This is a genomic window from Virgibacillus proomii (assembly GCF_900162615.1).
Classification (GTDB): Bacteria; Bacillota; Bacilli; order Bacillales; family Amphibacillaceae; genus Virgibacillus; species Virgibacillus proomii.
Window position 1 is genome coordinate 230,687 of the sequence record NZ_FUFN01000010.1, and the last position, 115,343, is coordinate 346,029.

Below are 115,343 nucleotides of genomic sequence, written 5' to 3' on the forward strand. Positions count from 1 at the left end.
TGAGAAAGAAGTACAAGATACATTAATTTTGCAATATTTATAGACCCAAAAAAAAACTTACTAATAAGTTTAAAAATAAGCGTCATTACCACCACATTAATAAAGGTAACGAACAATTGGAAAACTGTGATAATAGAAACTAGTAATCCTTGGGGAATATTCTCTTCTATATCAACCATTTGAATTAATAAATCTGAATTAATTAGGTTATAGACAACGATCCCCTGAATAATTGCCATAAATAAGATGATAACTGTTGTATTTACACTAGGCTTTCGAATCTTTTCCAAGGTATCTATAGGTTTATATAAAACTTTGAACCATTCAAACAATTTAGATATGTCCTCCTTTCTCAATTTCTACTATATCTTAGTTAATGTAATAATTCGACATTTTTTACAGAAAAATTACAAAACAATCAATAATTGTCAATGTTCGATTTATTAAAATAGAATATTTTCGAATTTCTTAATTAGATGTTAGCGTCACTGCTCCAAGCTTTTGATGGACATGGAAGTTTTAAATCAAGTATTACACATAAATGTAATAAACTAGATAAAAACATACATTTTTTATATTAACTTGATGGGATTTCCAATTTTTTATCATGATAAATGTAATGTTACCTTATGAAATATGATTTTTAATACATATTAATACATAAATGAAGAGGGGAAAACATGACCAAAAAGACCGCATTGTCAATGTACAGCCGTTACGGACAGCAGAAGAAATCTAAGAAATTTTAAACTGTCTATCAAGCGTGGCTATAAACGTACACCAAAATGTCAGAACTGGTACAGTGTGACGTGCTGATTTTCTTGATCGACAGGAATACCGGGTTAGGGCAAATGATTTAGTCTAAAAGCGAGTTTATGATTTATGGGTAAGACGGAAAAACAGGCGTGAAGTGGATATAGCACGATACGGGACAAAATAGAACGGTATACAGAAGGCTGAACCCTGGACGAGTATTTATTTAAAAGTCAAAAAGGAGACGGCCATATATGATAACGAAAGGTCTACCGCATATTGGAGCTGCAGCGGTCTATATTGACACACATACATACGATGCGGAAAACATCGGTTATCACCATTCTAGTAATTTAAAGACGTAGACATATTGTAGGAATGTCCAGTTAAGTATTACAAAGCGCGTAGGCTAGATGAATAAATACGGCAAACAGGCTAGTATTAGTATGAGTTATATGGCCATTGATTATCAATACATTATAAAGTAACTATGAGACAATGGGTTAGCATTGATGGGCGTAAATCCAAAACAAAGAAAAAAAGACGGTAACTATTAAAAAGAAAACAGGAGTAGAATCCAGAATAATACTCAAATAAATATTGGGGCTGTCACAAAGGTTATTATTTTTGTGATAGCCCCACTTATTTATTTTTTAGCCCATCTAGCAAGCCATATGAAAGGAATAATAATTACAAAAGGTAAGCCAATGATTAAAAATGAAAAAGGTATGTAATATGCACTAATATCAAAAATACCAAAAAAATCATCTATATCGGTTTCATACCCAACAAGACTTGCATCTGATATAATTCTTGCAAAAAATATCATAATAAAACCAGATATAGTTAGAGAAAGACCGAAGTTAAACGCTTTATACAGCATAGTATATTCACCTTTCTATATAAACTTCATGGATATTACACCAGGAAGTTAAAAAATTTGCCTATATTATACATCTTTGTACGAAGTAACTCAACCATTTATTTCTATTTATTACAAAAAATAACAAAAAAATATGTATCAATTTTTCTATTAATGTTTTTCCTCCTAACCATAATCAAAATGAGTTATGGGGAGGTAGAATTGCTACACAAACGAAGAACGGAAAATCCACGCAGGAGTTAGATATAGGTTGGAGAGAAATTTATCATAGGAAAATGAATATGTAAATTAAAATGTGTAAAACGTAATAAAGGGAGTGGCATAATTGATGATGTAGCTGTACAAAACTTGCGAGTCTAAAGATAGAAATTCTTAAGTTTAACATTGTATATAAGAAAAGGCTCTGACATATCAATCATGCATGATTTTTATTAAACGTCATAATTTATAAATAAGGGCATATGTTTAATTTAAAGGGGGAAAAAATAACTTCATAAATATTGGCGGGGATGGAGGCCATAAGAGTGAAAAAATATTATAAGCCGTTTTGGAGTTATGATGCAAAGAAAACAGAAAACTGGTTACAAATAATGGCATTGCAAGGTTACTTTTTGGAAGATATACGACCATTAAAACGATTATTTATTTTTCAAGAGGGGAACGATTCTCAGGTAATTCACTATCATATCGCTTATGATAAGACCAAGAAGCATTTGTTTTCTAATACCTTGCAATATAATGGATGGAGGGCGGTTTGCCATAAAGGCAGCTGGTGCATTCTTCAAAATAAAAGACACACGAAAGATTTAAAAGCATTCCCAATTCGGGATGGAATAATTAAGCGAAATCGTAAGTTGCTGTACTTTTATATAGGCTTGTTCATCTATCTATTTCTTACTACGATTCTATTTTTTACTCTGATCAGTATTACGGTGTTTTTTTATAATGATACACTCACCTTTTCTCCAATGTCATTTTGGTTGGCTGTCTCCGTTACTAGTATTATTTTATGGTTACTCACTATGTATTCAGCTGTGCGATTATATCAAACAAATAAGAAATTTTTGTGAAAAAGTACCAATTACAGGTACTTTTTTCTTTTACTTTGTATCTAAGAGAGAAAGAGAATACGGAGAATCAAAGTGGGGATGGATCTAATCCTAATTTGTTAAACAATTAGTAGCGGTTGAGGAAAACATTGCTGAAATGAAGTTTTACCTGATCCCACATGTAACTGGCAGTAACAGCCTTACTTATACTACGGGGTGAAACTTAGAGGGGATAAGAGGATCCAACTGCAAGTTAAATGCCAATTTTGTTCATTCTAACAATAAGCGGGAGGTAAAAAAAGAAAATCCTCACTGATTGAAGATTTACTTTATATTCCTCGAAGGAACGCAAATAGATTTTAATCATAAAATATAAATAATCATTAAAAAAATGATTGACGTAATAACTAAATCAAGGTTAAAATGTGATGGTGGAATGATTTAAAGATAGAAAGGAGCCTGAAAGAGGAGATTTTTAGTTTAAAGCGCCAGGACTATGCATCGTTCGCTAACAAGCATAGTTGACGAGGTTGGAGGTTATCGAGTTTTCGGCGGGTGCCTCCCGATTGTTCATCTCAATCGTTACGCTTTTTCTTAAAACGACGAGGCAACTTGTTGGACAAAGGAAAAAGGCAAGATGATAAACAATCACGAGAAAGGGGCAGAACAACGCCCCCTATTTTCACTATTTGAAAGAGAAGGTTCGTTTGTCCTGCCCCTTTTTTTTAGGAGGACATAATATGTGTGGAATTGTAGGATATATTGGACAGGATGACACGAAAGAGATTTTATTAAACGGACTGGAGAAGCTGGAATATCGAGGATATGATTCGGCGGGAATTGCAACTTTAAATGATCAAGGAGTTCATCTGTTTAAAGTAAAGGGCCGGATTGCAGCGCTAAGAGAAAGCGTAGATAACTCTATACATGCAACAATGGGAATCGGTCAAACCCGCTGGGCAACACACGGTGTGCCAAGTAAAGAGAATGCACATCCGCACCAAAGCGCGTCTGGTAGATTTACACTTGTTCATAATGGAGTAATTGAAAATTATCAGGACTTAAAAGCAGAATATTTACGGGATATTCATTTTGCAAGTGACACAGATACAGAAGTTATTGTTCAGCTGATCGAAAAGCTATTTACAGAAATAAATGATACAGCAGAAGCATTTCGAAAAGCAATGAGTCAATTAAAAGGTTCCTATGCCATTGCGATGATTGATCGTGAGGATCATGATACCCTTTATGTTGCCAAAAATAAAAGCCCGTTATTAGTTGGTTTAGGTGATGGATTTAATGTTGTAGCTAGTGATGCTATGGCAACATTGAACTTAACGAATCAATATTTAGAAATCCATGATCAAGAAATAGTACTTGTTCGTCGTAATTATGTGGAAATACAGGATTTAAATGGACAAATTATTCATCGTGAAGCTTTTGTTGCACAAATCGATGCTAGCGATATTGAAAAAGGAACCTATCCTCACTTCATGTTAAAAGAGATTGACGAGCAACCATTTGTTATGCGCAAAATTATAAATGAATATCAAACGGAAGATAACCAACTAAAGCTGGATAAAAATGTACGAGAAGCAATGAATAATTGTGACCGTATTTATATTATTGCAGCCGGCACCAGCTATCATGCTGGCTTAGTTGGAAAAGAATTTATTGAAAAGCTGGCTAAAATTCCAGTAGAAGTTCATATTGCCAGCGAATTTTCGTATAATATGCCATTGTTATCAGATAAACCGCTATTTATTTTCATCTCACAAAGTGGCGAGACAGCAGATAGTCGTGCCGTTCTCGTGAAGATTAAAGAAATGGGATATCCGACACTAACGATAACGAATGTACCAGGATCAACCCTTTCTCGTGAAGCGGATTATACGCTAAATTTATATGCAGGACCGGAAATTGCAGTTGCTTCTACGAAAGCATATACAGCACAAATCGCTGTCTTAGCTATTTTGGCTGTAGACACAGCAAAAACAAAGGGATTTTCAATAGATTTTGATCCCATGCAAGAGCTTGCGATCGCTGCTAATGCGATGGAAGTTCTAACTGCTCAAAAAGATACAATTGAAGAATTAACACGTAAATATTTAGATACTACTCGTAATGCTTTCTTTATCGGGCGCAGTACAGATTATCATGTATGTATGGAAGGGGCACTCAAATTAAAAGAGATCTCCTACATTCAGGCAGAAGGCTTTGCTGGTGGTGAGTTAAAGCATGGAACCATTGCTTTAATTGAAGAAGGAACACCAGTTATTGCACTAGCAACTCAAGAAAATGTAAATTACGCGATTCGCGGTAATGTACAGGAAGTAGTTGCTCGTGGAGCAAGTGACATGGTGATCAGTATGAAAGGTTTAGAGCAAGATACTGACGCATTTGTAATTCCGCGCGTCCATGAACTATTAACTCCGCTTGTTAGTGTAGTACCGCTACAATTGTTAGCATATTACGCTGCATTACATCGCGGCTGTGATGTGGATAAACCTCGTAACTTGGCGAAGAGTGTGACAGTGGAGTAGATAGGTTGTTGTAGACGTAGATTTGTGTTCAGTAACAATAAACTTGTTTAAACAACATCCGTTCGCTTATAATTAAAATAAGCGAACGGATGTTGTTGTTTTTTAAGGAGTGAGGGCAGCGGAAATCACGGTAAAAAAATATGGATTCTTCTGTTGCGGTAAAATACGGCTTTGTGGGTTTTTTGATTAAACTTTATTTCAAAGCACAGTCATTGTAAGTTTAAAATAAGTTGCACTGTTTCGCCCCTTTGGATATGATTATCTAAAGGGGCGTTTTTTGCGTTTAAAAGAAAGATGATTAGCTATTATATGATAACTACTTTATGGAATATCGAAGTGACTTTGCTGTCTAACAATATGAAAGACTAACAGGATTTTTCTAAGAATAACTTCTTGAGATTATTGGTTTAATGAAGGTGACAGGCTATAACGTAGGTGATAGTTAAGATGTGCTACAGTAAGGAAAGGTGGTCTATTCTATTTTTAGTGAAGTAGATAATTATTTATATAATGATAAGTGAATGGTGGACTGATTATGGGAAATATAAGAACAACAAAAGAACAAATTGCAGATTATTGGTTTAAGATTGTAGATAATGTGGATTGAGTGTAGATGCAAGTGAAGCCACTGAGAGATGTTGGAGATGTGGCTATGAGGCTCGGTTAGAACGTTGTCACATTGTTCCTGAAGCGCTAGGGGGTGGTGACGACTCAGCTGATAACTTAGTTTTTCTTTGTAAACGCTTTCATATAGGGGATCCAAATGTAAGCGATCCTGAAATAATGTGGGATTGGATTAGAGCATATAGAACTCCTTTCTATGATACATTTTGGGCAATAGAAGGATTTAAAGAATATGAATTAATATACGGTAAATCTTTTGATGAGGAAGCTAGAGAAAGAAACATTTAAGAAAAGGGTGCTACTATGGAGCAATATTGGTATGTCAATTTAAATTAAAGTTGGATTAGTTAAAATAAAGTTTGATTAAAGATAACTTCTTCAGTAGTATATTCGTAAAAGCTTTCTTTAAGATGAACTTATATAAATTTTGGCTTTATATATGAGGTAAATTTGTTACAAAAATGAGAGGTCAAGGGGGGTTGAATGGGATGATAGTTTCTTAAAGGATAAAATTGAATTTTTAGTAAAATTACAAAAATGATGATCTTCATAGAAAGGAAAAGTTGACTATGATGCAGATTAAGCCGTTACGACCGGAAAGTCATTACTTGTCTGAGGTTGTTTCACTATGGAATGAAAATTGTGTAGAGACAGCGGATTGTAAGTTAACGAACGAAGAAATGAAAGCTATTCAACAGCAGCTTGCTTTATGTTGTCGGTCCGACTATGGAACCGTTCATATAGCACTTGATGGCGGACAATTAGTTGGTTATGGAGTTGCATCAATTAAAAAAGATATGGTAACTCAAGGGTATATGGGGTTAATAGACGAACTGTATGTAGTACAAGAATATCGTAAACGGCAAGTAGGACAAACAATTGTCAACAGCTTAAAAAAATGGCTGCTTGCAAAGGATGTTTCTAATATTCAAGTGTTTGTGGATTTAGAGAATATATCGGCACAAACATTTTGGAATAACATTGGATTTAGTAAAGAATTTTATGTAGTATCTGAAGATGAATAGCAATCAGATGGGTTAGTCATATTGATAGTTACATTATAATAAAAATTTACGAAGGATATACATCAGGGGGTTGGATGTATATAAGAATACTTTTATGCCATAGTAGAAACTGTAACGGGGAAACAATAAGAAGTTATATCGCAGATCACTTCTGAGAAGCTAAGGACGATATATTCAAGATTGAGGAATGAGTTTAGTTTGATACTCCAAATCATGATTTTTATTCATTTATTACGGGGCAAATTTTATTGGATAAATTGAGATTGATCTATGAGCAAAATAATGGGAAAAGCCCTCTATTAACTCAAGAAGAACGTAAAAAGTTTGAAATGGAATGGGAACAGATATCTACTAAATAAGAAGTTTTAAGGATATGGACAAATAAGGAAGTACGCAGTATTGATGAAGCCTACTATGATGACTATATAATCAATACAGCCAAAAAGTTGCATAACAAGAGAAAAAGCAATGAATTTATAAAATCAGCTCGACTTATTGGTAAAGTCATTGGACATTTAAATCAGTATATCGGTGATGATTTTTTTTTTGAGTACAGAGTAAGATATTTAATCATGAATGGTATTTTTGAAATAGAAGGCGTTCCAAGAGTAATGAGGTTTTACAGCGTGAAACTCCGACAATCTTAAATTATTAGATTGAAATTAATTTAATTTTGTTATATTGATGGTTAAAATAGAAATGCAACGGATAAATAAAGGAATGACTTCAAAATAAACTGGCACCTATAGATAAAAGACTTGAAAAAGAGTGCTAATATCTATAGGGTGTTTTGTACTGTTCGGAAATTATAAAATTGGTTTAATGTGGAGAATTTTTGTATTAAATTTTTTTATATCCAGCTTTAGCGCCTAGTAAACTTTGCTCTTCTTTGGACGAAAAGTCAATATCGGCTCAAATCTAAAGGAAGGCCGATTAATAGCGGTTTGCCGCACCCCTGTTTTAGATAGAGGCATATTTTCTTAATCTCGAATGTAAGGAGCCGTATTTCTCTCATTTTGAAAAATCTACTTATTGTTTTGCGAACTTTATGAGAGAAACGCGGCTCCTAAATTCCCAATTCGTTTGGGTTGAAAGGACAAGAAAAGCTTCGATAGCAAAACATCGCACGTAGAAAAGTGGTTTTCTTTTCAAGGACGCCTGCAAAACTTAGCCTTTGATCTACTGTTTCAAAGAGAAAAGCAATCCTTGAATGAAGTTTCGCTTTATCTCACCAGAAGTTCTACAGTTTATACGTCGCTACTCTTCCTAGCTTCTGTCCTACAGCCTAAGGTACTTATACAACCCTTACATTTTTATAGTTAGATAGATTATAGTTCTAATACATCTATTATAATGGTTTCCTTCTAATAGATAAGGCGAGGAACTTTCTCATTTGTTTTCTCCTTTTTCCAACCATAAAAGTTGCTTTTTCATATCGAGTCCGCCTCGAAAGCCTGTCAGTGTTCCGTTTTTTCCAATAACGCGGTGACAAGGGATAATGATGAATATTGGATTGGCTCCAATAGCTGCTCCGACAGCACGTACAGCACGTGGCTTTCCAATGAATTTTGCAATATCTGAATAAGTAACTGTTTTTCCAAAGGGTATATGTTGCAAAGCTTTCCAGACTTGTTGCTGAAAGGGTGTACCATACAGATCGACTTTTGATCCAAACTCTTGCCGATTTCCTTCCAAATATTCCTTCAGTTCAGTTATGTATGGGGTCAGTATGTTTTCATTTTCTTCCACTTTTTCATTTGGCAAATATCTTTGAAAAAATGGTTTCATTTCATTTGCTGCTAAATGGTGTGGGCCTAAATAACACAATCCATTCCTCGTTGCGGCTGCATTAAAACTCCATCCATTATGATGAAACGTTGTCGAATAAACGGTCATTTTCAATCGCCTCCTGAATTTAGTATATTGGGTCATTTTACTATAATCTAAGCCTATTATTCCAGCTGCTCCTTTCCAAAAGTTATTCGGTATTGTTTAGGGGTTTTCCCTGTTTGTTGTTTGAATAAGGTAATGAAATAGGAAGTATTCGGTAATCCAACTTTTACACCAATTTCTGCAATAGAGCGGTTGGTTTGGATCAATTCCCGTTTTGCATGCTTTATCCGTATACGTTGGATATAATTGGCTGGTGACATCTCTGTGATTCTTTTAAACGTTCTTTGCAAATGGTAAGGGCTGCCATGACAATGGTCCGCTAACAGAGCTAATGTTAATGGTTCGTGGTAATGCTTGTTAATATACGTTTTAATTTGCAGAACCCATTCCTCATCTGGCATTCGTAATTGGCATGGTTTACACCGTTTGCAAGGACGAAATCCTTTTGCCAATGCATGCTGGGCATCTTTGAAGATACGAACATATTCCTTCTTGGGATTTCGCGTTTTACAGGAGGGACGACAGAAGATGCCCGTTGAGCAGACACCGTATAGAAAGACATGATCATAAGAAGTGTCATTTGTTATAATGGCTTGCCATTGCTCTTCTGTTATGGAGCTTCTCATCTTTTCACCTCTTTTATTCATTTTTATTATAACGGCTTTACTTGTCTAAATGAATGGTTTTAAAACATCGTCGCAAGATAATGAAACTTTTAGGAAAATGATTGATGTAACTATAGAAACGTAATGGGGGAATTTGACTAACAGATTTATGGGAAAAATAAGTAGGTGGAGAGGCGCACGAAGAAAAGCATTCTTCTAATCAAGGACAAGAAGGTCTATTACATTTTAAATGTATTATATCACCTGCGTTACTCATAGCCAAAACGGAGGTTAAAGAACTATGATAGTTTAATAAGCAGAAAGTCAATCAAAAAATGTTATTTGCTGAGGGGAAAATTATTATGGATGAACGCTATGTAATTACGGAAGAAGAAAAGAAAAAGATATTAGAGGTATATTTTAAACAGGGAATTGATGAGAGACTGGATGTTTTTCCAAGTAAGGAAAAAAGAAAGTTAATTGTAATGCAAAATATTTCAAGGCATTTTGAACCAAGTATTATTTACTCAGAAATGGAAGTGAATGAGATATTAAAAGCTATATACAGTGATTTTGCTATTCTTAGAAGATATTTAATTGACTATGGATTTATAGAGCGTAGCAGGGATTGTACCAAATACTGGGTGAAAGATTAGTTAGCATATCTATTAAATTGAAGGGGTTGGGTTTAAAGTAAACTAAAATAGCTGAGTATAGGTGAGACATGTAGGAGGATGTATGTATAGGCATTATATTTAAATAAATGCTTATCAAATGAGTAATTTATATTGGTTATATTTACTGTTGCTAAGACTTTTTATAGTAGCCACGTATTAGTGTTAATTATAATTAGATTAAGGGTGCTGAAATGGAATATTGGAATTTAGTTGAAAATCCTACTGGAGAAATATATCAACAATTAGTAAGATTGCTCTGTCACAATTCAGATAAGTTCTATTTTGTAACGAGAAAAGAATTGAAGTACAGTCAAAAGGTATTGGATAAATTTGCGCTTTACCTAATTGAAACTTATAAGGCAAAGGAATGGGCTCATACGATAACGAAAGGCCCAGCTGCAACGATCTATGTGATAGAAGCCAATCAAGATACGTGTAAATTATTACAGCAATCAGCAAATGCGCTTTATGATTGGGTAGCACCAAATTTGCCAGAAGACTTAACCTTTATTAAGAATAATTTTGCATGGTTTTCATGTACCACTCATGAAGAATGTGGGGGATTTTCTATCCGTTCTGAGTACTATCGGAAATTACTTCATCAAATACCGGGTTTAAACATTGAGAGAGAAGAAGATTAGCTGTATATATTTTTGACCAGGAATTATAAGCTTATAATTGGGGGCTGTAGATGAAAAGGAAAAAAGTTTATGACTAGGGGAAAAATAAAACAAATTCGTTTAAGGAGTTGGTTGCTAGAAGTTGATATGAATAAGACAGGGGATTTTTATAACAGGATATAGAGCTTTGTTATTACTTATCTTGTCAAATTATATGGAAACTTGCAGGTATTTGCTTCACCTGCTTTAGAGATATTTCAAATATTTGGAATCAATCCACTTAAACCAATTCGCTTATCGGAGGTTGGTGAAACGCAAAGAGGATTACGTTTATACATTAGCCTTGGTAAAATAATCGAGGGAGATTATGGTATGGATTCAGATTGGAATAATTCAAACACAATAGAAGTTGAAAATGTTACTTTTGATTTGATAAAGATTTAATATTTGTCCTGAGGATATGCCACTCCCTGTTTTGCAACTGAGCTTTATAACAGAATGGACTTGGTTATTAAACGAAGACCCGATAGCTAATATTTCTTGACTTATTTCATGAAGGTTTTTTCTTTATATCTTGACCTGCCCCTTAGGGAGTGCATTAGAGTAAAAGCAGGAGGTGGAAAGATGAAAATAAAAGACGTTTGTGCACAAACAGGTTTAACTAGAAAGGCAATTGAATACTATGAATCGAAAGGATTAATCGACCCGATAAAAGAAGAGAACGGTTATCGTTTTTTCTCAAATAATGATGTAAAAACTTTAAAGGAAATTTCCTTATTAAGAAAACTGGAATTATCTACAAGTGAAATTAGTGAAATTTTAAATTCTAAAGAACCTAATCAAGTGCTATTACAAGTGCAAGAAACAAAACAGTTGCAGCAGTCAATGTTACAAAGGAAAGTAGTTTTGTTGAGGAAATTAGTTGAAGGCCATCATCCGAGCGAGATTAACAAGGAATTAGAGGCAATGGAAAAAAGTTTATCCATAAAAGAGCGATTGTTACATAAATTTCCTGGATACGTTGGCAAATTATTTATCCTTCATTTCGGTACATATTTGGAAGTTCCCATAGAGACTACTGAACAAGAAGAAGCGTATAATGAAGTGATTAGATTCTTAGATAATCTGGAGGAAATGGAACTATCAGTGGAAATACAAAAACTATTGAATGAAGTAACTTTATTGATGACTGATTTATCCATGAACGATGAAGAGATTTCGAACTGGAATAAAGAAAAGATAGAGTTTGTTAATAACCCGAAAACTTGGATAAGAGAAAATAAATCTATCATCCAACAATATAATCGTATAAAAAACACGGATGAATTTTTGAAATTCAAACCACTTTCTAATCGTTTAAAACAGTTTATGCAATCAAGTGGATATTATAATATTTTTATTCCTGCAATGTGCAAGTTAAGTCCTGACTATGCTAAATATCAAGAACAGCTTTTAAGTGTAAATAACAAATATAAAAGTGAGATTTCAGAAATGTGAAAAGAAACGGGTTATCAAAACACAAAGATTTTATTTTAAGACTTTATGATCAATCAAGCGGTGCTCTTGGAACATTTGATAGAGGGAGAATTCATTTCTATATTGCAAAGCTGACCATTAGGTTATACGTTTGTTATCAATGATTATCAGTACAATAGGAAAAACTGGTCATGAATATCCTAAAAAAAACGGTGTAAAAGGAATTCTCCTGCATAGGAGAACAAAGTTTACAGTATACATCCGTCACAAAAAGACCTATTACATAATCTTATAAATTAATGTAATAGGTCCGTTCCAAAACTACTGTTCTTTTAATTTATATCTTCTATATATGAAGATAGCTGCACCAATGATAACTAGTAAGCTGCCAATTAATAATGTCGTATAGATTGGTGTTGCGGTATTCGGCAACTGTTTTCCTCCTATACCTTTATTAATCGTATTGTTAACCATCATGCTACCACCTTTTTTATTATCATCCTTTACTCCCGGCTTGTCATCACTCGCTTTATCGGGAGTTTCGTCTTTGTTATCAGGTTTTACTGGTTGTTTAGCGTCCTTTGGATTTTCAGATGTTGTCGGTGTTTCATTAGGATTTTCTGGATTTTTAAGTTCTTCCGGGCTTTCAGGTACTTCATTACGAGTGATATCGATAATTCGTCCTTCACGAATCGGATCCACTTTTCTATTTAAATACTTTTCATTAACCATATAATCACGAAGCTGCTGCCAATCGATTTCACCGATATTTTTAACTCGTCCGGCGGCATAAATTTTGGCAAATGTATCAAACCCGTCTCCACCTTGAGCAGTAAATTGGTTTGTTGTTATTATATATTTTACTTCCATGTTAATTGGAACGTATGTATCATCTTTTTTTACTTCCATGTTTAGCACTCTATTTCCAGCTTTTTTGCTGCTGTCATACATAAACTTCATACCAGATACGTGTAAAAACCCCCCGTTTTCAGCTGGTGCCAGACGTACACTATGTTCGAGAATTTCTTTCAGTTCACTACCAGTAACACTTGCTACAACGGGATCGTTTCCGAATGGGAGTATTTCAATGATTTCACCAACTGTAATTTCACCTTTATGTATTGGGGCACGGATACCACCGCCATTTTGCAGGGCGATAACGGTTTCGGGAAATTTTTCTTTTGCTTTAGCTAACATCGCGTCTGTAACTAAGTTTCCAAGTTCTGTTTCATTTGCGCGAACACTGTCATCCCCTGGTTTTTCTTGCCGTGGGTTAGAGATGTCTTTTAGAGCAATAGCTCCACTTGGTTCATTTCGAATGGATTCGATTTTATCGCTATATGGCTTTAGTGCCTCACTTATTTTACGATCTGCTTGTTTTTCTTTTACAGGGATCAATTTACCTTGATGTTTTTGAAGGACTCCTTCCTCATCGAAAACCACATCTAGTCGTCCTAAATTCTCGGCGTATTGACCAGCTTGTACAATTACTGTAGGATCTTTGTCATTGCCGTTATTATCTTTTGTAACGATAACAGGCTGTTGTAGCGCAGTATGAGAGTGACCACCGACAATAACATCGATTCCGTTAACTTCTGCTAGGTTTAAGTCATTTCCTACTGCTGGATTACTATCATAGCCTAAATGAGTTACTGCAATGATTTTATTAATACCTGCATCCTTCAATTGTTTCACTGCTTCTTTTGCTGACTGTAGATAATTTTTAAATTGTACATTCATTGGGCTGGAAATGGCTGCTGTATCTTCTGTAGTTAATCCAAAAATACCTACCTTTTCACCATCGATATTTTTCACTATACTATGATACGTTTTTCCACCGGTTGCATTTTCAACAGCAGGTGTTGCATGTACAAGATTTTTCATATGAGTGTCTTTTGAAAAGTCAACATTTGTTCCTAATAAAGGGAAGTTCGCACCTTTAACGAATGCTGCTAATGACTGATGATTTCCTTCTTGTGAACCTAAGTCAAATTCATGGTTACCATAAACCATTGCATCGAATCCCATTAAATTCATTAATGCTAGATCTGCTTGACCTTTATATTCATTAAAATATAATGTACCAGAAAAAACATCGCCACCATGTAAAAGCAGAGAGCTGCCTTCTTCACGGATTTCTTTGATAGCAGTGTACATGTTTGGCATATTATCTAAATGGGCATGCGTATCATTCATATGCATAACGGTTAACTCGAAGTTTTCTTCAGAGGAAGATGAAATAGATTCAACATTAGCTTGGGATTTGTTGTCGTTTGGATGTGTTACACTTGTTGGTTGTTCTTTCTCTAATTCTTGTAGTTCTGTTTCTTTGAACGCTTTTTCCTTTGTTAGCTCTGCTGTTTTTTCTGTATATGTAGTTTCGTGATTCGTTGGTTGTTCATCAGCTTGTGCCTTTTCATTAGGATCGGTTTTATTTTCTGTTTCCGTTACATCTTGCTGTGGTATGCTAGCTTCAGCTTGAGTGTACTCTTCTGGATTATTTTCCTTAATGGGTACTTTCGATTCAGCAAATGATTGCACTGGCAACATCAAAAAGAATAGTATTAAAGTTAGCATAAACTTTACGATTAAACTACGAAACAACTTATTTTTCACTGCTAGATTCCCTCCTTTTAATTTCTATCATAAGCTCAAATGTATTAGGTTGATGTAATTATTGAGTTAAAATTTTGTAAATTTGTAGTAAAACCTCCTCCTATTTGAATTAAACTCTCGTACTCTATTATTAGTTTCAATTTTTGCTTGTAAAGTCCTGCCAAAATGTGCAATATTTATCTAAAGTTCTTCATATTCCCTTAAATTGTGAGTTTAAAAAGAGTTTAAAAAGATCGTGTTCATCTCAGGTCTTAGAAATCCTTTTTGCAACTCTGATGCTAGAACGTCTTAACTGGTCGAAATTTGATCTGAAGAAGTTTCAAGTTGTCAGATTGTATGCAGATAGGTACATGAGTGCTGGTATAGATTCCTTGAAAACTTCTTCTCATGCAGGAACAGTGTTTTTCTTTTCCAAGGAGAGAGCAACAGCTAATAAAGAAAACTTGGCTAGCGGCAAGTATAGCTTAGAAGATAACCTAGTTACACTTATATTTAGAACGTAAAAATTTTTGACTATCTTGAATTGACTTCAACGCAAAAATTTCAACCGTTCTAATGTACGAAGAGATTCAACCTCTTCGTATGATATCAATTTAAGTGATAGAAAGTGATATAGGAAACTATTTGCTGTTAATGATGAAACTTATTCTTATCTTATTCGTAAGTTATAGAAAAGGTGGTGGTTGAAAATTATAGATCAAGTTCTTTTAACTAAAGGAGCAAGAAGATTTGGCGTTAATCTATCTGACTTAAAACAATTTGGCGGGTTTACAAACAATGTTTTTGAAGTTAACAGCGACAGAGGAACATTTATGATAAAGTATTATCCGAGTTCCATGTATGAAAAACATTCTATTGAATCGGAGTTAGACTGGATTATATATTTATTTGAATCTGGAGTGAATGTAACAGCCCCTATCGTTTCTATTAATGGAAAGCTCTTGGAAGTAGTAGTATTAAATAATGAAGAAGTTTGTTGGGTAGTAGCATTTGAAAAAGCTAAAGGTAAATTTGTTGACGTTTCCAACGATGAAGAATGGAACTCCAACCTTTTCTATAGCTGGGGTAAGACGTTAGGAAAAGATAAAAAGGAAAGATTGGAATAACGGATTACTTTTTACAGATACAATTAGTGTTAGTAGGGCGATAATACGGAAGTGGGAGACATTTATTCATGAACTGAATAAGCTGCCTAAAGATAAAAACTGTTATGGAATGAACCATCATGACTTACATCATAAAAATTTTTATCCCGCATGTAACTGGCAGTAAGACTTACTTGAACATATAGAGGAGGAGTCTTTTTGTTTGTTTCTAAAAGAATTAAATTAAGAAAAATGACAATGGAGGATGTAGAACGATATCATTCTTGGAGAAATGATGTTGATGTAATGATTTCTACCAACCCCTTATTGGATTTGTACACATTATCAGAAACAAAAGCTTTTGTTGAAGGAGTTATCCTAAATTCAAGCTCATCCAAAAGTTATATCATTCAGGATAAAGCTAATGAAAAAGCAATTGGTATCACATCATTAATTAACATGGATCAAAAAAACAGAAACGCAGAATGTATTATTGATATTGGCGAAAAAGATTATTGGGGAAAGGGAATTGGTAAAGAGGCATTAAAATTACTGCTTGATTATGCCTTTCTAGAAATGAATTTACATCGTGTATCATTACGCGTATTTTCATTTAACGAAAGGGCGCTTCATTTATATAATAAAATGGGCTTTAAACAGGAAGGTGTAAGTAGACAAGCATTGTTTCGCAATGGCAAGTGGCATGATATCATCCATATGGGAATACTTGAACGTGAATATTTGGCGATGCAAGATTAGCAGTTCAGGCTACACATTCCGTAGTTGAACAAACGATATGGCTGTTTATCCTACATCTAAGGTGTCGTAACACTCTCCTTACAAGAGTTATAGAGAATGCGAAGAAGTTTAAGGGGAGATAGTGGTACCTAAATGCCCAGTTTGTTTATGTCAACAGGACAAGGAAAACCCACGACAGCGATACTTCGCACGTAGAAAAAGCGGTTTGCTTTTTCAAGGATAGAGAAGCTTTGAAGGAGTACACCGCAAAAACTCCGACAACGATACATCGTATGCAGAAAAACTTTTTCTCATCCCCAACCGATGAATTAAATTAGTTTTTTTGCAAATAATACTCTATCTTGATCTTGCCCATCATAATTAGCCGTTACTTCGATTCCATCGATTTTTTTATTTCCTGTTTGAATGACAAACCCCATCTTCATATGATAGGCAATGGAAGTTTTGTTAACAGGAGATGTTACACAACGTATAATATGACGGTCATTTTGTTGGGCCACTTTAAAAAAATGGTAATATAATTCCTTCCCAATCTTCTGTTTTCTAAATTTAGGATGAACCCCGACAAAATGGATATATGCTTCATTATGTTTAGACTGTGAGAGAAATCCAATGAGGAAACCTACAATTTCTCCACTTATTTCAGCAATAAAGCTTGTATTTGTAAAATGATCAAAAAACAACTTTGGCAGCATATCTGACATATTTCTTCCGCCCCACCATTTATTAATTAACGGTGATAAGATGTAATAGTCGGAACTTTTGACAAAACGAATTTTCATTTTATTCTCCTATGATTTATTTTATTTGTAACATATGATGTTGTTCATGTAGTGCGATGATTTTTGCCACCAGTTTCATTGTCACGGTACCTTCTTCAGAATGTATGGTTTCTTCATCCCTAACTCTATCGTACTAAAATATCACTAGCGTTACATATAAAAATTTAGATCAAGTCAACAATATTTTTTTAAGTCTAAGGTTTTACAATTAGGTGAACTAACCTACGACCTTTCTGCTATACCGCTTTCATTTAAGTATTCATCTACTACTCTGTTTAGATAGTAATCTGGTTTTACTTCTTGGGAGATGACATTATCAATACCGGATGGCTTGATTATGTGGTTCATTGTTTTAGCTGTCTGTGGAGTTATGATAGATAATGTTAATTATAATGAAATAATTGCACTACATAAATATTTAGTAGACAATCTACTATCCCTTTTTATTATAAATTTTAGATATAAAATACACTATTGTTTGAGTTTTTGGTACTTAATTTTCGCTTTAATCCTTTTATTTCAAAAGGCAGATTTATCAGTAATTGTTTCTCTACACAAGATTGTAGCTGCTTTAAGGACTTAACGAAAATTCGCCTTGATTAAGTTCTTATACATACCTCTTATATAAAACAAGTTCTCCCTGTTCGTCCTTAAAGAAGAAAGGGAGAACTTTTTAGTACGGTATTAAAATTACTCTCTTTCTATACTTCTCCATAAACTCTTATAAGAACTATTTACAAATTTAACAAATTGATGCATGATTTGCGAGCGTTTACTTTCGAACTGACTATCTAATTATTTTATACAGAGGCAACTGGATGTTAAATTGAAAATCTATTGAAACATTATTAACTTTAGTGTAAAATAAGTAATAATTTTGTAATAGTTTATATAATATTTTCCAAATTTGTTTGGGTATCCCTGTGAAAACTGTTTAGGAATCTGACATTATTGAAGATTAGGACATTGTTTTAAAGGTTAAGGAGGAGAAAGAATGAGCAAGAAGAAAAAGACTATTCTGACGACTATAATTACCCTAGTTGTTTTAGTGGGCGTTGGAGGTTATTTTTTCTTTACTAGAGGAACAAGTACCGCAGTAGAAGAAGGAGAACTCATGCCGTTGATGGTAAGTGATTTAAGTGGTGAGATGAGTTCAGGAAGTGAATTATTTGCTGGTGTGGTAGAACCAAAGGAAACGCAGAAAATTATGCTGGAGCCGGAACGTGGCAGAGTGAAAGAGATTTTTGTTAAAGAGGGAGACGAAGTCAAAAAAGGGGATAAGCTCTTTTCTTATCATAATCCTGAAGGACAAATGCTATTAAAAGAAAAAGCAATTGATTTAGAAATGGCGAATATAACAATTAATCAGAAAAGTAAAGAAGTTGATTCCCTGCGTAAGCAATTATCAAAAGCAGAAGATGAGGAAAAAGGGGAAATTCGCGAGCAGTTAAATCAGGCAGAAATAGATTTGAAAGTGGCGAATTTGGATGCACAAAAAGCTAGAATGATGCATGAAGAGGAACAGAAAAAAGTAAATAATAATATAGTGACAGCCAAGGTAAACGGTATTGTTCAAAAAATCGATGAAGAACAGCAGCAAAAACAGCAAACTGATGAGGAAACTGGTTCAGAACCTTCAGGAGGCACATTTATGCAAATTGTGAATACAGAAGCTGCTTATGTAGAGGGAACCGTCAATGAGCTTGTGAAAGATGGTTTAAAAGTTGGTCTTGAAGTTAATGTTGCCAGTAGAAAGGATCCAGAACAGACATGGCCTGGGAAGATTGCAGAGATCGGTAAGCTGCCAGTAGAACAGTCCGAAGAGGGTGCTGAAATGGACATGTATTCAGAAGATCCTAGCAATCCAAACGCTTCTAAATACTCGTTCAAGGTGGAGCTGAAGAGTCATGAAGGGTTGGAATTTGGATATCATGTATTTATTGAATTAGCTGAAGAAGGCGCTAAAGGGGAAGAAGTAGTGCTGCCAACAGAATATATCGTGCAGGAAGAAGAGAAGCCGTATGTTTGGAAAGTCAAAGATGAAGCGCTTGTTAAACAAGAGGTTGAATTGGGAGCAGAAAAAGAAGATGGCATGATGATAGTAGTGAAAAAGGGATTGAAGGCCGATGATTACATTCTATTCCCGGAAGATTCATTAAAAGAGGGAAAGAAGGTTACAATTGATGATTCAATTGAAGAAGATTTCTAAATCCTATAAACAAGGAAAAGAACAAGTCCCGGTTCTACATAACATTGATCTAACCATTGAGCAAGGGGAATATGTGTCAATTATGGGGCCTTCTGGATCGGGAAAATCTACTATCATGAACATTATTGGTTGTTTGGATACACCTACTTCAGGAGAATATACACTGGAAGGGATGGATATGCTCGCCGGCAAGAATAATGGGCTGGCGACAATCCGCAATCGTTTTATAGGTTTTGTCTTTCAAAGCTTTAATTTACTGCCTCGTTCAACAGCACTTGAAAATGTGGAATTGCCATTGATATATGCAAAAGTAGATAAAAAAGAGCGGAAAGAACGGGCAATTGAAGCACTTGAAAAAGTAGGTTTAGGGGATCGGCTGCATTTTAGACCAACTCAGCTTTCAGGTGGGCAAAAGCAGCGGGTGGCAATTGCAAGAGCTGTTGTCAATAACCCAAAATTTGTGCTCGCGGATGAACCGACTGGAGCGCTTGATTCTAAATCAAGCGAGCAAGTGATGGAGATCTTTACGAAACTCAATCAAGAAGGAGTGACGGTTGTTTTAGTGACACATGAGCAGGAAATAGCTGTGTATACAAATCGAACCATTTTCCTTCGTGACGGCCGGATTCTTAAGGATGAAAGGAGAGCAGTCAATGCTTGATAATATTAAACTTTCTTTCCAGTCCATCTTTGCCCATAAAATGCGGTCCATTTTAACAATGCTCGGAGTGATAATTGGTATTGCAGCCATCATTACGATTGTATCCATGATAGAGGGGCAGAAAGAAAGCTTAAAGTCTGAAATGATTGGCACGGGCAATAACTCGGTTACAGTCATGTTTCAATCGGACAGTGCTGTTGACATGATGTCGGGAGAATATATTGGCGACGTGCAGGAAGATCCGCCACCGGATGTACTGTTACCTGTATCGCAAGAGCGTTTGCAAGAAGCAGCTGATATAGATGCCGTAAAAAATGTTGCACTTTTTTACCAAAATTATGCAGAAGTGTTTCATTTAAACAACTACTTGGATGCAGAAATTTATGCAACAGATGAACGTTATTTGACATCTTTTCCAATAAATATTTTAGAAGGTAGAAAAATAACCGCTTTAGAATATAATAAAGGTCGTCAGGTAGCAATAATTAATGAAGCGATGAGAGATAGCCTATTTCCAGAAGATGGCGTGGCGCTCAATAAAGTCATTGAGGTGAATGCAGTTCCATTTCGAGTAGTAGGAGTCTATGTAGATCAGAAAGTTAATGAAGATAGTATGTGGATGATGGATGACAGTGAAGGCAAAATGCTGATTCCCAAAGCTGCCTGGTCTCATTTAGGTAGCTTTAACGACTTGCCGCAAGCTCTTGTACAGGCTAAACGTTCTGATGATTTAGAGACAGCAGGGCAAGCAGTTGCTGACGTATTGAACCAAGATATCCCAACTGAATCTACCTGGCACTACAGTATTCCAAATGTAGATGAAATTATCGCTGATATTGAAGAAGTCAACCGTGCTTTCACATTGCTTCTGGGCGGAATTGCCAGTATCTCTCTACTAGTGGGGGGAATTGGCGTAATGAATATTATGCTTGTATCAGTAACAGAAAGAACTCGTGAAATTGGTATTAAAAAGGCCTTAGGAGCAAAGCAGGGAGTGATATTAACTCAGTTTCTTACAGAAGCAGCTGTGCTGACGAGTATTGGGGGAATTGTCGGCATATTAATAGGAATCGGTGGAGCGAAAGCCATATCTCATTTTGCTAAACTTCCATTTGCTATTCCAGTTCCAGCGATCATCGGTTCTGTGCTGTTTTCCATGATTATTGGGATTGTATTTGGATTGCTTCCATCTATGAAGGCAGCCAAAATGAAACCTATTGATGCACTGCGTTATGAATAAATAAACACTTTGATGAAGCCGGCAGCACTGACAAACAAAAATGTTAGTGCTGCTTATGTTTCTTTGCTAAAACGTCGGAAATGCCTCCTAATAAGAAACAGACAGCAAGTCATCAAATAACGAGGAAAGTCTGATGGAGAATATTTAACGTTAGGCTTATTATCAGGGGGACCCGTTAATTGGAGTACGATTTCATTGAATGCGAAGATAAATTCGTTTAGTTCATTTAAGACATGGCAACAAGCAGATTTCTATACATACATGTTAAAAAAACTTCGAGAATTTGATTACATTAATTGCCGAAGAAAAAGTAATTTTAATGAAGCAAGGATATAGTTTATTAGATGGAAGGAAGTAGTCCGCTTTATATGGAAGCAGCTAAAATCAATTTGGGAGAGGTTATTTTGACAAGTTAAATAAGGGGTACTACCAACAAAAAGCGGAAAATGTACGCTAAGCAAAATTCGACATAAAAAAAGCCGATTTTCCTACGCTAAGGAATTTTTCGGCTTTCATTTTATTGATTGAGAGGGCGCAGGGAATTTAAGTTTTTTATTTTTGCCATATCAAAGGTGTATTCCCCAAGAAAATTGATATGTTCCCAACCTAGTGGTGAAATATGTTTTAATAAGTCCTCTCGAAAATTTCCTTTTTCCTTTAACACTTTAGTTGCTTCGGTAAGGTATACGGTATTCCATACGCTAATTGCGTTAATTATAATATTTAAAGCACTTGCGCGTTGCAACTGATCTTGTAAGCCCCTTTCCCGTAACTCGCCTCTTTTCCCAAAAAATAATGCTCTTGCCAAACCATTCATGGCTTCTCCTTTATTTAGACCTCGCTGGATACGTCTACGTAGTGTCTCACTGGATATGTAATCCAAGATAAAAATAGTTTTTTCGATTCTTCCCATTTCTCGTAAAGCAGTGGCTAATTTGTTTTGCCTTGCATATGAACCTAACTTTCCCATAATAAGTGAACCAGATGCTTTTCCTTCTCTAATAGAATAGGCTAATCGAAGTACATCATCAAAGTTTTCCTGAATAACCTTTGTATTAATCCGTCCACGAAGTAAGTTTTCCAATTTAGGAAAATCACTTGGCTTTTGAATTGTGTATAGTTTAGCGTCAGTTAAATCACGAATTCTTGGTGCAAATCGAAAACCCAGCAAATGGCTCAAACCGAAAACCTGATTGGTGTAACCAGCTGTATCAGTATAATGCTCCTCAATATTTAACTCCGTCTCATGATGAAGTAACCCATCGATTACATGTACAGCATCTCTCGCATTCGTATTAATGACCTTCGTATAAAAAGAAGAGAATTGATCACTTGTAAACCGATAAATGGTTGCACCTTTGCCTGTCCCATAATGAGGATTTGATTCGGCGTGCAAAGATGATACACCAACCTGTACTCGCATTCCATCAGATGAAGATGTGGTGCCATCACCCCAATATGAAGCAAGAGTTAATTTTTTCTGGAAATTCACCAATGTAGCTTGTGCCCGACTGATAGCGTCATCATACAAGCGCCATTGAGCAGCATTAGCCATTTGGTGATAAGTAATTCCAGGTGTAGCATCTGCCATTTTAGTCAGACCAATATTTGTTCCCATTGCCATAAGTGCCGCCATCAGAATAGGGTTTTCCTCTTCCCTTGGTGGTCGATTGGTGGAAGCATGTACCAACATTTTATCAAATCCTGTCCAATGGGCTACCTCCATTAAAAGATCAGTGAGCTTTACCTTCGGCAACATATTGTACAAGGATAAACTAAAGTTTCGTGCTTCTTCGGGAGTATCTTTTTCTAAACGATCCAGTCTAAGTTTAGATTTTTCTATGTTTACTCCTTCAAGACCATCAAGATTATTTGAAATCCATGTAAGCCGTTGAGTTAGTGCTTTCCTTTGTTGCTCAAGATATTCCTCTGCTGAGGAGCGAACTGCTAACTTAGTTTCTTCAAGATTTGTTGTTACCCAGTCCTCTTTAGCAACAAGGTACTCTTCAAAGTCTTTATGTAGCCTACTGCCAACAACATATACATCTCCTGAACGAATAGATTTTTCAATTCCGTTAAGGCAGCCATTTCATAATAATGTCTATTTATGGTTCCTTCATCATCATAGACATGCTTCTGCCAACGTTTTGGAACAAAATCTAATGGAGCCTCATCTGGTACTTTTCTTTTTCCAGACTCGTTCATTTCTTTCAATGCTTCTAAAGCGCGTATTAATGGTTCTGATGCTTTTGTCGAACGAAACTCCAAAGATTTAAGAAGGGCAGGAGTATACTTTCTCAGATAAGTGAATCGATTTCCAAGCAAATCTAGATAATCATAATCCATCGGTCGAGCTAATTTTTTCGCTTCTTCAACGGAGGTAATGATTTTATCCCATGGCATTACTTTTTCAATGAAAAGGTATAATAGATTTCTAATTCACGTTCAGTCATATTCATTGGTATTTGCACAAATTCTGCTCTTTGATCTACTGTAAGTAATTCTTTTCCTCTTGAAGCTATTTCTACCATCCTTTCATTAACAAAGGGGTTATTGTTATTGCTTGCAAAATAAAAGAGAGATTAAACTTCCGCAGCATCCTTTTCCACCTGTTTAACAAGCTTGTAGAACGTCGTTTTTTTAACATCTGCTTGTCGCATTGCACTTGTTGCCGAAATATTACCTTTTTTCCATTCGTGATAAGCATCCATGAACGCATCTGTAATCCGTGCTTTGGGACGACCAAAAGTTTTGCCTTGCTTCTTTGCTACCTCAATTCCCTCACGCTGGCGTTTTCGTATTCGCTCCCGTTCCTCTTGTGCCATCCAGGAGAGAATTTGCAAAACAAGGTCGGCTATGAAGGTTCCCATACTGTCTTTATATTGCGTGGTATCAAGCAGTGGCATGTCCAAAACAACTATGTCAGCCTGAAGTTCCTTAGTAATGGCATTCCATTCCTGCACGATTTCCACTTTATTCCGGCCAAATCGATCAAGAGAGTGAATATACAGCACATCCCCCGGACGAAGAATTCGTTTTAAAAGTTGATATTGTTCCCTTTGAAAATCCTTCCCACTCATCTTATCCATAAAAATGTCACGATCATTAATACCTTTTTCTCTCATTGCAATAATTTGGCGAGCTTCATTCTGGTCTTTGCTGCTTACCCGAATGTAACCATACTTCCGTTTTTCCATATTATAAACATTCACTCTTTCTGTTGGTTTTTCTTTCCATATTATACTATATTTTGTTCGTAAAAGTATATGTAAATCAACGAACGTCCGTAAATGATTTTACGATGTTTACGAATTGGTAATTTTAATATTTATTGAAGGTTATAAGCTGTTCGTAAATGTGTACTTTTATAAACGATAGCAAACTCTTATTCCTAAACCTAATTGGGGTACAGACAGCAAAACGAAAATGAATGTTGGCGGTACCTCTTAATAATGCTTTATAATTTTTAAAAAATATTAATTATTTTCAATAAAATGTTATTTAATAAAAAAGTTTGTTAAGATGTTATTAATACACAGGATTGTAAAGTACTGTACTTCAAATGTCGTTTAGTGAAAAAATTGGGAGGGAATTTTGATGAATAGGGAATAATTATTTAAAAGTGGTTCAAGAAAGGTTTAGAAGTGTTAAAGAACAAGGAGATTTTAATCCTACGTTTGTTACAATTCGATTCAAACATCTTTGAACGTACAAAGCTTAAGAGTACATCAACTGCATCAATAATTATTGGTTGGCATCTCCACCTATGCACTTTAATTTCCTAATCTGACAAGTGGTATTAATCTTCGCGATATTCTCATTATAAAAAATTAAAAGGAGTATACGATGACTGAACTAATTAAAAATAAATCATTTTTATTAATTGTATTTGGACAGGGAAGTTCAGGTTTAGGAAATACGTTTTCCGTATTTTTAATGTCCTGGTTACTATATGATTTAACAGGTTCAATTTTTGCGATGGGGACTATTTGGTTTGTCTATGTTACTTCAATGATAATTTGTCATATTATTTCGGGACCTTTTCTTGATAGATATGATAAAAAGTATATCATGATATTCTCAGAATGGATGAAAGCGATAATTTTCATTCTTCCATTCATCACTTTAATAAATCAGAATTTGACAGCAGAAATACTGTATCTAGTTGTAATCTTACTGGGGCTGATAGAGCCGTTATTTAGACCAACATGTATGTCATATTTAACTTCAATAATTGAAAAAAATCACTTATTAAAGGCGAATGCTACCCTAGAGTCTGTTTTACAAATTATGATAGTAGTGGGACCTTCCTTAGCAGGTTTTATGATAGGAATATTAAAACCAGAAATAGTAATTTTAACATTGATAATGATCTTTACCTTTTCTGGATTTATATTGCTGCTGATACCAAAAGAAAAAAGACATAGGGTACATGAAGAAAAACGGAAAACAAGTTGGTTAAGTGAATTTACAGAAGGACTAAACTTCTTTAAACAAAATAGATTATTTTTATGGATTGCAGGATTAATATTTTTTGTGAATTTTGGATCGGGAGCAACACAACCAATGTTATTACCTTTTGTACTTGAAGAGTTGAATGGGAATTCATTTCAATATGGGTTTATTAGTTCGGGTATAGCATTTGGTATGTTACTAGGATCATTATTAGTATCCTCCTTTAGAAAAATTGGAAGTTTAAAACTTATTATGTTAGGAGCACTTACACTCTCGGGATTGAATTTAATGCTGATGGGAAGTGTGTCAAATTTCTATTTAGCTTTTATTTACATTTTATTATATGGGTTGTTTATTGTTATTTTTAACATTAATAACACGACTTTATATCAACAAAGAGTACCTGAAAAGATAAGAGGGCGGGTATTTCTAGTAAGAGGATTACTAGCTCGAATTGGTATTCCTATTGGTGCGTTAGTTGGTGCTTCTATAGTTGAGTTAATTGGGTTTAGATATTTATTCTTTCTGTTAGGAGTGATAACTATAGTTCCTTGTATTATCGCATGGAATTTACCATCATTTAATCAGTTAAATACTTATAAAGAAGAGGATGTTGGATAATTCATCATTTATGTTATCTATTTAATAGTCGGAAATTTTTAAATTTATATATGATTTTGATATAATAGGTACAAAATCTATGTTTAGATAACCGATAATTTTTTAATAGGAGGGACTATATGAAACAAGTTGCATGGGATTCTGTGGGATTAAATTTTTGGAGGTTAGGAAGGGATACTGCAAAACCATCAAGAGACACTTTAGATTGGTACATGGAAGACGTAACGAAGACTAGCAGCGTCTTAATTGTAGGAGGAACTACAGTGGATCTAATTAAGGCTATAGAAGGAACAGGGGCTCGTCTATCAGTTGTCGATTTCTCTTCTAGAATATGTGTCGAGTTACGCGACCATATTTCAACAGAAACAAAAGTCATTAATCAAGATGTAGTAAATGACTTTAGCGGTTGGGGAGAGAGCTATGATCTCATTTGTTCCGATACATTAATTAATAGGTTTGATTCAAATGAAACAAAATGTTTTCAAGAGAACATGTATAGTATTTTAAATAATAATGGAAAAATGAAGTCCACTGTAAAGATAGGGATGTATCCGATGGATCAGGAAATGATTGAATATTCAAGGAACAATAACATGTCTATTGATTTTTGGGATGAAGAAAATAATACCATTGATTACTCAAAAGCGAAACCAATTCTAGAAGGCGGTTTATTACCTCACGGGAAAATTAATAAAGAAGACTTATTAGCTTGGTATGGAAACAGAGGGAAGGAAAAGCGTTTTAATGAAGATGATCTCCGCCTATTATTTAGTGATTGGTCATCTGTAAGTATTATTAAAGACTACAATGATAGAGTTAGAGTAGAAGCTGAAAAAAAATCTACACTAGGAGTGTGATTAAATGAATAAATCTATCAAAGTATTAGATTCAACGCTAAGAGAAGGTGAACAACAATCAGGGATACGATTTTCGGCCGAAGATAAGATTTATATTATGAAACTATTAGAAGAATTCGGTGTTGATATTATTGAAGTTGGTCATCCAGGTATATCTTTAGAAGATGAAAATATATGTAGAGAGGTAGTTTCGAATTCACGTAAAGCTGAAATATTAATGCACTCAAGAGCTAATCTAGATGAAGTACGAGCAGCAAAGAGAACGGGAGCTCATTGGGTAGGTATCTGGGCTTCGTTTAATAACATTTCACTAGAAAATAAATTTGGAGGGAAAGACATATCATGTGTCTTTATGAAAGCAAAACAAGCAATTGAAGAAGCAAAAAGACTTAATCTAAAAGTTAGGTTTACAATTGAGGATGCGTCCAGAACGAATCTTCCAATTATTGACGATATAGTAAAGGTAGCACTTGATGCTGGTGCAGATTGTATAAGTATCGCAGATACAGTAGGGGTGTTTAATAATCAAACTTGCAGAGAATTTGTTACTTATTTAAGAAAAAAATATAGTTGTATTTTTGAGGTGCATTTACATAATGATTTAGGCCTCTCTTTATCAAATGCCCTAGCAGCAATTGATTGTGGGGTGGATATAGTTGATACATCAGTTATGGGAATTGGTGAAAGAGCAGGCATTGTAGATTTAATTCAATTAGCCACAGCTTTAACTAAATTTGGATATCAAAAAAACTTTAAACTTGAGTTAGTTGAAAAATTAGCCAGGTCAGTTTCACTGTCCACAGGATATAAACCTGATGATACTAGACCTATTATAGGAAAAAACGCATTCACACATACCTCAGTTTACCATGTGAAAGCAGTTCAAAGTAATCCGGAGACATATGAACCATTTGACCCTAAACTTGTAGGTCGAGAAAGGATTCTTAAAGACCGAAGACCAACTATGCCAGTCGGAAAACTGCCTTTTAAACCTTCAATAAAGAAACCATTTATAAAGGGGGCATCAGAATTAAAGTATCACACCGATGGACCTGGGACACGTTGGGTTCATTTAGATTCAAGGGTCGATAACAAAGCTTCTTTTTATGTTATTCAGAGGTTTTTTGATGAAGTAAAGCAAAATCCTGAAAAACATGTTGATAAACATACTCATCATTGTGATAGTGCTTTTTTATTCTGGGGAGCGAACTCCGATGGGACAGGTCTAACATGTTGTGTACAAATGAATGGGGAAGAACATATTGCCCATAGTCCCGCAACTGTCTTTATTCCTGCATTTATAGAGCATTCTTACCACTATGTTTCTGGAAAAGGTTCGTTTACAAATATTGTCTTATCGCCTGACTATAATCACAGCTTACTCGAATCCAATCGTAGTCTAGTATTTTCAAATTAGACTAATCTAAAGGGGATAGAAAAGTGAAAAATCTTTTAGTAATAAAATCTGGTTATCCATTACCGCTTAGAATGCCTGCGTATAGAGAATTTTATAGGCTAGGTTGGAGAATCGTGGTTGTGGATAAATTGCAAAATCAATCTTTACGCTTTGCTGATCATGTTATCATTCACGATCTTGAGAACTTAAGTGATTTGTATAATATTATTATTAATAAAGTAGGTAAACCAGATGGAATTCTAACTTTTAATGATTCTGCTTTGGTCCAAACGGCTGAGCTTGCAGAGTTATTGGACCTCAGATTTTTAAATAAAGAAATAGCTAAAATTGCCACAAATAAACTTTTGCAAAAGCAGTGTTTTGACTTAAAGGGACTTCCAAATCCTCGTTGGGCTGAAATAACCTCACCAAACGAAGCGATACAATCTCTGAATAATTGGGGATGTATGATACTCAAGCCAGTTGATCGCTCAGCAAGTGCAGGGGTGAGTAAAATAGAGAATGTGAAAGATATAAACAAAGCTTTTCAAAATGCAATAAAAGAGTCAATTATTGGAAAGGTATTAATTGAAGAGTACATTGATGGCCCTGAATTAAGTGTAGAAACTATATTCTTTAATGGTGAGCATAAAGTGATCAGTATTACAGACAAAATTACTTCCGATGGAAACACATTCGTTGAATTAGGACACAGTACCCCTTCTAGACATTCAAAAGAACTTTTAGAAATAGTAAAGGATCTTGCTATTAAAGCATGTGCTGCTCTGGACATTAATTATGGTGCCTGTCATACAGAAATAAAACTATCAAAGAAAGGACCAATAATTATAGAAGTAAATCCTAGACTAGCCGGTGATTGTATAGTCGACTTAGTTGACTTGTCGTTAGGCATAAATCTATACAAATTTTGCGGGAAATTAGCTATAGGTGAAAGTATAAGTTTTGATGAAATAACACCTAGGCACAACAGGGGTGCGGCAATAAAGTTCCAACCTAGTAAAAAGAATGGGATTTTAATTGGAGCAGAAACCTCAATTGTTAACTATCCTAAATGGCTAGAGGAGTTAAGTGTAATTCAGGAATTAAATGTTTCTATGCCTGATATTGATTCAAATGCAGGACGGATTGCTTATGCAATAACCACCGGAAGAAATGGACAAGAGGCTCTAACAAATGCCGAAACTGCTTTGTCAAGCATATCCTTTTCTTATAAGGAGGAGCGAAAATGTGTGGAATCGTAGGGATATTCTCTCGAGAAAAGGAAAGTGTGAATGATATTTTCACAATGGTTAAAGGAATGGAAGAAAGAGGGCCTGATGGGTTAGGTTTATTGCAGACTAGGAATTATGCAATAGGAGGTACAAGGCTCTCAATTACTGGACCACAAATGGTACCAGTACCTCTAATCGATAATTTAAGTAGTTGGGGAATAGTATATAACGGAGAAATTTATAACGTTAAAAAAGATTCAAATAGAACCGATACCGAAAGTTTATTGGAATGCTTGCAACATAATCCTTTGAGTAATCACTTTGATGGTATGTTTGCTTATTGTTTTTTTAATTTGAATAACGGATTTGCATATTTAAACCGTGATTCATTTGGTATAAAACCCCTTTATTATCTAAGTAATGCTAAAGAATTAAGATTTAGTTCAAAAATTTTTGGACTCAAGGACCCTAAAGATATAAATATATCTTCTCAACTGCTTTTTGAATATCTCTCTTTGGGTAGGAGTTTAGATAGTAATACAATATTCAATGATATTTATTCGTTCCCAACGGACAAAGTACTTAAATTAAAGCAAGAGAATGAGTATATTAACTACAGTTTTATTGAAAAAACAAAAAAAGAAGAAATTAATAATAATGATAATTCATTAATAGATTCTTTAAGAGAATCTGTAATAGAATGTGCGGATACTGAAAAACCATTAGGTCTATTTCTAAGTGGTGGAATTGATTCAACAGCTATTGCATACTTTTTAGCAGAGAATGGAGTCAAGAATATAAAAACATTCAGTCTCTTGTTAGGAGAAGATGGAATCACGACCTTAAATGAATTAAACTTGCCAGGTGAATCTTGGAAAACTTGGACACACTTCACCATTAGTCCGAATAACGAAAATATTAATAGAGCCTTTACTAAGGTACTGAATATTACGTCAGAGCCTTGCTTCCCAATGAGTAGTGTTTACACGTATCTATTGTCTGAAATGGCTGCTAAAGAAAATATAAAAGTTGTTTTATCAGGGGAAGGCGCTGATGAACTATTCTTTGGTTACCAAAGTTACCTGGACTTTATAAAGAAGCAAGACAGTAATTTTGTTAACTTTTATTTAGAAAAATCATCTTCTAAATTAGTGGAAAGTATGATCGATGGTGGCAATTATACAAAAAAAATAACCACTGTAAAACTAAATAGTTTTGCAGAAAAAGAAACTGGGGTGGTAAGCCAATTGTTAGCTGCTGAAAAAATAGTTAGCTTAAGACCATTATTAGATAGGATAGACAGTACTAGCATGTATCACTCTATTGAAATTAGAGTACCTTTTTTACATCGAGATATCCCCTCAATCGCGAAGGAAATGCTGAATACTTTGGATAAGGAAAATATAAAAGATACTAAACCCTTATTACGAAAGGAGCTAAAGCCTATTTTGAGCCAAAAATCAGTAAGTACTCCCAAAAGACCTCTAAGATTAAATCTAAAAAATTATTTCCATCAGAATAAGCTTGAAGAATTGTTTGAAAATTTAAATGATAGGGAAGTAAATTCTTTTTTACCATTAAAAGAAAGAGAATTAGAGAATTTCATTGAAAATTTAAGACATAATCCTACGGAAGAAACGTTGCTCATTGCTATAAGGTTATATCAAATTTGTTACTTTATAAGGCGTACAGGAGTTCCTGAGGATAATAAAGTATTAGATAAAGGGACTGCTGTAATTTAAAATATAGGAGTTGAAAAATATGAATGTACTTCTTATAGGTTTGAATAAATCATGGGCTGAAACACTAAATGATAAAAGCTATATAAACTTATATGTTATTGAAGAACCTGATTTATGGAAAAAGAAAGGCATATCAGAAGATGATTATCCAAATATTAATGAAGTTAAGTTATTAGAATATCAATTCAAAGAGCAAGAAGAATTAAATGACATTATTATTTATGCAAATAGTATTAAGGCTGATGTTATTATACCAGGATTAGAATATTCTGTAGCTCCGGCAAGCTATGTTGCCTCTGTTTTAAATTTGCCTAGCCTAGGTGTAGATGCTGCTAATACACTAACAAACAAATATTCTTTAAGAAAAAGGATGGAAAATACGGATGTAGGTCAACCAAGGTATAAAAAAGTTACTAATATAAATGATGTAAATGAATTTTTTGAAGGGCCAATTATAATTAAGCCTACTAATAGACAGGCAAGTGCCGGAGTAATTAAGGTTTATGAGAAGAAAGATATTGCGTCTTCGTGGAATCACTCTCTTGGCCTGGATGAAGGGATACATGTTACTGAACGTGATATTAAAGAGGAATTTCTAGTTGAAGAATTATTGACTGGTCAAGAAGTTAGCACAGAGGTTCTTGTTAAAAAAGGAGATATAAAATTTCTAAATGTGACTGTAAAAGAAACAATTGACGGAAAGTTTCCAGTTGAAATAGGACACTATTTACCTGGTGAATTATCAGACGATACTAGAAAAAAATTGAGATCAAATATAGAGGAATTAATAAGCGAATTAGATATTCAAACTGGAATTCTACATGCGGAATGGATTATCGATAATGATAAACCTTATCTTATTGAGTGTGCTGGAAGAGCTCCAGGCGATTATATTTTTCAGATGATTAAAATCTCTTATGAATTTTGTCCCTATTCAGCCATGCTAGACATCCTTTTAAATAAAAAGACTGAAATTAACCAACAGGGAAAACGTGGTGTTGCAATAACTTTCCTGTCAGCTGAGGAAAATGGCTATTTAAATTGTATAGAAGGGTTTGAAGAAATTAAAATAAAACCTGAAGTTTTAAATGTAGCACAATTTGTAAAGGTTGGTGATAAAGTTACTATTTTAAAAAGTTCTTGGGATAGGCTAGGTATGATTATGTGTAGCGGCACTACAGGGAAAGATGCATTTACGAATACCCAAATTAACAAGAATAAAGTACTTTTTGAAATAGGGGTTAAAGTGTAATTAATCGAACTTAAAAGGTGGTCTACAAATGAACATCAATTTTGGTTTAACTGCAGATGATTACAGTAAGTATAGGGTACAATATCCAGATAAGGTGTTTAATAAACTTCAAGAATTTGGATTAGGAGAAAAAGGACAATCACTACTGGATATTGGTACGGGAACAGGTTTTCTTGGTAGAAAATTTGCTGAAAAAGGTTTAGAAGTGACAGGTATTGATATTGCCAATGAGCTTTTAAATGTGGCAAGAAAGTTAGATAAAGAGCAGGGTTTAAATATCACATATGTTAGTTCGAAAGCAGAAAATATGCCTTTCGCCAAAAATAGTTTTGATATTGTTACTGCCGCACAATGTTGGCATTGGTTTAATAGTGTAGAAGTTTTACATGAAATCAAAAGGGTTCTAAAAAAAGACGGAAGGTTAATCATTTTACACTTAGATTGGTTACCTATTAAAGATAATGTGGTCTCAAAAACTGAGGAATTGATACTTCGATATAACCCTAATTGGGCAGGCGATGGCGGTAACGGAATCTATCCAGATTGGTTAACGCAGGTATCAGAAGCAGGTTATAGGAATATTGAAACTTTTACATTTGATTTAAATGTAAATTTTAGCCATGATGCGTGGAGAGGTAGGATTAGAGCTAGCGCAGGTGTAGGGGCAAGCTTAACTGATGAAGGTTTGAAAAATTTTGACATGGATCTTAAGAAGTTACTTAATAATGAATTTCCAGGGGATTTAATAATTCCCCATAGAGTCTTTTGTTTAGTTTGTGAACGTCCTAATGTTTGAATACTATCAAAATATATTGGAGGTTAAATAGATGAAGACTATTGAACAAACTCAAGTAGCGAATCAGATTCAAAATAAACAAAATTTCAAGGTTGAAATACACTCTCAACATAAACGCTTATATTTAGTAACTATTAGAGAAGAAATTTTAGAAAAATTTTTTAAAGAGGTTGAAAAAATTGATCTGCAAAGATTGAAATATGTAGAATTTGAAAGGTTTTATTTAGCAAATAAGCTTGATAAGTTAGTTGGGGATAATTTTTCATCTGTTATAACTGGTATATTAAAAGATAGAGAACATGGCGGATTTTCATTAAATGGAAATAGTAAACTAAGTAATAAAACTAATTTCATTAAATTATCAACAGCAATTACACATTGCGTTGGGAAATCAATGTTTGATGCAATGACTGGAAATTATTATGCGGAATTTGCTGTAAAACATACTGACGAAAGTGATACGTATTTAAGATCAGCATATAAAAGTTTACATTTACACTCTGACGGTGCATATGAAGCGGAAATTGTGGACTGGTTATTAATGATGAAGCTTGATGAACAAAATGCTGTAGCTGGAAATTCTAAATTGCTACACATAGATGATTGGGAAGAGCAGAAGAAATACAGCAAGAATCCTATAGGTCAAGAAAAGGTTAAAAGACAAGGGGCAAAGAGTAAAAATGTAGAAGCTCCTCAATATCGTCCTACTTTTTTTGAACATAATGGGTCAATGGGTATTTGTTTTGCTGAACAGAATATCAAGCCGGAAAATATGGAACAAGCGATGTATTTTAAAGAACTGTTCCATTCAATAGAACAATCTAATGCTTGTGTCTCTTTACATCTACCTATTGGGGAACTTGTAATGTTAAATAATCTGTTCTGGTTACATGGCAGAGAACCTTTTAAAAAAGATGAAAAGTTGTATAGAGTATTATTAAGGCAAAGAGGTTTTTTTGTTAACTAATTTCGTTACAACTATATAACACTTATCGCTTCAAATAGTATGATAGATAGTCTCATCAATGCGCAAAGTGTACAGATGGGACTATCTTATAATAAAAAACTCTAATATTCCAAACAAAGTATTACCGCAATATATGATCCAGCTCCTAAAATATTGGTTTAATAACTCACCTTATACGAACGTTCAGTAAGTCCAGTTATTTTATAAACTTCCCCAGTTGTAAGCAGCGTAATTCACCTCCACATTACAAGGTTAAGGTATTACGCAACGTTAATGTCAAATAAAAAATGGGATTTTACTTTAGTGTACAATAAGAAAGCCGATACTTCCTTAACGTAGAAAACATCGGCTTTCTTATTGTCGATTTTTGCTTAGCGTATGTTTTCCGCTTTTTGTTGGTAGGACCCCAATAAGTTTAAATGTTAAAGAGTAAAATCCGTCAGAGAATCTTACCGACGGATTTTATGTTTGAGAAAGCATAAAATTTTTTCGCTAAAGTTAGCTAATATATTAATATTCATCATCTAAGCGAAGGTTGGACAGTTGCCTGTTCCAAGGCTCCATTCCGGTCAATTTTTAGCCTCCCTCATCACATTTTATCTATAAACAAGTCCGCCATCTGTTAGGATAGTTTGTCCTGTAATATAATCTGCATCGTCTGAAGCTAAGAAGGAAACTAAATTAGCCACATCTTCAGGCGTTTGATAGCGCTGCAATGCGATTGCAGATGAGTATTGTTCAAAAGCTTCACCTGGTTTTAAATCATCGCTATATTTAACCATTTCCTCATCGATTCTGTCCCACATTCTGGTTTTTGCTATACCAGGGCAGTATGCATTGACGGTGATTTGATATTTTGCTAATTCTTTAGCTGATGAGTGCGTAAATGATCGAACAGCGTGTTTGGTAGCTGAGTAAGTACTTAACATTTCATAGGATTCATGGCCAGCAATACTGCAAGCGTTAATAATTTTTCCTTTTGTTTCTTGTTTAATAAACTGTTGTGCAGCTGCTTGTGTTCCGAAGACAGTTCCGTTTACATTAATTTGGAACAGTCTATTTAATTCATCTTCTTGCACTTTTAAAAATGGAGTAACTGCATCGACACCTGCATTATTGACAAATACATCTAATCGTCCGAAATGTTCGACGGTTTTTTTAACTAAGTTAAATTGGTCATCGCGTTTTGCAACATTTCCAACTACACCAATTATGTCAAATCCATTGTCTTTGAATTCTTTAACAGTTTTGTTTAAAATAGGCTCATTAATGTCGTGAAGAACCACTTTGAAGCCATCTTTACATAAGCGATGTGCAATACCTTTACCTAAACCTTCAGCTGATCCTGTAACTACTGCTACTTTGTCCATTATTAGTCCTCCTAGAAAATTACTTTTTCGTACACTTCTAATTTTAGCACTAAAGATAGTATTAGAAACGACAAAACTCGACAAAATGTGACAAAAATAGAACTTAACGTAATGATTATAGTTGAAAACTATTACGTATCTAAAAATAAATCATATCTATTATTTTTAATTATCTTTTCTACTGATAGATGCGCAGTTTGGCTGTAATTGCCTAACTACTAATGTATTTTCTAATAAAAACAATTCCAAAAGGAAAGATATTTCTTAGAGGAAACAATTTTATAGGAAATTTTCGAGTGGGGGAAATGTCGAGCACGAAATATAAAGCAATATTAGTTCCTACATTCGTTATATTTGTGATAGGAGTACAAACGAGGAGGGTATTGCTAAGTGAATTGAATAATAAAACTGTTAACGGAATTTACCAAGTAAAAATAGGGAATAGAAACCTATGATTGAGAGAGGTACAGCATTGAATAATGAATAAATATGTTAAATTCACACAGAGTATAGATTATGTATGGTGTCCAAACCATATATCGGATATGGAAAAAATTATGATGCCAATTCTGGAAGGAACGGCTGTTATTGAAATCAATGTACATAACTTCTAGGGTCAAGCATGTATTTCGTAAAGGTAAGTCTTATACTAAGAACAATATTCCATTTACCAATTTTAACAAGAAAGATATTATTAAATGGATCGAACAGGACAGGATTAACACAGATGATGAAGAGAATAAGTTTTTTTATAGTTATAGCTTTCTTATACAAGGAAAGGCCTAGATGCCAAAGTGATTAATGAAGATGGGGGAAATACAGATCGTCTGGCTGTGTAACTTAAGAAGGGCTAGGGAGGTTTAATTATCTACCCTATTTTTTACAATGCACATTATTGATATAATAACATTACGATTTTAAAAAGGAGTGACTATTCGTGGTCAAAACAGTGAAGCGTACCTCCTGAAACAGTTCTCTAAAAATTTTCAGGAGGTTATTTTTATGTTTTGCGTGATTAATCGAGAGTTATGGAAAAGAAAACCGTATTTTGATCACTTTTCACAATTGAGATGTACATTTAGTTTAACAACAAATATTGATATTACTCAACTGCTGTTACTGACTAGAGAAAATAAAGTCAAGCTATATCCAGCTCTAATTTATTTGACTACCAAAGCCGTTAATGCCCAGAAGGAATTTCGAACCTGTTTTCATAATGGAGAACTTGGTTACTGGGAAAATATGCATCCTAGTTATAGTATTTTTAATAAGCAAGAAAAACAATTTTCCAAGATGATTTTTCTGAGTTTTATCAAAGCTACAAGAAAGATTTAGATGTTTATGGTAAGAAAATAGGAATGCAATTAAAGGGAAACCAGCCACCTAATAGCTTTCCCGTATCTACTATTCCGTGGACCACCTTTACTGGATTTAACTTAAATATTATTAATGAAGGTGACTTTTTACTCCCCATTATTACGTGGGGAAAATATTTTTCTTCTGAAGGAAACTCTGTTTTGATTCCAATATCGGTACAAGTTCATCATGCAGTTTGTGATGGGTATCATGCTAGTCAATTTATAAACGATTTGCAGGAGTTGGCTTTCAGCTGTCAAACTTGGTTAAAATAGTTATAAATGTAATTAGCTAAGATAGATTTGGCAATCGAGTCTAGGTTATAGGTCACAAAAGATAACTTCTGCTTTTATCTATCCATCCGTGGAGATAAAATTTACCACGGATGGACATGCTAATTGGATTACATGAATTATTATTAAGCGACAAAACGAACAGATTCTTACATAAAAAAAAGTTGAATTCCTTGCTTTTAATACATGTTATACGGAAAAATTATAATTATTGTTCAGGATTTTAATAACAACTGCTACAAGGGAGTTTTTCTGCTTTCCTTTATCATTATTAGGTGGACTGGATCTGTTTCGTTTAAGCCTTTGCTTTGAACCTTTAGATCTCTGTTTTTCCATTATTCGTTAGGAAGTTGACTACAGATTGGGCAAGTACTTTGGATAAACGTTGGTTGATTGTACTTGTCATCTTCTTGACTATCTGTCTGAACAATAATAAGAGCAATACTTCCCTTTTCAGCGCTTCAAGCTTAGGAATAATTTTATTTCGTACTTCTTTTGCTTGGTTTTAATGAGTTTTCATCAAATCCAAATAACAAATCATCATAGACACGTAGCTTAATTTCCTGCTTATCAACGGTCACATCCAATCCTTTAGGGAGGACAATTTGAGTGCATTTATTGGTGCTTTATAAGGGATAAATTTCTCTCCACCTTCTTTCTTCACAATATCTTTTGTTATATGTTGATAGTTTCTTTAATGTGATCTTATGAACTGCTTCCTCCGTACCCAGCTTCAACACGAGAGTACATTCCAATTGATTCATAATGGGAAAAGCCTCAAGCCACTCTTGTTCGGTCTTTAATTCTTTGACAACGGGTTGGTTACTATTCACTATATTTTCTCCCTAATAAAAATACATTTTTTTGTTCAACTCTTATTACATTGGGTCTATCGTTACGATTGTTCCCTGAGCAGTTGCGCAAATTTTCTTTTCTCCATTCTGTAATACTTGCACATCACAACGGCAAACTGCTTGTCGTTTGCCGGCATAAATAACCGTCCCGATAGCAATTAATTTTTCTCCGATGGCTGGTCTTAAGTAATTGATTTTGTATTCCGAAGTTAATACATGTTGCCCTAAAACGGAGCCGCCTACAAAAGTTAATGCGTTGTCAGCAGCGTAGCTTAAAATACCTCCGTGGACAAATCCGTTTTGCTGTAATAAGTTTTCTTTTACCGGTATTTCTAAAACAGCTTCACCGGAAGTAAACTTAGTTAGTTCGGCTCCAATTAGCTTACTAAATGCTTGCATCTCTAGTAATTGTCTCCCTATATTAAGTAAATCTTGTTTTTCCATTACATAACCCCCTACCCTTTTTGGAATGATGTTCCAGTTGTCATATGACTTGTTCTGTGTTTTTACGCTTGGTTATTTAAATGTTGCGGTTGTTTGAAAATATTAATTTTATAAAATATAAAGGTAATTTAATCATAATTTCAATATTTGTTTATGTCAAGGTAGCTTTACAAACTTAATTGGTAATGGGGAAGTTACTTAAATATGGTACATGAAAGTTTTTTTAATTTGTGTCTAGCTGATCATCTCGTTTTACATAAATTTTTCTGAAGAAATATGGTTTTCTTGATATTACGTTCCTTTTTATTCTTGTTGCAGTTTTTCTAGTGATTTTTTCAATTATGTAAGTGATTAATTATGGAACATGTACATATATTGAGAGTAGGACAAGTAAAAAGGGGAAATGAAGATGACAACGCCGTTAATCATTGTAGTAATAAGCATATTTATTTTATCAGCTTTGGTGATTGGAATTATCATTAGATTTCGCCACAGAATTACAAGTATGACAGGAATGATGATTGCGATGGCACTTGGAATGAGTACAGGTTTAACGATTGGGGTAATTGTAGGTATTATTTTTGCAGGTAATCTGTTTTACTCCACGGTAATTGCCATGCTGACTGGAGTTATATTCGGGTTATTCGCAGGTATGCCGTTAAGCTTAGTGGCTGTGTTGGATGGTACACTATCTGGAATGATGGGCGGTATGATGGGAGCAATGCTTGGAGAAATGATCAAGTATGATTACCAAGACGCTTTTATTCGTATCATGTTTATGTTTTTCATTGCGACCGTTATTATTTTATTTTGGATGATGCAACAAGAATTTATAAAAGGAAAGCGACTGTGGAACCATCCATTAGTTTCACTTATCATCTTTGTCATTATTATGATTGGTTTTCAACAGCTGGGGCCATTCGTATCTTCCTCTAAATCATCTGAACATCATCATATGGAAAGTGGAGATATGCAAATGAAAAGCTTTATTGTTCAAGCTGATGAGTTTTCTTTTTCACCAAATAAGATGGAAGTAACGGCAGGACAAACAGTGAAGATAGTGTTAGATCATATCGGTAAAGTAAACCATCATTTGCAAATTATAGGGGTGGAGGAACAAGGGAAAAACAGTCGCCTTCAAATGGAAAGCGCCCCTAGACAAAAAAGTGAAGCAGTCTATACCTTAACAACTCCAGGTGAATACAAATATGTTTGTACCATTTCAGGCCATCAAGAGGCTGGGATGGAAGGAGAACTAGAAGTAACGAATGGTTTTTAAGACGGCGTGTTAATCCAATTTTTGTTACAATGAAATTAATTACAATAATATATAGAAAATAATAATAAAGTTAGGGGATTACTGATAGTGTGATTTGTTAGAAAGCTATTCATAGAAGAAGGGAATTTTTTTGATGAATGCGCAAAGAAGATCTAAGAAGTTTACGATTGTTTTTCACTTTATTATTATTCTGTTTACTATTGGAACCATTATCGCCTATGCACGAAATGAATTCCAAATTGCCTATATGATCATCGCGACCATCATCTTAGTGAACAGTGTATACGGATTGATCAAAGCTTTGTTTCAGGTTCCTTTAGATGCGCCATTTACAAATTGAGGTTTTTCTTTTTATTAACCGCCCACATAGGCATAAGGAATGAAAAATAAGCTTTTATTATATATAGTTAGGTTAAAGAGATTAATAAGATTTGTTTGCTATGGAAAGGGAAAAAGTAACAGTGGAGTAGCATATATCCCATTGTTGCTTTTTTATTGTCTAGGAAAGTATATTTCGCTTCTACAAATATGAATATCTTTTTTTAAAGTCGTTTCATGTCCCTATGCGCTCAAGCTGTAGCAAACTTTGAGTTTTTTTTAATGAAAAGTCAACTCTGATCGAATCTAAAGGAAACAACCCTTGTTGCAGGGGCATGTTTCACTTTATCTCGTCAGAAGTTCTCCAGTTTGTACGTCGCTAAGCGAGCGCTTCTAGCTTATGTTTATAGAAATGAAATGGAGGGAGTTTATATGCAAAAAACAATTCCTGTTACTGAAAGAGGATTTCAACGTTTAAAGGATCAGTTAACGTATTTAAAAAATGTAAAGCTGAAAGAAGTAAATGACCAGATAGAGAAGGGGAAAACCTTTTGTGATTTTGATGAAGATCCGGAGCATAGAAGGTTCTTAGAAGAAGTAAACGTTATACAAAAACAAATAGCAGATGTAGAGTTTATGTTAAAACAAGCGGAAATTATTGAGAAAACAGAAACAGATGCAGTAGAACACGGAAAGTATGTCACCTTTAAAGAACTGCCTGATGGTTTGGAAGAGACATATCAAATGGTTAGTGTGACAAAAGCAGATCCACAAAGCGACCATATTTCTGATCGTTCACCAATTGGAAGAAAAATACTTGGACGAAAGGAAAATGATTTAGTATCTGTTGAGACACCGGAAGGAAAGATAAAATTACTTATAACAAAAGTGGAAAGCTAAGAACTAGGGTTACAGAATAAGTTATGTAATAACTATCAATTGACAGCTGTTAAATGAAGTTTGCTTTTAGAGAGCGTATATTTAAAGCGAAAAAAGAGCTGATTGGTGGCGACCCCGATTTATCACTCTAACTTTCAAGGGTCGATACCTTTTTCAACTCTTTTTTCGCTATTTTAACTTAATACTTTTATTATCCCAAACTATGATTGGTGCATATTAACTACGTGAAAACACATATGTTTTCTTACAGTTTCCAGTTTATGCATAAGACTTATCGTAGTGTTCCTATCCCATCTTTTTCCTTTTAATTAAGCGAAATTTATTCATATTACAAATGGGACATCCTTTGTTCTTCAGTTCCTCTATAGTTGAGAAATCACCCCGAATGCCAACAAGTATGGAATGACGACACTGTTTACACTCATATGTTCGTAAAATTTGTTTTACTTCACCAGTATAAATGGCATCTTCATAATCCCCTGAGATAACTGGCTTTGCAGCTTCTGTTGTTTTTAGTATGATCATTTGCCCTTTATTACCAATCATTTGCGCGCCTTCATACTCATTAAAATGTAAAATTACCTCTTTGATGGATAACCCCATACGTATAAATTCACGTTGCATGGATAGCATAAAGTCAGGAGATTTATGAGCATATGATAAAAATATGGGTAAACTTTTTTCTTGTTTTATTGCTTCTATACCACGGGAAACAAATAATACCATTCCTTGTAGGGTGTAAGGCGGATCTGTAAAAACGCAATCGAATTTCCCGTGCAACGTCTCAGACAGCGCTTGACGTAAATCAATTTGGTGACAGTTGATTGGCAGCTTCTCCTGCTTCATTATATCGTGAATATAGTGTAAAAACCTTTCATCGATATCTACGACTGTAATCATCGTGTTAGGGCTTTTTAAAGGGAACAGACGTTTTAGTAGTAAACCGAGTGACACACTCACTAGATCGTCATCACCAATACATATAATAGTTTTGCCAATTAATGAATGCTCCCTTAGACAAAGGATTGCTCGATGTAAGCTTGTTGTGGGAGTACATTTCGACTGATCAATTTGTACATTTACTTCCGGTCGCATTTGAAAGAGTTGTGTAAGTACCGATAATAGATCAGCAAGCTCTGTTTTCCAATCGGTTTGGCTGTCCATTAATTTCTTGTACAAGCTCTTATCTAACCCACTATACCCCAATTCATTTTCAATGTATATTATCCCTTCACGGGTACAACGGACACCACGATCTTGCATAAGAATACCTGCTTTTATGAACTCTTTCTTAATGGCAACAGCAATTGGGACGGGAAGAAGTATTTTTCGTGCCAATTGTTTGGTTGAAATTCCAGGATTTATATAACACTCAATCAGTAGCTGTTCAATTACCTTAGCTCCCTCTTGAAGATTTAAATTTGTATTTACCTTCTTTATATAATTTTTCACGGAATCACTCTTTCCATCGGTATGATAAAGTTCTATTCGCAATGTAAGAGCACAACGTCATCCAATCATGCTTTTATTTAAACAAAAAAGGACAGAATTTGAACATTTCGTTCATCTTCTGTCCTGTAAGAATAGACTATAAATGGGATTTTTTAGCTTCAAAACGGTTTCTGAATGCAGAAAAAATCTAAGTTAATAGTCATAAAATTTTAATGGATGATCGTAGTGTTCTTAACTTAATTGGCAGTCTGCTTTTGTCCAAACCAAATAAACCCTCAGAAAGTGGGTTATCGACAAAAAATGCAGAACAAACCATATACAATTAATTAGTTAAGAACCAAAACCGACATCAAGACAACTCCCATATAATTCATTATCTATCACGATAAAGTATACATTAAAACCCTGAAAAGTCAAGCATGAAAAGGCGAATTCTAGGAATTTATACGTACATATATCTGAAAGTGTAATGAAATGACTTTTAGAGGGGCAATTACAAAAACAATAAATTCAAGATGAATCAGTTACCTCGTGACTTATATTCTTGAAGATTTCTTGATATACTAGAGGGAGTTTAAATAGGGAAAATTTTGTAAATGGTATTTTTAGCTAAATAAAGAATAAGTATCCTATAACCTTATTGGTAGTAGTAGTCACTTTAAAAGTAAAAGGAGGGGTTCTTTATAAAAATGAGTGAGAAAAAGAAAGCAATAATTGTTACCTTACTTTCTGCTATTGTTTTTTGTGCTTTAATCATTGCTGCTTCATTATCTCCATTATCTGAAATGGGAGAAAATGCGAATCAATTTAACTCTTTGGGTATGTGGCTTGCAATTGTTATAATTCTTACCTTTTATATTGTACCATTAGCTTTATATGTTTTTGGTCCGAAGTGGATGAAAATAATTATGGCAATTTTATGTGCTACTGGTATTGTAGTTTTTCTGTCGACCATCGTCGCTGTTGTGATCATCGGTATCCTAAATAACATGTTAATAACACTTATTGGCGTAATTGTGATCTGTGGATTGGGGATTATTGTAAATACAGTTTGGTTTTTTGTTGCATTTTCCAAAAAGCATTAAAATTACTTGAGGAATCCAAAACTAGGAGAATTGCTCTTGGGTTTAGATTCTTTTTGCTAAGAATACAAATTTATCGTTTTATAATATACAACTTGGATACATACCACATGATTACTTCCTATTATAGCACTGCCTTATTTATTTATCGTTTCGTTAATCGATACGTCATTAAATATACCCATAAGTAAGTGACAAAGCTCTGGCATAATCGTTGCCTAGTGGTATCGCTAGTGAGATGCCTGTGTAAGCGCTAGAGGCTATCCAGGCATCTTTAAAAGAACAGTAATTAACTATTGTTACGGCGATAATCGCCGCTTTCTCCACCGCTTTTTTCTTGTAAAAAGGTGGGACCAATTGTCATTCCTTTATCAATCGATTTGCACATGTCATAAACAGTTAATGCTGCGGTTGCCACTGCAGTCAATGCCTCCATCTCAACTCCTGTAGCACTAACGGTTTTTACTTCTGCTTCAATGACTAACTGATATACATCATAAGCATCGAGTTCTACCCAAGTAAAAGAGAGGTCTACACTACTTATTGGAATAGGGTGACACATCGGAATTAATGATGCTGTTTGTTTAGCCCCCATAATACCGGCTACTTGTGCAACAGCTAATACGTCCCCTTTTTTATTTTTCTGCCCAACAATATTTTCATACACCATTTTGTTCATTGTTACACTAGAACGAGCAATGGCTTTCCTTACACTTTCATTTTTGTCTGAGATGTCTACCATCCTAACCCTACCATGTTCATTAAAATGTGTGAAATCTGCCATGCTGTCACCTGCTTTCTTATTTACAAACAACGATTCTATAAAAGATTGTTCAAAAAGTACGCTAAAATGATGCATCAAATCTTCGCACATTAGAACGGATAAAATAGTGGCGTTGAAGTTCATTCAACCGTAGTTAAAATTTTTAAGTTCTCAGTCTAAGTGCAACTAGGCTATCTTCTACACTTCGCTTGTCGCTAGCCAAGTTCTTTATTGACTTGTTTCTTCGTTCCTTAGAAAAGAAAAACCTTTTCTTGAGTGCGAGCGAGTCTCGAGGAAGCTACACTAGTGCTCATGACCTACTGAAAAATCTAGCTATTGAAACTTCGCCACCTCACCTCGAACTTCGATTCAACAAGACGTGGTAGTGTTAGGTTGCAACAAGGATGTTTTAGACCTTATCAAACTTGATCCTTTTTAACTCCTTTTGAAATGCACTATAATTCTATTTTACCATGCTATTCTCTCAGAATGAAGTTTAACGAAAGAGCTTTGTTAGGTGATGTTAATTTAAAACTTGCTTATATGTTCATAAAGCTTCATTGAATATAAAATAAATCTTGATCAGCTTGATTATGACGTAACGTTATAAGATAAAGTTAGACTAGAAGGATAAAAGTAAAGGGGAATAACTAATGAGCGATAATTATTTCACAGTTAAACGTTTTGCGAAAATGATTGGTACTACAGAGCGAACTCTGCAATACTATGATCGAAAAGGGGTACTGAAGCCTACTAGTTATACAGAGCATGGCCATCGTCTTTATAGTCATGCTGATATATTCAAGATGCAAAAAATATTAACGCTAAAATATTTAGGGTTTTCCTTAAAAGAGATAAAAGAACATCTTTCAGAAAATGCTGCAAATACTATTCATGAAACACTACAGCAGCAGAAGAAATTACTGATAGAAAAATGGAAACAGCTTGACCAGGTTATTCATACTATTTCTCGCGTTGAGAAGATTATTCAGCATAAGGAGATGAATAGTGATCTACTTTTATCAATTATTCATGCTATCCAAACAGAAAGCAATCAAGAAGAATGGTTAGGAAAGCATCTTTCTAAATCTGTAATTGAAAAAGTATTTATGCGTCATCATTCGGAAGAGGAAAGGATAACTATTGAACGTGAGGTGATGGCATATCTTCATCAAATACAACAGTTTTACAATCAAGGATTTCCCCCACAGCATGCAGAAGTTCAACGTATTATTCAGCAGTTAATTGAATTTGGAAATGATTTACTTGAACCTGAATTGTTGAAAGAACTTGAAAAGCTGGAGCTGAAGGAACTTGGGGATGATGCTTTGTATTATTTTACCATTATGTCTCAAGAACTAGAAGAATATATTAACGAAGCAGTAGATATCTGTAAGGAGAAGAATTCAACGGTGTAAGCGAAGGGGGAAATTAGCTATAGCCTGACAGGTTCTTATATTTAATGTAGAATCTTTGCTTGATAACGTCGGCTTAGTTATAAAAACTACGGGTCAATTCTTTTAAACATAAGCTTAAAGGTTATGTTGTAACGTGGTTAGTGATACAATTGTTACTTGTTCATTAGATTTGATTGATTTAGGTGAACCTAAATCGATCGGGTTAGCGGAAATTTTGAATTTATACCTTCTTTCTTTTTTCGATGGGATATTTTTAAAAAATTACTTACTAAAAAATAAATGGATAGTAGTTATTTTGTTTACTATTAATTGCATCATTCATGGAACTAAAGAGGTTAAAATAGGCTATTTAAAATATAACGGCTGGAGTCTGATTGTTTCTATGGTTGTATATTTGCTTGCTTTTGGTTTCTTAATACCTGTTCTTCTTTAGTTGCTTAAGTCTTAAATGAACAGCGGCAGTGAGGCTTCTTTTTAAAGGGGCTATACATAGTAGACGGATTGGTAGCTTAATAAGCCGCTCCGTTTTTAGTTTGTATATTAATTATAGCTTTATCCTGTATGTAACTGCAGTAAGACTTGCCCTTCCATGGTACGAGGTGAAATTCAGTAGGATAAGCGAAGGGTCCAACTGCCGGTAAATGTCCGATTCTGTTGAGAGGCTTTTAGGTCATACCCTTTCGGTACTAACCATCAGTGGGGGTTAAAAGAAAATCCTTTTTATTTAGTAAAAATCGCATTAGCGGATTTGACTCTAAGATGTTCGCTCAATCATTTCTGAAACGGTTATACATTGATAGTTGTTTTTCTTTAAAAAGTCTAGTATCTTTGAAAGTGCTTCCACTGTCTGCCTTCTGTTACCACCTGAGTCGTGGAAAAGAATAATATCACCTGGAGAAATATTAGTAATAACATGATTAACTATTTTATCAACGCCCGGTTGCCTCCAATCCCCAGTATCTTGATCCCAAGACCATAAAGCTAAAGTATAACCCTCCCTTTTTGAAATATCGACAATTTTTCTGTTGTATTTTCCACCAACCGGACGAAAAAGTGTAGGTGAATTACCGGTGATTTCACTTATTATTTTTGCGGTTTTATCAAGTTCAGCCTTTAAACTTTTCATACTTAAATCATGACTAAAGGTGTGATTTCCAATTTCGTGTCCTTCCAGGAATTGCCTTTGAATAATTTGTGGATGTTTTTTTGCTTGGGAGCCTACAACAAAAAATGTAGCTTTTGCTTCAAATTTGTTTAAGGTGTCCAGTATAAGAGGTGTATATATAGTGTTTGGGCCGTCGTCGAACGTTATTGCCACAACTTTCTCATTTGTGTATCCTTCCCATATAACATCTCCTGTCCTCTCATACTTTTTTCTTTCTTCTGTATATGCTTGAAAATTATCAGTTGGAATAATTAATATTACTACATAACTGATTAATAAAATATATCTTAGCATTAATTCTTTTCCCCCATTTGATATTATTCTTGTTTAAAAAATGTATTAAACAATAAAATTTACAGAGCCTATTTTCAAATTGTGATTCCTTATATTCTTGTGCAATTAAATCACTTCTATACCCACATTAAGCAACACGATGCACTATCCTCTCATTGTCTAGCTTATCCTTATAGTCATAATTGAAATTAGTTACGTGGAGGGTGACTTCTACTTTTAAAGTTTTGTACTTTTAGTATTATCAACCAGAAAAATAAAGAAGAGGTGGAAGCAAGCTTTTAAAGGAAAGACAGTTATTTCTAAATCGAGTATTTTATCCTGATGTAAGGTGCCGTAAGACTCCCACTTCAAGAGTTATAGGAGATACAAGAAGTAAAAATGGGAGGTAACGACACCTAAATTCCCGATTCGTTCAAAGGCCTTTTAGGTCATACCTTTGTGGTACTAACATTCCGTGACGATGGAGGAAAACTCCTACGGAATGAAGTTTCACTTTATCAGGAATTTTATATACTGTTTCTGTTGTTTTTAAAGAGGGGTCAGATAAAATACGAATACATTGCCAAATGAAACGGTCTATTACGAACGAGAACCGGTTAAAAATAAAGTTATTTGAGAGGGTTTTCTTGTGAATGGTGTTCAACGATGACTAACAGGCGAAACAAGTTGTGATGGTGTTAACAGATGGAAGCGAGTGCTCTTCTTCAATCAGTCAGATATATTATTAAAATTTCATATTGTCCAAATTTAGGGGCCAGCTACGGACGAAAAAGACTAAAAGACTAATAATCTAGTGCACGCTTGAATAAAATGAAGTAAAGTTAAAGGAGATGATAAAATGACAAATTACTTAAAAAGTGCTGTATTTGAACATGAATTTTGGCTTGAGGTATTGGAAGATCATGCTAGATTTATACATGATTCCCTTTACCCATCAGAAAGACAGGATATTGAAAAAGCTTCTTATTTTATTCAAAACTTCAACCAACTCTTAAATAAATCAAGGTCGTTAAACGAATCAAATGCAATATCCTTTTCAATAAGTGTAGAGCCCGTTGTTGAACAATTAAAAGCATTCAAACTTTCCATTATTAAACGCCAATTAACTGGGGATATTGGTATTCACCTTACACCTACCTTTTTGAACCATATGGTAAATGAGTTAGAAGAATACCAGCTTGTGTTAAGTTATCTGAAAGAAGGTAAAATCCCTCCTGTTTTTCACGAATTACATCATCATTTAATCTGGCTATTAGATGCTTCTGGTCATGCAGGTGCTATAGATTCTCGGATGGATGGGGTTGAGAAAAGATTGAAAGAGAAAAGCAAAACATTTACCAAACATTTTGACCAATTTTATCTAAAAGCTGTGGAATTAACGGGTTACTTACGAGCAAATGTTAAAACATTTCCTGCATTAAATAGATTTAATAATGATGTTGAGGTTGAAATGGAGTTATTTAAAACATTTTTAAATGAACTTGAAGAAATGGAGTTAAGTGCAGAAGTATTGGGGACGTTTACGGCCTCGATGGCAGATCATATGGCAAGGGAAGAGCATTATTATTTAATGAAATTAGCTGAATCTAAGAGATTGTTTTCTGCTAATTAAGTTCATGGCTAAAAAGCGAAGGATTAATCTTCACAGAAATAAATGAATTTTAGTTAAAATGGTAAGCAGATTTAAGCTTAGGGTCACACTTGAAATGGTTTACTAATACGAAAGATGATATTTTCCCAATTAGATATTAAAATTACTTTATGTAAAAGATGAAACATCTTTGTAGCAAATTACGTTATATAAATGTATTAGTTTTTGGACAAAAAGGATGAAAAGGTGTTAAGACGATGAAAATAAGAACATATAAAGCGGATGAACTGGATAGGTTAGTAAATATATGGTATGAGGGCTCCTTATTGGCACATGATTTTATTGAGCAAAATTATTGGAAGTCACAACAGAAAGCGATGAGGGAAACGTATCTTCCAATGGCAGAAACATATGTAATCACAGAAGAGAATAAGGTAGTAGGATTTATTTCTATGGTTGATAATTATTTAGCAGCTTTATTTGTGGACTATCAATATCAAGGAAAGGGGTATGGCAAAAGACTTCTACATTTTATAAAGGAAAAAAGGGAACAGATTGATTTAAAGGTGTACCAAAAAAATAAGCGGGCGGTTTCTTTTTATTTAAAGAATGGCTTTGAACTTTGTGAAGAATTGTTCGATGAGTTGACAGTAGAAAAAGAGTTTTTAATGAAGTGGAAAAGGTAATGGTTTAAAAATTAACCAAATTATAAGAGCCGGAACTGGACAAACATTATATACAATACATTCAAGTCTGTGTATTAACCAATTTAAATTAAGACCAAAAATATATACTTAGTATATATTTTTTTTGGTCTTATTTGTTTAAAATAGTAAAATAAAAACATTTTATCAACAAAATCACTTGATTAATTATATACTAAGTATATAATTGTAATAAACAAAATGTGAAGGGGAGTCTCATGTGATTCGTGTTAGTAATCTGACCAAAGAATTTTTCCAAGGACAAGAAAAGACAAAAGTACTAAAGGGAGTAAATTTGCATGTTAAAGAAGGAGAGTTTGTTGCAATCATGGGTCCAAGCGGTTCTGGAAAAAGTACCTTGCTTCAATTGCTGGATGGGCTCGATTTACCAACAAGTGGGGATATACAAATCAATCAACAATTATTAAATAACATGAATGAAAAGGAGAGAACGATTTTTCGGAGACGGCATTTAGGGTTTGTATTTCAAAATTATCAGTTATTACCAACCTTAACAGTTGAAGAAAATATTGCTTTTCCTCTTTATGCGGATAGAAAAATAAATAAAGAACATGAGAAAACGATTACTAATTTAATCACAGCTGTTGGATTAAAAGGAATAGAGAAAAAGAGTGCGAATTTACTTAGTGGCGGGCAACAACAACGTGTAGCCATTGCCAGAGCACTTGTTAATCATCCTTCTGTTTTATTAGCTGATGAGCCAACCGGTAATTTGGATAGAGCGATAGCTGAAGAAATTCTTCGTTTGCTACTAATGTTTAACCGTAAGCAGCATCAGACCATTGTTATGGTAACGCATGATATTTTTGCGGCAGGATTTGCTGATCGGATTATTCTTTTTAGGGATGGTGTTATTGAGAAGATAATTGCTAGAAAGGATGAAGACTATGCAGAATATATGGCGAATTTCATGGCGTAATATTACGAAAAATAAAAAACGCTTTTCCTTATCATTACTAGCAATTATCTTTGGCATTTCTTTTTTAACAGCAATGCTAGTAGCTGATCGAACAACGACTGATGTCTTCCGTTATTATGAAAACATGTATGTAGGTAATGCAGATTATTGGATTTTAAGTGATCAAGGTACTTATCCCAAAGCAGATATATCTAATATAATAACAGATCCTGATGTTAAAAATTCATTAGAAGTGCTTGATAAACATGCTTTTTTTGAGCTTGATGAAGGTCGGTCGTTGCAGGAAAGATCGGTTCGTATAACTGGGGTAAACGATCAAGCGAGTCCTTTGTTGGAGCTTCCTGTTATAGAAGGAAGCTTGGATAACCAGGGTTTAGTTATTCCTAAAGTCGTTGCCGAACTATTAGATAAAAAAGTGGGCGATACTATTACGTTTACAGGATTGGGAACAGCAAAAGTATCGGCAATTGTGGAATATACACAGTTACTTGCAAGTCCAAGCAATTGGCAAGATGCTGAATCGACAAGTTTCCGTGTTATGGCCCCATTAGAGATGCTAAGAAACTGGACGGGAATGGATAATGAGCTTACCTATGTGCGTTTTCAAACAAAAGGGGATGGAAAAGAGCTTTTTCAATCAGCGCAAGAGTCATTGAAAGACTCAAGTATGTATATTCAGCCTGTAGTTGCAGATGATTTACAAAGTAACGATATAGAAGGACTCTACACGTTTTTTTATTTAGTTGCGTTTTTGTCCATTTTTATAAGTGGGTTTATTATATTTAATATGATTTATACAAGTGTTATAGAAAGAAAAAAAGAATTCGCCATCATGAAAAGCTTTGGATATTTACGAAGTTCTGTATCTAAGCTAGTACTGATTGAAGTTACTCTGTTGGCTTTGGCTGGTACTTTAATCGGAGTGCCGATAGGAGTATGGCTCGGGGATTTATTTATGAAAGCACTGCTTCGTGTGTTTAAATTTGATATGGTGTACTCATTGCAATGGGAATTACCAGTTATAAGTTCAATAGCAGTTGGATTAATATTTCCCATTATTTTTTCATTATTTCCTATTTATCACGCGGGTAAGACACCTGTTTTATTGGCAATAAAGGTAACCAACAAAAAGCAAACCACATTACGTCATTTTTTATTTAGAATTGTTTTAGGTTTTGGACTGCTTGGGTTTCTAGTTATTGATAGCCCAATGTCATATATTGCAATTATAGCAGCCTCTATTTTGCTGTTTCCTTGCTTAGTAATCAGCCTAAAATGGATCCTAGAACCAGTATTAAAATCGCTTTTTGGTTATCCTGGCTTGATTGCTGCAAAAAACCTGTTCCAACAGTTGAATAGAAATGCAAATACAGCTGCAATTCTTGCCATAGGTATAGGCGTTATCTTATTATTAGGTGCGGCAATTGAATCAGCTCCTAAAACTTTTAACGAGGAAATTAGAGAGACATACGGAGGAGATGTTCGAATTACTTCCGAAAAACCTTGGTCAGAAGAGGATATAGCAAAGCTTCAATCGTATAAATCTATTACAAGAGTTGAGCCTTTAGCAGAAGCAACCTCAATTACTTGGAAAACAATCCAAGGTGATCTCAGGCAATTTTCCGTTTTTTCTGTTAGCAGTGATGGCTCCTCCTTATTTGATGATCAATATAAGCATCATTTATTTACAAAACTAGCACATAAGCCAACGATTGTTCTAGGAACTAGGGCGTTTAAAGAATGGGGTGGAGAAATTGGACAAACGATAGAGATGAATACTCCTTCTGGGTCCAGAAAATATGAAGTCATTGATGTAGTGAAGACTTCTCATTACAATGGCTATGTAGCGTTTATGGATAGTGATTATTTCCAAACAAATTTTGGCTGGTCTAACTCTTTTGATATCTTGCTTACAGTTGATAATCAAACGTTTGATCAACTACGTACTCGGTTATGGAAAGATTTTGGTGGTCATCTATCAAAAGTTCAAACAGTTGAAGAGGAAATAGAGTCTACTACTTTTGCCATAAAAGGGATGAACGACCTTATTTTATTTATGTTGCTGTTAATTATTATTTTAGCTAGTGTTGGTACAGCTAATACATTATTAATGAATACGCTTGAGAGGACATTAGAGATTGGAATAATGCGATCTATCGGCTTTACAAAGCAACAGGTTCGTACGATGATACTTCTTGAGGGCCTGCTAATTGGAGTAGCAGGGATAATTGGAGGCATTGTGATTGGTGCGCTACTTATTTATATAACAAGTGAATCGGCATCTATGGAGGGGGTTATGTCTTTCCAATTGCCAGTTAATAACGTTATACTAGCTATGATTGCTGGAGTTGTCTTGAGTCTTTGTGCAGCTTGGATTTCAAGTAAGAGCGCTATGAGACTAGATGTTGCATCATCACTAAAAGAAGGTTGATTAAAGTGTCAGTAAAATATGGGATTTTAACATTATTATCGGTTAAACCGCATCATGGCTATGAATTAAAAATAGAATTGGATTCACTTCTTGGGCTTAAAGGAAAAATTAATCCAGGACAAATATATACAACGCTTGATCGTTTAACTCGTGATGGGTTTGTGGTATCACCAGGAATGGATGAGCAAGAAAGAAAGCTATATGATATTGAGTGGAAGGGAAAAGAGGAATTAAACAAATGGCTACTAGAACCAGTAGCCTATAACAACACAAAAGAAGATTTCTTCTTTAAATGGAGCTGCGCCAGGGAAATTAATTCTGCCTTGGAGAAAAAGATGTTGACTCAACAAAAACAATTAATTGTCAAAGAAGTAATGGAGTTAACAAAATTAAAAACTGAATTATTAATTCAAGGTGATGAGAATAGATATTTATTAGTGACGGGCACTTTACTACATTTAGAAGCCGATTTAAATTGGATTAATCAAGTAGAAAATCGAGTACTTTAGCGGATTTTTTGATTCAAAGGAGGGAGATCACCTGGATTTTCTTGTGACTTACAGTTGGGAAATATTCGTAGCCACAGAATTATTATCCCTTAGCTCATTGATTCTATTTGGTTTGTTTCGTTATTTTTTTAGTAAACCAAAACTTAGTTTAATGTTCATCCTTTTATTTCTATTATTATTAACTGCAGAAGCCTTATTAGGCATATATGTTTATCAACAAACAGGCGAAGTTTCCACTTTTCTAATCATTATCGCTGTTTTTGTGATATATGCTTGTACATTTGGTATTTTTGATTTTTTAAGGTTAGATCGTTGGATGCGTAGTAAACTTGGTAAATTGCGCGGGGTAGAACTGCTAACAGAAAAAGACTATGCGATTATGAGAAGAAACAAGGACCCTAAATATATTGCAAAAAAGTATCGCATCATGTCCTTGATTCATTTCATACTCTTTGTAACAGTACAAACTATTTTTTGGTCGATGGGAACAAATAGTATATCGGAAATGAAAATGTATTTAACGGATCTTTCTTGGATAGAAAAAGGGAATGTGGAGGATTCCCCTTATCCAAATGAAACGATGTTTACGATTGGTATGATATGGGGAATTGCTTTTGTTGCTGATTTTATCTATTCATGGTCTTATACAATTTTTCCTAGTAAAGGAAAATAACATAGTAGTTAAATACATAATATAAGAAAGAAGTTTAATGAATTTACCGTATGATCTTCATTAAACTTCTTTTAATTAAAGAGCTTTTTGTTTAATAATACTCTCTTTCGGCTGCTATTGCGTCTGCTTTTGTTCGATGCACTGTACCAAATGGATGCTCTGGTGGGGCATAAATGGAATAAAGTTTAAGCGGCTTCTTGCCTGTATTGGTTACATTATGCCATGTACCAGCCGGTACCATAATAGCATAGCCTTCATATACATTACGTTTGAAGTATAAATTATTTCTAGAATCCCCCATTTGGACTACTCCTTGCCCTTCTTCGATACGCAAGAATTGGTCGACATCAGGATGAATTTCTAAACCGATATCCTGACCAACTGGGATGTTCATAAGCGTAACTTGAAGATGTTTGCCCGTCCATAACGCAGTGCGAAAGTTTTTATTTTGTTTTGTAGCTCTATGAATATTTACTACAAATGGTTGTTTTCCGTAATCCTTTAAAACAACCCGATCATCTTCATCAGCTACATGCCAAAAATCTTCTTGATAATCCGGTGTATGAATTGGCATAGGTTGAAACATTGGTTGGTCCCGTTCATTGGAATAAACTGGTGGATTCACATAATAAGGATATGGATATGCGTAAGGATAATAATACAACTTGCTCAGTCCTTTCAAATGTAATCACATTATTCTATGCAGATGAATGGGTGGATGTACATAATAAGATCTCTAAAGAAATATGGGATATCGTTGGAAGTATAGACGGGGGTGCTTCCGGTCTTGTAAAAAGACTGGTGAATAGAATAGTAGGAAAGTTTCCGGACTAGTAATGATTCTAATGAATTTTTTAGCTGTGTGCATGTAAGGTGCTGTAAGACTCTCACTTCAAGGGTTGTAGGCGATACGAAGAAGGCAAAGTGGGTGGATAACGGTGCCTAATGTCTGGTTTGTTCAACTAGGGGTTATGAAAAACTACTGAATGAAACTTTACTTTAACGCAAAACAACTATATTATTATATTCGATTCAACTTCAAATTAAACCAGCCATTACACTACCAGAGTGTAATGGCTGTTATTCTGTGATTAAAGGCTAATTTCGGATTAAGTAGTCAAATGCGCCTAAAGCTGCTGTTGCACCTGAACCCATGGAAATTATGATTTGATTATATGCGCTATCTGTACAGTCTCCTGCGGCAAATAGCCCGGGAACGTTTGATTGGCCATGTTTATCGACGATGATTTCGCCCATGCGATTACGCTCAACAGTTCCCTCTAGCCATTCTGTATTTGGTACAAGGCCAATTTGCACGAATACACCTTGAAGCTCAATATGTTTGACTTCTTTTGTGTCTCTGTCCATATAAGTTATACCATTTACACTATCAGTCCCTGTGATTTCTTGCGTTTGTGCATTTTTTATAACTGTTACATTCGGTAGACTGTATAAACGTTTTTGCAGGACTTCATCTGCTTTTAACTCTGGAGCAAACTCAAGAACTGTGACATGCTTAACAATCCCAGCCAGATCAATGGCTGCTTCAATTCCAGAGTTACCACCGCCAATGACAGCGACATCTTTGCCTTCAAATAATGGACCGTCACAGTGAGGACAGTATGCTACTCCATTATTCTTGAACTCTTTTTCTCCAGGAACGCCAATATTTCTCCAACGAGCACCTGTAGAAATAATGACCGTTTTACTTTTTAGTACTGCACCATTTTCGAGTTCTAATTCAAAAAGATCCTTCTTTTCAATGTGTTTAGCACGTTGGGAGTTCATAACATCAATGTCGTAATCATTTACATGTTCTTCTAAATTAGCTACAAGTTTAGGACCTTCTGTGCGTTTCACACTAATAAAGTTTTCAATACTTAACGTATCTTGGACTTGGCCGCCAAAACGCTCAGCGACAATACCGGTACGAATCCCCTTACGTGCAGCATAAATGGCAGCACTTGCACCTGCTGGACCCCCACCAACAACAAGTACATCAAATGGATCTTTCTGAGACAGTTCAGATGCATCCACACCTTGGCCTAATTTTTCAAGAAGTTCTTCTAATAATATACGGCCGCCGTTAAAGAATTCTCCATTTAAATAAACGGCAGGAACAGCCATGATCTTCTTCTTCTCTACTTCTTCCTTAAAAGCCGCACCATCAATCATGGTATGCGTAATATTAGGATTAAGTACGGCCATCATATTTAAAGCTTGTACAACGTCAGGACAATTGTTACAGCTTAAACTAACATATGTTTCAAAGTGATATTTTTCACTTATACCTTTAATTTGATCAATTAGATTCTGATCTAATTTTGGAGGTCTGCCACTCACTTGTAATAGAGCCAATACTAATGAATTAAATTCATGTCCTAATGGAAGGCCGGCAAACGAAACTCCTGTATCTTCACCGACGCGGTTCACACTAAAACTAGGTGTTTTTGGTAATTCTGTATGTTCAACAGATATCTTAGAGGACATGGAAGCCAGCTCATCAACGAGAGCCAGCATGTCCTTAGATACCTCATCCGAACCAGTGCTTACTTTAAGCACGATGTCGTTTTCTAATAGTCCAAGGTATTGCTTTAATTGTGACTTAATATCTGGGTCTAGTACCATTTTTTATAGCACTCCTTAAATTTTACCTACTAGATCAAGGCTTGGCTTAAGTGTTTCAGCGCCTTCTTTCCATTTTGCAGGGCATACTTCACCAGGGTTATTACGAACATATTGTGCTGCTTTGATTTTGTCAACAAGTGTACTAGCATCGCGACCGATTCCATCAGCGTTAATTTCTACAGTTTGGATAACACCATCTGGATCAATGATAAATGTGCCGCGATCAGCAAGACCTGTTTCTTCGTTTAAAACATCGAACATACGAGTAAGTGTTTGTGATGGGTCACCAATCATTCCATATTCGATTTTCTTAATTTTTTCGGAAGCATCATGCCATCCCTTATGTGTGAAATGTGTATCAGTAGAACAAGAATAAACTTCAGTACCAAGTTTTTTTAGTTCTTCATATTCGTTTTGTAAATCTTCAAGTTCTGTTGGGCACACAAATGAGAAGTCTGCCGGATAAAAGCATAGTACTGTCCATTGCCCTTTAAAATTTTCTTCAGTTACATCAATAAATTCGCCATTCTTGAATGCTTTTGCTTGAAATGGTTGTACTTCAGTTCCTATTAAAGACATAATTATCTTCCTCCTAGGTATATTTTTGCTAGTAGCTCAAGTAGAACTTTAGCTATAATAATTCTAATCACACATCTATTATTAATTAGTAGTTGTTTTTTGTCAAGGAAATACCACTTTAATCACAGATTTACCGCAACTAATAAGGAGAATTATTGAAGAATCAGAGTCCTCTCTACTAAAATCAACCCTTTTCAATATAAGTGTTTAAGGAATTTTGGAAGAAATGATTTTCATTATTAATTGCTTTTTGAGAGTAAACCTTTTCGATGAAATAGTTTAGATAACCTGTTATAGTGCTAGATTGGATACTAATTGATAATCAGTAATATAAAACAATCTCAATATGCTATGATGTTTTCTTACTGTAGAAAAAAGTTATTCGATTAGGAAAGAATCTGTTTAATTGAAGAATAGATGAAGGTATTGACTAAGAGGCATGTTGTCTTCTTAGCTAATAATTTACTTGTTAAGTAAGGTTATCATTATTGGAAACATAAATAACAACTAGGATTGAAGTTATAGCGGATAAAATAACGGATACAAGAGAAGGTAAAAGTAAAGCTTGGAAAGATGGTACATCTTTATAAGATGCGAAATCTTTAAGTACGGGTTCAAAAAGAGAAGACATAGGAGTAGCAGTTTAACCTTATAGATCTTTCCAAAAACAATAAGTTTCATTGTGTAGAAATAATTTGAGTTTACATGAACTGTGCGATGACCTTAAAGGGTGTGTACCTTTGCGTTTAGCGAATGAATAAGTGGAAAAAGGCGTTCTGCAAGTGGGAGGGTTGAATGTTGATTCGTCTTAATAGAAGGAGTCGCGTTAGAACCATCTTTAGGGGGAATATTACTTGCCCTATAGGCATTTAAAACTTTTTAGATAGTTTCTTGTTGAAGACTCCTTCTAGATCTTATAAATGATGTCATGACTATTAATAATGTTATACCCAATGAATAGCAGTAGCTTCTCATTGGGTACGGTACGTTTCTGTACTTAGAGAAACTTACATTGCTTTGCGAATGATTTCCATTACTTCTTCAAGTTTTGGTTTTCTTGGGTTCGTTGCAGCCGTAGCATCTTTCATTGCGTTTTCTGCAAGAGTAGGAATATCTTCCTCTTTTGCACCAAGTTCTTTAAAACCGGTTGGAATATTCAAATCTCTAGCTAAGCGCTCAATTGCAGCAATAGCTTTTTCTGCTGCTTCACGTTTACTTAAACCTTCTACAGCTTCACCCAAATACTCTGCTATTTTTGCAAAGCGATCTTCACGTCCTACAATATTGTAACGGCACACATGCGGTAAAAGGATCGCATTACATACTCCGTGTGGCAAGTTGTAGAAACCGCCCATTTGGTGAGCGATGGCATGTACATAACCTAATGAAGCATTGTTAAAGGCCATTCCTGCTAAGAATTGAGCATACACCATTTTTTCGCGTGCTTCGATATCTTTTCCATTTGCAAAAGCACGTGGCAAGTATTCAGGAATTAATTCGAAAACCTTTTCAGCAGCTGCATCAGTCATTGGTGTTGCAGCAGTTGAAACATAAGCTTCAACAGCATGTGTTAAAGCATCTAAACCTGTTGCAGCAGTTAATGCTGGTGGCAATCCGATCATTAATTCTGGGTCGTTTATAGAAACTAGTGGGGTCACATGTTTGTCAATGATTGCCATTTTCACTTGACGCTTTACATCTGTAATAATGGTAAACTTCGTCATCTCACTAGCTGTTCCAGCAGTTGTGTTAATAGCAATTAATGGAACTAACGGATTTTTTGACTTATCCACACCTTCATAATCATGAATAGTGCCTCCATTTGACACAACTAGTCCTATACCTTTAGCAGCGTCGTGGGATGATCCGCCTCCTAATGATACAAGGGAGTCACATTTTGCTGCTTTAAAAGCTTCTACACCGTCAGCAACGTTTTTATCTGTAGGGTTTGGCTCTGCTTTAGGGTAGATTTCTACTTCAATCCCTGCTGATTTAATAATATCAGCGATTTTTTCGGCAATTCCTAATTTGAATAATCCTTGGTCTGTTACTAGCAATGCTTTCTTTGCATTCACATCTTTTAGACGAGAACCAGTTTCTTGTATGGCTCCTTGTCCAAATAAATTAATCGATGGCATTGAAAATTGGCTCTGTGTTGTCATTCTACTATCTCCTTATCGATTTTTATTTTTTGTGATCAGCAGAAGCTAGAATTGTAATCATTGATATTTTTTATGCCTGTTCATGCTGTTCACACAATTCCCCCTACGCCTCCAATATATAGGTATTTTTTACTGGTTTCAACAAAATAGCTCAAAATTTGACAAATAAAACGAAAATCTTTCATTTTTTATTTTATATTTACCAGTTTCTTATCATAGCTTTCTAATGCTCGTATTTTCACAAATTGGAATGATGGATGTTTTTGATGACCTAATATAACTGTTTTTTAAAGTTTGTGTTCATAAATAAGATAATAAATTTTAAGGTTGGCAAAGATCGTAACTTGAAAACTACGATGTATTGCCGTCGACTTGTTCCTTAGCCTTGAAAAAGAAAACTGCTTTTTCTGTATGTGATAGGATTAAATTTCTGCTTCGTTGTCTAATTTCAACGATAAATGTAGAGACTTAAACCTCTAAACTTATTTGTGCTTTACTGTATTAAAAAAATGAAAAAACACCTTAATGTTTGGTATACTTAAATGGCAATTAATTACAATTTACATACAGAGAGGTGTCTCATCATAAAACAACGATTGGCCAACTATTTTAAGTATTGATTGTTTGCTTAGCGATTAATAAATCATCCGGAATTATGGAATTCCCTAGGACATGGAAGTCTTTTTATAACAACAAATCCTTATTAAACTTACAAAATGAGTTTCAAGGGGTTGGTTTTGTGATTTATTGAATAAGGATTAGCATACAAGTATTACCTTCGTAAGATATATTGTATTTTGATGGCAACACCGATGAGATAAAGATAGCATGGATGACCGGACACTTAGCAAATTTTACGATGAAATTAGCTATCTCGCCTGGGTTGTACCATTACTGCAATTAATCGGACTTTTTAGAACTAGCATCAATATGATGAAAACACGAATTAAAAGTTAACTACAACATTAATTGCCGAATTACCTAGATATATCCAGGGTTTAGCTACGAGTTTCACTGTGCGAAAGTTGGGTATATATTAAAATAATGAGTAGCTAACAGCACGAAAGAGGTGTCAAAGACATGGAATTAATTTCAATTATTATTCCTACTTACAATGAAGAAGAAAACATACAGTTAATTTATGAAAGTGTAAAGCGGGAGTTTGATAGACTGGCTTATCATTTTGAAATGATTTTTATTGATGATGCCAGCACGGATAATACCTTACATCAAATTAAACAATTAGTTTCTAAAAGCACAAATGTGAGATACATTTCTTTTTCTAGAAATTTCGGTAAAGAATCGGCAATGTTGGCTGGCCTACGTCATGTACAAGGGGAAGCTGTTATAATCATGGATGCCGATCTACAACATCCGCCATCATTGATTCCAGATCTTGTTAAAGGTTGGGAAGATGGATATGATCAAGTAATTGCGCGACGTAATCGTAATGGTGAAAAGCCAATTCGTAAATTTCTATCCTCTGCTTATTATCGGATCATCAACAAGGTAGTAGATGTCAAGTTAGAGGATGGAGTGGGTGATTTCCGTTTGCTAAGTCGGCGTGCTGTTTATGCAGTATTATCTTTAGATGAAGGTGCGCGCTTTTCAAAAGGTTTGTTCTCGTGGATTGGCATGGCACAGAAAATAGTTGATTATGAGAATGTTCCTCGGAAGAACGGAAAAACGAAATGGTCTTTATTAAAATTGTTGAGTTATGGATTAGATGGAATTGTGTCATTCAATAATCGTCCTCTAAGAGTTTGTTTCTATACAGGTGCGCTTATTTTACTGCTGTCGATTATCTACAGTATTATTATATTTGTGCAAATTTTGCTGAATGGCATTAAAGTTCCAGGCTATTTTACGATTATTACTGCCGTTCTAATATTAGGCGGGATTCAGTTGTTAAGTCTAGGTGTGATTGGGGAATACATAGGACGTATATATTATGAAACAAAGAAACGTCCTCAATACTTAATTCAAGAAACGAATATTAGAAACGGAGAAGGCTATGAACGAAACAGGTCGAGAATTTCTCAGATTTATCATCATCGGCGTAGTCAATACTATTAATTACTATGCCGTTTATCTATTATTACATCTTGTTTTTAATGTTTACTATATGGCGGCACATATAACGGGATTTATTGTAAGTTTAGTCGTTTCTTTTTTCTTAAATACTTATTTTACATTTAAAGTAAAGCCCACATGGAAAAAGTTTTTGAAATTTCCAATCACTCAGTTATTTAATTTCAGTATCACGTCGCTATTCGTGTTTGTTTTTACAGAACTATTTCAGGTAGACAGTAAAATCACACCTCTCCTTGCCGTCTTTATTACAGTTCCAATGACATTTATGGTAACTGGGAAAATATTGAAAAGAAGAGAGTGTAATAGATGAAGAAACGAACATTATGGTTTTTTATTATAGGTAGTCTACTCGTCTCGGTAGCTACACATCTTTTTTTCTATCAGCAATGGCTTGATAAGCATTGGATGATTGGACCGAATGATGGTCTTTCACAAATTGTGACGTTTAAAAAATTTATTTATGAAAATTATCGAAGTGGTAATTTTTTCTATGCTTGGGATTTTGGCTTGGGTGGGGGTTTTTACAGTCAATTAGCCTATTATTTTTCCACCTCCCTTGTCTTTTTAGTGTCTACTATTGTTATTTTTATTCTGGATATCTTTCAATGGGTCGATCCCTCTAACGTTGAATTTTGGGCTCAATCTAACTTATTTATCAGTATCATTCGCTTAAGTGTGATCTTATTTATTACGTCCTACACGTTTCAATATATGAAAATCCAAGCCTTTCCGGCTTTTACGGGGGCGGTTGTATACGGTTGTTCTGTTATGTACATGCGACATGTTGTTTATTGGGAATTTTTTGCTGATGCGTTTATATGGTTGCCATTAGTTGTTTTAGGATTGGAGAAATTAATACGAGAAGGCAAGCAAGGTTGGCTGATTTTTGCTATGTCCGCCATGCTGATTAGCAATTTTTATTTTGCCTATATCCAACTCATTTTTTTAATTCTGTATGTACTTGGCCGCTGGGTAATTGCACTTACTGACAATGAGTTACCTAGAATAAAACAGTTTAAACTTTTGGTGTCAAGTGGATTGATCAGTTTTTGTATTAGCGCAGTGGCGTTTATACCCGCTGTTTATGGGTTTTTCAACAATTATCGACCCCCTTTCGATCAAGAGATTCCACTGTTCGATTTAATTGATAATATATTGTTTGCTAGTCCCTATATTGTGTTACCAGTAGTTTTTATGTTACTGATATTTACCGTCCCTTTGTATCGTAATCGATTGTTTCGCTTTTTTGCTGTGTTTAGTTTCGTATTGCTTATATTTCACTTAAGCCCTTTGGCAGCCAGTGCTTTCAATGGCTTTTCTGCTCCACAATATCGCTTTGAATATCTATTATCCTTTACAATAGGTGGTTGTGTTGCCATTGGCTTGCAGCAATTAAATAAAATAGCTGTTCGTTTTCTTTGCCTGGCCTCGTTCATTTCTTTATGTGTCTATTTGTTAAGTTTCAATTATTTTGATCCTAATATAAAAGTTCCAGAACGAGCAACAACCGAGTTCTCTGCGGTTGTAATTGCTATTTTTGCTCTATTTACTATTTTGGCTATATTAATGATGTTGTATGTTTATTTTCAAAAGAAGGCTTTGCTCATTATTATTCAATCATTTGTCATTCTATGGAGTATAGTGTCAGTAAATACAGTAGCTAAATATGGGATAACAGACAATGGTGGGCTTCAAAAAGTAACACATAATTATTTAATGAGTGATAATTATAATAGTGCCGAACAAAGGAATTTGATTGATCAAGTGAAAAGGCAGGAGCCCAATTCATTGTCCCGAATCGATTGGATGACGCCTAAGCGATATAACACACCGATTGTACAGAACTTTAATGGTACGAGTCTATATTCAAGTATCGCTAACAAAGCATTGTTATGGTTTTACTGGAGGGACTTAAAAATAGATACAGGTCATGAAACTGTAAGTCGCTACGGTACCCTTGGCAATCGTGCAAATTTGCATGCGTTATTACAGACAACATATTGGATGAGAAAAAAAAGTCAGGAAGCGAATGTACCTTATGGCTTTACAAAGTTTGCAGAATCCAATAAATATGTTATTTATAAAAGCAATTTTTACCTTCCATTTATCCGAACAGGTAAAAACATTTATAGCGAAGAGCAGTTGCAAACAGCTTCTGTTTTAGATCGTGAACATGCCATGCTTTCAGGAGTAGTGTTTGAAGAAGCAACTAGACAAAAGTTAGATTTGGTAAAAGAGAAAAATGTTATCAAGCAAGCGACTATTAAAGGAGTAGGTGCTAAATACCAAAATAACCACTTATCGGTTGTCAACGACAAAGGAGGCATCGATATTATTCCGGGATCTGTACAAAAAAACACAAAAGACTTTTATGTTGGTTTTTCTATAAAAAACGTAAATGGTGATGGTTTTCCTATAAAAGTAAATAAATACCGTACAACTAGAAAACCTGCCCATTCTATTTATAAAACCAATATAAATGACCTAATAATCCGTGTTCCAGCTAAAGACATTATCTCTATTCGTTTACCAAAAGGGGAATATGAGTTGAATAATTTATCGCTTTATGAAGAAGATTATAAGGAATTGCATGAAGCTGTAAAAGCTGCTGCTCATTCACCATCGTTTACGTGGGAAAAGAACAAAATAACTATACATTACAATAATCAGACAAAGGAAAAATGGATGGCTTTACCAATTCCATTTGAAAAAGGCTGGAAACTTTGGATTAATGGTAAGGAGCAAGCCATTGAAAAAGCAAATTACGCATTTATTGGCTTCAAGCTGAACAGCGGGAAAAACCATATTAAAATGGTATATCATCCTCCTTACTTTTTTCCAACTCTTGCTTTGACAATTATTGGGCTTTTTGCTTGGGCGATGTTACATCTGCGTAGTAAACGTAGAGAAAGTGGTCATTTAAATAACCCAAGTGTAAAAATGCGCTCATTACTTATGAAAGTTGATAAATCAAGAGATTAGCCACAAAGAGTGTGGATTGTTGAATTCTCTTCCTGATTTGTTTTGACGTTTCATAGAGGATAGACCTCCTTGGGAATTTGATCCTTCTAATGTCGGACTTGGGCAACCCCTATGTTGTCTGTAAAGTACCACAAAACAAACGGATTGCGTGACTACCTGATATATAATCAAGGCGTGTGTCGGTGCTAGAAAGTGGAGATAAGAGATTATCATTTCGTATAATTATTATGGCTATTTCTTCACTACATAAATGTGGAGGAATAGCCTTTTAACACTTTCGGTTACTCTGGCTAAAAGTAGATATAACAACCTCTTTCCCAGATTATTTTCATAATGAGTTATAAGTAGAGTAAAATTTTATTTACTAGTAGAGGTGTCTCAAGGGCAGATGAATCAATTATATGAGATGATTTAAGTATTTTTCATCGCTTTGGACAAGGTCATGTAGGGAGTTTATTTCCAGGTTCAACTTAGACGGTTAAAAAAGAAAGAGTATTAGACACTTATAATTGTGTTCAAAAAGAGAATAAAAGGACAAAGGTTGGCTAAGGTCTCCGGCGTCGTTAAAAAAGCAGGATACTTTTTCCGCATGCATTGTTTTGCTGTCGAAGCCTACTCTGTTCTACTGCAAAAAGCCGACCCGAACACCTCTTGTCGAGCCGAAGTGCGAAGCGGTTTAGTTTTGATTGGCACAGTGTATGCAGTTAAATGCACACGCGCTAGGTCAGCTTTCTGGAACCTATTCCCGGGAAGGAAAAGTGTTTTTCTTTTCAAGAAAAATTCGATTGTCATTTTTATCAACTTTTAAACATCCTTTTGTGGTGAAACTACATCATATATCCGACCGATAGCTATCCATGACTTTCTTTTTTTTTCTGCAATATTTTCAATTTATATTGATCGCCCCATTCTTTCATTTGCGTGATAATAGGTTCTAACGTTATTCCAAATTCAGTCATTGAATATTCTACCCGTGGCGGGACTTCCGGATAAACGTTTCTATTGATAATACCGTCATTTTCCAATTCACTTAATTGTAATGATAGCATACGCTGTGTGATTCCAGGGATTAACCGCCGTAATTCATTAAAACGCTTTTTATCTTCGAGCAGATAATATAAGATAACACCTTTCCATTTGCCGCCAATTACATCTAAGGTCGCTTCTACTGGACAACCTTCTGGACACCCATAGCCACTTTTTCTGTTTCTCATGAAGTCACCACCTATTAATTTTAACAATATAGGTAACACTAATGTTACTATACAACATAAATGTGCCCTCTTACATATTTTTTAATTTGTTTTTATAATACAAACTAAATAAATGAAGGAGATGATGAAATGAAAGCAATCGGTTTATTAGAATATTTGCCAATTGAAAAAGAAAAAAGTCTATTTGATTTTGATGCGTCAAAACCAGTAGCAAAAGGAAGAGACCTACTTGTTAAAATAAATGCTATTTCTATCAACCCTGTAGATGTAAAAGTTCGCTCACCGAAACCAAAAAAAGAAGAAACGCCGAAAATCTTAGGATGGGATGCGAGTGGCGTTGTCGTTGAAGCGGGAGATAATTGTAAATTATTTCAAGAAGGAGATAAAGTATATTATGCAGGCGCTATTAACAGACCGGGAACATATAGCGAATATCATCTTGTGGATGAACGGATTGTTGGAAAGAAACCGACAACATTAACATTTGCAGAAGCTGCTGCAATGCCACTAACAACTATTACTGCTTGGGAAGCGCTATTTGATAGATTATTGATTAACCCTGACAATAAACAAGAAAATAGTTTGAAACAGATTTTAATTATCGGGGGTGCTGGAGGTGTGGGCTCCATTGCGATTCAACTTGCTAAATGGGCAGGACTTCAAGTCATTGCAACAGCTTCACGGCCAGAAACGGAAAACTGGGTGAAACGGCTTGGCGCTGATTATGTAATTAATCATCACAAAGCTTTCAAGGATCAACTAGCTGCAATTCAGTTACATGAAGTTGATTTTATTTTTTGCTTAAATAACACGGACCAACATTGGGAAGCAATGAGTGAAGTAATAAAGCCACAAGGTAAAGTCTGCTCGATTGTTGAGAATGAACAGCCACTTGACTTAAACGTATTCAAAAACAAAAGTGTGACATTTGTTTGGGAGTTTATGTTTACACGCTCATTATATGGGACTGATGATATGATTAGTCAGCATACACTATTGAACAACGTAAGCGATTTGATCGATTATGGAGTTGTTCAAACAACGCTTAAAGAAAGCTTATCACCAATAAACGCAGCAACTTTAAGAAAAGCTCATGCAACAATAGAATCTGGAAAAATGATTGGTAAATTAGCAATAGAGGGTTTTGAAGCTTAAGTAGTTGTTTATTTTGAAGTGAGGCGTATGATAAAAAAGTACGCCTCCTTATTTATACGATAGAAAACTATAAAACTTTAAGCTTTATCCCGCATGTAAGGTGCCGTAAGACTCCCACATAAAAATCTTGAGTGATACAAAGAGTCAAAGTAGGAGAAAACGGCACCTAAATGCCCGATTGGTTCAAGGGCATTTAGGTCATACCCTTGTGGTACTAACATTCCGTGTGAAAAGCGTTCCACAGGAATGAAGTTTCACTTTATCGTATAAGAAAAACGATAGCCTTCGCCATAAAGACTTGGTGATAAGCTTAGTTTTTCGAATAAAATACTAAGCTTCTGCTTGTTTTAGTATTTCTGCTATTTCATGAAATCCACGTTTTTCGGCATGTTGTAATGGAGTAATCCCATCCTCATCACCAATAGTAGCATCTGCTCCATGATCGATTAGCAGTTGAACGATTTCCTGATGTTTTTTTCCGCCATCACTAAGTATAATTGCTTCCATTAACGCAGTCCAATGAAGATTATTAATATGATTAACATCTATTTCTGAACGAGTGAGTAATGCCTTTACAACCTCAACATGCCCACGTTCTGCAGCTGGAATTAGCGCAGTTCCGCCAAATCTGTTCGTAATCGAGGTATCAGCTCCTGCATCTATTGCTAGCTTTACAATATCTAGTAATCCCTCGGCACTTGCATACAAAAGTACATTATTTAAGTTGTTATCCCGAATATTAATATCTGCGCCCTGATCGATAAGTGCTTTTACTGTGTTTATTTCATTATTGTAAGTAGCTGCTAAGACAGCAGTAGTACCTTGCTCGTTAGTTGTATTAATATTTGCTCCGTCCTGAAGAAGTTTTGTCACTTTTGCGGTATCTCCCTTTTCAGCTGAATAAATGAACGCTTGGTTCAAATCGCTCACCTTCTTATCATTTGATTTAGAGGAATCATTGTTGCTTGTACAAGCTGTAAAAATAATTAAATTAAGCAATACAATAATAACCGTTTTATACTTCATTTTAACCTCCTGATAAACTTAGTTTAACATGTGTCTATTGTTAAAGAAAGTTCAAAAGATTCAACAAAATACATTGATTTGGGTTGTGGTAAAGAAAGCGAATGGAATGAATGTCCTAAGTGCAATTGGAAGTTTTGAGCAAAGTCTTTTGGCTGTTAGGAAATTATAAAATTTGTTCATTGTGGATAATTTCTATATTAAAATTTAAACCTATTATGTCTCTGTGTTTTTTAGTACTCAAGGTAGCTCACTCCCACTTTGGATCGGACAGCCTCCTTATCGGAATTTTAGCGTTTGTCAGGACTGATCAATGTTCTAGCAGTTTTGTTTTTTATGTTTCTAACTGTATATACTGTTCTGTCCCTCGAAATTTTGAAGCTTCGGATTTCTGCTTATCCCGCAAGTAACTGGCAATTTGTTTATCCCACTTCCATACTACGGGGTGAAAACTAGGAGGAAAGTGGAGGATTTAACTGCCAGATTATGTTCATTCTAACAATCAGTAGGGGATGAAAGAAAACCCCACTGATGGAAGATTCACTTTATTATCTTTTTCATTAAAAATTTATAAGAAAATTAACTGATTTTATGTTGTATATATGGTATGTTTAGAAAAAGAATTGTTATTTAAGGAGATAGAAAATGCAGATTCGGAGGCTAGATATAAAAGAACAAATGCCACTCGAGTTGTTGCTGTTAGCAGATCCTTGTAAGGAAATGATTGAAACTTATTTTGCTAGAAGTGAATGCTATATTGCAGAAATCGGGGAGCAAGTTGTCGGTGTGTATGTCCTGCTGCCAACAAGACCCGTAACTATCGAACTAGTTAATATTGCAGTAAGAGAGGAAGAGCAAGGAAAAGGAATCGGAAAGCAATTACTCAGACATGCAATCAAAGTGGCAAAGGAAAAAGGCTGCAAAACAATAGAAGTTGGTACTGGAAACTCTAGTATAGGGCAGTTAGCTTTATATCAGAAATGTGGATTTAACATGGTTAGTATTGAAAAAGACTACTTTCTGAAGCATTATCCAGAGACCATATATGAAAATGGAATACAGTGCAGGGATATGGTTCGTCTATCGTTAGATTTACAAACATAAATGCAATTAGCGAGCGGAAAAGGTTGAAAATAAATTCAGTATTAGATGGAGGGATGGAAATGGATAAATTTATGGAACGAGCAGTAGAACTAGCTGTAGCGAATGTTCGGGAAGGTGGTCAGCCGTTTGGAGCAGTTCTAGTTAAAGATGAAACAATTGTAGCAGAAGGTGTAAATGAACTGCATACAACCTACGACGTTAGCGGTCATGCAGAATTATTGGCAATTCGACGTGCGCAAAAACAAATACAAACAAACGATCTTTCAGGTTATACGATGTATGCAAGTGGTGAACCATGCCCAATGTGTTTGACGGCGATGTATTTTGCAGGGATTAAAGAAGTATTTTTTTGTGCTTCTTTAGATGACGCGGCTAGAGCAGGGTTAGGAAAATCAAAAGAGATTTATGAAGATTTGCAAAATCCTAAGGAGGAGCGTTCTCTTTCTATGGTGCAGATGCCATTGCGAGAAGGTCAGGTGGACCCAATGCAGCTTTGGAAAAAACAGTCTTCTTAAAAAACTCATAAAAACTTGGAGAACCCTTACAAAATCTTCATATATCTATGATACTAATATAGCTCCTGCTTATGATTAAGTCGGTTAATTGGGGAGTTAAGTTTAATTTCACATGAGATAGATGAATCCTGTACGTATGGCAGTAATCTCCACTTCCATGCTACAGGTGAAATCTAGGAGGATAAGTGGAGGATAAAAAGCCCCCACTGATTGAAGATTCACTTTATCATCAATCAATAAGTCCAGAAATACAGGATGTAAACTTTAACTTACAACTGTGTGGTCTAACTCCACTGTCTTAGACGTTATCCGCTTTTAACCTTGTCTTTATTCGTCCATACTAAGTTTGTTGTGAATTTATGGGTGGATATAGAAAAAGTAGCCATACGGATTTATGGTATAAAGTATCATGTTATATGGGAAACAAAAGGGGATCGTATAAGTATCAAATGAGGAAGAATTATTGGTCAATTTTCTAATTTGGATTTTTATCTAGGTGTATTTTAATTTTCTTTTGTGTTTTATATTTTTGATGGTGCTTTAACGGACACATTTTTTTATTGGATTAATTACGATGTTATTTTTTACGAATCTTGTCCAATCATTAAAAACCCTATTTTAAATTTGTCTTAGCGTGTTTCCTTTGCTTAATATGGAAATATTTTCTTGTTATCCCTTTAACCAGAAATAACCCCTCTATTTACCATTAATCAATGGATTTTGTTTTATTTTGATAAAATGGTAGGAAACGCCTCCTTATAGAAGGAAATTTCATTTTATCTAAATTTATATTATATTTATTGATAGTAACTATTTTATGGGGGTGCGGCAATGGACTGTTGCTGTAAAAGTGGTAAAACTATAAACTTAAAGCTAGAAGGCGATATTGGATCTGATCCAATTTGGTGTAAGTTATGTGGCTGTAATTTAGACAGCGAAGACTTGCCGATTTCTAAGGAATTAGCTAATAAATTAACTAATTGGGCATTCCAATATGGCGAATGGATCGATTGGGAAACAGATAAATTGCTTCCACATGCTAGCGAACGTGAAAAGCAATTTAATGAAAACGGTCTGATTTTAACAGAAAAGTTAAAGCGGGAGCTAGGTGTTTCCTATGCTGTTGATTATGTACCCTCATTGACCGTGAAGATGTATGAACGTATAAAGGGTTAACTATTTAATAAAATCGGTATAAAAGGCTGGTGATTCGTTTGGATAGGATAATCGAGTTTACTGTACTGGTTGCCATTTTGTACTATATGTTTAGACTTATACAGGTGTTGGTGAAAATGCGACAGACGATCATCTTTCCAAGCAATGTACAAGAAGTGAAAGCATTGAGGAAGTACCCTCAGAAAACAGTGGATAATCCTACTTATAAATATCAAAAATCAGGATTTCTTTTAAATATACTAGCAGTTTTATTTATTGCAGCAATGTTTAGTATTGGTATGATTACGGAGGCTCTTGCATCGAATCATTACCTGTTTATGCTGGCTTTTCTGATCTATTCATATTTGATGTTACAATTAAATCTATTTGCAGTAATAGACGATGGGTTATTATTAGGCACCCGTTTTATTCCTTGGGAAAGAATAAATAAATTTTCTTTTACACCAATAGATGTAAATCATAGGTACTATGGTCAATACAAGGAGGCAAATGGTGGGTATGTGTTAAAAATTAAAACTAGGATAGGTTTTAGGCAAGTGGTTATTATGTCTGAAGATTTGAAGCAGCAGTTATCGCAGCTGATGCATGAGCATGTCGCAACAAAAGGGAAAGCAACGGAAAAGGTACATGAATCATCTTAAGTTACTTTACCTGTAGGAGCAATCGTCAAAAATTTAGTTTATCCTGCATGTAACTGCGGTAAGACCTCCACACTTCCATGAAACCCAGGAGGATAAGTGGAGGTCCTACTGCAAATTCAGGTTGACAGGACAGGGAAAGCCTCTTGAATAAGCATGGCACGCTGAAAAAGTGCTTTTCTTTATTCAAGGATACAAAGGACTACGACAGCGATACATTGCGATTTTTTCAAGGGCATTGCGACTTTAGCCTTTGTTTTACTTCAAGGAAAAAAGTACTTCTGTATGAGTTTCACTTATAGTTAGGTGATGAGGTGATTCCTCAGGTCAAGGTTTTTTATAAATTAGAAAAGTTTAGTAGTACGATTAACAGTTAGTAAATATGGAACATATACTAATCCTCTGTGGATACAGAAACAGCCATTGTTTATGGCTCTGATAGTCAAAGCCTCATGTACAAACATTACCCACTTCCTTAGTTGTAAATAAGTTGCGTAAAACATAGAGTATTCCTTCAGCGTAAGGTTTTGGGGCTATTTGCTGGTGCAAGGACTTTGCTTCGTCGGTAGCGTTTTGTAATAGGTATCCATGTTTTACACTCTTTAACATATCGATATCATTGCCGCTGTCTCCAAAAGCTATCGTATGGTTGTACGGGACATTATAGTAATTTTTTACAAATGCGGCAATGGCAGCTTTACCGGTTTCTTGTGGAATAAAATCAACATCATACGCTTCTTCGGGATCGCCGGCCTTTGGATTACAACGATTTATGTTTACCTGAATGCTGTGATTTTTAGCCTGCTGTTTAATGATGAGTAAATCGTACTCGGTTCGCACATCAGACTCCATATAATAATAGTAATTATATTTATACGGGCTTTGGCCATGCTGTGTTTGCTCTTGTAATTGAATACCGTACGTATTTTTTAATTCATTATAAAGATGGTGAACCTGATCGCTGGAAAAGCCAGATCGTTTTATTTTTTTCATCCATTCAGGAGATGTTTGAAAATCCCCATTCTTTGTTATAAAAAACAGTTCTGTACCTAGATTACTGCCAATAAAATGTGGGTAAAATTTTAGCTTTGCCAGCTCCATTTTATAACGAATATGTTCTAAGCTACTTCCAGTAATCCAACCAATTTTAACTTGATGTTCACGTGCTAATATATACAGAAAGTCTTCTAATTCCATTAACTTCTCTAATTGAGATTGGCTACGCTTGTGGGGATAATAGGTTTCATCGAAATCAAATAATATAAGATAATTCGTTTTATTGGTTGAAGGAAATGTAGATGTCATTATAAAAACCTCCTAAAAAGTTTTGCTCATTGTTATAGGCTCTCTAATTAGCTTTTTACATGAAGCCCTACTTCATCTACATTTACTATACGGTCTGGGAACGTTCCCGTGTCAATAATAAAAATAGAGGTGTTAAAAAATGCCCACGATTTTGGATATTGCAAAGCGAAGTGGAGTTTCTAAATCTACAGTTTCTAGGGTTCTTAACAATCATCCACATGTTTCCGAGGCTAGTAAAAAGAAAGTAATGGAGGCAATTCAAGAACTTTCGTATGTACGAAATGCCAGAGCAGTAAAACTGAGAACACAAAAGAGCAGAATGATTGGTATTGTTGTTCCAACCATTGATGCTACTTACTTTAGTCAGCTTGTTAGTGCTTTCATTCAATGCTTTCGAAAATATAATTACGGAATTATTATCCATGAAACATTATTCAAACGTGAAAATGAATTGGAAATGTACGATAAGCTGTTGCATAAAGAGTTGGATGCTTTAATTATTACGAATTCTTTATATACGGAAAAAGAAATTAAACATAAGATTGATGATCATATTGTCATTGTGTGTAATGAACAATTTTCCGGTACGGCTCTTGATGTGTTTGGCTTAAATGAAGAAGATGCTATTTTTGAGGCAACGGAATTTTTGTTAGATAAGGGATGTCAACATATCTATTTCTGTGCAGATTCAATGTTAACACCATTACAGCAAAGCCGCTGGAGCGGATTTAAAAAAGCACATGAACACCGTGGGTTATCGTGCCCAACTGAAAACAGATTTGATGGGATAAGAACGATTGAAGATGGGATAGTGTTAGGGAACAAACTCTTTCAAGAAGGTTTAGAGGTAGATGGAATTATAGCTGGCAGTGATTTTGTTGCCGCCGGTATACTGCACGCAGCCAGATTACATAAGATAATCATACCAGATGATCTCCGTATTATTGGGTTTGATAATCACCCGATTTGTAAGACGACATATCCGGAATTAACCAGTATTCAAAACAATATAGAGGAAATGGTAGCTGATGCGGTTGCCTGCTTAACGAATAGAATGAACGGCGAAAGCTTTCCACCAAGAAAGAAAAGCTATCGAGGCAGGATGATTGAACGTCACACGACTTAACCTAGAAGGGCATGTAGTAACTAAGTAATTAAGACTAAAGAGAATTACAGCCATTTCGATAACCATCCATGTGAGCATAAAGAATGCCCACATGGATGGAAGTTTTAATCAATGTTAATTAAAATAACTTGCTTTATACACCAACAGAAACAGTTTCTGGTAACGTACTTCCTCCGTCAATAACGATGGATGTACCTGTAATATAGCTGGATTCATCAGAGGCTAAGAAAGCAGCGAGTTCGCCAACTTCTTCTATTTTACCTAAGCGTCCTAAAGGCACTCCACTAGCGATACCATCGATAACTTCTTGAGGATTTTCCGGATTTGTTTCTTTTGCCATTTGCTCTGCCATTGGCGTTAAGACATAACCTGGCAATATAGCATTAACAGTGATGTTATCAGGCGCCACTTCTCTAGCTAGTGCTTTAGTAAAGCCTAGAATGGCTGCTTTTGTTGTGGCATATGCTGTTTCACCAGGGTCAGCAACCATGGTTCCGGTTACAGAAGATAGATTTACAATTCTGCCTTGCTTTGCTTTTTTCATGTATGGAAGAACAGCCTTTGTCACATTCCAAACCCCGTTAATATTAATGTTAAAATGGAAATCTCTTGTTTCATCATCCATGTCCTCAAAATTTTCTAAACGCACTACCCCTGCGTTGTTAATAAGCGCATCAATACGTTGATATTTTTCAATTACTTTTTTAATACCAGCTTTTACGTCTTCCTTTTTCGTAACATCTACTTGAAGTGCCATAGTTTCAAACCCATTGTCTAATAATTCCTTAGCAGTTTCATGTACCTGCTTGGAAACATCTAATAAGACGGTAATAGCACCATGCTTTGCGAGGACTTCTGCAATTCCTTTACCATTTCCCATTGCTGCACCAGTTATAATTGCGATCTTTCCTTCCATTTTCTTCAATTAAAACTACCTCCTCATTATGATGGATGTTTCACCATTTCTAGTATAGCAAATATTATTAACCATTTCGGAAGCTTTTATTTAAATGTTTGTTAATGTTTAAAAAGACTATTAAATGTATAAATGACAAAGTTTCGGGATTTAACAAGTTTTTAACTGCGTATTGGATAATAGTTTACTGAAAACCTCTATTAGTGAAAGGTTTATGTCATCTATTTTACACTAATAACTGCACCCGCCTTCACATATTTTTCACATGCTAAATATAGGTTGTTAGCGTATAATGGAGGCAGGTCATTCTTGGAGTTACTTCCAATGTCTGATTGGATTTTAAGTATCTATGTATTTTTAACGAAAACAACATATTAACTATTTCTTGTAATGTTACCGTAGGAATAAACGCTTGCTTCATTAGGGGAATCATATTATTATCAAGATTCTACTAAGTAGCAGTAAAAATAGCGGTATGAATTATAGTTTTAAGGGGAAGAAAGTTATCATGAATTGGGGAGGAAATCTTAGGTGCCAAAGCAAAAATGGGCAAGTATTTTTGCTAAGACAGTAAAAACGGGCATTATTCGATCGAATCTTATTCCTATGTTCGCCGGTTTTACTTTAGCATTATATACATATCAAATAAGTTTAATGGAAAAACTTCCGGAAATTATTTTTGCATTACTGGGAACTGCTTTAGTAATTGGAGCTGCTGGGGCCTTTAATAATCTATATGATCGAGATATCGATGCTATTATGGACAGAACTAAGTCTCGTCCAACCGTAACTGGGGAAATTAAGCCAATAGGAGTACTATGGCTTAGTGTGATCATGAGTATTAGTGGAATTGTACTGCTTGCTTTAACAACATGGTTGGCTGCTTTTTTAGCTTTTTTAGGGCTGTTTCTTTATGTAATCCCTTATACCATGTGGAGTAAACGTAGGACCGTGTATAATACGGAGATTGGCAGTATTTCCGGTGCGATGCCGCCGCTTATCGGTTGGGCAGCAGTATATCCAGATATAACACACCCTGCAATCATCGGTCTTTTTGTAGTTATGATTATTTGGCAAATGCCTCATTTCTACGCCATCGCTATTCGTAATCATAGGCAGTATGAAGCGGCAAAAATCCCGATGCTTCCCGTTGTAAAAGGAGTAAAGCGAACCTATATTCAAACAAATGTCTATTTATTAATTATGTTTGCCATTAGTTTTTTGTTTGGGACGTTAAGTTTGGGATTGATGCTGGTTGCGGTATTATTAAGTGTAGGATGGTTAACACTTAGTATATACCGTTTTAGAGCTAATTCGGAAAAATGGGCAACATCGATGTTTGTTTATTCGCTTATCCATATGACTGTGCTCTTTTCTACAATTATTATTTATTCATTAATGGGTATTATTTTCGATTTGTAATTGAACATTCCAAGCTGTTACAGTACTCTATATGTCAGCTTGGCTTTTTGTATAGCTAAGATTAGAATAAAATAATCGTTGTTTTGTGCATACTTGATTATAATAATGGGAATATCAATTTTATTGTGGCAAAATAATCGTAAGAGGCAAAAAAAGGAAAGGTGTATAAATGGATAACTTGGCTGCATCAATTATTATTCTTTTCATTTTAATTATTGCTAATGGCATTTTTGCCATGACAGAAATTGGTATTGTTACATCAAGAAAAATTAGGCTGGAACAAAAAGTAAAAGAAGGTAGTAGTCGCGCAAAAACTGCTCTTTACTTAGCTGAAAATTCCAATGAACTGTTATCTACGATTCAAATTGGTATTACACTAATTGGTATTATATCCGGTGCTTTTGGGGGAGCCGCTATAGCTGATGACCTTAGTGCCTATCTGAGCAAAATAACGTTTTTGAAACCTTGGAGCAATGAAATAAGTATGGTGTTAGTAGTAACACTGACGACATTTTTGACACTTGTAATTGGAGAGTTGACGCCAAAGCAGATCGGTTTAACAAACCCTGAGAAAGTAGCACTTGCTGTTGCAAAACCAATGTACTTATTTTCTAAAATAGGTAAGCCGCTTATTTGGGTTTTAGATCAATCTACTTCTTTCGTTTTAAAGATACTCAGGGTAAAGAAAACGAATGAACCCGATGTCACGGAAGAAGAAATTCAGCTAATGGTAGAGCAAGGTGTTCATAGTGGCAGTGTTCAGCCAATCGAGCATGAAATGGTTGATCAAATCTTTTATATGGGAGATCAACGCCTTAGTGATATTTTAACACCTCGAACTCAGTTGACATGGATTGATGTAGAAAGCAGTTTTGAGGAAAATATGAAAATTATTAGTCAGAGTGAACATTCCCGTTTTCCAGTAGGAAAGGGGAGTTTGGATCATTTTTTGGGTATTATAAGCACCAATAAAGTATTTTCTAAGCTATATGCAGGTGAAGCATTTTCGATTAATGATTGTATAGAAGAAGCATTAATTTTATCAGAGCATGTTAAGGTATTTCAAGCTTTAGAAACGTTAAAAGCATCCGGTCATCATCAAGCGGTTGTAGTGGATGAGTATGGTGGCATTGAAGGATTTGTTACGTTATATGATTTTATGCAAGTGATTGTTGGTGAAATATCTAGCGGAGTAGGTAGGGAACGGGCAACGATTATTAAACGGGATGATCAGTCCTGGTTAGCTGATGGACAAGTATCCATTGATGCCTTTTTACGTTATTTTGATTTAGAAGATGAGGTAGATGAGGAAATTGTAAGAAATACCTCTTTTCAAACACTTGGAGGTTTTATTACGAATGAAATAGGAAATATCCCTAAGGAAGGGAATAGCGTTTATGTAGCAGATCTAAAATTGGAAGTCGTTGATATGGATCGAGTACTCGTTGATAAGCTACTGATCACTCGTGTGAAACCAAAGAATACGGATAATGAAAGCAGTAGATAATAACTAGTAAACATTTGCAAAATTGGACATGCAAGGAGATTAAAAATGGAATTTTACCAAAGGAAAATAGAAGATGTTCTAGAAGCAGTTGAATCAACAAAACATGGTTTATCAGAGGAAGAGGTACGGTCTCGTCTGAAGCGTGACGGCTTTAATGAAATTGAGGATAAAGAAAAAGTACCAACTTGGAAGCTATTTTTAGAAACATTTAAAGATCCTATGGTAATTGTGCTTTTGGCTGCTGCAGGTGTACAAATATTGCTTGGAGAATGGGTAGAGTCACTTATTATTTTCCTTGTGCTAATTATCAATGCAGTAATTAGTGTTGTGCAAACGCGAAAAGCAGAAAGTTCCTTAGAAGCTTTGCGGGATATGTCTGCTCCAGAAGCGAAGGTAATCCGAGGTGGTGTTAAGCAGACGGTTGCTGCTAAAGAGCTCGTTCAAGGGGATATTGTCTATTTGGAGGCAGGTGATTATGTTCCGGCTGATGGTCGGTTACTTGAAAGCGGCTCTCTAAAAGTTAATGAAGGAATGCTTACAGGGGAGTCAGAAGCAGTAGAAAAGACGACCGAAGCAATCGAAGAAGAGGTTACTATTGGTGATCGACGGAATATGGTGTATTCTAGCTCGTTAGTTGTATATGGGCGTGGAACTTTTGTTGTCACTGGTACAGGTGCAAAAACAGAAGTTGGTAAGATTGCTGATATGTTATCTACAGCGGAACAGAAGGAGACACCATTACAGTTAAAACTGAATAGCTTTAGTAAAAAGCTAGGGATTGGAATTTTAATCTTATGTATTGCCATTTTTGCTGTACAGGCAGCGCGCATTTGGCTTGGGGATAGTGAAGCAGACACAACAACAGCATTATTACATGCACTTATGTTCTCTGTGGCGATTGCAGTTGCTGCAATACCTGAGGCCCTTCAATCGATTGTTACGATTGTGCTGGCAGTGGGAACGAATAAAATGGCAAAGCAAAACGCTATTATCCGTAAATTGCCTGCTGTAGAAACATTAGGGTCGACGAGTATTATTTGTACAGACAAAACCGGAACATTAACGCAAAATAAAATGACAGTTACCGATCATTTTTTACCATTTAATAAAAATGAACGCCTGCCAGAAAATCTAGATGATTGGAATAAAGCAGAGCGCTTGCTTGTATATATTGCTGCTTTATGTAATGATTCTTACATTAATGAAGACAAGCAGGAGGTGGGGGATCCAACTGAGGTTGCTTTAATCAACTTTGCTAATAAGCATGGTCAAGATTATGAAGTTTTGCGACAAAACTTTCCCCGAGAAGCGGAGTTGCCGTTTGACTCTGATCGTAAGCTCATGTCGACTGTGCATACGATAAATGGATCAAAATTCCTTTTGGCAAAGGGCGGGCCAGATGTAATGTTTCACCGTTCCAGTCATGTATTTATAGATGGGGAAGAGCAGCCATTAACTGATGATTTACTTGCTCGTTTTGAAGGAGCAAATGAAGAGTTTTCGAACCAAGCACTGCGAGTATTAGCATATGGCTATAAACGCTTGCCAGAGGATAAAACGGAGTTATCTCATGATGATGAATATGATTTTGTATTAGTTGGGTTAACTGCGATGATGGATCCACCAAGAGAAGCTGTTTATGGATCCATTGAAGAGTCAAAATCGGCGGGAATTCGTACGATTATGATTACTGGTGACCACAAGACAACAGCTCAAGCAATTGGTCGGGATATTGGCTTAATGGGAGACAATGATATTGCGATTACTGGAAAAGAACTAGATGATATGTCAGATAAAGAGTTAGATGAAAAACTGGATCAAATTTCAGTATATGCTCGTGTATCTCCAGAAAATAAAATTCGCATTGTTCGTGCTTGGCAACGAAAAGGTGCTGTTACAGCTATGACTGGAGACGGGGTTAACGACGCTCCAGCATTGAAACAAGCGGATATTGGGATTGCCATGGGAAGTGGTACGGATGTTTCCAAAGATGCTTCGGCCATGATTTTGACCGATGATAATTTCGTATCAATTGTAAATGCAGTACAGGTTGGGAGAACAGTATATGCCAATATTAAAAAAGCAATTGGTTATTTATTTGCCGGGAATTTAGGAGCGATTATCGCTATTTTATACGCTGTTATATTTAATTTGCCAAACCCGTTTACTGCATTGCAATTACTTTATATTAATTTGGTAAATGATTCCTTGCCTGCCATTGCACTTGGTATGGAAAAACCTGAACCGAATGTGATGAAGCGTAAGCCACGTCCAACAGATGAAGGAATATTCGCAGGCGGCACCCTACGAACGGTCTTAACACGTGGTATTTTAATTGCCGCAGCTGTCGTCATTTCTTTCTATATTGGTTTATCTCATTCTAATGAAATGGGCGTAGCAATGGCATTTACAACCTTAATTATCTCAAGGACTGTCCAAACATTTGCTGCCAGATCAAATACGGAAACATCTATAAAAATCGGCTTCTTCAGCAATAAATACGTAATCGGAGCTGTTTTACTCGGATTTGTGTTGTATGGTATAACTGTTTTACCGTTTGCTCGAAGTGTCTTTAATATTCCTCCAGCATTTGGACTGACAGAATGGGCGATTGCGACAGGCTTAGCCATTGTCTCAGTGATTTTTATGGAACTAGCAAAAAAGATATTTCATCGCGTGCCTAAAAGTTAATTTATTACGGCGAAAAAACAGCTGGTGTTTTAACATTAGCTGTTTTTTCATTAATTAGGGATATAAAAAGTAATACGAGAGGGGGATTTATCCCGCATGTAAGGTGCCGTAAGACTCCCACTTCAAGATCCCTGTGTTCATACAAAAGGGGCTAAGTGGGGGAAACGGCACCTAAATGCCCGATTCGTTCAAGCTTTTCAGTAGGAGATGGAAGAAAACTCCTACTGAATGAAGTTTCACTTTATTTTGTTAAAAGATAATTGGTTTACCGTTCAAAAAATCGATAGTGAGACATATGCTATTAGTGAATATGGACATTGGCAGAAGGTACATTCTTTTTTGGTGTTAGGTGAAAGAAAGGCTGTATTGATTGATACTGGTTTAGGAATTGACAGCATGAAACGAATAACGGATTAATTAAACATATAAACCAATTGAAGTTTTGGCCACACCGTACATACGGATCATATAGGAAGTCATGGAGAATATGATAAAATTCATTTCATGAAGCAGGTAAAGATTGGCTCATCAATGGCATTCAAGGTTTGTCACTAGAGCAAATCAGAAAAAATCTAGCTAGAGATATAACTATACCTACCTCTGACGTTTGATCCAGATACATGTAAACCGTTTCAAGGTTTTCCTACATATATAGTAAAAGATGGGGACATTATTGAACTAGGAAATAGAAAGTTAATTATCTATCACACGCCAGGTCACTCCCAGGACATATAGTAATTTTTGATCGGAGCAGGGGATATTTATTTACTGGCGATTTATCCCGTAAGGTGCTGTAAGACTCCCACTTCAAGAGCCTTGAGTTGATACAAAAGGGTCTAAGTGGGAGAAAACGGCACCTAAATGCCCGATTCGTTCAAGCTAACATTCAGTAGGAGATGGAAGAAAACTCCTACTGAATGAAGTTTCACTTTATTGTACGACGAAACGCCTGTTTATGCTTTTTTCCCATCAAGCAACCCGGTTGATTTAGTCCAGTCATTGATGAGGATTTCTAAGATAGATGGGGTGACTAGATTATTTGGTTCCCATAATACCCTAGGACTTGATCCAGCTATTTTACACGAAGTGAATAGGGCAGTTGTTTACCTACTAGAACATGATCTTGTAAGGTTTGGTACAGGTGTACATGAATTTAACAGTTTTCGTATGCAATTCTAATTAGATTGCACGTTAGATATGGTATACAGAATGTAACTCCTATTGGTTAGAGTTAACTGTAATGTTTGTTGTGTTGGCTGTGGACGGGGTATGTCCACATTAAAATTTTACTTTTTCCATTAGAAAAATATAAAACTTTAACAACAGTTGACTCAATAAGTATTAATGTTCAAATTATATGTAACTTAGCGCTTATCTTTAAACGACTTGTCGACAGCCAAGTTTTCGGATCGATTTTGCTTGGTTTTCATTTTTAAACGAATCGGGTATACTATAAGGGATAGACAATATAATAAAAAACCGCTTGGTGCTGGAAACACCAAACGGCTTTGTGCATAGCCCTTTAAGGGGGCGACTCACATTTGAGAAAAAGTAACCATTAAATGCTCGTCAGGCTAGGGTGGTTACTTTTTTTCTGACAGAATAGCTACAATGAGCGTTCCGAAAGAGATCATTAAGACCAATCCTTCGAAAACTGTCATAGGCCTCACCCCCTTTCTAAAAAGGGATGAGCCACCACCCATGAAAGCCTTATGCACTTATAGGCAATTATAGCATAAATTGGAATGTAACTTCATGTACATATTCTAAAAAGATCTGATGACGGTATTAAGAAGCTTCGTAGTATTAATAAAAAGTATTTTTAAATTTAAATATTGTCAAGTTCTTGTCACATAAAAGCTAATTATTATGTAGTAAGCTGTAAAGGTATTATTTTTTATAAAAGCTGTTAAAATAAAGTAAGAGGAATTTATAATGTATGAGTCAAAGTGAAGAGCTGCTGTATTTATTTTTTCACCTGTAGTGTAAAAGAAGTTAATTAAGTTTAAATTCAAATGTGAATTATTGATCAATAAGTCTATGAAGCATTAGTAGCCATTGGTCAACAGTTTTTAATGTTTAGGGGAATTTATATCCGTATCTTTATGGTAGATATATTTTTGAAAGTAGTTACATCTTCTAAGCGTGCACTCATGCTATAGCCAACTCCGCTATTCTTCCATGATAAGTTAACATCGACACTGTTGCTTTTATTTTATTGGGAGTTCTTCGGTTTGTATGTTGCTACCGACCGATTCTAATTTTTGTTCGTGTAGACTAAAATTAGTCTTTATAAAAAAAGTCATAAAATATACATTTGAATTTTTGTTGATTTACATATACTATATAACTATATATAGTATGCTTTTTTATTTTAACACACTATATATAGTGTGTTTGTTTTTACATACTATGGTTAATGTACTATTTGGATAAAAATCTTCCGTTAAAACAGGAAGATGAGGAGGAATAAATGTGGTGAATCTAAAAGCTGAGCCTATTAATAAAAACGACGAATTAATGTTAGCTTTTCATGAAATTGTATCAAGCTCTAATCAAGATTTAATTCAAGAAAATGCAAATGTAGATGGACGATCTCCTTGTGGACAAATGAATAAATTTGCCAATGAAAGTGCTAAATTTTATGCGAAAACGCAATTGTTAAGTACTGAAGCAAATCAAGCACTAAAGGAGAATTACATTCATATTCATGATCTAGACTATATGCCAACAGGTACTGCAACATGTTGTCAAATACCATTAGGTAAGTTATTGAAAAAAGGTTTTAACACAGGCCACGGCTATATGCGCTCACCACAAACAATTATGAGTGCGATGGCATTAGCTGCGATTATTTTTCAAAGCAATCAGAATCAACAGCATGGAGGGCAAAGTTTTCAGGCGTTTGATTATGATTTAGCTCCATTTGTAAGACGAACATATAAACGGCGTTTGAACAGGTTGAAATCGTATAAACTTCCACTTACTCAAGCTGAGTTGGAAATGTTAGCATGGGAAGAAACAAACAAAGATTGTTATCAAGCATGTGAAGCATTTATTCATAACTTAAATAGTCTGCACTCCCGAAGTGGTGGTCAAGTTCCATTTACGTCGATTAATTACGGAACGGATACGAGTAAGGAAGGAAGAATGATTATAAAAAACCTTCTATTAGCTACACAGGCAGGATTAGGAAAAGGAGAAACGCCAATTTTTCCAATTCAAATTTTCAAAATGAAAAAAGGTGTTAACTTTTATAAAACAGATCCAAATTATGATTTATATCAATTAGCATTGGAAACAACTGCAAAACGTCTCTTTCCTAATTTCAGTTTTATCGATGCGCCGTTTAATTTGGAGTACTATGAAGAAGGAAAACCAGATTCTGAAGTAGCTTATATGGGCTGCCGTACTCGAATTATGGCTAATCGCCATGGTAAAGAAAACAGTGTAGGTCGCGGAAATTTATCGTTTACTAGTATTAATTTGGTAAAAATAGCACTAACATCACAAACTTTTGAAGCATTTATTAATAAATTAGATAAATATACGGATATCGTCATTCGTCAACTATATGATCGTTTCTTATTTCAATCACGTAAACTTGTGAAGGATTTCACTTTTTTACATGGTGAAGGAGTTTGGACGGGAAGTTCTGAGTTAAACCCAAATGACACATTAGAAAAGGTATTGAAGCAAGGCAGCTTAAGCGTTGGGTTTATCGGTTTAGCGGAATGTCTTGTTGCACTTATTGGTAAGCATCATGGCGAATCAGAGGAAGCACAGAAAATGGGAATAGAAATTGTGGCATTTTTACGACAAAAATGTGATCAGGCATGTAAACAATACGATTTAAACTATTCATTAATCGCTACTCCAGCTGAGGGATTAAGTGGAAGGTTCACCAAGCAAGATCAGAAAGAGTTCGGCATCATAAAAGGTGTCACGGATAGAGGTTATTATACGAACTCTTTCCATATTCCTGTTTATTATCCAATTTGTGCATTGGATAAAATAAAAAAAGAAGCAATGTATCATCCTTTTACGAATGCAGGGCATATTACGTATATTGAAGTTGATGGAGATATTAGTAAAAATTTAAAAGCAATGGATACCATTGTTAAAACAATGGCGGAATGTGGGATAGGTTATGGTAGTATTAATCACCCAGTTGATCGTTGTAAAAGCTGTGGTTATACTGGGGTGATTGATAATGAATGTCCAGGCTGTCACACGACGGAGGAATCAGAATTTGACAGAATACGTCGGATTACCGGCTATCTTGTTGGCACAATGGATAAATGGAATACGGCTAAGGCGATGGAAGAGCATGATCGGGTGAAACATTTATAATGGGAACAGAAACAGCACGTATTATGTCCATCTATCATGATTCCGTTGTTGATGGAGAAGGACTACGCACGGTAATTTTTTTTGCAGGATGCCCCCATTTTTGCAAAGGATGCCACAATCCAAAATCATGGAATATAAGAAATGGAAAAGAAATGCAAATTGAGGAAGTTGTCAAAGAGGCTCTTAACCCATTAACGGATATTACATTAAGTGGTGGTGATCCTTTTTTCCAAGCGAAAGCAGCTTCTAAAATTGCGAAACAGCTTAAAGAGGAACATGGGAAAAACATCTGGGCTTACACAGGGTGGACGATTGAGCAACTGCTAACAATAAAAGACGAGAATCAATTGGAATTGCTAAGATATGTCGATGTATTAGTTGATGGCCCATTTATTTTAGCAGAACGAGATTTAACGTTGTCATTTCGCGGTAGCAGAAATCAGCGAATCATTCATATGGATGAACACCGTCCAATATAGAAAGATGTTAACCCTTCTTTATAACGTATAACCTTTCTAAAAATGCACAAACTAAGCTTGAATTTTTAGAAAGGAGATTGCGTCCATGAATAATTTGACTCAGACAGAACTGGAGAATTTACGAAAAATTATTAGTGAACATGGGATGATTGCCAATAAACTCGAAGCCTATGCACAGTCAGCAACGGATCAAGAGTTAAAATCCATATTACTTCAGGATGCGCAGGCTGCAAGACAAGCACAACAGCAGCTATTACCATTTTTACAATAGGAGGGCTAACATTGTTACAGGATAAAGATATTGTAAATGACTACTTAAACGGATTAAATGCCAGTTTAAAAAGCTATGCTGATTATATTAGTCAAGCGAATAATGCACAGCTTAGACAAACATTAATTAATATGAGAAATAATGATGAAGCTCGTCAGCGAAAGGTATATAGTTTTGCTTCCCAAAAAGGTCACTATAAGCCAGCAATGCCAGCTGATCAGCAAGAAATTCAGCAAGTGAAGTCAGAGCTGACAGCTGGTCAACAGTGAGTAAGCTCTTATAGTTTTCATGCAGAAGCCTCCCTATGCTATGATAAGTAGTGATAGGGAGGTTTTTCATGATTTACATTGGACTGACTGGATGGGGAGATCATTATTCCTTATATCCTGCACAAATTAAACCGAAAGATAAATTAGCTGAATATAGCAGTCATTTTCTTGTTGTAGAAGTGGATGCCTCATTTTATGCTGTCCAGCCTGTTCATAATGCTGAAAAGTGGGTTTCAGAAACCCCGGAAAACTTTCGCTTTGTCGTAAAAGCATATCAAGGGATGACGGGGCATCGTCGGAGAGAAGATGACCCATTTTCAACAAAGGCAGAAATGTTTCGAGCATTTAAAGAGTCGTTAAAGCCATATCAACAAGCAAATAAACTGGCAATGGTTTTATTTCAATTTCCTCCATGGTTTGATTGTACTAAAGAGAATGTAACTTATTTACGGTATTGTAAAAAAATGATGAACGATATACCAGTTGCATTAGAGTTTAGAAATCAGTCTTGGTTTAGTGAACGTTTTCGAGACAGTACGTTAATGTTTATGAAGGAAGAAGGATGGATTCATTCGGTTGTGGATGAACCACAAGCTGGTGAAGGGTCAATCCCAACCATCCTGGTAGCAACAAACGATGACTTAACTTTGATTCGCCTGCATGGCAGGAATGTTCACGGTTGGAATAAACCAACCAGTGCTGACACGAATTGGCGTGATATACGCTATTTATATAAATACAATGAAAAGGAACTTTTAGAATGGAAAACACGACTGGAAAAGCTGAAAATAGAATCGAAGGATATTATTGTTTTGTTTAACAATAATTCCGGTGGTGACGCAGCAGGAAATGCAAAGCAATTACAAGAATTGTTAGGGATCGAATATGATGGTCTTGCTCCAAAGCAATTGGATCTGTTTTAATATAGAAACAGGGAAGGTGTTCTGCTTTTGGGCTGATATTAATCGTCCTTTATACGATGAAACAAAGAAGAAATGACACTATCAATGATTTATTTATAGAAACGAATGACAATATTAATTAACACAATATTATCATTACGGGCGACCGCGCAAAAAACCCGTTTGAACATCATGTTTACTTTCCCGACGTTCGTTCATCTTTTTCTTTCATAAAAGATCATCTCCTTATATTTGGAATTGTTTACTTTATACATGATAAAAACAATTCTTGAAAAATAACCTCGAATCCAAGGTCTTCGTAGCTAGTCGATATTTCAAAAAACAGCTATTACCATTTTTTAAGGTAATAGCTGTTTTTTCGATATTACGGGGGTAAGGCTTACATTACCAGCTAAAGACGAAAGGTAAAGTATGTATCCAATAAAGTGAATCTTTAATCAGTAGAAGTTTTCTCTTTGGTCCTCACTGATTGTTAGTACCGAAAAGGGTATGACCTAAAAACCTCTGAACAGAATCGGACATTTGACTTGCAGTAAGATCCTCTATTTATTCTCTAGGTTCACCTCGTTGCAAGGGAGTAGAGGTTTTACTGTCAGTTACAAGCGGGATAAAATCGGATTCACGTAACACTTATCCGGAATGATTAATGCTTTGTTTGATCATCAATTATTTAACCTCTCCACGTGTGACGTTACTAATAATCCAGCGCTGGGCTATCAGATAAACAATTACCATTGGTAAGAGCGCGAGCAGATAAGAAGCAAATGCTAAGTTATAATTGGTGCTAAATTCAGTTTGAAAAATATATTGAACCAATGGCAAGGTTGCATTTTCCGAGTCTGTTAAAATTACTAGTGGTAGCATAAAGTCGTTCCAAGCATATAATGTAGTCAGGATTGCCACTGTCGCATTCATTGGTGTAAGAAGCGGGAAGATAACTTTCCAAAAAATCCTCCATGAATTTGCCCCGTCCATTACAGCTGCTTCTTCCAGTGCAACTGGAATAGATTTAATGTAGCCCACATATATGAATACATTAAAGGACAATTGAAACACAATGTATAAAAAGATGAGTCCAACCAAGTTATCCATTCCTAATAGTGCTGTTTGTCTGACAAGTGGGAGCATAATTATCGGAAACGGTACAAACATAGCACTAACAAAATAATAGAATAATCCTCTAAAAAATCGCTTATGCATATTTCTAGCAATAGCGTAGGATACAAGAGAATTGGTTAACACCGTTAATACAACTACAAAAAAGGTAACGATAAAACTATTTGATAGTGCTTGGAAGAAATTAGTCAATTCAATTGCATCTAGGAAGTTTTGGAACCGCCATTCTTTTGGTAATGATAGTAATGAACCAGCCATTTCCTTAGGTGTTTTTAGCGCGACCGTGATCGTTAAAAATAACGGAAAAAAAATCAGTAGCGTCTCAACCATTAATAATATCGTAACGAACCAGTTTTTCTTTGTTTTCATTGCTGCACCTCCCGTTTTTGTAAGAAACGTAATTGAATAATCGATAGGGCAACAATAACAATAAAGTAGATGACAGCATTAGCCGATTGATAGCCAAATTGCCCACCTTCAAAGCCACCTCGATAAATTAATACTGAAATACATTCTGTTGCATAGCCTGGGCCACCACCGGTTAAAGCGATAATATGATCAAATACCATTAAAAATGTTTTTAAAGCGAGTACCATATTAATTGTGAAAAATGGCGTAATTAAGGGAAATGTAATCGACCAGAATCTTTTCCATGGGGATGCTCCATCTATGGCAGCAGCTTCATAAACGTCTCCTGGTACTGTCTGCAATCCAGCTAAGTAAAGGATGGTATTAAATGCAGTAGCTTGCCATACCGCCATATTGACGACACCAATCCAAGTATGATCGGGGCTGCCTAATATATTGGTTGCTAGTGCTTGGATACCAAGGCTTTCCGAAATTTGCGGTAAAAATATGGTAAAGATAAACTGGAAAATAAAACCCACGATTAAAATACTTAAAATATTCGGCAAAAAATAGATAGCTCGTAACGTTTTTTGAAACTTAATATTGGAATTTAAGCCAAGTGCGATTAATAAACTAAACATATTTACTAAAATTGTGGAGACGATAGCAAATTTAAACGTAAATCCATATGCGTTTAGAGCACGAAGATCCTTAAATACATTTATATAATTTGAAAAACCGGTAAAATCCCATTCACCATAACCTCGCTAGTTCGTAAAGCTATAGAATATACCCTGAATGAGAGGGAAGGTGTGGAAAATAAAAAACAAAAAAACTGCCGGGATGGTCATAAACAAAAAAGCTCGTTGTCGACTTTTCAATTGACTCACTTCCTTGATATCTTAATTGAATTTGGTCCCACTCTCGATCCAAGTCTTTTAACAATTTGGAAGTGTTACCTTGATAGAGAAGTTCCTGCACCATATTTTGTACACCCATTCCAGCAGGATAAAAGTGATCTGGAAAGCTGCTTATTTTTCCTTCCTTGAAATTTTTCTGAATTCCTCGCATTACAGGATCATTAGATATAACATCTTTGCGTACAGAGAAGGCAGATTGCTCCTTCATATATTGTTTTTGTCGTTCTTCTTCCATCATAAATGAAATAAACTTTTTAGCTCCTTCTTGATGTTTCGATTCTTTTAAGGTAGCAAACAGAACATCAATCCCAGATACCAAATTATTTTTATTTAGATCATTTGTTACGGGTAGGGGCAAATACACCGAGATCGAGATCTGGATTTAGTTTAAGCAGTTCAGGTACTGCCCAATTTCCCTGTGAATAAAACACCCCTTCTCCTTGGGAAAAAGCCTGATTTCCATCATGGTAGCCAATACCAAACATTCGATCATGGCCGTATTCTTTTAGTTGTAAATACTTTTCGGCCACTTCTTGGTGTGTCTCTTGAAATGACAGTTCTTGATTTGTTTTTCGTTCAGCGAATTGTTTTGGTTGTAAATTCCCTGCTAGTGAGTTCCAAGCCGGGCATGGTTGTCCATGCATCTTTAAATGTGAAGTATATAGGTATTTCTCCAGCTTCCTTCGCTTTCTCCAATAGATGAATGAATTCATCCCAAGTATTTGGAATTTCCCCACCAAGTTCCTCGAGTTTTGCTTTATTGTAAATCATGGTGTTTGCATTAGCAGCAAATGGAACACCATGTATCCCATGAGACTCGGATCCTTCTAAATCAGAAAGTGTTTGTAAATATGCAGATTGCACAGTCTCTAACATAGGCTCCCCTTTATAATCTACTAACATATCAACACTTACTAATTCCCGGTACAAAGCGTTTCCGGCAATTGCTAGGATGTCTGGCATATCATTCTTTACAAGCCGTGTGCGTAACAAAGTTTCTGCGTCTGGTGGGGCATATAAATGAATACGGATAGTAGGATTATCTTTTTCAAATTGATCAATCATCGATTCATAGGTAGCTATATTTTCAGCTTTATTGGAAAATAGCTCTAGTTCTACAATGTTTTCAGAAGTAGAAGAATCACTACAGCCGACAAGTAAAGCAGCTGTAGTGAACGACATAACTAGAGAAGAAACAAGTTTCATTAGAATCTCCTTCTTTCTGTTTTAAGCAAGTCTATAGATAAATGCTTCATATGGATTTAATGTAAAATGATGAAGTATATGCAGATCATCGGTTGGTTCATTTGTAATGAACAATTCAATGTCACCTGTTAAGTTAGGGAGTTCACATGTTTGAGCCTGATCTGTAAAATTGCATACAACAACTAGTTTTTCTTGCTGATAAGTTCTTGTATAAGCAAAAATAGCTTCATCATCCTCAAGCAGCAATTGATAGTTTCCATGAGTGAAAATCTTTTCCTGCTTACGAAGAGAGATTAATTTTTGATAGTAATAAAAAATAGAGTTTGCATCATCAAGCGCTTTTTCTACATTAATATCCTGATAATTAGGGTTTACAGAAAGCCATGGTTCCCCTGTAGTAAATCCGGCATGTTTTTCATTATTCCATTGCATTGGCGTTCTAGCGTTATCGCGGCCGCGCGCATAAATCGCTTCCATTAAATCTTCTTTATTATGTCCCTGCGAAAGGCGTTCATTGTACCAGTTGATCAGTTCGATATCCCGATAATCATCAATAGAAGGGAATTGAATATTCGTCATGCCAATTTCTTCACCTTGATAGATATAAGGAGTTCCTTTCATTCCATGCAGTAATGTTGCTAGCATTTTTGCTGATTTTTCACGATACTCTTTATCATTACCAAAGCGGGAAACAACTCTTGGCTGATCATGATTATTCCAATATAAACTATTCCACCCCGTATTTTCCAAGCCATACTGCCATTTGCTTAAAATTTGCTTTAGCTCAGTAAGCTTCCATGGAAGATTGGACCATTTTCCGTCTGGGCCGTCTCCAATCCCCATATGTTCAAATTGAAAAACCATATTTAATTCGTTACGATCCTCGCCAGTATATAGCTTCGCTTGTTCAACAGATACCCCTGGTGTTTCACCAACCGTCATGATGTCATAATGAGCTAAAACTTCTTTATTCATCTCTTGAAGAAACTCATGAATGCGTGGACCATTCGCATGAAATTCAAATGCCGAAACAAACTCTTTTCCAGGGTCGGGCTCACGTTCTGGCATGCTTAGATCTTTGGATATTAAGTTAATTACGTCCATACGAAAACCGTCAATTCCCTTATCGAGCCACCATCGCATCATTTGATATACATCTGCACGTACTGCGGGGTTTTCCCAATTTAAATCAGGCTGTTTTTGGCTAAACATGTGAAGATAATATTCATCTGTTGCCTCATCATATTTCCAAGCGGATCCACTAAATGCCGCCTCCCAGTTAGTTGGGGGCTGCCCATTGGCTTTTCCTTTTCTCCAAATATAATAATCACGTTTTGGACTGTCTTTACTTGACCTTGATTCGATAAACCATTCATGTTCATCAGATGTATGATTAACCACAAGATCCATCACTATTTTAATATTTCGTTTATGAGATTCTTCTAGTAATTCATCAAAGTCTTCCATGGTACCGAATTCATCCATGATCTCATGATAATCGCGAATATCATAGCCATTATCATCATTAGGTGAATCATAAACAGGGGATAACCAAATCACGTCAATCCCAAGTTTTTTTAAATAGTCAAGCTTTTGAATAATTCCTTGCAAATCGCCAATACCATCACCATTACTATCATGAAAGCTGCGTGGATAAATTTGATAAACAACGCTTTCTTTCCACCAATTTGCCTGTGTCAAAAAAATCATCCTTTCCATAAGGTTAAACGTTTACTATAATGCTAAAAAAGAAAAAGGTAATACGAACCTTTCGTTTTCAAAAAGAATCGAGACGTTATAGACGATAAGATTCGGGCAGCTGTTGAACATCATACAGCTGCACAGAAAAGACCACCATTTATTTATTCGTCTATTGGTTTTTAAACTTTTCGTTAACGCTTTTCACCGATCCTCTTTCGATAATTTTATGTTTCATTGTAAGTGACTCTACTTCTTCCCCCATCATTGATTGGAAAAGTATGTTAGCAGCCTTGTACCCCATTGTTTCAAATTCTTGCGATACGGTGGTCAAAGAAGGGATGAGCATCATCGCAAGTTTTGTATTATCATAACCGATAATTGATAAATCATCCGGAACCATTATGCCTTGAGCATGCGCTTCCGACATGGCACCTGCAGCTAGTTCATCACTTGCAGCAAAAATAGCTGTTGTCTCGGGGTGGTTTTTAATAATGGAGCGAAAAGCAATTTTACCATCATCAAAATAGAAGGCATTATTCCAACAAATTTGGGTGTCTTCACAAGGTAGCCTCGCTTCTTTTAGTGCTTTTTTAAAGCCGTCAATACGCGGAGCACCAGCAATTAAATCATTGGGGTTCCCACTTATCATAGCGAGGCGGGTATGTCCTTGTTCTATTAAGTAACGAGTAGCATCATAAGAAGCCTGGACGTCATTAACTTTTATTTCTGGAATATGATTTATTTCAGTTGTTCCAGACAAAGTTACAAATGGGACATTCATTTGTGTAACAATTCGCTGATAATTGTTTGTCAGTCTTTCATTTGCAAATATAACACCCTCAACCTGCTTTTCATAAAGCAATCGTAAATAATGCTTTGTTTTCTCTTGGTCAGAGGAAGTGTTGCATACAATTACACTCTTTCTAAATGCTTGCGCTGCGGATTCAATACCATGGAGCAGTTCTGCACTAACCATTGCGGATACTTCAGGGAATAAGACGCCAATCGATCCGCTTTCATTATTGATCAAACCTCTTGCAATAGCATTTGGATAGTATCCCATTCGTTCAATCGTTTGCATTACATGCTGCTTTGTTTTTTCAGAATAGCCTTTTCCCGTTTCATTTAAAATTCGGGAAACGGTTGCAATAGAAACATTAGCCTCTTTTGCAACATCTTTTATCGTTGATTTCTTCATACTATCTTCCTTAGAGTAAACGTTTACTCCATATTATCTGGTTATGAAACCATTGTCAACTGTTGTTTGAGAAAAATTGGATTAAGAAGCGTTGAATAAGTGTCTAAATAAGAACGAAGAAAAGCATCTTGGAGCCGATGCCAATGATCCTTACTGCATTTTTAGTTGCAATTGCTGAGGTGGAAAAAGCCGAGGAAATTGAGGCGTTGCTTGCGAAAAGCGAAGTGTAAATCTACTGCGGGTTCAGGAGCGATAATGCCTAAAAAACACTTGACAAACTCATGAAACTAAATATTGCTTTTTTAAGCATATTGCGGTAGGATAAAATAAAAAGAAAATGCAATTAAGAAGCGATGACGAGGTCAATTATTATTTTTACAGCTAACAGAGAGGGAAGGAGAGCTGCGAACTTCCTAGTGATGGAAAATAATGAACCGCCTCATGAGCTGTATTGGGGAAATAGAAGTAACCAATACCGTAGAGCTACGTTACAGCAAAGATGAGCCAAGCAATATTTATGTTGTTTTGGAAAATTGGGTGGAACCACGGGTAACACATTCGTCCCTTTATGATTGAGGGAAGAATGTGTTTTTTAGTGTCTATAAGTATTGGCATAAAAGTTGTTCGACACATAAAGATATTTTATTTCGCTAAGGTAATTTGCTGTTAGACCCTCATAGCAATAATTAAAAATATCTAAAGCGGAAGATGCGCCTTCATGTCTGATTCATTCGGGCGACAAGGAGAGAAAGACTTCTTGATTAAGCATCGCAGAAAAAGAGTTCTTGTTTATCAAGAAAGTTTTAAAATTAGTCTTTGATCAACTAATTCAAGGCGAAAAGCTATCCTTGAATGAAGGTTCACTTTATCATATCAGAAGTTCTCCCAGTATGTACGTCGATAAACAAGTTTTTTGCGTTTTTGTTTCATGGGTATTAGAAAAAAGGAAATATGCAATAGCGATGACGAGGATATGGATTATTTTTACAGCTAACAGAGAGGGAAGAGGAGCTGTGAACTTCCTAGTGATGAAAAATAATTGACCACCTCACGAGCTGTATTGGGGAAAAAGAGTAACCAATACCGTAAAGCTACGTTACAGCAAAGATGAGCCAAGGTAATATTTATAAACATCTAAGGTACCGTAACCCCCTATTTTAAGGGGATATAGAATACGAAGATATCTAGGTGGAGATAACGGCACCTAAATGCCTGATTGGTTCAAGGGCCTGGAGGTCGTCATACCCTTGTGGTACTAACAATCAAGGAAAAAACAATCTTTGGATAAAGTTTCCCTTATATTACTTTGGAAAGTTGGGTGGAATCACGGATAACACATTCGTCCCTTTATGAGGAGGGAAGAATGTGTTTTTTTAATACTATATGAAAGTATAAAATTTTAGGGTTTATCCCGCATGTAAGGTGCCGTAAGATTCCCACTTCAAGTCCTGAATTGATACAAAAGAGTCAAAGTGTGAGACAACGGCACCTAAATGCCCGATTGGTTTAACTAACATTCCGTGTAAAAAGCATTCCACGGAATGAAGTTTCACTTTATCCCGCATGTAAGGTGCCGTAAGATTCCCACTTCAAGTCCTGAATTGATACAAAAGAGTCGAAGTGTGAGACAACGGCACCTAAATGCCCGATTGGTTCAACTAACATTCCGTGTAAAAAGCATTTCACGGAATGAAGTTTCACTTTATCCCGCATGTAAGGTGCCGTAAGATTCCCAGTTCACAGTATAAATCCAACATGCACTAGCCGAGTTTTTTAAATTTTAAGGAGGTATGTATCATGAACAACTCAAGTATTCACATTCACTTACCAAACGAAGAAGTAAGAACCTATCCAGCAGGAACTACTGTTAAAATGGTTGCCTCATCGATTGGCACTAGTTTAGGAAAAAATGCAGTAGTTGCTAAAGTAAATCAGAAATTAGTTGATCTGAGCTACAAACTGATGGATGATGCATCCGTGGAGATTTTTACATCAGATACGAAAGAAGGATTAGAAGTAATACGGCATTCAACAGCCCATGTACTTGCACAAGCAGTAAAAAGATTATTTAATAATGTCCAGCTCGGGATTGGACCAGTAATAGAACATGGATTTTATTATGATTGTAAGTTAAATGAACGGTTAAGCGAGCAGGAACTACAATTAATTGAAAAGGAAATGGCAATCATCATTAAAGAAGATTTGGAAATAAGGCGGGAAGCTATTTCATACGATGAGGCTATGCAGCTCTTTTCCCAGCGGAATGAACCGTTTAAGCTAGAACTATTAAAAGAGCTGGATAAGCATGAGGAGATAACCATTTATCATCAAGGGGAATTTATTGACCTTTGTCGTGGACCGCATGTACCAAGTACAGGATATGTGAAAGCATTTAAGCTCTCACACGTATCAGGTGCATATTGGCGTGGAGACAGTGAAAGGGATGTACTTCAACGAGTTTATGGGTATGTATTTAATAAAAAAAGCGAATTGCAGAAGCATCTTGATTTCTTAGAAGAAGCTAGTAAACGAGATCACCGTAAATTAGGGAAGCAATTGCAGTTATTTATGTTTTCTGAAGAGGCCCCAGGAATGCCTTTTTATTTACCAAAAGGACAGATAATAAGAAAGGAACTTGAACAGTTTTCCAGAGAAATGCAAAATACTGCTTCTTATAAAGAGGTACAGACACCTTTAATGATGAAGCAACGTCTTTGGGAACAATCAGGACATTGGGATCACTATCATGAAAATATGTATTTCACAGAAGTAGATGATACTAACTTTGCAATTAAACCGATGAATTGTCCGGGACATATGCTTATTTTTAAAAATAAACTTTATTCGTACAGAGATTTACCAGTGCGTATAGCGGAATTTGGGCAAGTTCACCGTCATGAATATAGCGGTGCTTTAAATGGTATGCTGCGTGTTCGGACTTTCTGTCAGGATGATGCTCATATTTTTGTACGTAAAGATCAAATTGAATCGGAAATTAAACAGGTTTTTAACCTGATTGATCAGATTTATCGTACTTTTGGTTTTACGTATATCGTTGAGCTATCAACGAGGCCGGAACCTTCATTAGGTGAAGATCATTTATGGGAATTATCTGAACAAGCACTGCAAAATGTCTTAAAACAACTAGAAGTTCCTTATCAATTAAATGAAGGAGATGGTGCGTTCTACGGTCCAAAAATTGATTTTCACATTAAGGATGCGCTAGAACGAAGCCATCAATGTGCAACGATCCAACTTGACTTTCAAATGCCGGATAAATTTGATCTATCTTATATCAATGAAAATAACGAAAAGGTTCGTCCAGTAGTCATCCACCGAGCTATATATGGCTCGCTTGAGCGATTCTTTGGCATTTTAATTGAACATTTTGCAGGTGCTTTTCCAGTCTGGCTTGCTCCAGTTCAAGTACAACTAATTCCAGTATCTCATGTGCATACGGATTATTGCAAAGCAGTTGAAGCGAAATTGAAAGAACAAGCTATTCGAGTTGAGGTAGATAACAGACATGAAAAAATAAGCTATAAAATACGGGAAGCACAGATGCAAAAAATACCATATACGCTTGTGTTAGGGGATCGTGAGGTAGAAGCAGGCAGTGTCCATGTTAGAAAATACGGAAGTAAGCGATCCGAAAGTGAATCATTAGCCAGCTTTTTGAAAGGTCTTCAGCAGCAGATTAATGATAGGTTGCTGTAGTACTTTCCAAATGTGGTGAAGAAAGTTTTGACATCTTGGAATAAACTATTGATAATAAGTTTCGATATGAAATGTTCAAAAAAGAAGATAAAAAGCTTAAGGTTAGGTCGGTTAAAATCGCAACGTCCTTGAGTAAATCGTTGTCTCGCTGTCGATCTTTTCTTCGTGAATCTTTGTTCTGTTGTAACACCAGCATGTCCTGTGTGTCGAAGTTCAAGGATGACATCGTTTATAATAGCAGAGTGCAATCAAGTTAGAAACAGGGATCACAAGAAACAGGCGATCGATAAATCTTTGTTTATAGTTCAGCAGACTTTTTGAACATTCAATAAGATGAAAAGGAGAGTTATTAGAAAATGTATTCCATCAGACTACGTTTCCCTGCTTTGAACCAGTAATTAAATATGTTCAAAGGCTCTGCCTGTGGTTGCAGAGTAAACGGGATTAGTCTGTTCTTTTTTAATAACTTTTTGATAGAATTTAGAATTGGTAACAGAAAGGCATCTTGTTTATGCCTTTCTTTTTTGTACTATAGGAAAGCCATCGTTTTTCTTATACGATAAAGTGAAACTTCATTCAGTAGGAGTTTTCTTCCATCTCCTACTGAATTTAGTACCTTAATGGTATGACCTAAAGGCCCTTAAACGAATCGGGCAATTAGGTGCCGTTTTCTCCCACTTAGACCTTTTGTATCAACTCAAGATTTTGAAGTGGGAGTCTTACGGCACCTTACATGCGGGATAAAGCCTAAAAATTTTATACTTTCATATAGTGGAAAAAAATTCCAATCCTCGCTACGTCAACATATTTCGCTTTCCGCGGGCACGGCCTCAGCTTCCTCGGAAAGCAAAGATCGCTTTCCTGCGGGATCTTCAGCTCGAGCTATTCCCGAGAGGAGTCTACATATGTTGACTACGCTAAACTTACGTATACATTAGAAAAGCTTGGCTTATCGCCAATTCCTTAGCGAAAGCCATAGTTTTTCTTATACTATAAACCATAAAATTTTATACTTTCCTATAGTACAAGGACGATTTATTGTTCGTTTTTTAATCAGCTGTTTTAGTTATGTCCCAGCCTTGTATATTAAGTACATGAGGTTCGCTACCTCTTGTGCTTTTTTTGTATAGTAATATATACTGAAAGCAACGCTGTGGATTAGTAACCCAGCATACAGTACTTTTTAGTAACTGGTTTTTTGAGAGTCTAACCACAGCTCTCTGTTTAATAATTCTGCCAAGCCTTCTCATATTTTTCAATTAGGCTAGGGCGAATTAAGGTATTTACTTCTATTTGGATCTGGTTCCCTTTCTCATCAACCATGTGTTGATCGATATCTTTACCAAATGTAGTAAGGCCGGCTAGTACGTCATTCGTTAAAAACTTTGTATCAACATTGATATTCACTTGTTCTACAGCAAATTTTTCCCGTTTTGCCAGTACAAATCCCCAATCACCAAAACTCGGGACGTCAACATGTAGATTATCTGTATAGAGATCAGCAGCTTGCATGGTTTTGTCTATCGACCAGTAAACTTCGGTTGCAAAAGTTGGACTGGTTGCTTGTACCATAATCGCTCCTCCTGGTCGTAAATGGTTGCGGAGAAGCTGGTAAAATTCAAGCGTGTACAATTTATTTAAGGATTCATTATTTGGATCTGGCATATCGACAAGAATAACATCGTATAATTCTTTATGTTCTTGTAAGTATGTAAAGGCATCTGTATTAACAACATCAACTCGATCATCTTTAAAGGCTTCTTTATTTAATTTGGTAATTTCATGGTTTTTCATCCCTAAATCGGTTACGCGTGGGTCTAAGTCAACGAGTTTTATAGACTTTACTTCATCATATTTTTGAATTTCACGTAAGGCAAGCCCATCCCCGCCTCCTAAGACTAGGACATTTTCGATGGATGAAGCAGCAGCCATTGCAGGATGGACAAGTGTTTCATGGTAACGATATTCGTCTTCTGAACTGAATTGCAACTGCCCATCAAGGAATAATCGCAAATCTCCCTGCTCCTTCGTTAGGATAATTTGCTGGTAATTCGTTTGTTCATTATAAATAATCGGGTCATTATATAGCTTCTGTTCAAAGACAAAAGCTGTTTCTTCACCAAATAATACCCCTAGTATTAATACGACTAATATAATAATGCCAGCGGTAAAGTGACGTTTGAAGGTTTTAATTTCTTGTCGAAAATAAATTAAAATCCATAAAGCGACAATGACATTGATAAGTGCAACGATAAAAGCTGTCTTTACTAAACCAAACTGTGGGCGGAAGAGATAAACAAATAGTAAACCGCCTATTAGCCCACCGGCGTAATCGGAGAAAAGAACTCTAGCTGTACTTTTTTGTAAGGTTACGCCAATTTCATTTGCTTTGCGGATTAAGATAGGGAGCTCAACCCCTGTAAGTGCACCAACGACTAGTGTAATAAAATAGAGGAAAAATGCATCCATCCCTGAGCTTAAAAAGGCAGTAACACCAAATAATACAAAGGTAGAAAATCCACCAATGATACCAATTGTAAATTCAATCCATACAAAAGATAGAATTAAATGCTTCGTCACCTTTTCACTAAGCGAGGCACCAATTCCCATTCCTGTTAAAAATAATGAAATGGTCAGTGTATACTGTTTCACACCGTCTCCTAGCAGATAGGAGCCGGCAGCACCAAACAAAACTTCAAAAATGATCCCACATATAGATACAATACCTGATGCCCAATAGATTGCTTTGCTTTGTTTTATACTTAAATTTGTCACAAGTAAAGTCCCCTTGTAAAAGCTTTTAACTAATATAGAATTGTCCTAAACTTGAATGATAGCACTCAAGTTTCTTAGTTCTTCGTTATTAAATTCATAAGCTGATAAATGATACGGTAGAATGATATTGTTTTATATTACTGCCACTATTTCAATACAGAAATAGCCTCTTCTTAAGTTTTTCTGATCGGTTAATACAGGCTTATGATTAAAATGCTTTAAACTCCGTCTTATAAACTACATATGTTACTAATTTTTACCAATCAAAGCAAACTGCTATGAAAAGAAAAGGCAATCGGCTATCACCGATTGCAAATTCTAACATAAGGTAAAGCAACTTTACGTCTTATCCAGCTTAGAAGATTAAATCTTAGGATAAGTAAAATTCTTTTGCATCTAATTCATCTATTACGTAATCGAAGCTCCAATGACAAATCCGAGTCCAATCGATACACACATACTAATAATTCCGACGGCTATATTTCCTTTATGTAATTGTTCTTCAACAGAGAAATTACGGGTAAATAATTGAAATAATAAGTATGCGACCATTTGTAATACAATTCCGACTCCGCCCCAAATAAGGGTTTCTACGATATCTGCACTGTTATAAATAGAAAAAGCAAGAATGATACAGATACCTACTATTTTTCCTCCAATTGATAAAGCAACTGCATGATTTCCTTTTAAAATTTCATCCCAATCTTTGTATCTCGTTGTAATTAGCTCAAAAATAACTAAGCCAACTAGTACAACACCAACTGCGACAAAAAAGTAAATAAGCGTGGAAACAAATGGCTCCATGAATTTCATCCTTTCTTTATACTATAGGAAAGTATTAAATTTTATGGTTTATAGTATAAGAAAAACTACGGCTTTCGCTAAGGACTTGGCGATAATAAGCCAAGTTTTTCTAATGTATTCATTTTATTTTCCAGTACCTGGTCCGCCACCTCGAATAGTTGACGAACGTATCGATTTAGAACCACCAGATTTTTTATAGTGACCGCCTGATGAGTGGTAACCGCCGTAGCAATCATTTGAATTTCTACAGTTGTTTTGCCGTTTTTTAGCCCAATCATCGACGTCGAGAATTTCATCTAACAGCCAATAAGCAAATAAACCATGAAAAAAGCTTGGCTGAAAATTATCTCGAACGAATTGTTGAGAGGCAATTTCAACTGTTGAGTTATCAGAATCATCTTCGTCTTCTGTTACAATCACAAACAAGTTATCGTAGACAAGTGCTTGCTTTTGGTCACTTCTATCACTTATTCTATCAGGCTCTTCATGTTCCCGCAGTTCGCTTACTACTTCATCAATGCTTTTATCTTCAGCTATGTATACCTCAGATATATCAGAGGAATCCTCTTGGCTTGAAACAATATCTTGAAATGTATAATTATCATCTATAAATTCGGCAATACGATGATCGAACAAGGTTCCTTCAGATTTAGCTTGACTGTCACAAGCAGCTAACAGGAGCAATAAAGATATCAAGACAAAGAAAAGTGAACGCTTCATCTTCTCACCTTCTTTTTTAAGTCTAGGTTAGTTAGGACACTCAAAGTTGAGTGCCCTGGCATAACATAGTTTTAAAGATTACTGTAAATATACAAAATGCGTTTATCCCATTACATCAAGAAGTAGTCAATGGTAGTATCTCTTTTTTTCGACCGTTCTGCTTCGTTATAAGGGGTAAAAAACCACAAAGTGAAGTATGCTTTATTCTTTTCCTAGCTTCTTCTTTAATGCTGCCAGTTCGTCATCGACATCATTTTTTTCTAATGCTTCAAACTCATCGTCTAAGCTTTTGTTAGAGCTTCTTAAGTCTTCACTTGTTTCGGCCTCTGCTTCATAACGTAGTACCTTTTCTTCCATCCGCTCAAAACCTTGCTTGGATTCGTCACTGCCGATACCTGATAATGTACGATTCATTTTAGTTCTTGTTTTAGCAGATTCAGCACGTGCTTTTAAAGAATCTTTTTTCAATTTCATTTCTTGGTATTCAGCTTTCATTTCATCTAGTTTAGCTCGTAATGCAGTGGAATCTTGTTTAGCACGCTCATGCGATTCTTTTAATGACTCAGCAGTTTGCTCATGTAATTTCTTATCCTCTAGCGCACGCTTAGCAAGATCATCATTCCCAGCTTCTACTGCTTTCATAGCTTGTTCTTCCCGTTTTTTGACCATTTTTTGTGTATCTTCATACTTACGTAACATCATCTTTTCATTGGCAATTTGTTTTGCTACGGCAGTTTCTGCCTCACGAATATCTTCTTCCATATCACGCATAAACTGATCTAGCATCTTTACAGGGTCTTCAGCTTTATCTAATGCAGAATTCAACTCAGATTCAACAACCGTTTTTAACCGTTTAAAAAATTTAAACATGTTCATTCCTCCAATAATATTTTTTATGAAAAAAGTCTAAAAAGTAGACACAAATAGCTTTTACTGTAACAGACAATACGTCCTTCGGAAAAAGGAGCGCCAACCAATCTACCTTAGGCATTAATCAGATCGACTTCATTCGACATTTTACGTGATCACCTAGTACGCAATTTCTCTCCTACATTGTTGCTCCTGCATTTTTAGATTTAGCTACCGGCAATAATTTTTAATTCATATTCTTCAATTTCATAGCCAATACTTACTTCAATTTCATTTCCCCATTTTTCTACAGAGAGTGCTTTTTCATCGGACTCATCATAATAATCATAATAGTGACAGGTCATACCAGAGACGTTTTCACTGCGTCCGATTCCTCTTACTCTTGCTGTTCCCGACTCATCCAGATAAAAGGTGGTTCCATCATATTCCACTTTTTTAGGAATGGGTTCTTGAATTGGCAGTTTAATTCTTTCATATATCCCAAGATTTAGTTCATCGTCCATTTCAACACTTAACCATATAGTTTTATGCGTGCTTTCCAACTGATATGCATACCATTTAAAACCGTGATCATCATAATCAATTTTACCTACCACTTTGTAATCCTCTAGGTCGAATGTTACGATATCGTTTATTTTTAGGTTAAACATATTTCTTTCTTCGATTGGTTTAGTGGTCTCCTTTTTTTTTCCAAATAAACGACCGAATATACTCATGAATTCACCTCAACTTTTCTTAGCATGGTTTCATTATACTAATACGAATAAAAAATGTATAAGTTTCAGCAAAATAAAATAGGATTAAAATTTTTTCATGGATAGTTATAGGATGGTGTCGAATTTTGCTGTTCAAGATGCGGCGACTTGGCTTTCATTAATAAATATGTGCAGATATACCTGGTGAAATAGATAAGTAATTAAATATGAGTTGTAAATTTACCATACTTTTATCCTAATTATCATACTTATAGTACGTCAAGAAATAGTTCTCAATATTCAAATTTTAAAATATAGAAAATTTAGACAAAAATACACAACATTTTTAAACAGGTTTTGCTATTGTCTAATTAAAATCCTTAGTGAAGAGGGTGGTGTTACACTAATGAGTTCTTTATAAAACAGAGCGTTACAAAGTTGATAAATAAAGAAATAAGGGAGGAGTTTATTTGAAGCTGCAATCTACCAAGGTGTCCCTAATTATCCTGTGTTTATTATTTGCACTTTTATTGCAAAGTGTCACCGGTCTTGATGCATCTGCTTCGAACAAAGAAGTTGATTACAATGAGGAGCAAATCAGAGCCATCATGGAAGAAATGTCGTTGGAAGAGAAAATTGGTCAGCTGTTTATCGTCCACGTCTATGGAAAGACGCCAACAGATCCGGCTTATGAGGATATAAATCTAAAAAACAATCGCGGTGGTAAAAATTTTCAGGAAGTTATTGAAAACTATCACATTGGTGGTGTTATTTATTTTAATTGGACAGACAATATCGGTACACCGCTTGATGGTGAACAAGTGCAGTCCTTATCAAATGGTTTGCAAGAAATTGCAATGAATCAAGATACGAGAATTCCTTTATTTATTTCAACTGATCAAGAGGGTGGGGTTGTCCAGCGGGTAACAACACCAGCTACGGTATTTCCAGGAAGCATGGCAATTGGTGCAACCCGTTCCGAAAAGTTTGCAGCAAAAACTAGCAAAGTCATCGGTAAAGAGTTGAAGAGTTTAGGTATTAATATGAATTTTGCCCCTACCGTTGATGTGAATTTAAATCCAGATAATCCTGTCATTGGAGTTCGTTCTTTTGGAGAGACTCCAGAACTTGTCTCCCGATTTGGGGTGTTACAAGTAAATGCTTATCAAGATCAGCAAGTAATTGCTTCAGTTAAACATTTTCCCGGACATGGAGATACAGATGTCGATTCCCACTACGGATTACCGATTATTGACCATGATTTAAAAACGTTACATGAAGTTGATTTAAAACCTTTTAAAGATGCAATAGATGCGGGAATCGATTCGATTATGACAGGGCATATAGTAGTACCGGCATTGGATGACTCTGGTTTTCCAGCAACACTTTCAAAACCGATTATTACCGATTTACTTCGGAAGGAACTGGGATTTGATGGGCTAATCATTACGGATAGTTTAGGGATGGCAGGTGCAAATGTCGTTCCCCCTGAACGTGTTTCCGTTGAAGCTTTTAAAGCAGGCATAGATATATTATTAAATCCACCTAATGTCGAAGTTGCTTATCATAGTATGTTGGACGCTGTACAATCTGGAGAAATTACAAAAGAACGTGTTGATGAATCGGTATTTCGCATATTAAAAGCAAAAATGGATAACGGTTTATTTGATAAATCACAAACTAACCCAGATGAAATAAAACATATTGGAACAGAAGAACATTTGCAAACTGCCAATGATATTGCTGAAAAAAGTGTGACGCTTGTTAAAAATGAAGGTGTTCTACCTTTACAAGCGGAAGAAAGAGTACTCGTCACTGGGCCAATGATAGCAAAACCTGACCTCCTTTCTCAATCATTAAAGGAAAAAGGAATCAGAGGAAGCAGCTATGCAACTAGTAATAGCCCGTCTGACAGCCAAATTGAAGATGCTATCAAACAAGCCAAGGATGTAGATAAAATTATTGTCACCACTTACACTGCAAATACGAATTCACAACAGCAAAAGCTTGTGGAAAAACTGAATGAAATAGACAAGCCGGTAATTGTATCGGCACATAGAAATCCTTATGACATTATGGCTTTTCCAGACGTAGCTGCCTATCTTAATGCATATAGCCATCTAGAGGTGTCGATTCATGCAATGGCAAACGTGCTGACAGGTGAAGTAAACCCGTTTGGAAAATTACCAGTAACCATTCCGAATTTGTATGATTTTGGGCATGGACTAGATTATACAAATACACCTCTTAATGCAAAGGGATTAAAACAGTTGGTAGATGATCTCCACGGACAAGGAGAAATCATCGATGATCAGGCTACTCGTAAATTAAAAATCCATTTAACTACAGTGGAACGCTTTGAACAAAGAGAACTTCAAGAAAAAGTGGTAAAGCATTTACATGGTTTTCAAGAATTATTAACTACTCTTAGAGAAGACAAAACACTCACGAAGAAAGCCCATAGTTATTTAGAAACAGAAGGATTAAAGCTGCTAGAAGTTTGGGATAATGCACGAGCAAAATAAAGTGAAACTTCATTCCGTGGAACACGGAATGTTAGCTAAACGAATCGGGCATTTAGGTACCGTTATCTTTCACTCAGACTTTTTCGTATTCTTTATAACGCTTGAAGTGGAAGTCTTACGGCACCTTATGAAATCAAAATCAATAATAAAAATGGAGGAGAAACTGAAATGAATATAAAAAAGCAATTAGGATTTGGAATAGCTTCAGCTGTACTTGGTATAGCTTTAATCGGCGGGGGGACTTTTGCCTATTTCAGTGATAGTGAGACAACCAAGCATACATTCGCAGCAGGGACACTTGATTTAGCTACTGAGCCAACAGAAATTATTCAAGTAAATAATCTTAAACCGGGGGATTCGATGATACGTGATTTTGAGCTCCAGAATAATGGAACATTAGATATGGAGAAAGTATTATTGGAGACGGATTATACAGTTATAGATGCAGAAGGAAATAATACTGAAGATTTTGGCGAGCATATTATGGTGGAGTTTCTTTATAATGCGGACAAGCTTGATGAAGTAATTTATCAAACTACGCTTGCTGAATTAAAAACAATGACACCCGAAGCAGTAAGTGAACATGTGTTTTTGCCGCTGCTAGGCGAAAAGGGCCTACCTGTAAATACGATTGATGATTTCGTTGTGCAATTTAAATTTGCCGATAATGATAAAGATCAAAATGAGTTTCAAGGGGATGCTTTAAATTTAAAATGGACTTTTATTGCGACACAGACACCTGGAGAAGAGAAATGACCGTTGAGGAGAGAATAAGATGAAGCCTCGATATCTGTTTCCTGCTTTTTTGTTACTTATCCTATTGTTATTACTGCCTACAGGGATAAAAGCTCGTTCAGTAGAAACTACTTTTGCATCTACACAGACTTCTTTTATATATGAACCATTAAAGGATTTGGATCAAGAGATCGAAGAGGCGATTGCAGATGCCGTGATGCCGGGAGCAGTATTGTTAATCACTAAAGATGGCAAGAAGAAGAAATTTACTGCTTATGGTTATGCTGCCAAATATAAAGATGATCAATTTACCGAAATGGAGCAGCCCCAAGTAATGAAAGAACATAAGCTATTTGATATGGCTTCTATTTCAAAATTATATACAGCCGTTGCAGTAATGCAACTATGGGATGAAGGTTTGTTTGAGTTAGAAGATCCAGTATACTGGTATATCCCCGAATTTGCGATTCATGATAAACGAAGTGTCACTATTCAACAATTATTAACACATACATCTGGATTTGCAGCAAGTCCGAGTAAACGCCTGTATGAAATCGATGGTAACCGGGCGGACAGGCTTGATTTAGTATTAAGAGAATCTTTACATCAGTTACCTGACACAGAATATATTTATAGTGATGTTAATTATATTACGTTAGGCATATTAATTGAACGGCTTAGTGGTGATCGTCAGGATCAATTTATAGCTAAACATATTACTGAGCCCATGGGTCTGAAGAATACGATGTATAACCCACCAGCTTCTTTAAAACATCGAATTGCCGCTACCGAATACCAGCCTTGGACAAACCGTGGTTTAGTGTGGGGCAGTGTCCATGATGAAAATGCCTGGGCGTTAGATGGAGTTGCTGGACAAGCTGGTATTTTTACGAATGCTGAAGATTTAGCTGTTTTTGCTCAAATGATATTGAATAACGGAACCCATAAAGAAAAACGGATTCTCTCAGAAGAAGCAGTAAATTTAATGAACATGAATTGGAATAAGGCATATTCAGGCCAAGATCACGGGTTAGGTTGGGATCTAAATCAGGACTGGTATATGGATAATCTCGCAGAAACGGATACAATGGGACATACTGGTTATACTGGAACATCAATTGTTGTGAGTCCAACGAAACATACAATTGTCATTTTATTAACGAATCGTGTGCATCCAACAAGAAACACAGTATCCACTAATCCAATTCGAAAATTGGTATCAGAAAGGACAGCAGATGCAATTTATTCCTCAAGTGCAGAAAACATGAAAGAATTAGTTGAACGTTTTGTAAACAGAGAAGAATTGGACATGGCTGTTGCTATCCCTATTCAGCGCCACTTAACAGTGATTCATCATTATGAAGATAAGCATAAGCGAGAAAAAGTATTGAAGCACTTAAATGGATATGTTCAGTTAATAAAGATTTTAGAGAAAAATGGAAAGATGAGTAAAAATGTCTATGACGATTTGCAGCGAACTGCTAACTATTTGTATGAAAAGTGGCAGTAAGTAAAAAAGCAGTGAGAAAAGGTCGCTCCTCTTAATCTTCTTTTTTATACTATAGGACATGTAAATTGTAGCGTGAAGTTAATACATTTGTAGTGAAAATTTTAATAATTCATACGTGTAAGTACAATTGGGTAAGTGGACTTAAAAGATCGGCGGAAACCAAGTATCAATGAGGAGGAGTTTCTATTGAAAAAAATAATGCTTACTGTTATCAGTTGTTTCATTTTGCTCGGGTCTCTAACGATTGTAGTTGCAGATAGATTGGAAACGAAAAGTATAAGTGAGGAACCACTTAAATTAGGGATAGAAGTTTTACTTGAACAGAAGAAAGATGTAATTAAAGGCAGACGGGTTGGCTTAATTACCAATCCCACCGGGATAGATCAGGATTTAAATAGTATTGTAGACATTCTTTATCATGATCCGGATGTAGAGCTAACAGCATTGTATGGACCAGAGCATGGTGTAAGAGGAGATGCTCAGGCAGGAGATTACGTGGAATATTATATCGATGAATATACTGGATTACCAGTTTACAGTTTATACGGGGAAACAAGAAAGCCAACGCCTGAGATGTTAGAAAATATAGATGTTTTATTATTTGACATTCAAGATGTCGGAGTAAGATTCTATACGTATATCTATACGATGGCTTTGGCGATGGAGGCTGCACAGGAAAATGGGATTGAATTTATTGTCCTGGATCGACCCAATCCACTTGGAGGAAACTACGTGGAAGGGCCAGTTCTTGATCCGGATTTTGCCTCCTTTGTTGGGAACTATCCTATTCCTTTAAGACATGGAATGACCGTTGGGGAGTTAGCAATGTTATTTAATGAAGAATTTGAGATTGGAGCAGATTTGACAGTAGTTCAGATGGATAACTGGAAGCGGGGCATGTACTACATCGATACCGAACTCGAATTTGTAATGCCATCACCAAATATGCCTACTTTCGATACTGCGCTTGTTTATCCAGGTGCAGCATTAATAGAAGGAACGAATGTATCTGAAGGAAGAGGAACAACAAGGCCTTTTGAATTAATTGGTGCTCCTTTCGTTAACAGTGTGGAATTTTCCCAGGCACTCAACGGTTTACGGTTGGATGGGGTTACATTTCGGGCAGCGTCTTTTACCCCAACTTTTTCTAAGCATAGCGGTACTTTAAGTCACGGTGCACAAATCCATGTTATGGATATAAAAGCTTATGATCCAGTTGTTACAGGACTCCATATTGTCAAAACATTACATGATATGTATCCGGAGGAATTTCAATTTCGGGCTGAGAACAGTGCAGGTGTGTCATTTTTTGATTACTTAATTGGAAACAGATGGATTCGGAAAGCAATTGAAAATGGAGAAACAGTAGAAGCAATGGTAAAAGAATGGCAAGAGGAACTGCAAATATTTAAAGAAGTACGCAGAGATTATCTCATCTATACCATTCATACTTATGATTTAAAGAAATCTATTGAGAGATATGTTGATGTAAAAGATTTGGAAAAAAATGCAGCCAAAAAACTTAAGATGCACCTAACTGTAGTGGAACGCTTTGAAGCTAGAAAGGACACTGCAAAAGTAGTGAAGCATATGAAAAGTTTTCTAATTCTTTTGAATAAACAAAAGGAAGCAGGACAAATAAACGAAACAGCATATGATGCTCTTTCAAGTGATGCTAACGATTTGCTTTATCAATGGAACTAATTTTTATCCCGATGTAACTGGCAGTAAGACCTTCACTTCGATGCTATGAGGGGAACCTAGAGAAAAAGTGGGGGATCCAATTGCAAGTCAAATGATAGATTCTGTTCATTTATCAATCAGTGGGGGATAAATGAAAACCCTTCCTGATTGAATAAAAGAAGGGAGGGTTCTCCAATGAAAAAGTTTTGTCTATTTATCTGTCTGTTAATCTTCTTTACGATACATGCAGTTTTTATAAACACAAATTCAGTTGTGCTCGCCGAGGCTGTTACGTCAGATCCAGTAACAGTTAAAATAGCCACATATAATATAGCTGCCGGGCGTGGAGTAGATGGCTTTTATAATATCAGTCGAATTGCAAATGCCATTGAAAAAACAGGAGCAGATATTATTGGCCTTCAGGAGGTAGATGTACATTGGGGGGACAGAAGTAGAAAAGATCATATGATAGAAAAGCTTGCAAACCGCTTGAATATGGAATACTATTTTGCACCTATCTATGATCTTGATCCCTTAAATGAAAACGAACCACGTCGTCAGTTTGGCGTAGCAGTGCTAAGTAAATATCCAATTACTGCTGCTGTAAATAGAGAGATTACAAGATTATCAACGCAAAATCCAAATCCTTTTCCTCGGTTGACTCCCGGTTTTCTTGAAGCAGAGATAAATGTAGAGGATGCAGAGCTTGCATTTTACGTTACACATTTGGATTATCGCAGTGATCCAACCATTCGTGAAATGCAGGTAGAAGATATGAAAGAAATAATGAAAAAGAAAACGTATTCTATTTTAGTTGGTGATCTGAATGCTACACCAAACGCTTTGGAATTGAAACCACTGCAAAAAACGTACACAGATGTTTGGATGACAAGCGGAAGTGGACAAGGTTACACATATCCAACGACAAGTCCAGACCGAAGAATCGATTATATACTTACTTCACCAAGAATAAAAGTGAATAAGGCAACTACTCTCGAAAGTACCGCATCGGATCATTTGCCGGTAGTCGCTAATATTACACTAATTCCTGGTAATCATTCATATAACTTGAAAGGAATGGCTTGTTTACCAATTGTATGAACAGGGGGAAATTCGTAAACTTACTTTAATAAACAGACATCTTCAAGTACTTTCCTATTATGAACAAAACAATCTAACCGGTAAACTAGTAAAGCATTTATATGGATTAAAAGAACTATTGAATTTGCAAAAAGAAAGCGGAGAAATAACGAAAAAAGCATGGGAAGAATTACAACGTGATATCGATTACTTTATGAAAAAATATAGAGAATAAACGTACACTGTAGTTTGTATTAATAAATATGTTTAACAAATTGGACAAAAGCTGTGGTTGCTTGCCATACCTAATTATAAGCATTTCCCTAGCTAAACCATAAGTTATCATCTTGTGCTTCATTTTTATTATTAAGGAGAAAAGCGCTTTTTGAATGAAGTATTTTATTTTACCTCGTCAGAAGTTCTCTAGTTTGCAGTTCCTAACCGAGCGCTTTTAGCTTTTGTTATGTGAATAGAAAAACTATTAGAAAAACGATATCATCACCTTATGCAAACTATTTTAAAAGCATTCGTACAGAACTTTCACAAAAGACTAACGAGCTGAGCTGCTTGAACAGTAGCTCAGCTTTGTTCATCATCTATTTGAATCCCCATGCTTTTAGCTGTCCCAGCTATGATTTTCATAGCACTTTCTATATGGGTTGTATTCAAGTCGGGTAATTTCATTTCTGCAATTTTTTTTAATTGAGCTTGTGAAATCACTCCAACCTGTTGGTGACCAGTCTTATTAGCACCTTTAGAGATATTAGCGTACTTTTTTAACAAATAGGAAGCTGGCGGTGTTTTTAAGTGGATAGAAAATGTGCGATCTTCATAGACTGTTATTTCAGCAGGAATGATTTCACCAGTTTTTCCTTTGGTTCGTTCATTATATGTTTTACAAAACTGCAAAAGGTTAATTCCAGATGGAGCCAAATCTTTTCCAACCTTTGCCGGATTCGCTTGATTTGCTTCCAGTTCAAGTTTAATCATCTTAGTTATCTTCTTCTTCATGTGTATTCTCCTTTCAGTAAGTACCTAAAAAGGAGTATAAGGTCTGTCGTAACGTGAGAGTCAATACAAAAATGGCATCTATTTAAAAAAGTGCAGACGAAACCTGAATTTTTTCATTTATAGGATAAGCAAGTATCAAACTTTAACATAGAATTTGGCCAAACCAAAGAAAATGAGTATTCTGTAAATTAATTGGTCTTACACGTTTTGGTGGACCTGGTACCAATAAAGTTTCCTTACGCATGAAATGAAAAGAAGCATTTATTAATGTTATATTCTAATAAATATGTTAACTTGTTCAATTAGATAATTCTTTAAAAGGTGGGAAGATATTTTATGGTACATGTATATGGTCAAGTTGTTGATAAACAAACGAGATGTGTTCATTATCATTCAATAAAAGATATTATTGCAATTAAATGTAAATGCTGCTTGAAATATTATCCTTGCTATCAATGCCATCAAATAGGGGAGAATCATGAAATAGAGGTTTGGTCAAAGGATGAATTTAACCAAAAGGCAATCTTGTGTGGAGTATGTCAAACTGAATTTACAATTGAACAATATTTGCAATTGACTACGTGTAGATGTTGCAGCTCTGAATTTAATGAAGGATGTATGCTGCATTACCACCTATATTTTGCGTAAAGAGGATCACCAATTTTTTAGTGTTAACCAATGCTACTTTTGAAATGGGTCCCCCTTTAAGCTAAAGACATAAAAACTGACTAGCGGACAATGCTTGTTTACTAGTCAGTTAGTTTCTTGCAAATAACATGTAAATCTTTTTTTGAAAGTAGCTTCGTTATTGGCTTAAGCCTTCCAATTGCAGTAAACTTCGGCTCTCTTTCCTACCTTTTTACGATAAGTCATCGGTTTCTACTATCGCTGTGTTGTACGTTATTAAAGGCACTTTTTTATTAAGTTAAAATTGCCCATTATACCAGCTGAAATAACCTAGTTTCATAGATATTGTCACTATAATTCCTAATAGTAGAAGCATGCTTATTAAAAATAACCAATCCACCCAACTAACCGTAAATTGTCGGTAAAAGGTACGGTTCTTTTCTCCGCTAAATCCTTTCGATTCCATGGCAATTGCTGTACGTTCTGCTTTCAGGATCGCACCCGCAAGTAAAGGAATAGCATAGCGTTTGTATTGCTGAATCGTATTTCTTATACCAGAGCCGCGATCAGCTCCTCTTACTCGATGAGCAGCCCGGATTTGCCAAAGCTCTTCTTTCATTAGCGGTAAAAAGCGAAACCCTGCTAAAATGCCATATGCCAGCTTTGGCGGCAGCTTACATTGCTGCATCAGGCTGAGAATAAAATGAACCATATTTGTAGTAAAGATAAACATAAATGATAAGGCTGCAAAAGCTAACATACGTAAGGTTAGGGATAAAGCAACCGTAACATTTTCTTTTGGTAATTCCCAAAACAAAAACGTTGTCGTAATTTCAGGATTACTTGCCTCATTAGAAAAAGCGAGCGTTGTCCAGAGCATCCCCACAGATAACAGACAGACAACTAAGAAATAAATGATATACAGTCTCCAAGCTACTTTTCCAAATAAAAAGGTAATTAGTATAGTTAATAAACAATAGACGAGTGGCGTAAATGGATCAAAGAAAAATGTTAATAGACAGACTGTAATAATAACCGTTATCGCCTTTATGCTAGGATTGATGTCATTTAATAACGTACGCATTATCCTGTTCCTCCATCTGCTGTTTTAGTTTTATACGAGTAGGATAATCTAAATGCCAGTTCTCCAGGTGTGGCATGTCCCATAGCTGATCTGGCGTTTTATCAGCTACTATTTTTCCATTTGCCAGTACGATTACGCGATCTGCATATTGATCAACTAATTCCATATCATGTGTAATCATCATAATGGTTGTACCTGCTTGATGTCGTTCGCGTAATAGTTGCATTAATTGATGTAAAGATGCAGTATCTTGACCAAACGTAGGCTCATCCAAAAACAAAATATGTTGTTCATCGACAATCATGGTAGCAACACTAAGGCGACGCTTTTGTCCTTGGCTCAATGAATAGGGATGATAATTTTCCAGACCATTTAACTGGCAACTCGTTACTATTTCATGAACCCTTTCTTTAATTTTAGATTCTGAAAATGAGCGTAACCGTAATGTATAGGCAATTTCATCATAAACATTATCCGTAATAAATTGATGCTCTGGATTTTGAAACACATATCCAATTTGCTGCCGTAAAGTAGACTCTTTCCAAGTTTCAAGCAAACGTCCGTTTAAATGAATTTTTCCAGATGTAGGACGATCTATACCAGCCAGTAAACGAAGTAAGGAGGTTTTTCCACTGCCATTAGCACCGGTGATAGCAACAAAAGATGGATGAAATAGTTGAAACGTAATATTGTGCAAAATTTCTTGTTTGTTTTTGCTTAAATATAGATTAGAACTGGCCAGAATTATTTTTTCGTTTGGTACGTCGAGGAACATTTTTCTTTCTAAATAGTAACGATCTAAATAAGATACGTTTGCTAAAAAATCCTCATTCGTTAGTGGCAGCCTTGTATAGGTTGCTTGCTGATGACTAGCAGCCTCTAGTACAAGCTCGGTTACAGGCGGAAGTGAAATTCCTTGGCTTTGAATTTGTTGCTGCTTGTGTTTCATTGCTTCCATTAGCGAACCATCATACATACATCGACCATCTTTTGAAAGAATATAAGCTCGTTCAATAAAGGCTACCCAACCTTCCAACTGATGTTCGATAACCATTAAACTGATATTTTTTTCCTGTTGAATATGTTTCATTGTTTTAATAAAATCTTGTTTTGCTAATGGATCCAAATTCGCAGTAGGCTCATCTAGGATTAAAAAGTCAGGTTGAAGAGCTAGTACACAAGCTAAGGCAACTTTTTGTTTTTGCCCACCGGAAAGCGAGTGAATCGCAGCTTTTCTGTATCGCGACAAATTTACAAGTTGTAATACTTCCGTTATTTTCTGTTCCATTTCTACTTGTGGTGTATGAATATTTTCGAGCCCGAAGGCAATTTCATCTTCGACTGTAAGCATACAAAATTGACTCTCTGGATCTTGGAATACGACCCCAACCTGTTTACTAATTTCTCCGGGAGGTGTGTCATTCACCGATTGACCTGAAACTTGCACACTTCCTTCCATTTTTCCATCTAATTCGCGGGGATAGATGCCGTTTAAACAAAAAGTTAATGTACTTTTTCCAGAGCCGCTGGGTCCCAGTAAGAGCATTGTTTCACCTTGATTTAATTGAAAGCTGATCTTGTCGAGAACTGGATTTTCTACTCTATCAAACCAAAGAGAAAGTTGGTTGACTTGAATCATGAAACGGACCTCTCTTTACGCATATGTTTACCAAGGGCAAAGCTCGAGAGCACCCCTGTTTTAGCTAAAGAATCACTAATTGCTTTCCCAAGTATTCCAGAAATAATCGCTCCACTAATCATTCTTATTACGAGCATGCTCATAATATAGGGGGTGCTTAAGGCGACATAACCGCTGCGGAAATATCCCCAGA

95 protein-coding genes, 7 pseudogenes and 1 other annotated feature (2 of these 103 running past the window's edge) are annotated in these 115,343 nt (G+C 35.5%); of the genes and pseudogenes, 63 read left to right on the forward strand and 39 right to left on the reverse strand.

Annotated features, from left to right (window positions below):
• Positions 1–332: the 5' portion of a YIP1 family protein gene (locus BN1066_RS09160; RefSeq protein WP_179104345.1), read on the reverse strand. The gene continues 289 nt to the left of window position 1, outside the view; only the first 332 of its 621 coding nucleotides appear in the window; its start codon is at positions 330–332; its stop codon lies off the left edge, out of view.
• A 1,067-nt stretch (positions 333–1,399) separates the two neighbouring features.
• Positions 1,400–1,636: a hypothetical protein gene (locus tag BN1066_RS09165; RefSeq protein ID WP_077319155.1), complete on the reverse strand. Its 237-nt coding sequence runs from the start codon at positions 1,634–1,636 to the stop codon at positions 1,400–1,402.
• 524 nt (positions 1,637–2,160) lie between these two features.
• Between BN1066_RS09165 and BN1066_RS09170 the strand changes: the two genes are divergently transcribed.
• From BN1066_RS09170 to BN1066_RS21225, 5 genes are all read left to right on the forward strand, one after another.
• Entirely contained in the window at positions 2,161–2,706 is a 546-nt protein-coding gene (locus BN1066_RS09170; RefSeq protein WP_179104346.1) for a DUF2812 domain-containing protein, read from the forward strand.
• Between the two features lie 719 nt (positions 2,707–3,425).
• Positions 3,426–5,228, forward strand: a complete 1,803-nt coding sequence (gene glmS / locus BN1066_RS09175) for a glutamine--fructose-6-phosphate transaminase (isomerizing) (RefSeq protein ID WP_077319157.1) — start codon at positions 3,426–3,428, stop codon at positions 5,226–5,228.
• A gap of 603 nt (positions 5,229–5,831) precedes the next feature.
• Positions 5,832–6,140 carry an HNH endonuclease gene (locus BN1066_RS09180; RefSeq protein ID WP_083953821.1) on the forward strand — a complete coding sequence of 103 codons (309 nt, stop codon included), beginning with the start codon at positions 5,832–5,834 and terminating at the stop codon, positions 6,138–6,140.
• A 281-nt stretch (positions 6,141–6,421) separates the two neighbouring features.
• Positions 6,422–6,877: a GNAT family N-acetyltransferase gene (locus BN1066_RS09185; RefSeq protein WP_077319158.1), complete on the forward strand. Its 456-nt coding sequence runs from the start codon at positions 6,422–6,424 to the stop codon at positions 6,875–6,877.
• Between the two features lie 371 nt (positions 6,878–7,248).
• Complete coding sequence (locus tag BN1066_RS21225; RefSeq protein WP_077319159.1) at positions 7,249–7,524, forward strand: DUF3658 domain-containing protein; 276 nt, start codon at positions 7,249–7,251, stop codon at positions 7,522–7,524.
• 742 nt (positions 7,525–8,266) lie between these two features.
• Here BN1066_RS21225 and BN1066_RS09195 read toward each other — a convergent pair.
• Together BN1066_RS09195 and BN1066_RS09200 are read right to left on the reverse strand one after the other, a co-directional pair.
• Positions 8,267–8,773 (reverse strand): methylated-DNA--[protein]-cysteine S-methyltransferase, encoded by a 507-nt coding sequence (locus BN1066_RS09195; protein ID WP_077319160.1) that lies wholly within the window; start codon positions 8,771–8,773, stop codon positions 8,267–8,269.
• A gap of 56 nt (positions 8,774–8,829) precedes the next feature.
• Positions 8,830–9,396, reverse strand: a complete 567-nt coding sequence (locus BN1066_RS09200) for a bifunctional transcriptional activator/DNA repair enzyme AdaA (RefSeq protein ID WP_077319161.1) — start codon at positions 9,394–9,396, stop codon at positions 8,830–8,832.
• A gap of 341 nt (positions 9,397–9,737) precedes the next feature.
• On the opposite strand from BN1066_RS09200, the gene BN1066_RS09205 reads away from it, so the two are divergent.
• From BN1066_RS09205 to BN1066_RS09220, 3 genes are all read left to right on the forward strand, one after another.
• Positions 9,738–10,031: a DUF2087 domain-containing protein gene (locus BN1066_RS09205; RefSeq protein ID WP_245799752.1), complete on the forward strand. Its 294-nt coding sequence runs from the start codon at positions 9,738–9,740 to the stop codon at positions 10,029–10,031.
• A 212-nt stretch (positions 10,032–10,243) separates the two neighbouring features.
• Positions 10,244–10,693, forward strand: coding sequence for a hypothetical protein (locus tag BN1066_RS09210; protein ID WP_077319163.1), 450 nt, complete (start codon positions 10,244–10,246; stop codon positions 10,691–10,693).
• 603 nt (positions 10,694–11,296) lie between these two features.
• On the forward strand, positions 11,297–12,169 hold the full coding sequence (locus tag BN1066_RS09220; RefSeq protein WP_179104347.1) for a MerR family transcriptional regulator: 873 nt from the start codon (positions 11,297–11,299) through the stop codon (positions 12,167–12,169).
• Positions 12,170–12,469: 300 nt separating this feature from the next.
• Here BN1066_RS09220 and BN1066_RS09225 read toward each other — a convergent pair whose 3' ends face one another.
• Entirely contained in the window at positions 12,470–14,764 is a 2,295-nt protein-coding gene (locus BN1066_RS09225) for a bifunctional metallophosphatase/5'-nucleotidase (RefSeq protein ID WP_245799753.1), read from the reverse strand.
• Between the two features lie 683 nt (positions 14,765–15,447).
• On the opposite strand from BN1066_RS09225, the gene BN1066_RS09230 reads away from it, so the two are divergent.
• Entirely contained in the window at positions 15,448–15,870 is a 423-nt protein-coding gene (locus BN1066_RS09230) for a hypothetical protein (RefSeq protein WP_077319166.1), read from the forward strand.
• A 198-nt stretch (positions 15,871–16,068) separates the two neighbouring features.
• Positions 16,069–16,608, forward strand: coding sequence for a GNAT family N-acetyltransferase (locus tag BN1066_RS09235; protein ID WP_077319167.1), 540 nt, complete (start codon positions 16,069–16,071; stop codon positions 16,606–16,608).
• Positions 16,609–16,916: 308 nt separating this feature from the next.
• Here the strand turns inward: BN1066_RS09235 and BN1066_RS09240 are convergent, their stop codons facing one another.
• Positions 16,917–17,390, reverse strand: a complete 474-nt coding sequence (locus BN1066_RS09240; RefSeq protein ID WP_077319168.1) for a GNAT family N-acetyltransferase — start codon at positions 17,388–17,390, stop codon at positions 16,917–16,919.
• Positions 17,391–18,384: 994 nt separating this feature from the next.
• On the opposite strand from BN1066_RS09240, the gene BN1066_RS09250 reads away from it, so the two are divergent.
• The 3 genes from BN1066_RS09250 to BN1066_RS09260 are packed head-to-tail and all read left to right on the forward strand — an operon-like array spanning position 18,385 to position 21,500.
• A complete protein-coding gene (locus BN1066_RS09250) occupies positions 18,385–19,599 on the forward strand; it encodes an efflux RND transporter periplasmic adaptor subunit (protein WP_077319170.1) in 1,215 nt (404 codons plus the stop codon).
• Positions 19,574–20,260 carry an ABC transporter ATP-binding protein gene (locus BN1066_RS09255; protein WP_077319171.1) on the forward strand — a complete coding sequence of 229 codons (687 nt, stop codon included), beginning with the start codon at positions 19,574–19,576 and terminating at the stop codon, positions 20,258–20,260. The genes BN1066_RS09250 and BN1066_RS09255 overlap by 26 nt, the downstream gene beginning before the upstream one ends.
• Positions 20,253–21,500, forward strand: a complete 1,248-nt coding sequence (locus BN1066_RS09260; protein ID WP_077319172.1) for an ABC transporter permease — start codon at positions 20,253–20,255, stop codon at positions 21,498–21,500. The genes BN1066_RS09255 and BN1066_RS09260 overlap by 8 nt, the downstream gene beginning before the upstream one ends.
• Positions 21,501–22,017: 517 nt before the next feature.
• On the opposite strand, the pseudogene BN1066_RS09265 reads toward BN1066_RS09260, so the two are convergent.
• Positions 22,018–23,915: pseudogene (locus tag BN1066_RS09265) on the reverse strand (Tn3 family transposase); the annotation flags it as partial.
• A gap of 167 nt (positions 23,916–24,082) precedes the next feature.
• Positions 24,083–24,697: a recombinase family protein gene (locus BN1066_RS09275; protein ID WP_077319175.1), complete on the reverse strand. Its 615-nt coding sequence runs from the start codon at positions 24,695–24,697 to the stop codon at positions 24,083–24,085.
• Between the two features lie 649 nt (positions 24,698–25,346).
• Here BN1066_RS09275 and BN1066_RS09280 point away from each other — a divergent pair.
• The 8 genes from BN1066_RS09280 (at position 25,347) to glaH (ending at position 34,818) form a co-directional block, all read left to right on the forward strand.
• Positions 25,347–26,576 carry an MFS transporter gene (locus BN1066_RS09280; protein WP_077319176.1) on the forward strand — a complete coding sequence of 410 codons (1,230 nt, stop codon included), beginning with the start codon at positions 25,347–25,349 and terminating at the stop codon, positions 26,574–26,576.
• Positions 26,577–26,695: 119 nt separating this feature from the next.
• The gene (locus BN1066_RS09285) at positions 26,696–27,433 is read left to right on the forward strand and encodes a hypothetical protein (RefSeq protein WP_077319177.1); all 738 of its coding nucleotides are present in this window, start codon (positions 26,696–26,698) and stop codon (positions 27,431–27,433) included.
• Between the two features lie 4 nt (positions 27,434–27,437).
• A complete protein-coding gene (locus tag BN1066_RS09290; protein WP_077319178.1) occupies positions 27,438–28,850 on the forward strand; it encodes a LeuA family protein in 1,413 nt (470 codons plus the stop codon).
• 23 nt (positions 28,851–28,873) lie between these two features.
• Complete coding sequence (locus BN1066_RS09295) at positions 28,874–30,091, forward strand: ATP-grasp domain-containing protein (protein ID WP_077319179.1); 1,218 nt, start codon at positions 28,874–28,876, stop codon at positions 30,089–30,091.
• Entirely contained in the window at positions 30,076–31,803 is a 1,728-nt protein-coding gene (locus tag BN1066_RS09300; protein ID WP_077319180.1) for an asparagine synthetase B family protein, read from the forward strand. Before BN1066_RS09295 ends, BN1066_RS09300 begins: the two co-directional genes overlap by 16 nt.
• A gap of 19 nt (positions 31,804–31,822) precedes the next feature.
• Positions 31,823–33,055, forward strand: coding sequence for an ATP-grasp domain-containing protein (locus tag BN1066_RS09305; protein ID WP_077319181.1), 1,233 nt, complete (start codon positions 31,823–31,825; stop codon positions 33,053–33,055).
• 28 nt (positions 33,056–33,083) lie between these two features.
• Positions 33,084–33,851, forward strand: a complete 768-nt coding sequence (locus BN1066_RS09310) for a class I SAM-dependent methyltransferase (protein WP_077319182.1) — start codon at positions 33,084–33,086, stop codon at positions 33,849–33,851.
• Positions 33,852–33,882: 31 nt separating this feature from the next.
• The gene (glaH, locus tag BN1066_RS09315) at positions 33,883–34,818 is read left to right on the forward strand and encodes a glutarate dioxygenase GlaH (RefSeq protein WP_077319183.1); all 936 of its coding nucleotides are present in this window, start codon (positions 33,883–33,885) and stop codon (positions 34,816–34,818) included.
• Positions 34,819–35,414: 596 nt separating this feature from the next.
• On the opposite strand, the gene BN1066_RS09320 is transcribed toward glaH, so the two are convergent.
• Entirely contained in the window at positions 35,415–36,188 is a 774-nt protein-coding gene (locus BN1066_RS09320; protein ID WP_077319184.1) for an acetoin reductase, read from the reverse strand.
• Positions 36,189–37,190: 1,002 nt separating this feature from the next.
• Between BN1066_RS09320 and BN1066_RS09330 the strand changes: the two are divergent.
• Positions 37,191–37,819: pseudogene (locus BN1066_RS09330) on the forward strand (CatA-like O-acetyltransferase).
• 644 nt (positions 37,820–38,463) lie between these two features.
• Here the strand turns inward: BN1066_RS09330 and BN1066_RS09335 are convergent.
• Both BN1066_RS09335 and BN1066_RS09340 read right to left on the reverse strand, forming a co-directional pair.
• Complete coding sequence (locus tag BN1066_RS09335; protein ID WP_077319186.1) at positions 38,464–38,670, reverse strand: hypothetical protein; 207 nt, start codon at positions 38,668–38,670, stop codon at positions 38,464–38,466.
• A 45-nt stretch (positions 38,671–38,715) separates the two neighbouring features.
• Positions 38,716–39,135 (reverse strand): PaaI family thioesterase, encoded by a 420-nt coding sequence (locus BN1066_RS09340; protein ID WP_077319187.1) that lies wholly within the window; start codon positions 39,133–39,135, stop codon positions 38,716–38,718.
• Between the two features lie 409 nt (positions 39,136–39,544).
• On the opposite strand from BN1066_RS09340, the gene BN1066_RS09345 reads away from it, so the two are divergent.
• The 3 genes from BN1066_RS09345 to BN1066_RS09355 all read left to right on the forward strand — a co-directional run bounded on the left by BN1066_RS09345 (position 39,545) and on the right by BN1066_RS09355 (position 41,632).
• Positions 39,545–40,414, forward strand: a complete 870-nt coding sequence (locus BN1066_RS09345; RefSeq protein ID WP_179104348.1) for a plastocyanin/azurin family copper-binding protein — start codon at positions 39,545–39,547, stop codon at positions 40,412–40,414.
• A 130-nt stretch (positions 40,415–40,544) separates the two neighbouring features.
• A complete protein-coding gene (locus BN1066_RS09350) occupies positions 40,545–40,754 on the forward strand; it encodes a hypothetical protein (protein WP_143695772.1) in 210 nt (69 codons plus the stop codon).
• A 410-nt stretch (positions 40,755–41,164) separates the two neighbouring features.
• The gene (locus BN1066_RS09355) at positions 41,165–41,632 is read left to right on the forward strand and encodes a GreA/GreB family elongation factor (protein WP_179104349.1); all 468 of its coding nucleotides are present in this window, start codon (positions 41,165–41,167) and stop codon (positions 41,630–41,632) included.
• A 285-nt stretch (positions 41,633–41,917) separates the two neighbouring features.
• Here the strand turns inward: BN1066_RS09355 and BN1066_RS09360 are convergent, their stop codons facing one another.
• Complete coding sequence (locus BN1066_RS09360) at positions 41,918–43,084, reverse strand: bis-aminopropyl spermidine synthase family protein (RefSeq protein WP_077319191.1); 1,167 nt, start codon at positions 43,082–43,084, stop codon at positions 41,918–41,920.
• A 689-nt stretch (positions 43,085–43,773) separates the two neighbouring features.
• On the opposite strand from BN1066_RS09360, the gene BN1066_RS09365 reads away from it, so the two are divergent.
• Entirely contained in the window at positions 43,774–44,169 is a 396-nt protein-coding gene (locus tag BN1066_RS09365) for a DUF5391 family protein (RefSeq protein ID WP_077319192.1), read from the forward strand.
• A 286-nt stretch (positions 44,170–44,455) separates the two neighbouring features.
• Here the strand turns inward: BN1066_RS09365 and moaC are convergent, their stop codons facing one another.
• The gene (gene moaC, locus BN1066_RS09370; RefSeq protein WP_077319193.1) at positions 44,456–44,950 is read right to left on the reverse strand and encodes a cyclic pyranopterin monophosphate synthase MoaC; all 495 of its coding nucleotides are present in this window, start codon (positions 44,948–44,950) and stop codon (positions 44,456–44,458) included.
• Between the two features lie 632 nt (positions 44,951–45,582).
• Between moaC and BN1066_RS09375 the strand changes: the two genes are divergently transcribed.
• Complete coding sequence (locus BN1066_RS09375; RefSeq protein ID WP_077319194.1) at positions 45,583–46,347, forward strand: MerR family transcriptional regulator; 765 nt, start codon at positions 45,583–45,585, stop codon at positions 46,345–46,347.
• 133 nt (positions 46,348–46,480) lie between these two features.
• The gene (locus BN1066_RS09380) at positions 46,481–46,780 is read left to right on the forward strand and encodes a hypothetical protein (RefSeq protein WP_077319195.1); all 300 of its coding nucleotides are present in this window, start codon (positions 46,481–46,483) and stop codon (positions 46,778–46,780) included.
• A gap of 321 nt (positions 46,781–47,101) precedes the next feature.
• Here the strand turns inward: BN1066_RS09380 and BN1066_RS09385 are convergent, their stop codons facing one another.
• The gene (locus BN1066_RS09385) at positions 47,102–47,806 is read right to left on the reverse strand and encodes a polysaccharide deacetylase family protein (RefSeq protein WP_077319196.1); all 705 of its coding nucleotides are present in this window, start codon (positions 47,804–47,806) and stop codon (positions 47,102–47,104) included.
• An 838-nt stretch (positions 47,807–48,644) separates the two neighbouring features.
• On the opposite strand from BN1066_RS09385, the gene BN1066_RS09390 reads away from it, so the two are divergent.
• From BN1066_RS09390 to BN1066_RS09415, 6 genes are all read left to right on the forward strand, one after another.
• Positions 48,645–49,418 (forward strand): DUF2935 domain-containing protein, encoded by a 774-nt coding sequence (locus BN1066_RS09390; protein ID WP_077319197.1) that lies wholly within the window; start codon positions 48,645–48,647, stop codon positions 49,416–49,418.
• A gap of 236 nt (positions 49,419–49,654) precedes the next feature.
• Positions 49,655–50,083: an N-acetyltransferase gene (locus tag BN1066_RS09395; protein WP_077319198.1), complete on the forward strand. Its 429-nt coding sequence runs from the start codon at positions 49,655–49,657 to the stop codon at positions 50,081–50,083.
• 238 nt (positions 50,084–50,321) lie between these two features.
• Positions 50,322–51,041, forward strand: a complete 720-nt coding sequence (locus BN1066_RS09400; protein ID WP_077319199.1) for an ABC transporter ATP-binding protein — start codon at positions 50,322–50,324, stop codon at positions 51,039–51,041.
• Positions 51,010–53,472, forward strand: coding sequence for an ABC transporter permease (locus tag BN1066_RS09405; RefSeq protein ID WP_077319200.1), 2,463 nt, complete (start codon positions 51,010–51,012; stop codon positions 53,470–53,472). Before BN1066_RS09400 ends, BN1066_RS09405 begins: the two co-directional genes overlap by 32 nt.
• Before the next feature lie 5 nt (positions 53,473–53,477).
• Positions 53,478–53,981 (forward strand): PadR family transcriptional regulator, encoded by a 504-nt coding sequence (locus BN1066_RS09410; protein WP_077319201.1) that lies wholly within the window; start codon positions 53,478–53,480, stop codon positions 53,979–53,981.
• A gap of 43 nt (positions 53,982–54,024) precedes the next feature.
• The gene (locus tag BN1066_RS09415) at positions 54,025–54,654 is read left to right on the forward strand and encodes a hypothetical protein (protein ID WP_342745599.1); all 630 of its coding nucleotides are present in this window, start codon (positions 54,025–54,027) and stop codon (positions 54,652–54,654) included.
• A 91-nt stretch (positions 54,655–54,745) separates the two neighbouring features.
• On the opposite strand, the pseudogene BN1066_RS09420 reads toward BN1066_RS09415, so the two are convergent.
• Positions 54,746–55,165 (reverse strand): annotated as a pseudogene (locus BN1066_RS09420) (cupin domain-containing protein); the annotation flags it as partial.
• A 104-nt stretch (positions 55,166–55,269) separates the two neighbouring features.
• On the opposite strand from BN1066_RS09420, the gene BN1066_RS20200 reads away from it, so the two are divergent.
• Entirely contained in the window at positions 55,270–55,488 is a 219-nt protein-coding gene (locus BN1066_RS20200; RefSeq protein WP_179104331.1) for a hypothetical protein, read from the forward strand.
• Between the two features lie 264 nt (positions 55,489–55,752).
• On the opposite strand, the gene ahpF is transcribed toward BN1066_RS20200, so the two are convergent.
• The 3 genes from ahpF to BN1066_RS09435 all read right to left on the reverse strand — a co-directional run bounded on the left by ahpF (position 55,753) and on the right by BN1066_RS09435 (position 60,023).
• Positions 55,753–57,282 carry an alkyl hydroperoxide reductase subunit F gene (gene ahpF, locus BN1066_RS09425; RefSeq protein ID WP_077319204.1) on the reverse strand — a complete coding sequence of 510 codons (1,530 nt, stop codon included), beginning with the start codon at positions 57,280–57,282 and terminating at the stop codon, positions 55,753–55,755.
• A 15-nt stretch (positions 57,283–57,297) separates the two neighbouring features.
• Complete coding sequence (ahpC, locus tag BN1066_RS09430) at positions 57,298–57,861, reverse strand: alkyl hydroperoxide reductase subunit C (protein ID WP_077319205.1); 564 nt, start codon at positions 57,859–57,861, stop codon at positions 57,298–57,300.
• 1,007 nt (positions 57,862–58,868) lie between these two features.
• Positions 58,869–60,023: an iron-containing alcohol dehydrogenase gene (locus BN1066_RS09435; RefSeq protein WP_077319206.1), complete on the reverse strand. Its 1,155-nt coding sequence runs from the start codon at positions 60,021–60,023 to the stop codon at positions 58,869–58,871.
• A 1,080-nt stretch (positions 60,024–61,103) separates the two neighbouring features.
• Between BN1066_RS09435 and BN1066_RS09440 the strand changes: the two genes are divergently transcribed.
• Genes BN1066_RS09440 through BN1066_RS09450 form a run of 3 tightly spaced genes read left to right on the forward strand, consistent with a single transcriptional unit; the run spans position 61,104 to position 65,099 of the window.
• Complete coding sequence (locus BN1066_RS09440; RefSeq protein WP_077319207.1) at positions 61,104–62,099, forward strand: glycosyltransferase family 2 protein; 996 nt, start codon at positions 61,104–61,106, stop codon at positions 62,097–62,099.
• A complete protein-coding gene (locus BN1066_RS09445) occupies positions 62,038–62,427 on the forward strand; it encodes a GtrA family protein (protein ID WP_077319208.1) in 390 nt (129 codons plus the stop codon). Before BN1066_RS09440 ends, BN1066_RS09445 begins: the two co-directional genes overlap by 62 nt.
• Positions 62,424–65,099 carry a YfhO family protein gene (locus BN1066_RS09450; RefSeq protein WP_077319209.1) on the forward strand — a complete coding sequence of 892 codons (2,676 nt, stop codon included), beginning with the start codon at positions 62,424–62,426 and terminating at the stop codon, positions 65,097–65,099. The genes BN1066_RS09445 and BN1066_RS09450 overlap by 4 nt, the downstream gene beginning before the upstream one ends.
• 851 nt (positions 65,100–65,950) lie before the next feature.
• Here the strand turns inward: BN1066_RS09450 and BN1066_RS09460 are convergent.
• Entirely contained in the window at positions 65,951–66,313 is a 363-nt protein-coding gene (locus tag BN1066_RS09460; RefSeq protein ID WP_077319211.1) for a winged helix-turn-helix transcriptional regulator, read from the reverse strand.
• A gap of 129 nt (positions 66,314–66,442) precedes the next feature.
• Between BN1066_RS09460 and BN1066_RS09465 the strand changes: the two genes are divergently transcribed.
• Positions 66,443–67,468, forward strand: a complete 1,026-nt coding sequence (locus BN1066_RS09465) for a zinc-binding alcohol dehydrogenase family protein (protein WP_077319212.1) — start codon at positions 66,443–66,445, stop codon at positions 67,466–67,468.
• Positions 67,469–67,798: 330 nt separating this feature from the next.
• Here BN1066_RS09465 and BN1066_RS09470 read toward each other — a convergent pair whose 3' ends face one another.
• Entirely contained in the window at positions 67,799–68,494 is a 696-nt protein-coding gene (locus BN1066_RS09470) for an ankyrin repeat domain-containing protein (RefSeq protein WP_342745600.1), read from the reverse strand.
• A gap of 642 nt (positions 68,495–69,136) precedes the next feature.
• Here BN1066_RS09470 and BN1066_RS09475 point away from each other — a divergent pair.
• From BN1066_RS09475 to BN1066_RS09490, 4 genes are all read left to right on the forward strand, one after another.
• A complete protein-coding gene (locus BN1066_RS09475; RefSeq protein ID WP_077319213.1) occupies positions 69,137–69,595 on the forward strand; it encodes a GNAT family N-acetyltransferase in 459 nt (152 codons plus the stop codon).
• 59 nt (positions 69,596–69,654) lie between these two features.
• Entirely contained in the window at positions 69,655–70,110 is a 456-nt protein-coding gene (locus BN1066_RS09480; protein WP_077319214.1) for a nucleoside deaminase, read from the forward strand.
• 831 nt (positions 70,111–70,941) lie between these two features.
• Positions 70,942–71,286 carry a hypothetical protein gene (locus BN1066_RS09485; protein WP_077319215.1) on the forward strand — a complete coding sequence of 115 codons (345 nt, stop codon included), beginning with the start codon at positions 70,942–70,944 and terminating at the stop codon, positions 71,284–71,286.
• A gap of 116 nt (positions 71,287–71,402) precedes the next feature.
• Positions 71,403–71,927, forward strand: a complete 525-nt coding sequence (locus tag BN1066_RS09490) for a hypothetical protein (protein WP_077319216.1) — start codon at positions 71,403–71,405, stop codon at positions 71,925–71,927.
• Positions 71,928–72,374: 447 nt separating this feature from the next.
• Here the strand turns inward: BN1066_RS09490 and BN1066_RS09495 are convergent, their stop codons facing one another.
• Entirely contained in the window at positions 72,375–73,229 is an 855-nt protein-coding gene (locus BN1066_RS09495) for an HAD-IIB family hydrolase (protein WP_077319217.1), read from the reverse strand.
• Positions 73,230–73,368: 139 nt separating this feature from the next.
• Here BN1066_RS09495 and BN1066_RS09500 point away from each other — a divergent pair, with 139 nt between their 5' ends.
• Positions 73,369–74,355 (forward strand): LacI family DNA-binding transcriptional regulator, encoded by a 987-nt coding sequence (locus tag BN1066_RS09500; protein ID WP_077319218.1) that lies wholly within the window; start codon positions 73,369–73,371, stop codon positions 74,353–74,355.
• Positions 74,356–74,488: 133 nt separating this feature from the next.
• Here the strand turns inward: BN1066_RS09500 and ucpA are convergent, their stop codons facing one another.
• Entirely contained in the window at positions 74,489–75,280 is a 792-nt protein-coding gene (gene ucpA, locus BN1066_RS09505) for an SDR family oxidoreductase UcpA (RefSeq protein WP_077319219.1), read from the reverse strand.
• A 522-nt stretch (positions 75,281–75,802) separates the two neighbouring features.
• Here ucpA and cyoE point away from each other — a divergent pair.
• The 5 genes and pseudogenes from cyoE to BN1066_RS20750 all read left to right on the forward strand — a co-directional run.
• Positions 75,803–76,693 (forward strand): heme o synthase, encoded by an 891-nt coding sequence (cyoE, locus tag BN1066_RS09510; protein ID WP_077319220.1) that lies wholly within the window; start codon positions 75,803–75,805, stop codon positions 76,691–76,693.
• 169 nt (positions 76,694–76,862) lie between these two features.
• Positions 76,863–78,200, forward strand: coding sequence for a hemolysin family protein (locus BN1066_RS09515; protein ID WP_077319221.1), 1,338 nt, complete (start codon positions 76,863–76,865; stop codon positions 78,198–78,200).
• 45 nt (positions 78,201–78,245) lie between these two features.
• Positions 78,246–80,891 carry a cation-translocating P-type ATPase gene (locus BN1066_RS09520; protein ID WP_077319222.1) on the forward strand — a complete coding sequence of 882 codons (2,646 nt, stop codon included), beginning with the start codon at positions 78,246–78,248 and terminating at the stop codon, positions 80,889–80,891.
• A 228-nt stretch (positions 80,892–81,119) separates the two neighbouring features.
• Positions 81,120–81,670, forward strand: a pseudogene (locus BN1066_RS20745) (MBL fold metallo-hydrolase); the annotation flags it as partial.
• 151 nt (positions 81,671–81,821) lie between these two features.
• Positions 81,822–82,070 (forward strand): annotated as a pseudogene (locus BN1066_RS20750) (MBL fold metallo-hydrolase); the annotation flags it as partial.
• A 404-nt stretch (positions 82,071–82,474) separates the two neighbouring features.
• Here BN1066_RS20750 and BN1066_RS21230 read toward each other — a convergent pair.
• A complete protein-coding gene (locus BN1066_RS21230; RefSeq protein ID WP_425445275.1) occupies positions 82,475–82,594 on the reverse strand; it encodes a putative holin-like toxin in 120 nt (39 codons plus the stop codon).
• Positions 82,595–83,369: 775 nt separating this feature from the next.
• On the opposite strand from BN1066_RS21230, the gene BN1066_RS09530 reads away from it, so the two are divergent.
• The 5 genes from BN1066_RS09530 to BN1066_RS09550 all read left to right on the forward strand — a co-directional run bounded on the left by BN1066_RS09530 (position 83,370) and on the right by BN1066_RS09550 (position 87,186).
• Positions 83,370–85,244 carry an anaerobic ribonucleoside triphosphate reductase gene (locus BN1066_RS09530; protein WP_281250286.1) on the forward strand — a complete coding sequence of 625 codons (1,875 nt, stop codon included), beginning with the start codon at positions 83,370–83,372 and terminating at the stop codon, positions 85,242–85,244.
• Positions 85,245–85,267: 23 nt separating this feature from the next.
• A complete protein-coding gene (gene nrdG, locus BN1066_RS09535; protein ID WP_077321428.1) occupies positions 85,268–85,723 on the forward strand; it encodes an anaerobic ribonucleoside-triphosphate reductase activating protein in 456 nt (151 codons plus the stop codon).
• Positions 85,724–85,808: 85 nt separating this feature from the next.
• Positions 85,809–85,994, forward strand: a complete 186-nt coding sequence (locus tag BN1066_RS09540) for a hypothetical protein (RefSeq protein ID WP_077319224.1) — start codon at positions 85,809–85,811, stop codon at positions 85,992–85,994.
• 11 nt (positions 85,995–86,005) lie between these two features.
• The gene (locus BN1066_RS09545) at positions 86,006–86,263 is read left to right on the forward strand and encodes a spore coat protein (protein ID WP_077319225.1); all 258 of its coding nucleotides are present in this window, start codon (positions 86,006–86,008) and stop codon (positions 86,261–86,263) included.
• Positions 86,264–86,331: 68 nt separating this feature from the next.
• The gene (locus BN1066_RS09550) at positions 86,332–87,186 is read left to right on the forward strand and encodes a DUF72 domain-containing protein (RefSeq protein ID WP_077319226.1); all 855 of its coding nucleotides are present in this window, start codon (positions 86,332–86,334) and stop codon (positions 87,184–87,186) included.
• Positions 87,187–87,852: 666 nt separating this feature from the next.
• Here the strand turns inward: BN1066_RS09550 and BN1066_RS09555 are convergent.
• The 7 genes and pseudogenes from BN1066_RS09555 to BN1066_RS09575 form a co-directional block, all read right to left on the reverse strand.
• Positions 87,853–88,671, reverse strand: a complete 819-nt coding sequence (locus BN1066_RS09555; RefSeq protein WP_077319227.1) for a carbohydrate ABC transporter permease — start codon at positions 88,669–88,671, stop codon at positions 87,853–87,855.
• Positions 88,668–89,501 (reverse strand): annotated as a pseudogene (locus BN1066_RS09560) (carbohydrate ABC transporter permease). The gene BN1066_RS09555 and the pseudogene BN1066_RS09560 overlap by 4 nt, the downstream one beginning before the upstream one ends.
• Positions 89,431–89,934: a type 2 periplasmic-binding domain-containing protein gene (locus BN1066_RS20755; RefSeq protein ID WP_245799754.1), complete on the reverse strand. Its 504-nt coding sequence runs from the start codon at positions 89,932–89,934 to the stop codon at positions 89,431–89,433. The pseudogene BN1066_RS09560 and the gene BN1066_RS20755 overlap by 71 nt, the downstream one beginning before the upstream one ends.
• A complete protein-coding gene (locus tag BN1066_RS20760; protein ID WP_245799755.1) occupies positions 89,906–90,100 on the reverse strand; it encodes a hypothetical protein in 195 nt (64 codons plus the stop codon). The genes BN1066_RS20755 and BN1066_RS20760 overlap by 29 nt, the downstream gene beginning before the upstream one ends.
• A gap of 46 nt (positions 90,101–90,146) precedes the next feature.
• Entirely contained in the window at positions 90,147–90,776 is a 630-nt protein-coding gene (locus tag BN1066_RS20765; protein WP_245799756.1) for an ABC transporter substrate-binding protein, read from the reverse strand.
• Between the two features lie 21 nt (positions 90,777–90,797).
• Positions 90,798–92,477 carry a glycoside hydrolase family 13 protein gene (locus BN1066_RS09570; protein WP_245799757.1) on the reverse strand — a complete coding sequence of 560 codons (1,680 nt, stop codon included), beginning with the start codon at positions 92,475–92,477 and terminating at the stop codon, positions 90,798–90,800.
• A 169-nt stretch (positions 92,478–92,646) separates the two neighbouring features.
• Entirely contained in the window at positions 92,647–93,675 is a 1,029-nt protein-coding gene (locus tag BN1066_RS09575) for a LacI family DNA-binding transcriptional regulator (RefSeq protein WP_077319229.1), read from the reverse strand.
• A 344-nt stretch (positions 93,676–94,019) separates the two neighbouring features.
• Positions 94,020–94,244 (forward strand) — a binding site (T-box leader).
• A 1,228-nt stretch (positions 94,245–95,472) separates the two neighbouring features.
• On the opposite strand from BN1066_RS09575, the gene thrS reads away from it, so the two are divergent.
• The gene (gene thrS, locus BN1066_RS09585; protein WP_077319231.1) at positions 95,473–97,392 is read left to right on the forward strand and encodes a threonine--tRNA ligase; all 1,920 of its coding nucleotides are present in this window, start codon (positions 95,473–95,475) and stop codon (positions 97,390–97,392) included.
• Positions 97,393–98,616: 1,224 nt separating this feature from the next.
• On the opposite strand, the gene BN1066_RS09590 is transcribed toward thrS, so the two are convergent.
• The 5 genes from BN1066_RS09590 to BN1066_RS09610 form a co-directional block, all read right to left on the reverse strand.
• Positions 98,617–100,167 (reverse strand): polyamine aminopropyltransferase, encoded by a 1,551-nt coding sequence (locus BN1066_RS09590; RefSeq protein ID WP_077319232.1) that lies wholly within the window; start codon positions 100,165–100,167, stop codon positions 98,617–98,619.
• A 408-nt stretch (positions 100,168–100,575) separates the two neighbouring features.
• The gene (locus BN1066_RS09595) at positions 100,576–100,971 is read right to left on the reverse strand and encodes a DUF350 domain-containing protein (protein ID WP_077319233.1); all 396 of its coding nucleotides are present in this window, start codon (positions 100,969–100,971) and stop codon (positions 100,576–100,578) included.
• Between the two features lie 123 nt (positions 100,972–101,094).
• Positions 101,095–101,691, reverse strand: a complete 597-nt coding sequence (locus tag BN1066_RS09600; protein WP_077319234.1) for a DUF4247 domain-containing protein — start codon at positions 101,689–101,691, stop codon at positions 101,095–101,097.
• A 201-nt stretch (positions 101,692–101,892) separates the two neighbouring features.
• Entirely contained in the window at positions 101,893–102,561 is a 669-nt protein-coding gene (locus tag BN1066_RS09605) for a PspA/IM30 family protein (RefSeq protein WP_077319235.1), read from the reverse strand.
• A 206-nt stretch (positions 102,562–102,767) separates the two neighbouring features.
• Positions 102,768–103,277, reverse strand: a complete 510-nt coding sequence (locus BN1066_RS09610) for a DUF4178 domain-containing protein (RefSeq protein ID WP_077319236.1) — start codon at positions 103,275–103,277, stop codon at positions 102,768–102,770.
• Positions 103,278–103,726: 449 nt separating this feature from the next.
• Here BN1066_RS09610 and BN1066_RS09615 point away from each other — a divergent pair, with 449 nt between their 5' ends.
• The 7 genes and pseudogenes from BN1066_RS09615 to BN1066_RS09645 all read left to right on the forward strand — a co-directional run bounded on the left by BN1066_RS09615 (position 103,727) and on the right by BN1066_RS09645 (position 111,024).
• Complete coding sequence (locus BN1066_RS09615) at positions 103,727–105,781, forward strand: glycoside hydrolase family 3 protein (RefSeq protein WP_245799758.1); 2,055 nt, start codon at positions 103,727–103,729, stop codon at positions 105,779–105,781.
• 168 nt (positions 105,782–105,949) lie between these two features.
• A complete protein-coding gene (locus BN1066_RS09625; RefSeq protein WP_077319238.1) occupies positions 105,950–106,537 on the forward strand; it encodes a CalY family protein in 588 nt (195 codons plus the stop codon).
• Positions 106,538–106,556: 19 nt separating this feature from the next.
• On the forward strand, positions 106,557–108,026 hold the full coding sequence (locus tag BN1066_RS09630; protein ID WP_077319239.1) for a serine hydrolase domain-containing protein: 1,470 nt from the start codon (positions 106,557–106,559) through the stop codon (positions 108,024–108,026).
• Positions 108,027–108,212: 186 nt separating this feature from the next.
• A pseudogene (locus tag BN1066_RS09635) lies at positions 108,213–109,466 on the forward strand (exo-beta-N-acetylmuramidase NamZ family protein); the annotation flags it as partial.
• 3 nt (positions 109,467–109,469) lie between these two features.
• The gene (locus BN1066_RS21235) at positions 109,470–109,730 is read left to right on the forward strand and encodes an FIMAH domain-containing protein (protein ID WP_425445291.1); all 261 of its coding nucleotides are present in this window, start codon (positions 109,470–109,472) and stop codon (positions 109,728–109,730) included.
• A 174-nt stretch (positions 109,731–109,904) separates the two neighbouring features.
• A complete protein-coding gene (locus tag BN1066_RS09640; RefSeq protein WP_077319241.1) occupies positions 109,905–110,810 on the forward strand; it encodes an endonuclease/exonuclease/phosphatase family protein in 906 nt (301 codons plus the stop codon).
• A complete protein-coding gene (locus BN1066_RS09645) occupies positions 110,803–111,024 on the forward strand; it encodes an FIMAH domain-containing protein (protein ID WP_077319242.1) in 222 nt (73 codons plus the stop codon). The genes BN1066_RS09640 and BN1066_RS09645 overlap by 8 nt, the downstream gene beginning before the upstream one ends.
• A gap of 344 nt (positions 111,025–111,368) precedes the next feature.
• Here BN1066_RS09645 and rplK read toward each other — a convergent pair whose 3' ends face one another.
• The gene (gene rplK / locus BN1066_RS09650; RefSeq protein WP_077319243.1) at positions 111,369–111,800 is read right to left on the reverse strand and encodes a 50S ribosomal protein L11; all 432 of its coding nucleotides are present in this window, start codon (positions 111,798–111,800) and stop codon (positions 111,369–111,371) included.
• Between the two features lie 336 nt (positions 111,801–112,136).
• Between rplK and BN1066_RS09655 the strand changes: the two genes are divergently transcribed.
• Positions 112,137–112,448 carry a CHY zinc finger protein gene (locus tag BN1066_RS09655; RefSeq protein WP_077319244.1) on the forward strand — a complete coding sequence of 104 codons (312 nt, stop codon included), beginning with the start codon at positions 112,137–112,139 and terminating at the stop codon, positions 112,446–112,448.
• Positions 112,449–112,725: 277 nt separating this feature from the next.
• On the opposite strand, the gene BN1066_RS09660 is transcribed toward BN1066_RS09655, so the two are convergent.
• The 3 genes in view from BN1066_RS09660 to BN1066_RS09670 are tightly spaced (each overlapping or abutting the next) and all read right to left on the reverse strand, a layout consistent with a single transcriptional unit that may run on beyond the window.
• Positions 112,726–113,511 carry an energy-coupling factor transporter transmembrane component T family protein gene (locus BN1066_RS09660; RefSeq protein ID WP_077319245.1) on the reverse strand — a complete coding sequence of 262 codons (786 nt, stop codon included), beginning with the start codon at positions 113,509–113,511 and terminating at the stop codon, positions 112,726–112,728.
• Positions 113,492–115,150 carry an ABC transporter ATP-binding protein gene (locus BN1066_RS09665; RefSeq protein WP_077319246.1) on the reverse strand — a complete coding sequence of 553 codons (1,659 nt, stop codon included), beginning with the start codon at positions 115,148–115,150 and terminating at the stop codon, positions 113,492–113,494. Before BN1066_RS09665 ends, BN1066_RS09660 begins: the two co-directional genes overlap by 20 nt.
• A protein-coding gene (locus BN1066_RS09670) for an ECF transporter S component (protein WP_143695776.1) crosses the window boundary here: on the reverse strand, positions 115,147–115,343 show its 3' end. 385 nt of this gene lie beyond the right edge of the window; 197 of the gene's 582 nt are visible here — the last part of the coding sequence; its start codon lies beyond the right edge, outside the window — the gene reads right to left on this strand; its stop codon occupies positions 115,147–115,149. Before BN1066_RS09670 ends, BN1066_RS09665 begins: the two co-directional genes overlap by 4 nt.

Excerpts from the sequence above, each read along its gene's own strand:
- BN1066_RS09490 (WP_077319216.1), top strand. The coding sequence starts at position 71,403 with ATGCGACAGACGATCATCTTTCCAAGCAATGTACAAGAAGTGAAAGCA.
- BN1066_RS09395 (WP_077319198.1), top strand. The coding sequence starts at position 49,655 with ATGAAAATAAGAACATATAAAGCGGATGAACTGGATAGGTTAGTAAAT.
- BN1066_RS21230 (WP_425445275.1), bottom strand. The coding sequence starts at position 82,594 with ATGGGTGGTGGCTCATCCCTTTTTAGAAAGGGGGTGAGGCCTATGACA.
- BN1066_RS09165 (WP_077319155.1), bottom strand. The coding sequence starts at position 1,636 with ATGCTGTATAAAGCGTTTAACTTCGGTCTTTCTCTAACTATATCTGGT.
- thrS (WP_077319231.1), top strand. The coding sequence starts at position 95,473 with ATGAACAACTCAAGTATTCACATTCACTTACCAAACGAAGAAGTAAGA.
- BN1066_RS09285 (WP_077319177.1), top strand. The coding sequence starts at position 26,696 with ATGAAACAAGTTGCATGGGATTCTGTGGGATTAAATTTTTGGAGGTTA.
- BN1066_RS09450 (WP_077319209.1), top strand. The coding sequence starts at position 62,424 with ATGAAGAAACGAACATTATGGTTTTTTATTATAGGTAGTCTACTCGTC.
- BN1066_RS09345 (WP_179104348.1), top strand. The coding sequence starts at position 39,545 with ATGACAACGCCGTTAATCATTGTAGTAATAAGCATATTTATTTTATCA.
- glmS (WP_077319157.1), top strand. The coding sequence starts at position 3,426 with ATGTGTGGAATTGTAGGATATATTGGACAGGATGACACGAAAGAGATT.
- BN1066_RS09470 (WP_342745600.1), bottom strand. The coding sequence starts at position 68,494 with ATGAAGTATAAAACGGTTATTATTGTATTGCTTAATTTAATTATTTTT.
- BN1066_RS09440 (WP_077319207.1), top strand. The coding sequence starts at position 61,104 with ATGGAATTAATTTCAATTATTATTCCTACTTACAATGAAGAAGAAAAC.
- rplK (WP_077319243.1), bottom strand. The coding sequence starts at position 111,800 with ATGAAGAAGAAGATAACTAAGATGATTAAACTTGAACTGGAAGCAAAT.
- BN1066_RS09660 (WP_077319245.1), bottom strand. The coding sequence starts at position 113,511 with ATGCGTACGTTATTAAATGACATCAATCCTAGCATAAAGGCGATAACG.
- ahpF (WP_077319204.1), bottom strand. The coding sequence starts at position 57,282 with ATGGTACTAGACCCAGATATTAAGTCACAATTAAAGCAATACCTTGGA.
- BN1066_RS09390 (WP_077319197.1), top strand. The coding sequence starts at position 48,645 with ATGACAAATTACTTAAAAAGTGCTGTATTTGAACATGAATTTTGGCTT.
- BN1066_RS09200 (WP_077319161.1), bottom strand. The coding sequence starts at position 9,396 with ATGAGAAGCTCCATAACAGAAGAGCAATGGCAAGCCATTATAACAAAT.
- BN1066_RS09460 (WP_077319211.1), bottom strand. The coding sequence starts at position 66,313 with ATGAGAAACAGAAAAAGTGGCTATGGGTGTCCAGAAGGTTGTCCAGTA.
- BN1066_RS09610 (WP_077319236.1), bottom strand. The coding sequence starts at position 103,277 with ATGAGTATATTCGGTCGTTTATTTGGAAAAAAAAAGGAGACCACTAAA.
- BN1066_RS09435 (WP_077319206.1), bottom strand. The coding sequence starts at position 60,023 with ATGACAACACAGAGCCAATTTTCAATGCCATCGATTAATTTATTTGGA.
- BN1066_RS09630 (WP_077319239.1), top strand. The coding sequence starts at position 106,557 with ATGAAGCCTCGATATCTGTTTCCTGCTTTTTTGTTACTTATCCTATTG.
- BN1066_RS09605 (WP_077319235.1), bottom strand. The coding sequence starts at position 102,561 with ATGTTTAAATTTTTTAAACGGTTAAAAACGGTTGTTGAATCTGAGTTG.
- BN1066_RS09595 (WP_077319233.1), bottom strand. The coding sequence starts at position 100,971 with ATGGAGCCATTTGTTTCCACGCTTATTTACTTTTTTGTCGCAGTTGGT.
- BN1066_RS09290 (WP_077319178.1), top strand. The coding sequence starts at position 27,438 with ATGAATAAATCTATCAAAGTATTAGATTCAACGCTAAGAGAAGGTGAA.
- BN1066_RS09445 (WP_077319208.1), top strand. The coding sequence starts at position 62,038 with ATGAACGAAACAGGTCGAGAATTTCTCAGATTTATCATCATCGGCGTA.
- BN1066_RS09495 (WP_077319217.1), bottom strand. The coding sequence starts at position 73,229 with ATGACATCTACATTTCCTTCAACCAATAAAACGAATTATCTTATATTA.
- BN1066_RS09540 (WP_077319224.1), top strand. The coding sequence starts at position 85,809 with ATGAATAATTTGACTCAGACAGAACTGGAGAATTTACGAAAAATTATT.
- BN1066_RS09205 (WP_245799752.1), top strand. The coding sequence starts at position 9,738 with ATGGATGAACGCTATGTAATTACGGAAGAAGAAAAGAAAAAGATATTA.
- BN1066_RS09555 (WP_077319227.1), bottom strand. The coding sequence starts at position 88,671 with ATGAAAACAAAGAAAAACTGGTTCGTTACGATATTATTAATGGTTGAG.
- BN1066_RS09275 (WP_077319175.1), bottom strand. The coding sequence starts at position 24,697 with ATGGAAAAACGGAAGTATGGTTACATTCGGGTAAGCAGCAAAGACCAG.
- nrdG (WP_077321428.1), top strand. The coding sequence starts at position 85,268 with ATGTCCATCTATCATGATTCCGTTGTTGATGGAGAAGGACTACGCACG.
- BN1066_RS09480 (WP_077319214.1), top strand. The coding sequence starts at position 69,655 with ATGGATAAATTTATGGAACGAGCAGTAGAACTAGCTGTAGCGAATGTT.
- BN1066_RS09375 (WP_077319194.1), top strand. The coding sequence starts at position 45,583 with ATGAGCGATAATTATTTCACAGTTAAACGTTTTGCGAAAATGATTGGT.
- ahpC (WP_077319205.1), bottom strand. The coding sequence starts at position 57,861 with ATGTCTTTAATAGGAACTGAAGTACAACCATTTCAAGCAAAAGCATTC.
- BN1066_RS09260 (WP_077319172.1), top strand. The coding sequence starts at position 20,253 with ATGCTTGATAATATTAAACTTTCTTTCCAGTCCATCTTTGCCCATAAA.
- BN1066_RS09305 (WP_077319181.1), top strand. The coding sequence starts at position 31,823 with ATGAATGTACTTCTTATAGGTTTGAATAAATCATGGGCTGAAACACTA.
- BN1066_RS09300 (WP_077319180.1), top strand. The coding sequence starts at position 30,076 with ATGTGTGGAATCGTAGGGATATTCTCTCGAGAAAAGGAAAGTGTGAAT.
- BN1066_RS09255 (WP_077319171.1), top strand. The coding sequence starts at position 19,574 with ATGATTCAATTGAAGAAGATTTCTAAATCCTATAAACAAGGAAAAGAA.
- BN1066_RS09600 (WP_077319234.1), bottom strand. The coding sequence starts at position 101,691 with ATGAAGCGTTCACTTTTCTTTGTCTTGATATCTTTATTGCTCCTGTTA.
- BN1066_RS09465 (WP_077319212.1), top strand. The coding sequence starts at position 66,443 with ATGAAAGCAATCGGTTTATTAGAATATTTGCCAATTGAAAAAGAAAAA.
- BN1066_RS09355 (WP_179104349.1), top strand. The coding sequence starts at position 41,165 with ATGCAAAAAACAATTCCTGTTACTGAAAGAGGATTTCAACGTTTAAAG.
- BN1066_RS09665 (WP_077319246.1), bottom strand. The coding sequence starts at position 115,150 with ATGATTCAAGTCAACCAACTTTCTCTTTGGTTTGATAGAGTAGAAAAT.
- BN1066_RS09310 (WP_077319182.1), top strand. The coding sequence starts at position 33,084 with ATGAACATCAATTTTGGTTTAACTGCAGATGATTACAGTAAGTATAGG.
- glaH (WP_077319183.1), top strand. The coding sequence starts at position 33,883 with ATGAAGACTATTGAACAAACTCAAGTAGCGAATCAGATTCAAAATAAA.
- moaC (WP_077319193.1), bottom strand. The coding sequence starts at position 44,950 with ATGGCAGATTTCACACATTTTAATGAACATGGTAGGGTTAGGATGGTA.
- BN1066_RS09250 (WP_077319170.1), top strand. The coding sequence starts at position 18,385 with ATGAGCAAGAAGAAAAAGACTATTCTGACGACTATAATTACCCTAGTT.
- BN1066_RS09485 (WP_077319215.1), top strand. The coding sequence starts at position 70,942 with ATGGACTGTTGCTGTAAAAGTGGTAAAACTATAAACTTAAAGCTAGAA.
- BN1066_RS09500 (WP_077319218.1), top strand. The coding sequence starts at position 73,369 with ATGCCCACGATTTTGGATATTGCAAAGCGAAGTGGAGTTTCTAAATCT.
- BN1066_RS09185 (WP_077319158.1), top strand. The coding sequence starts at position 6,422 with ATGATGCAGATTAAGCCGTTACGACCGGAAAGTCATTACTTGTCTGAG.
- BN1066_RS09385 (WP_077319196.1), bottom strand. The coding sequence starts at position 47,806 with ATGCTAAGATATATTTTATTAATCAGTTATGTAGTAATATTAATTATT.
- BN1066_RS09575 (WP_077319229.1), bottom strand. The coding sequence starts at position 93,675 with ATGAAGAAATCAACGATAAAAGATGTTGCAAAAGAGGCTAATGTTTCT.
- BN1066_RS09280 (WP_077319176.1), top strand. The coding sequence starts at position 25,347 with ATGACTGAACTAATTAAAAATAAATCATTTTTATTAATTGTATTTGGA.
- BN1066_RS09365 (WP_077319192.1), top strand. The coding sequence starts at position 43,774 with ATGAGTGAGAAAAAGAAAGCAATAATTGTTACCTTACTTTCTGCTATT.
- BN1066_RS09640 (WP_077319241.1), top strand. The coding sequence starts at position 109,905 with ATGAAAAAGTTTTGTCTATTTATCTGTCTGTTAATCTTCTTTACGATA.
- BN1066_RS09550 (WP_077319226.1), top strand. The coding sequence starts at position 86,332 with ATGATTTACATTGGACTGACTGGATGGGGAGATCATTATTCCTTATAT.
- BN1066_RS09515 (WP_077319221.1), top strand. The coding sequence starts at position 76,863 with ATGGATAACTTGGCTGCATCAATTATTATTCTTTTCATTTTAATTATT.
- BN1066_RS09625 (WP_077319238.1), top strand. The coding sequence starts at position 105,950 with ATGAATATAAAAAAGCAATTAGGATTTGGAATAGCTTCAGCTGTACTT.
- BN1066_RS09210 (WP_077319163.1), top strand. The coding sequence starts at position 10,244 with ATGGAATATTGGAATTTAGTTGAAAATCCTACTGGAGAAATATATCAA.
- BN1066_RS09520 (WP_077319222.1), top strand. The coding sequence starts at position 78,246 with ATGGAATTTTACCAAAGGAAAATAGAAGATGTTCTAGAAGCAGTTGAA.
- BN1066_RS09655 (WP_077319244.1), top strand. The coding sequence starts at position 112,137 with ATGGTACATGTATATGGTCAAGTTGTTGATAAACAAACGAGATGTGTT.
- BN1066_RS09240 (WP_077319168.1), bottom strand. The coding sequence starts at position 17,390 with ATGAAAATTCGTTTTGTCAAAAGTTCCGACTATTACATCTTATCACCG.
- BN1066_RS09195 (WP_077319160.1), bottom strand. The coding sequence starts at position 8,773 with ATGACCGTTTATTCGACAACGTTTCATCATAATGGATGGAGTTTTAAT.
- BN1066_RS09405 (WP_077319200.1), top strand. The coding sequence starts at position 51,010 with ATGCAGAATATATGGCGAATTTCATGGCGTAATATTACGAAAAATAAA.
- BN1066_RS20765 (WP_245799756.1), bottom strand. The coding sequence starts at position 90,776 with ATGAAACTTGTTTCTTCTCTAGTTATGTCGTTCACTACAGCTGCTTTA.
- BN1066_RS09320 (WP_077319184.1), bottom strand. The coding sequence starts at position 36,188 with ATGGACAAAGTAGCAGTAGTTACAGGATCAGCTGAAGGTTTAGGTAAA.
- BN1066_RS09220 (WP_179104347.1), top strand. The coding sequence starts at position 11,297 with ATGAAAATAAAAGACGTTTGTGCACAAACAGGTTTAACTAGAAAGGCA.
- BN1066_RS09475 (WP_077319213.1), top strand. The coding sequence starts at position 69,137 with ATGCAGATTCGGAGGCTAGATATAAAAGAACAAATGCCACTCGAGTTG.
- BN1066_RS09340 (WP_077319187.1), bottom strand. The coding sequence starts at position 39,135 with ATGGAAAAACAAGATTTACTTAATATAGGGAGACAATTACTAGAGATG.